Annotated in this window: 94 protein-coding genes, 2 tRNA genes, 1 pseudogene and 1 riboswitch (2 of these 98 running past the window's edge); of the genes and pseudogenes, 48 read left to right on the top strand and 49 right to left on the bottom strand. The window is 55.5% G+C overall.

Going from position 1 to position 115,343, the window contains the following annotated elements; all coding sequences use genetic code 11:
- The 9 genes from CCALI_RS08185 to CCALI_RS08145 all read right to left on the bottom strand — a co-directional run.
- Window positions 1–191, bottom strand: the start of a protein-coding gene (locus CCALI_RS08185; protein ID WP_016483011.1) for an aminoglycoside phosphotransferase family protein. It extends 922 nt beyond the left edge of the window; only the first 191 of its 1,113 coding nucleotides appear in the window; the start codon lies at window positions 189–191; its stop codon lies beyond the left edge, outside the window.
- Window positions 181–1,101: a sulfotransferase family protein gene (locus CCALI_RS08180; RefSeq protein WP_016483010.1), complete on the bottom strand. Its 921-nt coding sequence runs from the start codon at window positions 1,099–1,101 to the stop codon at window positions 181–183. The genes CCALI_RS08185 and CCALI_RS08180 overlap by 11 nt, the downstream gene beginning before the upstream one ends.
- A 36-nt stretch (window positions 1,102–1,137) precedes the next feature.
- Window positions 1,138–2,118, bottom strand: coding sequence for a GDP-mannose 4,6-dehydratase (locus CCALI_RS08175; protein WP_016483009.1), 981 nt, complete (start codon window positions 2,116–2,118; stop codon window positions 1,138–1,140).
- Complete coding sequence (rfbF, locus tag CCALI_RS08170; protein ID WP_016483008.1) at window positions 2,115–2,885, bottom strand: glucose-1-phosphate cytidylyltransferase; 771 nt, start codon at window positions 2,883–2,885, stop codon at window positions 2,115–2,117. The genes CCALI_RS08175 and rfbF overlap by 4 nt, the downstream gene beginning before the upstream one ends.
- 72 nt (window positions 2,886–2,957) lie before the next feature.
- Window positions 2,958–4,409 carry a Wzz/FepE/Etk N-terminal domain-containing protein gene (locus CCALI_RS08165; protein WP_016483007.1) on the bottom strand — a complete coding sequence of 484 codons (1,452 nt, stop codon included), beginning with the start codon at window positions 4,407–4,409 and terminating at the stop codon, window positions 2,958–2,960.
- A 175-nt stretch (window positions 4,410–4,584) separates the two neighbouring features.
- Window positions 4,585–5,319 (bottom strand): NAD-dependent epimerase/dehydratase family protein, encoded by a 735-nt coding sequence (locus CCALI_RS08160; protein ID WP_016483006.1) that lies wholly within the window; start codon window positions 5,317–5,319, stop codon window positions 4,585–4,587.
- Between the two features lie 10 nt (window positions 5,320–5,329).
- A complete protein-coding gene (locus CCALI_RS08155; protein WP_016483005.1) occupies window positions 5,330–6,613 on the bottom strand; it encodes an NRAMP family divalent metal transporter in 1,284 nt (427 codons plus the stop codon).
- Window positions 6,614–6,683: 70 nt separating this feature from the next.
- Window positions 6,684–7,982 carry a PD40 domain-containing protein gene (locus CCALI_RS08150; protein ID WP_044949024.1) on the bottom strand — a complete coding sequence of 433 codons (1,299 nt, stop codon included), beginning with the start codon at window positions 7,980–7,982 and terminating at the stop codon, window positions 6,684–6,686.
- Window positions 7,983–8,186: 204 nt separating this feature from the next.
- Window positions 8,187–8,262, bottom strand: a tRNA-Asp gene (locus tag CCALI_RS08145).
- Between the two features lie 216 nt (window positions 8,263–8,478).
- Between CCALI_RS08145 and CCALI_RS08140 the strand changes: the two genes are divergently transcribed.
- A complete protein-coding gene (locus CCALI_RS08140) occupies window positions 8,479–10,704 on the top strand; it encodes a bifunctional diguanylate cyclase/phosphodiesterase (protein ID WP_016483003.1) in 2,226 nt (741 codons plus the stop codon).
- A gap of 64 nt (window positions 10,705–10,768) precedes the next feature.
- On the opposite strand, the gene CCALI_RS08135 is transcribed toward CCALI_RS08140, so the two are convergent.
- The gene (locus CCALI_RS08135; protein ID WP_016483002.1) at window positions 10,769–12,574 is read right to left on the bottom strand and encodes a proline--tRNA ligase; all 1,806 of its coding nucleotides are present in this window, start codon (window positions 12,572–12,574) and stop codon (window positions 10,769–10,771) included.
- 212 nt (window positions 12,575–12,786) lie between these two features.
- On the opposite strand from CCALI_RS08135, the gene gltB reads away from it, so the two are divergent.
- From gltB to thiD, 8 genes and pseudogenes are all read left to right on the top strand, one after another.
- Window positions 12,787–17,346: a glutamate synthase large subunit gene (gltB, locus tag CCALI_RS08130; RefSeq protein ID WP_016483001.1), complete on the top strand. Its 4,560-nt coding sequence runs from the start codon at window positions 12,787–12,789 to the stop codon at window positions 17,344–17,346.
- 137 nt (window positions 17,347–17,483) lie between these two features.
- Entirely contained in the window at window positions 17,484–18,191 is a 708-nt protein-coding gene (locus CCALI_RS08125) for a lysophospholipid acyltransferase family protein (protein ID WP_016483000.1), read from the top strand.
- A gap of 229 nt (window positions 18,192–18,420) precedes the next feature.
- A riboswitch (TPP riboswitch) is annotated at window positions 18,421–18,529 on the top strand.
- A 61-nt stretch (window positions 18,530–18,590) separates the two neighbouring features.
- Window positions 18,591–19,218 (top strand): annotated as a pseudogene (thiE, locus tag CCALI_RS16865) (thiamine phosphate synthase).
- Window positions 19,206–19,538 carry a sulfur carrier protein ThiS gene (gene thiS, locus CCALI_RS15755; RefSeq protein WP_075060787.1) on the top strand — a complete coding sequence of 111 codons (333 nt, stop codon included), beginning with the start codon at window positions 19,206–19,208 and terminating at the stop codon, window positions 19,536–19,538. The pseudogene thiE and the gene thiS overlap by 13 nt, the downstream one beginning before the upstream one ends.
- Entirely contained in the window at window positions 19,439–20,236 is a 798-nt protein-coding gene (locus tag CCALI_RS08110; RefSeq protein ID WP_016482999.1) for a thiazole synthase, read from the top strand. Before thiS ends, CCALI_RS08110 begins: the two co-directional genes overlap by 100 nt.
- Entirely contained in the window at window positions 20,233–21,216 is a 984-nt protein-coding gene (locus tag CCALI_RS08105; RefSeq protein WP_016482998.1) for an FAD-dependent oxidoreductase, read from the top strand. The genes CCALI_RS08110 and CCALI_RS08105 overlap by 4 nt, the downstream gene beginning before the upstream one ends.
- Window positions 21,213–22,562: a phosphomethylpyrimidine synthase ThiC gene (gene thiC / locus CCALI_RS08100; RefSeq protein WP_016482997.1), complete on the top strand. Its 1,350-nt coding sequence runs from the start codon at window positions 21,213–21,215 to the stop codon at window positions 22,560–22,562. The genes CCALI_RS08105 and thiC overlap by 4 nt, the downstream gene beginning before the upstream one ends.
- A 3-nt stretch (window positions 22,563–22,565) precedes the next feature.
- Complete coding sequence (thiD, locus tag CCALI_RS08095) at window positions 22,566–23,345, top strand: bifunctional hydroxymethylpyrimidine kinase/phosphomethylpyrimidine kinase (RefSeq protein WP_016482996.1); 780 nt, start codon at window positions 22,566–22,568, stop codon at window positions 23,343–23,345.
- On the opposite strand, the gene CCALI_RS08090 is transcribed toward thiD, so the two are convergent.
- From CCALI_RS08090 to thrC, 4 genes are all read right to left on the bottom strand, one after another.
- The gene (locus CCALI_RS08090) at window positions 23,346–23,882 is read right to left on the bottom strand and encodes an NIL domain-containing protein (RefSeq protein WP_016482995.1); all 537 of its coding nucleotides are present in this window, start codon (window positions 23,880–23,882) and stop codon (window positions 23,346–23,348) included.
- A 47-nt stretch (window positions 23,883–23,929) separates the two neighbouring features.
- Window positions 23,930–24,565: a zinc ribbon domain-containing protein gene (locus CCALI_RS08085; RefSeq protein ID WP_016482994.1), complete on the bottom strand. Its 636-nt coding sequence runs from the start codon at window positions 24,563–24,565 to the stop codon at window positions 23,930–23,932.
- A gap of 66 nt (window positions 24,566–24,631) precedes the next feature.
- Window positions 24,632–24,907 (bottom strand): MoaD/ThiS family protein, encoded by a 276-nt coding sequence (locus CCALI_RS08080; protein ID WP_016482993.1) that lies wholly within the window; start codon window positions 24,905–24,907, stop codon window positions 24,632–24,634.
- Window positions 24,908–25,015: 108 nt separating this feature from the next.
- Window positions 25,016–26,272 (bottom strand): threonine synthase, encoded by a 1,257-nt coding sequence (gene thrC, locus CCALI_RS08075; protein ID WP_016482992.1) that lies wholly within the window; start codon window positions 26,270–26,272, stop codon window positions 25,016–25,018.
- Between the two features lie 532 nt (window positions 26,273–26,804).
- Between thrC and CCALI_RS08070 the strand changes: the two genes are divergently transcribed.
- Window positions 26,805–29,651, top strand: coding sequence for a 2-oxoglutarate dehydrogenase E1 component (locus CCALI_RS08070; protein WP_016482991.1), 2,847 nt, complete (start codon window positions 26,805–26,807; stop codon window positions 29,649–29,651).
- A 108-nt stretch (window positions 29,652–29,759) separates the two neighbouring features.
- Window positions 29,760–31,031, top strand: coding sequence for a 2-oxoglutarate dehydrogenase complex dihydrolipoyllysine-residue succinyltransferase (gene odhB, locus CCALI_RS08065; protein ID WP_016482990.1), 1,272 nt, complete (start codon window positions 29,760–29,762; stop codon window positions 31,029–31,031).
- Between the two features lie 181 nt (window positions 31,032–31,212).
- Here odhB and CCALI_RS08060 read toward each other — a convergent pair.
- From CCALI_RS08060 to glnA, 9 genes are all read right to left on the bottom strand, one after another.
- Window positions 31,213–31,284 (bottom strand) — tRNA-Gln (locus CCALI_RS08060).
- Window positions 31,285–31,373: 89 nt separating this feature from the next.
- Window positions 31,374–31,943: an SMC-Scp complex subunit ScpB gene (gene scpB / locus CCALI_RS08055; RefSeq protein WP_016482989.1), complete on the bottom strand. Its 570-nt coding sequence runs from the start codon at window positions 31,941–31,943 to the stop codon at window positions 31,374–31,376.
- Complete coding sequence (locus CCALI_RS08050; protein ID WP_052572362.1) at window positions 31,940–32,740, bottom strand: segregation and condensation protein A; 801 nt, start codon at window positions 32,738–32,740, stop codon at window positions 31,940–31,942. Before CCALI_RS08050 ends, scpB begins: the two co-directional genes overlap by 4 nt.
- A 194-nt stretch (window positions 32,741–32,934) precedes the next feature.
- Entirely contained in the window at window positions 32,935–33,078 is a 144-nt protein-coding gene (locus CCALI_RS16365; protein ID WP_156412963.1) for a hypothetical protein, read from the bottom strand.
- Between the two features lie 60 nt (window positions 33,079–33,138).
- On the bottom strand, window positions 33,139–33,480 hold the full coding sequence (locus CCALI_RS08045; protein ID WP_016482987.1) for a P-II family nitrogen regulator: 342 nt from the start codon (window positions 33,478–33,480) through the stop codon (window positions 33,139–33,141).
- Window positions 33,477–33,722: a hypothetical protein gene (locus CCALI_RS08040; RefSeq protein ID WP_016482986.1), complete on the bottom strand. Its 246-nt coding sequence runs from the start codon at window positions 33,720–33,722 to the stop codon at window positions 33,477–33,479. Before CCALI_RS08040 ends, CCALI_RS08045 begins: the two co-directional genes overlap by 4 nt.
- Before the next feature lie 77 nt (window positions 33,723–33,799).
- Window positions 33,800–35,548, bottom strand: a complete 1,749-nt coding sequence (locus CCALI_RS08035; RefSeq protein ID WP_016482985.1) for an ammonium transporter — start codon at window positions 35,546–35,548, stop codon at window positions 33,800–33,802.
- Between the two features lie 44 nt (window positions 35,549–35,592).
- The gene (locus tag CCALI_RS08030) at window positions 35,593–36,876 is read right to left on the bottom strand and encodes an outer membrane beta-barrel protein (protein WP_016482984.1); all 1,284 of its coding nucleotides are present in this window, start codon (window positions 36,874–36,876) and stop codon (window positions 35,593–35,595) included.
- Between the two features lie 558 nt (window positions 36,877–37,434).
- Complete coding sequence (gene glnA, locus CCALI_RS08025) at window positions 37,435–38,853, bottom strand: type I glutamate--ammonia ligase (RefSeq protein WP_016482982.1); 1,419 nt, start codon at window positions 38,851–38,853, stop codon at window positions 37,435–37,437.
- A gap of 542 nt (window positions 38,854–39,395) precedes the next feature.
- On the opposite strand from glnA, the gene CCALI_RS08020 reads away from it, so the two are divergent.
- The 5 genes from CCALI_RS08020 (at window position 39,396) to CCALI_RS16100 (ending at window position 43,740) form a co-directional block, all read left to right on the top strand.
- Window positions 39,396–40,790 carry a hypothetical protein gene (locus CCALI_RS08020; protein ID WP_016482980.1) on the top strand — a complete coding sequence of 465 codons (1,395 nt, stop codon included), beginning with the start codon at window positions 39,396–39,398 and terminating at the stop codon, window positions 40,788–40,790.
- A gap of 258 nt (window positions 40,791–41,048) precedes the next feature.
- Window positions 41,049–41,804 (top strand): bifunctional demethylmenaquinone methyltransferase/2-methoxy-6-polyprenyl-1,4-benzoquinol methylase UbiE, encoded by a 756-nt coding sequence (gene ubiE / locus CCALI_RS08015; RefSeq protein WP_016482979.1) that lies wholly within the window; start codon window positions 41,049–41,051, stop codon window positions 41,802–41,804.
- A complete protein-coding gene (locus tag CCALI_RS08010; protein ID WP_016482978.1) occupies window positions 41,801–42,823 on the top strand; it encodes a polyprenyl synthetase family protein in 1,023 nt (340 codons plus the stop codon). The genes ubiE and CCALI_RS08010 overlap by 4 nt, the downstream gene beginning before the upstream one ends.
- Before the next feature lie 12 nt (window positions 42,824–42,835).
- Window positions 42,836–43,582, top strand: a complete 747-nt coding sequence (locus tag CCALI_RS08005) for a prenyltransferase (RefSeq protein ID WP_016482977.1) — start codon at window positions 42,836–42,838, stop codon at window positions 43,580–43,582.
- Window positions 43,576–43,740: a hypothetical protein gene (locus CCALI_RS16100; protein WP_156415942.1), complete on the top strand. Its 165-nt coding sequence runs from the start codon at window positions 43,576–43,578 to the stop codon at window positions 43,738–43,740. The genes CCALI_RS08005 and CCALI_RS16100 overlap by 7 nt, the downstream gene beginning before the upstream one ends.
- Before the next feature lie 5 nt (window positions 43,741–43,745).
- Here the strand turns inward: CCALI_RS16100 and CCALI_RS08000 are convergent, their stop codons facing one another.
- From CCALI_RS08000 to CCALI_RS07990, 3 genes are read right to left on the bottom strand one after another with little or no spacing between them, the layout of a single operon-like run.
- Entirely contained in the window at window positions 43,746–45,035 is a 1,290-nt protein-coding gene (locus CCALI_RS08000) for an MFS transporter (RefSeq protein ID WP_016482976.1), read from the bottom strand.
- Entirely contained in the window at window positions 45,022–46,131 is a 1,110-nt protein-coding gene (locus CCALI_RS07995; RefSeq protein ID WP_016482975.1) for an MBL fold metallo-hydrolase, read from the bottom strand. The genes CCALI_RS08000 and CCALI_RS07995 overlap by 14 nt, the downstream gene beginning before the upstream one ends.
- On the bottom strand, window positions 46,128–46,811 hold the full coding sequence (locus CCALI_RS07990) for an ArsR/SmtB family transcription factor (protein WP_016482974.1): 684 nt from the start codon (window positions 46,809–46,811) through the stop codon (window positions 46,128–46,130). Before CCALI_RS07990 ends, CCALI_RS07995 begins: the two co-directional genes overlap by 4 nt.
- Window positions 46,812–46,956: 145 nt before the next feature.
- On the opposite strand from CCALI_RS07990, the gene hisF reads away from it, so the two are divergent.
- The 3 genes from hisF (at window position 46,957) to CCALI_RS07975 (ending at window position 50,533) form a co-directional block, all read left to right on the top strand.
- Window positions 46,957–47,727, top strand: coding sequence for an imidazole glycerol phosphate synthase subunit HisF (gene hisF, locus CCALI_RS07985; protein ID WP_044950105.1), 771 nt, complete (start codon window positions 46,957–46,959; stop codon window positions 47,725–47,727).
- Window positions 47,728–47,789: 62 nt separating this feature from the next.
- A complete protein-coding gene (hisI, locus tag CCALI_RS07980) occupies window positions 47,790–48,161 on the top strand; it encodes a phosphoribosyl-AMP cyclohydrolase (protein ID WP_016482972.1) in 372 nt (123 codons plus the stop codon).
- 176 nt (window positions 48,162–48,337) lie between these two features.
- On the top strand, window positions 48,338–50,533 hold the full coding sequence (locus tag CCALI_RS07975; RefSeq protein WP_016482971.1) for a glutaminase family protein: 2,196 nt from the start codon (window positions 48,338–48,340) through the stop codon (window positions 50,531–50,533).
- Window positions 50,534–50,674: 141 nt separating this feature from the next.
- On the opposite strand, the gene CCALI_RS07970 is transcribed toward CCALI_RS07975, so the two are convergent.
- The 3 genes from CCALI_RS07970 to CCALI_RS07965 all read right to left on the bottom strand — a co-directional run bounded on the left by CCALI_RS07970 (window position 50,675) and on the right by CCALI_RS07965 (window position 53,081).
- Complete coding sequence (locus CCALI_RS07970; RefSeq protein WP_016482970.1) at window positions 50,675–51,319, bottom strand: hypothetical protein; 645 nt, start codon at window positions 51,317–51,319, stop codon at window positions 50,675–50,677.
- A 63-nt stretch (window positions 51,320–51,382) separates the two neighbouring features.
- Entirely contained in the window at window positions 51,383–52,030 is a 648-nt protein-coding gene (locus tag CCALI_RS16360) for a hypothetical protein (protein WP_016482969.1), read from the bottom strand.
- Between the two features lie 82 nt (window positions 52,031–52,112).
- A complete protein-coding gene (locus tag CCALI_RS07965; protein ID WP_016482968.1) occupies window positions 52,113–53,081 on the bottom strand; it encodes an alpha/beta hydrolase in 969 nt (322 codons plus the stop codon).
- 152 nt (window positions 53,082–53,233) lie between these two features.
- On the opposite strand from CCALI_RS07965, the gene CCALI_RS07960 reads away from it, so the two are divergent.
- Window positions 53,234–54,022 carry an SDR family oxidoreductase gene (locus CCALI_RS07960; protein WP_016482967.1) on the top strand — a complete coding sequence of 263 codons (789 nt, stop codon included), beginning with the start codon at window positions 53,234–53,236 and terminating at the stop codon, window positions 54,020–54,022.
- Window positions 54,019–55,269: a cellulase family glycosylhydrolase gene (locus CCALI_RS07955; protein ID WP_016482966.1), complete on the top strand. Its 1,251-nt coding sequence runs from the start codon at window positions 54,019–54,021 to the stop codon at window positions 55,267–55,269. Before CCALI_RS07960 ends, CCALI_RS07955 begins: the two co-directional genes overlap by 4 nt.
- A 56-nt stretch (window positions 55,270–55,325) precedes the next feature.
- On the opposite strand, the gene CCALI_RS07950 is transcribed toward CCALI_RS07955, so the two are convergent.
- The 6 genes from CCALI_RS07950 to CCALI_RS07925 form a co-directional block, all read right to left on the bottom strand.
- A complete protein-coding gene (locus CCALI_RS07950) occupies window positions 55,326–56,282 on the bottom strand; it encodes an aldo/keto reductase family protein (RefSeq protein WP_016482965.1) in 957 nt (318 codons plus the stop codon).
- Between the two features lie 106 nt (window positions 56,283–56,388).
- Window positions 56,389–58,467, bottom strand: a complete 2,079-nt coding sequence (gene shc, locus CCALI_RS07945) for a squalene--hopene cyclase (protein WP_016482964.1) — start codon at window positions 58,465–58,467, stop codon at window positions 56,389–56,391.
- Between the two features lie 280 nt (window positions 58,468–58,747).
- Complete coding sequence (locus CCALI_RS15140) at window positions 58,748–60,424, bottom strand: serine/threonine protein kinase (RefSeq protein ID WP_016482963.1); 1,677 nt, start codon at window positions 60,422–60,424, stop codon at window positions 58,748–58,750.
- A gap of 76 nt (window positions 60,425–60,500) precedes the next feature.
- Window positions 60,501–63,014 carry a DUF5060 domain-containing protein gene (locus tag CCALI_RS07935; protein WP_016482962.1) on the bottom strand — a complete coding sequence of 838 codons (2,514 nt, stop codon included), beginning with the start codon at window positions 63,012–63,014 and terminating at the stop codon, window positions 60,501–60,503.
- 263 nt (window positions 63,015–63,277) lie between these two features.
- Window positions 63,278–63,808, bottom strand: a complete 531-nt coding sequence (locus CCALI_RS07930) for a carboxypeptidase-like regulatory domain-containing protein (protein ID WP_016482961.1) — start codon at window positions 63,806–63,808, stop codon at window positions 63,278–63,280.
- A gap of 203 nt (window positions 63,809–64,011) precedes the next feature.
- The gene (locus CCALI_RS07925) at window positions 64,012–66,228 is read right to left on the bottom strand and encodes a glycoside hydrolase family 95-like protein (RefSeq protein ID WP_016482960.1); all 2,217 of its coding nucleotides are present in this window, start codon (window positions 66,226–66,228) and stop codon (window positions 64,012–64,014) included.
- Between the two features lie 211 nt (window positions 66,229–66,439).
- Between CCALI_RS07925 and CCALI_RS16355 the strand changes: the two genes are divergently transcribed.
- The 4 genes from CCALI_RS16355 (at window position 66,440) to CCALI_RS07910 (ending at window position 69,557) form a co-directional block, all read left to right on the top strand.
- The gene (locus CCALI_RS16355) at window positions 66,440–66,637 is read left to right on the top strand and encodes a hypothetical protein (protein ID WP_016482959.1); all 198 of its coding nucleotides are present in this window, start codon (window positions 66,440–66,442) and stop codon (window positions 66,635–66,637) included.
- Window positions 66,606–67,019 (top strand): IS200/IS605 family transposase, encoded by a 414-nt coding sequence (gene tnpA, locus CCALI_RS07920; RefSeq protein WP_044950101.1) that lies wholly within the window; start codon window positions 66,606–66,608, stop codon window positions 67,017–67,019. Before CCALI_RS16355 ends, tnpA begins: the two co-directional genes overlap by 32 nt.
- Window positions 67,016–68,176, top strand: coding sequence for an RNA-guided endonuclease InsQ/TnpB family protein (locus tag CCALI_RS07915; RefSeq protein WP_016482958.1), 1,161 nt, complete (start codon window positions 67,016–67,018; stop codon window positions 68,174–68,176). Before tnpA ends, CCALI_RS07915 begins: the two co-directional genes overlap by 4 nt.
- Window positions 68,177–68,345: 169 nt before the next feature.
- Window positions 68,346–69,557, top strand: a complete 1,212-nt coding sequence (locus CCALI_RS07910; protein WP_016482957.1) for an SAM-dependent methyltransferase — start codon at window positions 68,346–68,348, stop codon at window positions 69,555–69,557.
- Between the two features lie 51 nt (window positions 69,558–69,608).
- On the opposite strand, the gene dgoD is transcribed toward CCALI_RS07910, so the two are convergent.
- Complete coding sequence (gene dgoD / locus CCALI_RS07905) at window positions 69,609–70,787, bottom strand: galactonate dehydratase (protein ID WP_016482956.1); 1,179 nt, start codon at window positions 70,785–70,787, stop codon at window positions 69,609–69,611.
- Window positions 70,788–71,089: 302 nt separating this feature from the next.
- On the opposite strand from dgoD, the gene CCALI_RS07900 reads away from it, so the two are divergent.
- From CCALI_RS07900 to CCALI_RS07875, 6 genes are all read left to right on the top strand, one after another.
- Window positions 71,090–74,131, top strand: a complete 3,042-nt coding sequence (locus CCALI_RS07900; RefSeq protein WP_016482955.1) for a choice-of-anchor tandem repeat GloVer-containing protein — start codon at window positions 71,090–71,092, stop codon at window positions 74,129–74,131.
- Between the two features lie 222 nt (window positions 74,132–74,353).
- Window positions 74,354–76,159 (top strand): ATP-binding protein, encoded by a 1,806-nt coding sequence (locus CCALI_RS15135; RefSeq protein WP_016482954.1) that lies wholly within the window; start codon window positions 74,354–74,356, stop codon window positions 76,157–76,159.
- 50 nt (window positions 76,160–76,209) lie between these two features.
- The gene (dut, locus tag CCALI_RS07890) at window positions 76,210–76,695 is read left to right on the top strand and encodes a dUTP diphosphatase (RefSeq protein WP_016482953.1); all 486 of its coding nucleotides are present in this window, start codon (window positions 76,210–76,212) and stop codon (window positions 76,693–76,695) included.
- A 35-nt stretch (window positions 76,696–76,730) separates the two neighbouring features.
- The gene (locus CCALI_RS07885; protein WP_016482952.1) at window positions 76,731–78,041 is read left to right on the top strand and encodes a tetratricopeptide repeat protein; all 1,311 of its coding nucleotides are present in this window, start codon (window positions 76,731–76,733) and stop codon (window positions 78,039–78,041) included.
- A gap of 15 nt (window positions 78,042–78,056) precedes the next feature.
- Window positions 78,057–78,743 (top strand): response regulator, encoded by a 687-nt coding sequence (locus tag CCALI_RS07880; RefSeq protein WP_016482951.1) that lies wholly within the window; start codon window positions 78,057–78,059, stop codon window positions 78,741–78,743.
- 13 nt (window positions 78,744–78,756) lie between these two features.
- Window positions 78,757–79,800 (top strand): sensor histidine kinase, encoded by a 1,044-nt coding sequence (locus CCALI_RS07875; RefSeq protein WP_172636643.1) that lies wholly within the window; start codon window positions 78,757–78,759, stop codon window positions 79,798–79,800.
- On the opposite strand, the gene CCALI_RS07870 is transcribed toward CCALI_RS07875, so the two are convergent.
- From CCALI_RS07870 to CCALI_RS07860, 3 genes are all read right to left on the bottom strand, one after another.
- Window positions 79,797–80,162 carry a hypothetical protein gene (locus tag CCALI_RS07870; protein ID WP_044949021.1) on the bottom strand — a complete coding sequence of 122 codons (366 nt, stop codon included), beginning with the start codon at window positions 80,160–80,162 and terminating at the stop codon, window positions 79,797–79,799. The genes CCALI_RS07875 and CCALI_RS07870 overlap by 4 nt on opposite strands.
- A gap of 2 nt (window positions 80,163–80,164) precedes the next feature.
- Window positions 80,165–80,392: a hypothetical protein gene (locus CCALI_RS07865; RefSeq protein WP_016482948.1), complete on the bottom strand. Its 228-nt coding sequence runs from the start codon at window positions 80,390–80,392 to the stop codon at window positions 80,165–80,167.
- 329 nt (window positions 80,393–80,721) lie between these two features.
- On the bottom strand, window positions 80,722–81,132 hold the full coding sequence (locus CCALI_RS07860) for a hypothetical protein (RefSeq protein ID WP_016482947.1): 411 nt from the start codon (window positions 81,130–81,132) through the stop codon (window positions 80,722–80,724).
- A 633-nt stretch (window positions 81,133–81,765) separates the two neighbouring features.
- Here CCALI_RS07860 and CCALI_RS07855 point away from each other — a divergent pair.
- The 3 genes from CCALI_RS07855 to CCALI_RS07845 all read left to right on the top strand — a co-directional run bounded on the left by CCALI_RS07855 (window position 81,766) and on the right by CCALI_RS07845 (window position 85,579).
- The gene (locus CCALI_RS07855; protein ID WP_016482946.1) at window positions 81,766–82,986 is read left to right on the top strand and encodes a hypothetical protein; all 1,221 of its coding nucleotides are present in this window, start codon (window positions 81,766–81,768) and stop codon (window positions 82,984–82,986) included.
- A gap of 19 nt (window positions 82,987–83,005) precedes the next feature.
- Entirely contained in the window at window positions 83,006–84,052 is a 1,047-nt protein-coding gene (locus CCALI_RS07850; protein WP_016482945.1) for a right-handed parallel beta-helix repeat-containing protein, read from the top strand.
- Between the two features lie 141 nt (window positions 84,053–84,193).
- Window positions 84,194–85,579 (top strand): replication-associated recombination protein A, encoded by a 1,386-nt coding sequence (locus CCALI_RS07845; RefSeq protein WP_016482944.1) that lies wholly within the window; start codon window positions 84,194–84,196, stop codon window positions 85,577–85,579.
- Window positions 85,580–86,172: 593 nt separating this feature from the next.
- Here CCALI_RS07845 and CCALI_RS07840 read toward each other — a convergent pair.
- Window positions 86,173–88,152, bottom strand: coding sequence for an alpha-ketoacid dehydrogenase subunit alpha/beta (locus CCALI_RS07840; RefSeq protein WP_016482943.1), 1,980 nt, complete (start codon window positions 88,150–88,152; stop codon window positions 86,173–86,175).
- Between the two features lie 538 nt (window positions 88,153–88,690).
- Between CCALI_RS07840 and CCALI_RS07835 the strand changes: the two genes are divergently transcribed.
- Window positions 88,691–89,569, top strand: a complete 879-nt coding sequence (locus tag CCALI_RS07835) for an NAD(P)-dependent oxidoreductase (RefSeq protein ID WP_016482942.1) — start codon at window positions 88,691–88,693, stop codon at window positions 89,567–89,569.
- On the opposite strand, the gene CCALI_RS07830 is transcribed toward CCALI_RS07835, so the two are convergent.
- Genes CCALI_RS07830 through CCALI_RS15130 form a run of 3 tightly spaced genes read right to left on the bottom strand, consistent with a single transcriptional unit; the run spans window position 89,490 to window position 91,171 of the window.
- Window positions 89,490–89,789, bottom strand: coding sequence for a hypothetical protein (locus CCALI_RS07830; RefSeq protein WP_016482941.1), 300 nt, complete (start codon window positions 89,787–89,789; stop codon window positions 89,490–89,492). The genes CCALI_RS07835 and CCALI_RS07830 overlap by 80 nt on opposite strands.
- A 25-nt stretch (window positions 89,790–89,814) precedes the next feature.
- Window positions 89,815–90,528 carry a Crp/Fnr family transcriptional regulator gene (locus tag CCALI_RS07825; protein WP_016482940.1) on the bottom strand — a complete coding sequence of 238 codons (714 nt, stop codon included), beginning with the start codon at window positions 90,526–90,528 and terminating at the stop codon, window positions 89,815–89,817.
- A 13-nt stretch (window positions 90,529–90,541) separates the two neighbouring features.
- Window positions 90,542–91,171 (bottom strand): methyltransferase family protein, encoded by a 630-nt coding sequence (locus tag CCALI_RS15130; protein ID WP_016482939.1) that lies wholly within the window; start codon window positions 91,169–91,171, stop codon window positions 90,542–90,544.
- Window positions 91,172–91,393: 222 nt separating this feature from the next.
- Between CCALI_RS15130 and CCALI_RS07815 the strand changes: the two genes are divergently transcribed.
- The 6 genes from CCALI_RS07815 to CCALI_RS07790 all read left to right on the top strand — a co-directional run bounded on the left by CCALI_RS07815 (window position 91,394) and on the right by CCALI_RS07790 (window position 99,235).
- A complete protein-coding gene (locus tag CCALI_RS07815; RefSeq protein WP_016482938.1) occupies window positions 91,394–91,906 on the top strand; it encodes a DinB family protein in 513 nt (170 codons plus the stop codon).
- 61 nt (window positions 91,907–91,967) lie between these two features.
- Window positions 91,968–92,714, top strand: coding sequence for an SDR family NAD(P)-dependent oxidoreductase (locus CCALI_RS07810; RefSeq protein WP_016482937.1), 747 nt, complete (start codon window positions 91,968–91,970; stop codon window positions 92,712–92,714).
- Between the two features lie 15 nt (window positions 92,715–92,729).
- Window positions 92,730–94,214, top strand: coding sequence for an FAD-binding oxidoreductase (locus CCALI_RS07805; RefSeq protein ID WP_016482936.1), 1,485 nt, complete (start codon window positions 92,730–92,732; stop codon window positions 94,212–94,214).
- A gap of 71 nt (window positions 94,215–94,285) precedes the next feature.
- Window positions 94,286–95,593, top strand: coding sequence for a PhoPQ-activated pathogenicity-related family protein (locus CCALI_RS07800; protein ID WP_016482935.1), 1,308 nt, complete (start codon window positions 94,286–94,288; stop codon window positions 95,591–95,593).
- Window positions 95,594–95,754: 161 nt separating this feature from the next.
- Window positions 95,755–98,448 (top strand): pyruvate, phosphate dikinase, encoded by a 2,694-nt coding sequence (gene ppdK / locus CCALI_RS07795; protein ID WP_016482934.1) that lies wholly within the window; start codon window positions 95,755–95,757, stop codon window positions 98,446–98,448.
- Window positions 98,449–98,830: 382 nt separating this feature from the next.
- Complete coding sequence (locus CCALI_RS07790; RefSeq protein WP_231730024.1) at window positions 98,831–99,235, top strand: O-antigen ligase family protein; 405 nt, start codon at window positions 98,831–98,833, stop codon at window positions 99,233–99,235.
- Between the two features lie 83 nt (window positions 99,236–99,318).
- Here the strand turns inward: CCALI_RS07790 and CCALI_RS07785 are convergent, their stop codons facing one another.
- Together CCALI_RS07785 and galA are read right to left on the bottom strand one after the other, a co-directional pair.
- The gene (locus CCALI_RS07785; protein WP_016482932.1) at window positions 99,319–101,691 is read right to left on the bottom strand and encodes a glycoside hydrolase family 95 protein; all 2,373 of its coding nucleotides are present in this window, start codon (window positions 101,689–101,691) and stop codon (window positions 99,319–99,321) included.
- 140 nt (window positions 101,692–101,831) lie between these two features.
- Window positions 101,832–104,636, bottom strand: a complete 2,805-nt coding sequence (galA, locus tag CCALI_RS07780; protein WP_016482931.1) for a beta-galactosidase GalA — start codon at window positions 104,634–104,636, stop codon at window positions 101,832–101,834.
- 121 nt (window positions 104,637–104,757) lie between these two features.
- Between galA and CCALI_RS07775 the strand changes: the two genes are divergently transcribed.
- The 4 genes from CCALI_RS07775 to nuoI all read left to right on the top strand — a co-directional run bounded on the left by CCALI_RS07775 (window position 104,758) and on the right by nuoI (window position 109,923).
- Window positions 104,758–106,641 (top strand): hypothetical protein, encoded by a 1,884-nt coding sequence (locus CCALI_RS07775; RefSeq protein WP_016482930.1) that lies wholly within the window; start codon window positions 104,758–104,760, stop codon window positions 106,639–106,641.
- A gap of 73 nt (window positions 106,642–106,714) precedes the next feature.
- On the top strand, window positions 106,715–108,652 hold the full coding sequence (locus CCALI_RS07770; RefSeq protein WP_016482929.1) for a phospholipase C: 1,938 nt from the start codon (window positions 106,715–106,717) through the stop codon (window positions 108,650–108,652).
- A 124-nt stretch (window positions 108,653–108,776) separates the two neighbouring features.
- Complete coding sequence (locus CCALI_RS07765) at window positions 108,777–109,355, top strand: NADH-quinone oxidoreductase subunit B (protein WP_016482928.1); 579 nt, start codon at window positions 108,777–108,779, stop codon at window positions 109,353–109,355.
- 4 nt (window positions 109,356–109,359) lie between these two features.
- Window positions 109,360–109,923: an NADH-quinone oxidoreductase subunit NuoI gene (nuoI, locus tag CCALI_RS07760; RefSeq protein ID WP_016482927.1), complete on the top strand. Its 564-nt coding sequence runs from the start codon at window positions 109,360–109,362 to the stop codon at window positions 109,921–109,923.
- 77 nt (window positions 109,924–110,000) lie between these two features.
- Here nuoI and CCALI_RS07755 read toward each other — a convergent pair whose 3' ends face one another.
- The 4 genes from CCALI_RS07755 to CCALI_RS07740 are packed head-to-tail and all read right to left on the bottom strand — an operon-like array spanning window position 110,001 to window position 112,588.
- Complete coding sequence (locus CCALI_RS07755) at window positions 110,001–110,297, bottom strand: hypothetical protein (RefSeq protein WP_016482926.1); 297 nt, start codon at window positions 110,295–110,297, stop codon at window positions 110,001–110,003.
- 19 nt (window positions 110,298–110,316) lie between these two features.
- The gene (locus tag CCALI_RS07750) at window positions 110,317–110,643 is read right to left on the bottom strand and encodes a hypothetical protein (RefSeq protein ID WP_016482925.1); all 327 of its coding nucleotides are present in this window, start codon (window positions 110,641–110,643) and stop codon (window positions 110,317–110,319) included.
- A gap of 31 nt (window positions 110,644–110,674) precedes the next feature.
- The gene (locus CCALI_RS07745; protein WP_016482924.1) at window positions 110,675–111,970 is read right to left on the bottom strand and encodes a choice-of-anchor tandem repeat GloVer-containing protein; all 1,296 of its coding nucleotides are present in this window, start codon (window positions 111,968–111,970) and stop codon (window positions 110,675–110,677) included.
- Between the two features lie 24 nt (window positions 111,971–111,994).
- Window positions 111,995–112,588: a hypothetical protein gene (locus CCALI_RS07740; protein WP_016482923.1), complete on the bottom strand. Its 594-nt coding sequence runs from the start codon at window positions 112,586–112,588 to the stop codon at window positions 111,995–111,997.
- Window positions 112,589–112,771: 183 nt separating this feature from the next.
- Here CCALI_RS07740 and CCALI_RS07735 point away from each other — a divergent pair, with 183 nt between their 5' ends.
- From CCALI_RS07735 to CCALI_RS07725, 3 genes are all read left to right on the top strand, one after another.
- Window positions 112,772–113,752, top strand: coding sequence for a cellulase M (endo glucanase) Aminopeptidase M42 (locus CCALI_RS07735; protein ID WP_016482922.1), 981 nt, complete (start codon window positions 112,772–112,774; stop codon window positions 113,750–113,752).
- Between the two features lie 82 nt (window positions 113,753–113,834).
- Window positions 113,835–115,091: a glycosyltransferase family 4 protein gene (locus CCALI_RS07730; RefSeq protein WP_016482921.1), complete on the top strand. Its 1,257-nt coding sequence runs from the start codon at window positions 113,835–113,837 to the stop codon at window positions 115,089–115,091.
- Between the two features lie 25 nt (window positions 115,092–115,116).
- Window positions 115,117–115,343 carry the beginning of an NPCBM/NEW2 domain-containing protein gene (locus CCALI_RS07725; protein WP_016482920.1) on the top strand. 1,783 nt of this gene lie beyond the right edge of the window, so only the first 227 of its 2,010 coding nucleotides appear in the window; it begins with the start codon at window positions 115,117–115,119; its stop codon lies beyond the right edge, outside the window.

The following is a 115,343-nucleotide window of genomic DNA, read 5'->3' as shown; positions in this document are numbered from 1 at the left end:
CTCCGACAGAGGTCTTTAACAGCCGGTAAGTTTTGAAGACACGCCGCGCGGCGACACTCGCGTAGAGTGGCAAGCTGTTGATCGGAAAGCTCAATATCGGCTTTCCGTAGAAAAAGGCGTGCCTGCTCCTCGCGAAATGCTAAACTTGACGGTAACTGTGCATAACTCTGGATTTGCGTACTAGAGATCATCGTAGCCTAGATGTTTTAACATCACAGAAGCAAGCGAGCGTATCTCGGTTCTTTCCTCATGGGAAAGCTCACGTAGGGTAGCTATGTTCGCTTCCGGAGTGGGGATGCGAACAGTTCCCCATGGGTAGACCTCTTGGAGACGCTGACCATTCCATGAGGGATAAAGTAGGGTATCAGACCACGCAATACCGAGGTGCGCACAGAGGTTACCAAGCGTCTTCTTTGGATCGGCGATAATGTCTTCGAAGCGAAGTAGGTGAAAGCGTTGTGGGTATCGTTCTGCGAACGTGAGGGCCATATGCTGGAGGATATTCCATGTCCACACGTAACGAGAGAGAGACAGAGGAAACGGGCGCTTCTTGGTATCGGCATAGCCCGAGTAGGGATTACGTACGATATGCACTAGATGTGCATCGGGTAGATCGGAGAGGATCTTCTCGGTATCAATAGCCTGTACGGGGTTATAGCCAACATAGTACTTTTCCTGGCCGGTGCGCTGCACATTACGCCAGGTATCAAAAGTCGCTTCAAAGAAGGCCATAACGAGATTTCCCCGTGTGCGAGGTTTCTGCTGGGCGATCTCTATGAAACGTTGCTTTCTCTCCTTTTCATCAAGTTGCAAGTCAGCATGGGCGAACTTGCTTCGGGAAGGAGTACGCAAGCGCACTTTCATCTCTTCGTCATAAAAGAGCTCATAGTCCTCCGCAGGATGCCCTTGCAGAGGAAACTCAGGCCAACGATAGCGGAAAGGCACAAAACTCGTGAAATAGTCGGCGACTAAGCTTGTGCCCACCTGTGATTCAAAAGGGTAGACAAATAGTTCTGGGTGTCCATCGAGCATACGATGGGTGGTATTCCCTCCATTTTCATACATAGCCGAAAGCATGATCAGGCGTGCTGGTTTCGACATCAGTTTGTTTGTAACTCCTTTAACAAAGAATAGTTTTCAGCTCTCTGAAGAGAAAAATCTGCGATACCACGCAATGGTGCGCTCAAGCCCCTCTTCGAGAGTGAACAGGGGGTGCCATCCGAGCACACGGCGTGCTTTGTCTGCGCTAAGGTACTGGTGTTTTATCTCATTGCGGGTTTCGTTCAGCACCACAGGCTCTAGGGAGGAGCCTATCTGCTGACAAATCTTGCGAACGAGCTGAAGTACGCTCACCTGAATCTCATTAGAAAAGTTAAAGGCTTCTCCTCGCAGCTCAGGGCGTTTGGCAAGCTGCTCGGCCAACAGCATGTAGGCCGCAGCGCCATCTTCAACGTAGAAATAGTCGCGAATGTAGCTGCCATCCGACCGAATCACAGGACGTTCTCCCCTTAGAAGCGAACGAATGGTGCCGGGCACTATGCGATTCCAATTGAGATCGCCACCGCCATAGAAATTACCACACCGCGTGATCGCCACCGGTAGTTCGTAGGTCTTGGCATAGGTATGGGAGATAAGATCGGCGCAAGATTTACTTACATCATAGGGATGCTGTCCTTGAAGCGGGGTCGTCTCATCATAAGGCAGCTTCTCCTGATCGCCGTAGGCTTTGTCAGAGGAGGCCACCACAATCTGTTTCACCGTAGGACTTCTGCGACAGGCCTCTAGAAGGCACCAGGTGCCTTGAATGTTGGTTTCGAATGTGGAGACAGGATTGCGATTCGCGATCCCGACAATCGTTTGGGCAGCGAGATGGATAACGGTATCTATCTCATATTCTCCTAGTATACGCTCTAGCAGTGCTTGGTCACGAATATCCCCACGCACAACACGTGCTCGCTCGATATCGCCGCTACGAACCAACTCGCATTGGGGCACCCAATCGCGCACTAAACAAACGACATCGGCCTGTGCGGCTAACAGTCGTTTAACCAGCCATCCGCCCACGAGACCCGTAGCTCCCGTAACCAACGTGGGGCGATCGATCCAGAAAGAGGTCATTTCCAAACCTTCCAAGGAGCGTTTGCCGATTGCCAGAGGCTTTCCAAAAGCCTTTTATCGCGTAGCGTGTCCATGCACTGCCAAAATCCGTCGTGTCGGTAGGCCGCGAGCTGCCCTTCCTTTGCTAACACCTCAAGCCCGTCTCGCTCTAAAATAGATTGGTCGTCTTTCAAATAGCGGAATATCTCTGGCTCCAGGACCATAAATCCCCCGTTGATCCAACCCTCTCCGACTTGGGGTTTCTCCACGAATTCAACGACTTGGTCATTCTCAATGACCAACTCACCAAAACGGGCGGGGGGACGCACCGCCGTGACGGTGGCGATCTTCCCTTGCTTCTTATGAAACTGCACCAAGGCGTGAATATCCACGTTGCTCACCCCGTCGCCGTAGGTAGCACAAAAGGTGGAATCTTTCAGCCAGGGCTCAAGCCGCTTTATACGTCCACCGGTCTGTGTTTGAAGGCCAGTATCAATAAGATGCACTTTCCAATCCTCACAATGAGGCTCATGAACTCTTACGCCGCCGGTGGAGATGTCAATGGTCATGCTGCCTTGGAGTGTGTAGTAGTCAAGGAAGTAGCGTTTGATCACCTCCCCTCGATAGCCAAGGGCGATGAAGAACTCTTTGTGACCGTAGTGGCTATAGATTTTCATGATGTGCCAGAGAATAGGATAGTTCCCCACCTCTACCATCGGTTTGGGACGAATCTCGGTCTCTTCAGCTAAGCGGGTCCCTAAACCGCCGGCCAAAATCGCAACCTTCATGACGATACCTCAATGATGTCATAAAGTTCAGACACACTAGTATACCTATCGGTCGAAAGATTCCGGAGATTGTTAACGTGATGGGATACGTTCCACCTCTACCGTTTTCTCAGGCTGCGGTAAGATCGGCGCTTCAGCAAGGGAGGGAGATGCCATGCGCTCGGCAACAGCGTGCAGATAGCCGCGTACGATGAAGTAACCTAAGGGAAGCAGAGCCAAGATAAAACTGAGCGCTCCAAAGGTAAGTAGACCCGGCGATCCCGCACGTGGAGGCAGGGCGGAATCCACCACGCTGATGCGACTTTTGCCTGAGACGGTAGAGAGCCTCAGCCGAACAGCCTCTTCCTCTGCTGTTTGTAAGGTTGCTAAGGCGAGTTTCTGATTCGCTTCCAGCAGAGCCAGCTGAGTAGAAAGCTCGCGACGTACGAACAGATGTTGAGCGGCCAGCTTGATCAGGCCGAGAATGCGATTCTCCTGGGCTTGCAGCGCCTTTAAACGCGCTTGGTTAGCAATATACTGCGTATCAAGCCGATAGAGATAACCTTTTTCTTGCTGTTGCAGCGCCTTTCTGGCTAGTTGCACCTGTGCTCTAGCCTGCACGACCTGCGGATTGGTGGGAGAAAGTTGTTGGGCATAAACCAACTGATTGTAGTTGTTCTCGGCTAGGGCCAGATTCATTCTAGCCGTTCGCAGAAGCGGGTCGTCCGCCGGCAACTCGGAGAGGTGGCTTAACTGTTTTAGGACACCGGCCCGAAGAAGGCTGTTCGTTTTTTCAAGAGCGCTGATCTCCGCCGCCGTCTTTCCATAGTCTGTATAGAGACTATCTAGGGCACCGCTCGTGCCGGCTGTATCTACGCTGGGCGATTCATCGGGGGTGAGCCCTTTTAAATGCTGCACAAACGTCATGAGGCGTTCAGACGCTCTGTGGTAAGCCGCTTGCGCGCGCTCTAACTCCCTTTGACCAGCCCGTAGCAACACCGAATCGCGGTCGTTATCGCTGGTGGCATAGTAGTGCTGTAAAGCAATGGCGTAGAGGTTCGCCGCTTTAGCGGCAAGTTCTTTTACTTGTGCACGGCGCTGCCCAGCCCCTAAAGCCCATCGTGCAGGGCCTGGCAAGCGCACCGAAACGTAAAGCAGCCCGTCGTTAGAGTTATCCACCGGTACCACGTGTCGCATTAACAGATCGTCGGCGTCGCGCTCCGTGCGAAGGTGGTAAAAGCTTTTGAGGTTGATCTGCTTTTCTACCTCCTCGGCCAAACGACGGCTTTTGAGTACCCCAATGTACTTCTCCTGATTCGTCTGTCCAAGAAGTGCACTCAAACCAGAGCTCCCACTGCCCGCGTTCGGAGCGTGTTGCACCGATAGCGACACGGTAGCCTCATAAGTTTGGGGGAACAGAAAAAGCATCAGCACTAAAAAGACAACAAAAAGCATTGGGCCTACTAGCATCCAAAGCCGCACATATCTGCGCACGACTGCGGTAAGCAGGTCGAAATAGAGGACAAGTTCGTCGTTCTGCGACATCCAAAGGCGCTCCGATAGGTTTAGAGAACTATTTTACCGCAACGGACGTATACCAAGCCGCTCTGTTCTTCCTAGAGTGGCGTGGGGCTCTCCTTCCCCACATGAGAGGTACCCAGCTCTTATTGGGTAAAAGGCCCTCGACTTTAGTCGTAGGACATCTAGCGATGGTTATAGCTTATGTAGGATCCTTCGGGTGAGGGCGCGCGAGCGGTTCCCAGCCCAAAAGCCGTCGCGCTTTGCGCATGTTCATAAAACGCTGCTCGTAGTCTCCTGAAATCATAAAGGCCTCGAATCCACCACCTCGATACTCTAAAGCGGCTTTCAGTGCGCGGGCTACGTCGCTAGCTGCCGTTGCAATGGTTGGTGTTCCTGGCTGGGTTTGCTCCTGCCAGGCTCGGTCGGCTATGGGGTGGCAGAGGCGCAGGGCGTTGATGGTCATTCCAAATCGGCGACAGGCGTTGCGACAAACCTCCTCTCCTAGCCATTTGGTAAAGCCATAGCAATGAAGCGCGTCTGGCGTAATGGCCTCATCTGGAAAGTAGCGTTTTGTGAGATCCCCATCATACACCGACATACTGCTAGTGTAAACGGCATGTTCTATTCCGACACGATGAGCCGCCTCGAGCGCGAGATAAAGCCCCTTTACGTTGACATCGAAAGCGGTTGTAAGGGCCTCCGGGCTGCTCCAATCTGCACTACCCATTGCCATATAGAGCAGAGCTTCTTGACCTTCGCAAGCGGCTGCTAAGGCGGCAAGATCGCAGACATCCCCTTGTATCAAGGGAAGATCCCTCAATTCACTCTGTTGCGGCACGTTGCGATCAAAAATAGTGAAACGAAAATCGTACTTTAGCAGCGGCAAGGTAAGCCCAGCAACATAGCCGGCTCCGCCGATAGCGAGTACCTGCATTGGCTCCCTCCTAGGAAGAGAAAAAGAGCTGCTGGATCGTAAGGACGACAGCAAGCACAATTAACACGATGGTGGTAATCCAAGCGATTATATTGTAAGTGAGGGAGTTTGTATACTCTCCCATAAGTCGGCGATTATTCACGAGTTTGAGTGTAAGGACGAGAATGATGGGCAACAGCACACCGCCGACAATGTTCGGCAGAATGATTAGGAAAGCTAGGTTAGCTCCCCCAAAGAGAACGGTGATCGCGGAAACCGCAATAAGAAGAGTGTACACCCAAACGAAAAGCGGTGCTTCGCGGGTGCGCTTTCCCATACTTGCTTCCCAGCCAAGCGATTCGGTGATCGCATAGGCCGTGGAGACCGGTACTGTGATGGCACCGAAGCACGAGGCGTTAAACAGCCCTAACGCAAAGAGGATAGCGGCGGCCGGTCCAGCAAGCGGCTGCAAGGCTCTGGCGACCTGGCCTGCATCGCTATAGTTTCCGGGGTTGGCCCCCGCATGATAAAGCGTTGCACCGCAGGCCACCATAATGAAGAAAGCGATGAAGTTCGTAAAAAAGGCACCGAATAGCACATCTATGCGGGTGATAGGGTAGTCCTCCACCCGAATAGCCTTGTCGCGCACGGTGGATTGAATGTAGAATTGACCCCAGGGAGTAATTGTGGTTCCGACCACGCTAATGACCTGGAAAACGTAGTCTTTGCTCCAGGGGATATGCCCAGGCCAGAAGAGGGCAGGCAGCACCTCACGCCAATGGGGGTGCGCCATGAATGCAGCCGGAATATAGGAGAGATAGATAAGAGAGGCGTAGAGCAGCACCCGTTCCACTCTGCGGTAGGAGCCGTTGACAACCAGCCACCAGACGCCAACGGCAATAAGAGGTACCACGATATAGCGAATTTTCTCCGAGGCAAAAAGCTCGAAAGCAGCCGTAATGCCAGCGAACTCGGACACAACAGTGGCATAGTTCGCAACCAGTAAAACGATCATGGCAAAGAGGGTCATCCGCACACCGAACTCTTCACGGATGAGGTCGGCAAGCCCTTTGCCAGTAACGGCACCCATGCGGGCGCCGATCTCCTGGCAGACCCCCAACGCGATCGTGGAGAGCAGTAAAACCCACAGCAGTTTATAGCCGAAAGCTATTCCTGCTTGGGAGTATCCAAAGATGCCGCTAGCATCGTTATCGGCGTTGGCTGCGATAATGCCGGGACCAACGATGCTGAGAGCAAAAAGAAGGCGCGTACGCAGAAGGCGGCGACGCGCCAGGCGGACATTTGGGTTAGGCATGAGCGTCGGGACCTCCTTAATGCGTGTTTTGTCGGCCCCGGCGTCAGGGCCACTATCTTAAAGCAGCAAACTATTTCGTAATAGGCGACCAGGCTGCTTGGGTGTTATCCCCAACACCTTTTGTCAGGTTAATGGGGTTGGTCATATCGGCGTTAACAACCCACAGGTCATGCTTGCCGTCGGCGTGCTGCACTTCGTAAAGCAATCGAGAGCCGTCGGGCGACCATTGTGGGTCAAGGGGTAACCCGTCAGGTGTGGCGGGGATGGTGGCGGGAGGCACTTTCACCCCTTCACGGATGGCAAGCACCTCGTCGGGCAGGCGGATCACGTAGATACCCAAGGGTGTCCAGCTATCGTCTCCTTTAAACATCCAGCCTTCAAAGGCAAGCAGCTTACCATCTGGAGACACGGTAAGATGGCGTGGCATAAGGGTATGCCCGAAGCAGATCATGAGGGGCTTGGGCGATGGTTTTCCGGGCTTGCTGAAGTCATAGAGATTGATTCCGCCCACGTAGATGCTTTTCTGAGTTCGCGGATCGCGAACGTACTGTTGGGCATAGGCCACAAGCAGCTGATGTGTGTGCGGTATCCAGGCGACGTTTACATAGCGACCAGGGTCGAGAACGTAGGCTGTTTTCGCGCCGTTTGGAAGCGCTCGTGCCATCTCGTCGGAACCGCCTAGCATGGGGATGTCTCCGTTCCCTTGCGCCGTAAGCGCTTGAACGCCGGCGATGATCGAGCCATCGGAAGAGAAGGCTTCCTGAATATAGGGGCCTTGAGGGTCAAGCGTCGGCGCTATCTCTCCATTTGTCGGTGAGTTGCTTGCAATAGGCGGCGGCAGAATCTGTTCCACGTCGTTGCCGTTAAGATATACGGTTTTGATCGCGCCTTCCGTAAGGAAGGCTACGTGCTTTCCATCGGGGCAGGCAAGCGGCTTATCTTTAGGAAAAGAGCCGTAGGTTATTTGAACGGGTGTTTGGCCGGCACCGAGGAGGTAGATCTGTGTGCAGGACACGTTCGATCTGTTGGAGACATAGAGAATATGTTTGCCATCGAGAGTCCAGGTCGGGTTGCTTTTTAGAGAGTGATCGGACGCGACCGTAAGCGGGCGCAGACCGGTGCCGTCGGCTCTTATGCCATAGAGGTCGGTATCTCCGTTGGGTTCTTGTCGAATAAAGGCGATATAGTTTGTTGTATCGAAGTCTACGCCATTAATAATGCCCGTTTTTCCTGAAGCGGCCACATAATAATAGAATCCAATAAGCACAAGGATGAGAGAAAGCAGCCCCAGCAACAGCTGCTGTCTACGTCGATTCTCTCGCTCCCACCAGTCTGGCACGGAGTTTTGTGATGGATTCGGGTTACTCATCTCTAAATTCGCCTTCACTTGCATCTGAGGGATCGGTCGCCGAATAAGGTTCCTCAGCAAGGGATACGCAGAGAACGCAAAGAACCGTTCCGTAAGGTTTTACCGAGCAAAGCACGGTGAGAGGGCGCTTGGAACCAGTTTCCAAAGCGCCCTCTCCTAAAAAACAAAACCTCAGTACCCCATGGGGAAAGGCGACGATTGAAACGGGGTTGACGGGATTTGAACCCGCGACCTCCTGCGTGACAGGCAGGCACTCTAGACCAGGCTGAGCTACAACCCCAACCGTTGATTTTACGACTTTCGAGCCTATAGTGTACCCGAACTCCATCGAGGGCGTCAAGAGGGACGCCCATACAGAAGAGATAACGATTCCGACAACCTGTATGCGGATGTGAAGCTCGCACCATCACTGTGGAATATATTTAGGTGGATTATATATCGTATTAGGTGCTCTCTACCGAAAATATAGAGTTAGCAAACAACGGATTCACTACTCATGGAAATCGAGGCCAACCCACTGGCGTTTGAAAACGCAGAGCCTTTTGCCCCGCCTATACCTGAAAGCGTTGCGGCGCCGCTCAAAATGGTGCTTGCCCAGCTGCAAGGCGGTTGCGCCGTGCTGCTTGTAAAAGCGGAGATGCCTCAAGCCTTCCAATGGCTTAATGTGGCACGTCTCGAAGCCCCGCTGCTGTTAGGGCCTTTGGAGTGCCTTCGCTTGGAGGCCTGGCCGATCTTAGAAAATACCTGGGCCGTGGCGCTGAAACTGCCACAGCCGCTTCAGGAGCCTTTGGTTCCCCTGCAGATTCAGCTAGCACGCCAGGCGTTACAGCAACGGCTCCAGGCAGAGTGGCAGCAGCACAGTTCCGAGGAGACACTGCCCTTCTCTATTCTGCCGATTACCTCGCTCCTTTTAGGCGACGAACAGCAGAACCACCTCGCCGAATTGAACACCCTACTTGAGGTTATGGTGCAGGGGCGACTCGGGGTTCATTTTCATCCTATTGTGAACCTACGTGAAGCGCGTGTGGCCGGCTACGAGGCTCTTATTCGTATGCCCGCTCAACCTGCGATCAAGCATACTGGGGAGCTGCTTCAAGCGGTGCAGCACGGCAGCCTCATCGCTTGGTTCGATATCGCTTGCCTCGAACGTTGTTTTCAAGAGGCGGGCAAGCAGGGGCTGCAACAGCTTCTGTTTGTTAATCTGGAGGCAGAGGGCATTATGAACCTGATGGCGCAAGATCGCCCTCTTCTTCAGCGTGTTTACGATAGCGGCTTAAGCCCGCGACAGATCGTTATCGAGATCACCGAGAGGCAGGCCGTACAGGACTTTCCTGGCCTTCTGCGAGAGATAAAACGTTTTCAGGAAGATGGCTTTCGAATCGCCATTGACGATGCAGGCTCCGGTTACAACAGCTTGGAGATTATCGCCGAGCTCCTGCCCGATTTCATCAAATTAGACCGTAGTCTCGTGCGTAGTCTCAATAGCCGTGGTGAGAGGCGGGCACTGGTTGCTGCCTTGGTGCGCTTTGCAGCCCAAATCGGCGCCAAAACCCTGGGTGAGGGCGTGGAAACTCCGTCGGAGCTAACCGTGTTGATAAATCTTGGTGTGCAGTACGCACAGGGGTACCTTTTTGGACGGCCTCAGGAGACCTTTCACGGAGTATCGCGGCCTATCCGTGAGCTTATTCTCACGCAAGTTCGGCGCCAAGAGCATCTGCAGACCGGCTGTTCGCTCCATGTGGGCGCTCTTAAACAATCTGGGCTTTCTATGATAGCCGGAACGCCCTTGTTGGAAGCCGCACGCCGCTTCGCTAAAAACGATGGACTTACCAGCATCGTCGTTATGCAAGGGGGTGAGGTTTGCGGAGTGCTTATGCGCCAAACCCTGGCGAGTCAGCTTGAAATGGCACGTCAGGCGCAAGCCGAATCGTTTTTAGCGAACGAGACGATAGAACGATGGATGGAGAGCAAATTTGTCGCGATCCCGGAACATCTTGCCCTCGATGAGGCCATCAGCCATCTTACCTATCGCAATGCGATTAGTTTAGAGACCGATATCGTCATCGTTAACGCGGCAGGCGCCTATCGAGGTGTCTTGCCGGTTCGCCTTCTGTTAGAGGCCGCTCTACAACAGCATGATAATCGAACTCATCATACCTGTGCTCTTACGGGCTTGCCCGACCGCCTTGTGCTGGAACAGGCGCTTCAAGAACGGCTTGATGCCAATATGTCGGCCGGCCTCGTTCGCGTGGACATTGCGGCCCTGCAAGCCTATAACCGCGACTACGGTGTTGCCTTCGGAGACGCCCTCATTGTTCAAGTGGCCGAGCGTCTTAGGCGAGCTTCTAGGGAGCACGGTGCCCCTACCGATCAGATATTCCACTTAGGGGGCGATAACTTCGTGTTGCTTACACAATCCGCTAAAGTTGCGGTACTTTGCTATGTATTAGCTAACGATGACGACACGGTGGAGGTAGACCCTCCCTCCGAGGCAGAACCGGCCTCTTGGTCGAAGTCGGAGAAGACAAGTAAAAAGCTCCATGTTGTAGGCCTCACCCTCCGCAGAAAAGCTGGGGCAAAACCGGCGCAAGACACGCCGCCCCCGTCTAATGCAAGGGCGGCACTACAGGCTTTGGAGAAACTTTTGCGGGAACTGCAGCGGCGCCCTGATATCTCCTGGGCCGTAGATAAGATCCCATCGCTCTTGCCGAAAAGCGCTTAAGAGACCTGCCTTCAGCCAATGTTCTCAGGTGTCGCCTAGGCCGACTTATTTGTAAAAGAGCGGATTACGGCTGTTCTTCTGTAGGCCACTTAGGCGCAGCGTCGGCGGTGTTTCTTAGAGCGGCCTGCATCGCATCTACCTGTTGACGTGCAAGGGTGGGGGCGTCCGCCAAAGGAACGATCTCTTTTACCGTGCCGTCTCGCCGGCGCAACTCCACACCCCCTTGCTGCAAAGAGCGCTCTGATATGACGATCTGCAGCGGCATTCCCCGAAGGTCGGCGTCGGCAAATTTCACGCCGGGCGAAACCTCCCGATCGTCGTAGAGGGTCTCCACCTCGGCTTGTTGCAGCGCTGCATAGAGCGATTCGGTTTTCGCGATATTCTCCGGCGTGCGACACAGACCGATGAGGTTGAGCGCGTAGGGAGCTACCGAGATCGGCCACATGAGTCCTTTTTCATCCCGATAGGCTTCGGCCACACAGGCGAGCAATCTTCCCACGCCGATACCGTAGGAGCCCATGACGATCGGTTTTTGGTTGCCGTCTTCATCCGTGTAGAAGGCTTGAAGCGCTATCGAGTAGCGGGTACCAAGTTGAAAAATGTTTCCCACTTCTACGCCTCTTTTCAGTGCGAGCGGTGCGCCACATCGGATGCATAAGGCTCCTTCACCGGCCTGAGCGATATTGGCCACAATATCGGGCTGAAAGTCGCGCCCGCAACACACATTGCGGAGGTGATACCCCTCTTCGTTCGCTCCGGCAACCAAGTTTGTCTCTTCGACGAGAAGATCGTCGGCTATCACCAGAGCCTTGCCAGGCGGAATGCCCACGGGCGATGCGTAGCCGGGAACCATGCCGGCCTCCAAAATCTCCTCTGGATGCGCAGGACGCAGGGCGATGGCATGCGTGCTGTTTTTGACAAGCGTCTGATTCGTCTCCATATCCCCGCGAACTAGCGCTACGACAAGCTTTTGCACAAAACCGCCTTCAGCGGATTCGCCTTCTGTGGGTGGAAAGGTGCCCATAAAGAAGACCGCTTTGGCCGTGCTGCTGGTGGGAATGCCGAGGTAGGCTGCCAGCGACTCAATCGTCGTTGTGCCCGGCGTTGCTACACGTTCCAGAGGGCGAGGCGGATCGGTGTTGGCACGGACTTTACGAAATGTCGCCACCTCTTGATTGGCCGCATAGCCACACTGCTCACAAACCACCAGAGTATCCTCCCCGATGTCGGTGAGGTACATGAACTCATGAGCAAGCTTTCCGCCCATCATGCCCACGTCGCTGCCAACAGCGAGTAAAGAAAGCCCTACTCGCGCCCCAATGCGAAAATAGGCGTTATAGTGAGCGATATACTGTTTTTGAAGTCCTGCCTCATCTTTATCGAGAGAGTAGGAGTCTTTCATGAGAAACTCGCGTACTCGGATGAGCCCACCGCGTGCGCGAGGTTCATCTCGAAACTTCGTCTGTATTTGGTAAACGAGCTGAGGAAGTTGGCGGTAAGAGCGAATCTCTGAGGCCGCCAGTTCCGCCACCACCTCCTCATGCGTCATGGCCAACAGCATCGGGTGTCCGCGTCGGTCACGAAAACGCACCATGGTCTCGTCTATGGTTTCCCAACGCCCGCTCCGTTGCCATAGCTCGGCGGGATGCACAACGGGCAGGTTCAGCTCTTGCCCACCAATAGCGTTCATCTCTTCCCGCAGTATCTGTTCAATTTTGCGAACAGCTCGCCAAGCGAGAGGGAGATAAGAGAAAATGCCGGTAGCAAGTTGCCGCACATAGCCGGCCTGTAAAAGAAGCTGATGTGAAGCGATGTCGGTTTCTGCTGGCGGATGGCGAAGGGTTTCTCCAAACAACTGTGAGACGCGCATAGTTTCTCCGTTCTCCAAGAATGCTAAGGAGAACATTGTAGACTACAGCGCACATGCACGTCAACACACTTGACTTTCTTGGCAAACTTGTGCTAACATTTTTTCCCTTTTCACATTGGAGTGAGTTTGGGGCGCGATGCGGCGCGTTGACCTCGCTTTTGCAGCAGCTTTTGTAAGCTGTGGTAGGAAGTGAACATACGGAGGCAGACCGAATGCAGAAGAGACTTGGTTCGTTCTCTCGTGCTGAGGGGCTCTATGACCCCGAATTTGAACATGACGCCTGTGGTGTTGGTTTCGTAGCGCATATCAAGGGGGAAAAATCGCACGCCATTATTGAAAAAGGCCTAGGCGTGCTCCAAAACCTTGTACATCGTGGGGCGTGTGGTTGTGACCCCGAAACTGGAGATGGTGCTGGCATCCTGATCCAGATCCCTCATGCCTTCTTTGCACGGGAGCTTGCCGCACAAGGAGTTGAGCTGCCACCCCCCGGCCACTATGGGGTTGGAATGATCTTTCTTCCTCCCGATATGGAAGAGCGCACACGCTATGAGCGGATCATCGATCGCGTGGCCCAAGAGGAGGGGCAGCCGGTTATTGCGTGGCGCGACGTGCCGGTGGATAACACGAAAATCGGCTCGCTGGCGCGCTCGTGCGAGCCGGTCATTCGCCAAGTTTTCCTTAAACGCAACCCACAGCTGCCCGACGAGGATGCGTTTGAGCGCAAGCTGTTCGTGATTCGACGGGTCGTCCAAAATGAGATCGCGCGGATGCGCCTGCCTCAAGAACACTTTTTCTACGTTTGCAGCCTCTCTTGTCGTACTGTGGTCTATAAGGGGCTTCTGCTGGCTCATCAGATCGCCGCTTTCTACCAAGACCTCAATGCGCCCGATATGGTTACCGCATTGGCTCTGGTGCATCAGCGATTCTCCACCAACACCTTCCCATCGTGGGATCTCGCTCACCCCTATCGCTATCTTGCTCATAATGGGGAGATCAACACCTTGCGCGGTAACCGCAACTGGATGCGCGCGCGTGAAGCCCGTCTCAGCTCCCCGCTTTTCGGCGAGGACATCAAAAAGATTGTGCCGCTGGTCAACCGTTCCGGCTCCGACTCGGCGACCCTTGACAACGCTCTTGAAGTGTTAACGCTGAGCGGTCGTAGCCTCCCTCACGCCATGATGATGCTCATCCCCGAGGCTTGGGATGGCAACGATCTGATGGATCCTGATAAAAAGGCCTTTTACGAATATCATGCCTGCCTGATGGAGCCATGGGATGGGCCGGCGGCCGTTGCTTTCACCGATGGGCGCGTGATCGGAGCCGTGCTCGATCGGAACGGTCTACGACCCGCCCGCTATCTTGTAACCGATGACGACCTCGTGGTGATGGCCTCCGAAACCGGCGTCATTGACATCGGCCCTGAGCACATTGTCGAAAAGGGACGCCTACAGCCCGGCAAAATGTTCTTGGTGGATCTGCAGCAAGGCCGCATTATCAGCGATGAGGAGTTGAAACACAGTATTGCGACAGCACACCCTTATCGGCAATGGCTGGAGCAGAACCGCATTACCCTTCAGCAGCTTCCCGATGTGGCGCCACCAAAGCCTTCTGACCATAAAACGATTCTCACGCGCCAAAACGTTTTTGGCTATACGTTGGAGGACTTAAAGTTTATCTTTCAGCCCATGGCCACCACCGGGGAGCAGCCGCTTGGCTCTATGGGCACTGATACCCCATTGGCGGTGCTTTCCAACCGACCGCAACTGCTTTACAACTACTTCAAACAGCTCTTTGCGCAGGTTACCAATCCGCCGATTGACCCCATTCGGGAAGACCTTGTCATGTCGCTTACCGACTACATTGGGCGAGAGGGTAACCTGTTCGACACCACGCCAGAACATGCCAAGATGCTTCGACTCGAATCGCCCATTCTCACGAACGTGGAGTTGGAGCGTCTCCGCCATGTGAATCATCCCGATTTCCGGGCCATCACCCTCTCGGCCGTTTTCTCTGTTAAAGAGGAGAACGGGTTAGAGAAGGCACTGGAGAGGCTTTGCGAGCAGGCTTCACGTGCTGTTGCCGACGGTGTAAGCTTCCTTATCCTCTCCGACAGGGAGGTAGATGCCGAGCATGCTCCGATTCCAGCACTACTGGCCACCTCCGGAGTACATCATCATCTTATTCGTGAAGGCACCCGCACCCAAGCGGGGTTGATCATCGAAACGGGCGAGGCGCGCGAGGTGATGCACTTTGCGCTGCTCATAGGCTACGGAGCCAGCGCCATCAACCCCTACCTCGCGTTCGAGACGCTGGAAGATATGTATCGGCGATCGATGTTGCCGCAGGATTTGCCGCTCGATAAAGCCATTAAAAACTACATCAAAGCGGTAAACAAAGGGTTGCTGAAAACGTTTGCCAAGATGGGCATCTCCACCCTGCAAAGCTATCGCGGCGCCCAAATCTTTGAGGCCATCGGTCTTGGGCAGGAGCTTGTGGATCGCTACTTCACGGGGACGCCCAGCCGCCTCGGTGGAATTGGGCTAAAGGAGATTCAGCGAGAGGCGCTTGCCCGGCATCACTATGCCTATCCGCCTCAAGAGATACCCGAAACCCTTGAGCTTGATCCGGGCGGGCAGTACCAATGGCGCCGCTACGGTGAATATCACCAGTATAATCCCGACACCATCGCGACCCTTCAGATCGCCGTTCGGCGCAATAGCTATAAGGACTTTAAAGAGTTCTCGCGTTTGGCCAACGATCAGAGCGTGAATCGGGCTACCTTGCGCGGCCTGTTCCGCTTCAAGCCCGGCAATCCTATTCCCATTGAAGAGGTTGAGCCGGCCAAAGAGATCGTGAAGCGCTTTGTAACCGGCGCCATGTCGCTAGGTTCTATTAGCCGTGAGGCGCACGAAACCCTCGCCATTGCCATGAATCGCATTGGCGGAAAGAGCAATACCGGAGAAGGCGGAGAGGACCCCGTGCGCTACATCCCTGATCCGAACGGCGATAGCCGCCGCAGCGCCATTAAGCAGGTCGCTTCCGCGCGTTTCGGTGTGACGACCGAGTATCTCGTCAACGCCGATGAACTGCAGATCAAGATGGCGCAAGGCGCTAAGCCCGGTGAAGGAGGGGAGCTGCCTGGGCACAAGGTGGATGAATATATTGCCCGTATTCGTCATACCACGCCCGGTGTTACACTAATTTCGCCGCCGCCCCATCACGACATCTACTCAATAGAAGACCTGGCTCAGCTCATTTTTGACCTAAAAAATGCCAATCCAAACGCGCGTATATCGGTAAAGCTGGTGGCCGAGGTTGGCGTGGGAACGGTAGCAGCCGGAGTTGCAAAGGCGCACGCCGACCACATCCTCATAAGTGGGCATGATGGAGGTACGGGCGCCTCGCCACTTTCCAGCATTAAACATGCTGGTATCCCTTGGGAGCTCGGTCTGGCCGAGACCCAACAGGTTCTGGTGAAGAACAATCTGCGTGGGCGCGTACGTCTACAAACCGATGGGCAGCTGAAAACGGGGCGCGATGTGGCCATTGCTGCCCTGCTTGGCGCCGAGGAGTTTGGCTTCGCTAGCGCGCCGCTTGTGGCCATGGGCTGCATTATGATGCGGGTCTGTCATCTCGGCACTTGCCCTGTAGGTATTGCCACACAAGACCCCGTGTTGCGCCAGCGATTTGCAGGCCAGCCCGAGCATGTCATAAACTTCTTCTTCTTTGTAGCCGAGGAGCTACGAGAGATCATGGCACAGCTGGGATTCCGCACCGTGGACGAGATGGTGGGCCGGACGGATATGCTCGATGTGCAGCCGGCTATAGATCACTGGAAGGCCTACAATCTCGACCTCACGCCGTTGCTGACAATGCCGGAGGTGGATAAAAACGTGCCGGTGCGCTGCGTGATGAAGCAGGATCACGGCTTGGAAAATGTGCTCGACCATAAACTCATCGCTTTGGCGCAGCCCGCTTTGGAGCGTCAGGAGTGTGTACGCGCTGAGTTGCCTATTCGAAATAGCAATCGAGCTACCGGTGCCATGCTTTCCGGCAAGATCGCTCTTAAATATGGGGCAAAAGGACTTCCGGACGACACCATCCATTTCAAATTCAACGGCTCCGCTGGACAGTCGTTTGGGGCCTTCCTCGTACCTGGAGTTACGTTCGAGCTGGAGGGGGATGCCAACGACTATCTCGGCAAAGGGCTATCGGGTGGCCGTATCATCGTCTACCCGCCCAAAGAGTCGCCCTTCGACCCAGCTGAAAACATTGTGGCCGGCAACACCATCCTTTATGGGGCCACGAGCGGAGAGGTGTATCTGCGTGGTGTCGTTGGGGAGCGGTTCTGCGTGCGCAACAGCGGCGCTGTCGCTGTGGTGGAGGGCACGGGCGACCACGGCTGTGAGTATATGACCGGTGGGGTTGTGGTCGTGCTAGGGCGCACTGGGCGCAACTTTGCTGCCGGTATGAGCGGAGGTGAAGCGTTTGTATGGGACCCCGACGGCACGTTCCACCTGCGTTGTAACCTTAATCACGGGCTTACGGAGCTGGAGCCTTTGCGTGAAGAACGCGATATCGCATTGGTTCGCGAGCTTGTTGAGAATCACTACCGTTATACGGGGAGTGATCGGGCCGCCGCTCTGCTTGAACGCTGGGAGGAGGCGCTTTCTCAGTTTGTGAAGGTTGTCTCTTTGGAATATCGGCGTGTGCTTCAACAGCGTGCCCTCAGTGCAACACAGACCGCCGAGGCTGCTGGCGTTAGCGCTTAGGAAAGAGTCCCGTTAGTCGTTCCTTTGGGCGCTCGGAGCCGTGCTCCGAGCGCTTTTTGTGAGTCTTCAAATAGTAATTGGGAGATGGCGTTGCTATAGGCTAAAATAACATCCAAATCCATTGCAAAAGGTAGGACATGCTTTATTGGATTATCTGGGCGATCGCCTGGCTGCTGTTGCGTTCCCTCTACGCTCTTTTCGGCGGGTTGAAAATAGAGGGCGCCGAAAACGTTCCTCGGAAAGGGGGCGTGCTCGTAGCCCCAAACCACATCAGCGATGCCGACGGCCCTACGATCTATCTTGCGTTGAAACGCCCTTGCTGGGGTATGGCCAAGTCCGAACTGTTCCAGACGCGTTTTCTTCGCTACATTCTTCGCCTATTTCATGCCTTTCCCGTTAAGCGCTACTCGGCCGATCTCGCGGCCTTACGGCAGGCGGAGGAGCTGTTGAAGCAGGGTGAGGCAGTTGTGATCTTTCCTGAGGGCAAGCTGAGCGAGGATGGGCAGCTTCAACCTTTTCTGCCAGGGGTGATCTTAGTGGCGGAAAGGGCGGGTGCTCCCATTTTACCGGTAGCTCTTATCGGTACAGACCAACTGCTGCCCTACGGAAAGCTGATTCCAAGGCCGACGCGCAGGCCCGTTGTGGTACGGTTCGGTAGGCCAATCCTGCTAGAGGAGCTACTAAGGGGGCTGAAAAAGCGAGAGCGTTTGGAGAAAGGCGCGGAGCGACTTCGCGCTATTGTGAAGGCGCTGCTTGAGAACCAGCCTTATCCTCCTTTCACCGAGGATACCCCTGAAAACAAAGCAGTAGGTGGGGAGACGCCGACCACGGAATCCCTCTCATAGAGTGTTGTTCTGCGCGCGGAGGTAGGGTCAAAGCTTCACTCTTCTCCTCGCGAGGGTTGTCGCCGTACGAGGCTCAAGTGGTTGTCACAAAAAAGTGGCCAAAAAAATTTTTTCCGATTAGGTGTGACTTTTTCGCCGCTGCCTGTGTTATAATAGATGTATGTGGTGAAGACACCGCTTTTCAGGCTCTCCCATATGAGCGGGGTCGAAACCAGGCATTTATAAATAAATAGAGGGCTAGGGGGTGCTCCAAAGAGGAGCTGAGAGCCGGGTGACCCCGGCAACCCTTGGAACCTGATCCGGTTAGTACCGGCGGAGGGAAGCCATGGTAAAAGCATCTCTTATCCGTTGTTTTCATGGCACCTCCCAGCTCGGTGAAACGATCTGGGAGGTGTTCGTATGTTAGGTCGTCTCTATTTGGTGATCACACCGCGCCCCGGTCAGGGCGAGTCGGAGATTTTAGCACGTGCCGAGGCCGCCCTCAACGGAGGTGTAGACACTCTTCAGTTGCGGGCTAAAGACTGGGACGCTCTGCCTATTCTCCATCTCGGTGAGAAGCTTCTCTCGCTATGTCGTCGTTATCGAATTCCCTTTGTGCTCAACGATCGCCCCGACCTCGCGGTGCTGCTTGGGGCCGGATGGCGTTCATGTAGGTCAAAGTGATCTGACGCCTCAACAGGCGCGTCGTTTCTTCCAAGGGATCGTTGGTCGTAGCACTCATGCTCCCGAACAGGCGCAAAGGGCTCTTGTGGAAGAGGCCGATTACCTCTCTATCGGGCCAGTGTGGGAGACCCCCACGAAGTTGGGACGCCCTGCAGCAGGGCTGGAGTATGTGCGCTGGGCCGCTCAAAACCTTTCCCAGCAAACCGTTTGGTATGCCATCGGGGGCATCCAGATAACAAACCTTCCCCAAGTGCTTGAAGCAGGCGCACGGCGGATTGTCGTGGTGCGAGCTATCTACGATGCAGACAGCCCGCAAAAAGCTGCGCGTGCTATGAAGGAGGAGCTTGAACGATGGTCTACGTAAACGGGGAACCGCGCCAGGCCGCTGGCAAAACGTTGGAAGAGCTGTTGAAAGAGCTTCAGCTAAATCCGCAACTGGTTGCCGTTTTGGTGAATGAGACCGTGTATCCTCGCGGCAAACTGCCTTTAGAACCTTTGAAAGAAGGCGATGTGGTGGAGATAGTGACGTTGATGCAAGGGGGTAGGGGCCTAGCGTTCGGGCCTCACCTGACAAGGAGGAGATCGTGTCCGACTCATTGGTTATCGCGAACCAAACATTTCGAAGCCGCCTTATCGTGGGCACAGGCAAATATCACGATCGGGGCGTTATGCGGGATGCCCTAGAGGCCTCCGGTGCCGAGATAGTGACCGTCTCGATTCGGCGGGTAGAGATCGGCGCGCCAGGGCATCAGGGGCTTCTAGAGGAGGTGATGGGTAAATATCATCTACTGCCTAATACGGCCGGGGCGAAAACGGCAGAGGAGGCGGTTCGTATTGCCCGTCTTGGTCGCGCCTTAACCGGCGAGAACTGGGTGAAGCTTGAGGTCATACCCGACCCGCTGTATCTGCTTCCCGATCCCATAGAAACCTATCACGCAGCCAAGATTCTGCTGCAGGAGGGGTTCATCGTGCTGCCCTACATCGGCCCCGATCCGGTTCTTGCAACAAAACTTGGGGCCATCGGATGTGCCACGGTCATGCCGTTGGCCGCCCCCATCGGATCGGGTTGGGGAGTGAAGACCCGAGCGCTGATCGAGGTGTTTCTGCGTCTGCGGGATCAGCTACCCCCTATCGTTATAGATGCTGGGTTGGGGCTTCCCTCGCACGCTGCGGAGGTGATGGAATTAGGAGCCGATGCCGTGTTGGTGAACACGGCCATTGCAGAAGCAAAAGACCCCGTGGCGATGGCAGCCGCCTTTCGTATGGCTGTGGAGGCAGGTCGGAAAGCCTATCTTGCCGGGCCTATGACCGCTCGGGAAACGGCCAGTCCAAGCAGTCCCGTGGTAGGGGTGCCGCTAGTGCAGCCGGAGGCCCCCGTATGACCCAAGCGGATGTCTTGCCATCTATCTCGTTAGAGGTGTTCTCTCACCACCATGAGGTGATCATCGTCGGGGGCGGCATTATCGGGAGCCTCATCGCCTATACTCTTCGTCGAGCTGGAGCCGAGGTGATAATGCTCGATGCCGGTTTTGAAGGCGAGGCGACCCGCGCCTCCGCGGGTATGTTGGCTCCCTATCCGGAAGGCCTCGCTGGCGAACTCCTTGAATGGGCGGAGGAGAGCATCGCGCTTTACCCTGCTCTAGTTGCAGAGCTCCAGGAACAGACCGGCATTGCTGTGCCCTTCTCGTTAGAAGGAACCGGCCTTGTTATGCCGGGGGGTGAGGATCACTTATCGGTATGGCCATCTCTGGCCTCTCTAAACCTGCGAGGCCGATCTTATCCGGGCGGTTATGTGCATCCGCTGCGTCTGAAAGAGGCGTTATGGCAGGCCTTTCAACGGATGGGCGGGCTGGTGCTTCGTGCCGAAGCCCTGTTGGTGACACCAGGGAGGGTGGAGACCGATAGAGGAGCTTTGCTCGGTTCTCACATCGTTTTGGCAACAGGCGCTTGGTCGGGGCGTTTCGGATTAGGGGTGCAGCCGGTGAAGGGGGAAGCAATGTGGCTCGAAACAGCACCTCCGACGATTCCTTTGTTCTTTGAAGAGGGCTATCTTCTCCCACGAGATGGAGGACTTTACGTGGGGGCTACCCAACGGGAAGGGTGGCGTCCCGGAGTAGACCTCATCGGGCTTCAATGGCTTATCTCCTTTGTGCACAACCATGTTCCACACCTCGAAACGGCCCCTATAGGGGCGCTTTTATGGGGCTATCGCCCCATGGGGACGCTACAGGTAGGCGAGATCGCCTCGGGCCTATATGCCGCCACGGGGCACGGACGTAATGGGGTTTTGTTAGCTCCAGCAACCGCACAACGTATCGCAAGATCCATTTTGGGGGTTTCCCCGAGGAGGAGTAGAGGATGACGCAGTTAGAGGCAGCAAGAAAAGGCCATATTACCGAACAGATGGCCTATGTGGCGGAGCGCGAAGGCGTTTCACCGGAGTTTGTTCGTGAGCAGGTTGCAGCCGGACGTGTGGTTATTCCGGCCAATCCAAACCATACAACTCTCAGCCACTTCACCGCTATTGGGGAAGGGATGCGCGTAAAAATTAACGCGAACCTGGGCACCTCCTACGACTATGTCCACCCGGACGAAGAGGTAGAAAAGGTAAAAGTGGCCATTCAGTACGGTGCTGACACGGTGATGGATCTCTCCACGGGCGGAGATATCGCCGCCATTCGGCAGAGAACTCTGGAAGCGAGCACCGTTCCCCTTGGCACCGTGCCTATCTATGAGGCCGAGTTTCGCGCGGCCAAACGCAAGAGCTTCTTCGATATGACTGCCGATGAACTGTTTGAGGTTATCGAGGAGCATGGGAAGTCTGGGGTGGACTACATCACCGTGCACTGCGGTGTGACCCGCGAGGCGTTAATGCGCTACCAAAACACGCACCGCACCACGGGCATTGTGTCGCGTGGTGGCGGACTTTTGGCCGCCTGGATGCTGAAGCGTGAGGAGGAAAACCCGCTTTGGGAGCGCTTTGATGATCTGCTGGACATCGCGCGAACCTACGACATGACCCTTTCTCTGGGAGATGGCCTTCGGCCGGGGTCGCTTGACGATGCCACCGATCGCCCGCAAATTCAAGAGCTCTTGCTGATTGGAGAGCTCGTGGAGCGCTCTCGACGAGCGGGTGTGCAGGCGATGGTCGAAGGGCCGGGGCATATTCCTCTCAACGAGATACAGACCAACGTGCAGATCCAGAAGAAGCTGACACGCCACGCCCCCTTCTACATTTTGGGAATGCTGCCCATAGATACCGGTGCGGCATTTGATCACATTGTGGGCGCTATCGGAGGGGCCGTGGCCGGTTGGCATGGCGCCGACATGCTTTGCTACCTCACTCCTGCCGAACATTTGGGGCTGCCGACGGTGGAGCATGTGAAAGAGGGGGTCATCGCCTTTAAGCTGGCTGCGCATATCGCCGATGTCGCGCGCGGCAATAAAGCCGACTGGGAGCGCAACCGCCAGATGAGCGAGGCGCGGTATCGGCTCGATTGGCAGAAACAGTTCGAGCTGGCCCTCTTCCCCGAGGAGGCGCGGGCGATGTACGAGGCGCGTGGCACAAAAACCAAAGCCTGCAGCATGTGTGGGCCCTTCTGCCCTATGAACCTAGTCGAGGTGGTCATGCGGGGACGGCGCGGCGCCGCTCATGGGACGACGCAGTTGCCTCTGGAAGAGGTCATCGGAGCGGAAGTCACCACGTAAACCATGCCCGTTCCCTCTGCGCTCACCATTGCTGGCTCTGACTCGGGGGGCGGAGCCGGCCTTCAGGCCGATCTGAAGACTTTTGAGCGCTACGGCGTTTATGGCATGAGCGCCGTAACGCTCATCACGGCTCAGAACCGCAGGCACATTAAGGAGGTTTTTTTGCTTCCGCCCGATCTTGTGACGGCGCAAATAGAGTGCGCTTGGGAGGAGGTGCCCCCTCGCGCGATAAAGATCGGCGCTTTGGGAAACAGGGCTATCGTTGAGGCGGTTGTGCGTGCATTGAGACGGCCCGATCTGCCTCCTCTCGTTGTAGACCCTGTCGTCGTAAGCAGCAGCGGCAAGAGGCTTTTGGAATCGGACGGACTCGAGGTGCTGATAACGCAGCTCTTTCCGATGGCAACCCTTATTACACCCAACCTTCTTGAGGCGGAGGTGCTGTTGAAGGGCGCCATCGCTGCAGATGACGAAAAGCAGATGCAGGAAGCGGTCTACGCTTTAAAACGCCTCGGTCCCCAAGCCGTGCTTTTGAAGGGAGGGCACGGGGTGGGACCAGAAGCCGTGGACTTTCTTTTCGATGGACAGACGTGCCATCGTCTCGCTCTACCTCGGCTTACCGGCACGACGCTACATGGGTCGGGCTGCCAACTCTCAGCGGCTATCGCTGCCCGGCTCGCCTTGGGTGATTCGCTGCGTGCGGCGGTGGAGGAGGCCAAGCGCTATGTGTTTTATCAGATGGAAAAGGCTCTATTTTCCACCGCATCAGCTTTAGACAGCGATTAACTATAGGTTGCTGTAGTCGGTTACCGAGCGTTGGTAAGGGTAGACTTGCACACCAGTCGTGTGTAGGTAAGCGATGGCGCGTTGCACCTCACTGAGCGGGCCGGAAAGATCCACTTCAAAATACCCTCCATCTTCCTCGTCGAAGGCGGCCCGCACGATGTTCACCACCACATCGAAGTCTTTCCCAACTCGATAGAGCAAGGGGGCACGATTCTGCTCTGCGGTTACCGTGGTAATGCGCACGCGAGTGGTTACGGATTGCGACACGGTGGTTTCCGGTGGTTGTGGCAGGGTGGAGGGAACCGGCAGATTCGTTTCACTGTCTCCAGGCAGAAGCCCCAGCGCATGGAGGTAGGCCGTAGCCTGGGTAATCTCATTTTGAGAGCCTTCTATATCTACCGTAAGGCAGGCAACCTCTTCACTTACCCGCGCTCGTCGGATATGGGTAACCACATGGAAGAGACGCCCAAGTCGCCACAGTAAGGGACGTTGGGCCATCTCTCCGGTGGCCGTGAGATTCACGGTAATAACAGGCATAGTGCGATCTGAGTACTCCTCAAATTCTAGCTTACCTCAAACAGGCCCTACGTTCCGATGCGCGTGCCGCACTGTGTGCAGAACTTCGCTCCTTCCGGAATTTGGGCATGGCACTGCGGGCAGGTTGTTTGTGTGCTTAATGGTTTGCCGCATTCCGGGCAGAACTTACCGCCCTGCACGGCGGAGCCGCAGTGGGGGCAGGTAACGGTGGCGTGGGCGGTGAGGTTGATCTCAGTGGTAAGGTCTTTCTCTTGAAGCTTGGAGTATATCTGCTCTTTTACCACCTGAGCCTGTGCGCTGGCTAGTTCCTCTTCCTCTACGGGGGCGCACTGCTTGCAAAGCCCACGAGCTTCATTCCAGCAGACCTCTTTGCAAACCCATCGGCCACAACGTCGGCACTGGTTAAAGAGCGGTTTGATCTCTTGAACAGCTGTTTGCAGCGCGGCATCGTGCGCCTTGCCGCCCACGGCGCGCTGGATATCGTAGGCTGATTCGCCGGCGCGGCTCAAGAACCCGCCCAAAAAGCCTCCTGCGGCCCGCAGCGCATCACCCATCAGGCCGAGCTTGTTGGGCTCGAACGTGGACATAAAGCCGTTGCGACAGTGGTCGCAGTAGAATCGGAACTGAAAACCTTGATCTGTAGACAGATCGTCATAGTTCTGTACGAACTCGATAACACCCATTGCATGTCCTCCTAGATATGTTTCTACATTTTTATATAGAACGAAACGATGCTGTTTGGAAAGGTGCTAGCCTCCGGCGATGGCCGGGACGATGGAGACGGAGTCGCCATCCTTTACGGGAGTATCTTTCCCTTTTAGGAAGCGAACATCCTCCTCGTTAACATAGATATTTACAAAGCGGCGAATCTCTCCGTTTTCATCTACGAGTCGCTCGGAGATGCCTGGAAACTGCCTTTCCAGGTCTTCGATAAGTGTCGCGATGGTTCCGGGGGCCGCTGTCACCGTATCCACATCGCCGGTATAGCGACGCAACGGTGTCGGTATTAGAACGGTTACAGGCATGGACAATCCACTCCTTATCCTAAATGTACGAAAAAGAGGCGCCGTAGGACGGCGCAACTTCGCTTGCAAAGTGTTACCCTATGTTGCTTCCAAAATTCAAATGCGGTGTCACGAAGAGGTCGCCAACAGCTTTTCCGTTTTCAGGGCGGCTTCGAGCGAGTTAAGGTTTGGCTCGATGGGGATGGTATGTCCTACCCGTCCCATCACGGCCTCCTGGGTTTTAAGGCCGTTGCCGGTGATGGCGATCACCACCACGTCGTCTTTGCCGAATCGGCCCTGTTCGGCCAGTTTTTTCGTCACGGAAACGGTAACGCCGCCGGCGGTTTCGGTGAAGATCCCTTCGGTTCGCGCTAGCAGGCGAATGCCCTCTACGACCTCCTCATCCGTAACGTCTTCGGCCCACCCGCCGGATTTTCGCACGGTTTCTATGGCCGTATAGCCATCTGCGGGGTTCCCAATGGCGATGGAGCGGGCGATAGTGTTGGGGCGTTGTGGGCGAAACACGGCCGCTTCGGTTTTTATGGCCGTGGTGATGGGGGAGCAGCCGGTGGCCTGAGCGGCGTACATACGGGTATTCACCGGCCCGTCGAGAAGTCCAAGGCGCTCCAACTCCTTCAGGCCCTTATAAATTTTGCTGATCAACGAGCCTCCGGCGCAGGGCACGATCACGTGGTCGGGCGCTCTCCAGCCCAACTGTTCGGCGATCTCATAGCCATAGGTTTTGGAGCCATCTCCGTAGAAAGGCCGAAGGTTAATGTTCACAAAGCCCCAGCCATAGCGGTCGCCCGCTTCGGCGCAGAGGCGATTCACCTCATCGTAGCAGCCAGATACCGCGAGCACATTAGTTCCATAGATGAGGGTACCGACCACTTTGCCCTGTTCCAGATCGGCTGGAATGAAGATATAAGAGCGAAAGCCTCCTTCGGCAGCGTGGGCAGCTACCGAGTTTGCAAGGTTTCCTGTGGAGGCACAGGCCACCGTGTCGTAGCCAAACTCGCGGGCTTTGGTGAGAGCCACGGCCACCACTCTATCTTTAAAAGAGAGCGTAGGATGGTTCACAGCATCGTTCTTCACATAGAGGTTATTGAGGCCGAGTTCGCGTCCGAGCCGTTCCGCCTTCACCAAGGGCGTCCAACCCACGTTTTTGCCGACGGTAGGCGGACCTTCTACCGGAAGGAGGTCCCAGTAGCGCCACATGGAGGGAGGGCCGGCGGCGATCGATTCGCGGGTCACCCTTTTTTCAATAAGCTCCCAGTTCAGTTTAACTTCGAGGGGTCCAAAACAGAGCTCACAAACATGCACAGGCGCAAGCGGATACTCTTTTCCACACTCGCGACACTGCATTCCCAACGTTTTGGCAGACATTCGTTATAAGCCTCCTCAATGAGCTAGACAGAGTGTATGAAGTCGGCGCAGAGACAATCAAAAAGCCTCTCGACCGGCGCGCCCGCATTGCAGGCACACAGGACGAGAGGCTCAAGCCTTCGTGGTCCCACCTGTTTTCGCCACAACCTCACGGTTGCGGCCTCGGCGGGTGCAACGACGCTCTTACGAACGCGTACACCCTGGCCCTGTAACGGGAGCCCCCCGGCCTTCCCTACTCAGCCAACGAAGTGCTTTTCGAAAAGGCGGCTCAAAGGCCATTTCAGCAGGTTCGCTTGTACCGGCTTCCACCAACCCGGCTCGCTGTTACCGCGCCGCCTGCTTACTCCACCTTCTCTTCGCCTTGCCACTTTCCAACTATGTCGGACGTAGATTATACACGGTGAACCTTTGAAATGTCAACCCTCTTTTTCTGCTTGACACCTTCCCGATAATGACGGTATGATAAATTTACCTTATATAAAAGCGTTGCGCTCGAAGACGAGCGCCCTACAACGCCACAAAAGAGCGCCCGATGCCTGAATTGAGTCTGTTTACCGGTGCGAACCTAGCTTATGTTCTCGACCTTTATGAGCGTTATCAACGCGATCCGGAGTCGGTCGATCCAGAAACACGTGCCTTCTTTGAGGCCTATCCTCTCTCCTCTTTGCTCGAACAGAGCGTTTCCACCGATCTCTCGAACAAGCTGCTTGATGCAGCTATTGCCACGGTGCGCTTGGCGCGTTATATTCGTCAGCGCGGCCATCTAGATGCCGATATTGACCCTCTGCATCTCAGCCCACGAAGCTCTACCGAGCTGGAGCTGAGCGCTCATAACCTCACGCCAGAGATATTAGAGCAGCTGCCATCAAGCCTGATCGGCGGCCCCATCGCCCAGGAGACCACCAACGCCCGCGATGCCATCGCTCGGCTACGGCAGGTCTATTCAGGAACGATTGGCTATGAGGACGAGCATATTCAAGAGGCCAAAGAGCGCTACTGGCTTCGGGACGTGGTGGAAAGTCGTCGCTTCTTTAAAGACATTGACGCTGGGCGCAAGCGTGACCTGCTCCATCGCCTTATTGAGGTAGATATCTTCGAGGATTTTCTGCAGCGAACTTTTCCTGGAGAGAAGCGTTTCTCCATTGAGGGCACCGATGCCCTCGTGCCTATGCTCGACGAGATCGTTCGTAGCGCTGCCATCGAGGGCATGCACGAGGTGGTAATGGGCATGGCCCACCGTGGGCGTCTTAACGTACTAGCGCACGTGCTCGGTAAGCCCTACGAGGTGATCCTCAAAGAGTTCAAAAATAACATCGGTGGCGAGGGTACCTCGGTCTCCGGCAGCAACTTTGAAGGGTGGTCTGGCGATGTGAAGTATCACTTGGGCTACAGCCGTGCCTTCCGCGAATCGGGGGTGGCCGAAATGCCCATTACGCTGGTGCCCAACCCAAGCCATCTCGAATATGTGAACCCTGTTGTGGAGGGGCATGTGCGCGCGGCACAGGAACGACGCGATGCCATGGGTCGTCCACAACAGAACGAGCGTGCCGCACTGCCGATTCTCATTCACGGCGACGCCGCCTTCTGCGGACAGGGCATCGTTGCCGAGACGCTGAATCTCTCGCGCCTGCCTGGGTATCGCACAGGGGGAACCATCCACATTATTTTGAATAACCAAATTGGCTTTACCACCCTTCCCTCTGAAGGTCGCTCCACTCTCTATGCCAGCGACCTCGCCAAGGGGTTTGAGATCCCCATCGTTCACGTGAACGCCGACGACCCCATCGCCTGCATCGCTGCCGCTCGCATGGCCTTTGCCTATCGAGAGGAGTTCGGTAAAGACTTTCTCATTGACCTGATCGGCTATCGGCGCTACGGCCACAACGAAACGGACGAGCCACGCACCACACAACCGCGCATATACGCGCTTATAGATGCCCATCCGCGTGTGCGCGAGATCTTTGCGCACGAGCTGGAGAAGGAGGGCATCGTATCACGAGACGAAGCAGCGGCTATGGTCAACGAGGTGCGCGAGCGCTTGCGCCAAGCCCTCGATGTGGCTTCACGCATGGAGAACGGTGAGGAGAATGGAAACGGGCACATGCCTCCGCCGGAAGAGGATGCCATTGCGACCGGCGTAAGTGCAGAAACCCTCCTCTCGCTCAACGAAGCGATGTTGGAGTGGCCTTCGGATTTTCACGTCAACCCACGAGCCGTCAAACAGTTCTACGAGCCGCGTCGGCAGGCCATTCATCAACCCCGCGGCATCTACTGGGCGCATGCGGAAGCGTTGGCCTTTGCCTCTATTCTTGCCGACGGCATACCGATTCGCCTCACGGGCCAAGACACGGAGCGCGGCACCTTCGACCAGCGTCGCCTCGCCCTTTACGATGTTGAGACGGGCGAGCGCTATGCGCCGCTGGAGCATCTCCCGCAGGCGCGCGCCTCTTTTGCGGTGTACAACAGCCCTCTTTCCGAGAGCGCCGTGCTCGGCTTTGAATACGGCTATAGCGTTCATGCGCCCGACACTCTCACCCTCTGGGAGGCCCAGTTCGGCGATTTCGCCAATGGAGCCCAGGTGATTATAGACCAGTTCATTGCGGCCGGCTATGCGAAGTGGGGACAAAGCCCCTCCCTTGTGCTGCTCTTGCCGCATGGCTATGAGGGGCAAGGGCCGGAGCATTCCAGTGCTCGTGTGGAGCGCTATCTGCAGCTCTGCGCCGAAAACAATATGCGCGTGGTAAACTGCACCACTGCGGCCCAATACTTTCACGTTCTCAGGCGTCAGGCCGCCCTCATGCGTCACAGCCCGAAACCGCTGGTGATCTTCACCCCGAAAAGTCTCTTGCGCGACAAAAACGCGGCTGCCTCCTTACAAGAGTTGGTGGAAGGGCGTTTTCAACCGGTGATAGATGATGAGGAGGCACGGAAGCGCGCCAACCGTGTTACACGGCTGATTCTGTGTAGCGGTAAGGTCTACATGAACCTCCTCTACCAGCCCAGCGGTGAGCCTCGTGAGGAGGTTTTCAAGGAGGAGCGTCTGGCCGTTGTGCGCGTGGAGCAGCTCTATCCCTTCCCTGTAGAGGCTCTTGCAAAGGTTATCGGGGGCTATCCCAACCTACGCGAGCTGGTGTGGCTGCAAGAGGAGCCCCAAAATATGGGCGCCTGGAGCTTTATGGAACCCCGTTTGCGCGCTCTCCTCCACAAGCTAGAGGTGGACTGTCCTATTCGCTATATCGGTAGAGAGGAGTCGGCAAGTACAGCCGAGGGTTCACGCCCGCGCCACCTTGTTGTTCAAGAGCGCATCCTTCGGGCAGCCCTCTCCGATATCCCCGCGCTCTCCCTCTCACGTCGAGAGGCCGCACGGATAGCCAAATAGCGGCTTTGGAGAAGGGGAATGCGTCGGCCATGAAGAAAAAATCATGAAAAGCTTGGCCTTAGGCTAGAGACCATACAAAACCGAATTCGGAAAGAGGATCGCAATTCTATGGGCGTCGAGATACAAGTGCCGCAACTAGCCGAGTCCGTTGTAGAAGCGACGGTCGGCACCTGGTATAAAAAGGAGGGAGACCGCGTAGAGCGCGACGAGGAGGTGGTGGAGCTTGCCACCGATAAGGTGAGCCTACCGGTCTATGCACCTGCCGCCGGCATACTGCAAAAGATCGTTCATCCTGAGGGCGACACGGTAAAACCAGGGGATGTGCTTGCCATTTTGGTGGAGGCGGAGGCAGCTGCGGTGTCGTCGGCGCCGCAGGCGGCCAAACCGGCTGCGGAAAACGCGCCCGTTAAAACGGCCGTAGCGGAAAAGACGGAAGTGCATCCTCCCATTGCTACGCCATTGGCTGAGAAGGTTGCTGAGGAGCAGGGAATTGACCTGAGCTCTCTTCGCGGCAAAGGCAGTGGTCCGAACGGTAAGATCACCATTGAGGACGTACGCCAGTTCGCCCATACATCCTCATCCGCCCCATCCTCTACTGAGAAAGAGGTGCAGAAACCCGCGGCCTCCACGGCTTCCGGCACGCTGCCGCCGGTGCTATCTTCGCTCACCGCCTCTTTTGGGCGGCGGGAGGAGCGGGAGCCCCTCTCGCGTTTACGTCTCACGCTTATCCGCAACCTTCAAGAGTCGGAGCGCAACGCGGTTCGGCTCACCACCTTTAACGAGGCCGACATGAGCGCGGTAATAGAGATTCGCAAGCGCCGCCGCGACGCCTTCAAGGAGCGTTATGGGGTTAATCTCGGCTTCATGTCGTTCTTTACCAAGGCGGTTGTTGGGGCGTTAAAGGCGTTTCCGTACCTCAACGCCGAGATACAAGGCAACGAAGTTGTAAAGAAGTACTACTACGATATCGGGATTGCGGTGGGCAGTGAGCGCGGGTTAACTGTTCCGGTGATTCGCGATGCGGATAGGAAGTCCTTCGCCGAGATCGAAGCCGAGATCGCCGATCTTGCCGCTCGGGCTCGAGAGGGTAGGCTAAAGCTTGAGGAGCTCATGGGGGGCACTTTCACCATCACCAACGGTGGTGTTTACGGTTCGTTGCTTTCCACGCCCATTCTCAACGGCAATCAGGTAGGGATCCTTGGCATGCACAAAATTCAGGAGCGCCCGGTGGTGGTCAATGGCGAGATCGTAATACGGCCGATGATGTACCTGGCGCTCTCCTACGATCATCGCCTGATAGACGGTAGCGATGCCGTGCGGTTCCTTGTGCGCGTCAAGGAGCTTATCGAAGACCCCGAAACACTTCTTCTGGAAGGTTAGGTCGGTTTCTCTACGCAATCACGGCAATAACCACCGACCACTCGCCCACCGTGAGCATCTATACGTTTGAGCGAATTGATCGTGGCGAAGTCCAGCGTTTAAATCTGCCTGTGGGGCTGTAGAATTTGGTGGGTTTTTAAAAACAACAAGCGGATGCCTTTTGTGAGGGCATCCGCATTTACTGCCGGGGAAGGATTCGAACCTCCGACCAACTGATCCAGAGTCAGCTGTGCTACCACTGCACCACCCGGCAATCTCTCTTGTGTCTGCATTTTTATGATACAACGCTGCCTTCGCTCTTGTCAAGAGCTATCCCCAGTATCCGTTCGCCTTTTAAGCGGCCTATTCGCCGCGTGGGTAGACCCCAACGACCGCCGACTCGGCCGGCACTTCGAGCGACGAAGCGGGTTCTACCTCAAGAGGGGGGAGCTCTTCGAGGCTAGCAATGCCGAAGTAGTGCAAAAACTCGGGGGTCGTCACATAAAGCGTGGGACGGCCTGGACTGGCTTTCTTGCCCGCTTCGGCAATGAGACGCCGCTCCAAAAGCGTTTTGAGAACGCCGTCCGATGAAACCCCGCGAATGGCCTCTATCTCCGGCCCCGTAATGGGCTGACGATAGGCGATAATGGCAAGAGTTTCTAAGGCGGCTCGAGAGAGCTTGTTGGCGCGCGGCGTTAGCAGACGCCCCACAAACTCCGCATACTCCGGACGGGTGGCCAACTGCCATCCGCCTGCGATGCGTAGCAGCTGAAGACCGCTGTGGCGCTCCACAAGCGCTGCTTGCAAAGAACGGAGCGCCTCCTCTACCCGCAACGGCTCCTCGCCGGTGGCACGGGCTAGCTCCTGAACCGTGAGGGGTTCGCCGGAGACAAAGAGAAGGCACTCTAACGCGGCTTCTAAGGTGGTGCTCATGTGGCAGATGCCCCTCCCGAAGCGTAGAGATAGATCGGTGCGAAAGGTTCGGCCTGCTCCACACGCACACGCCCTAGCCGCAAAAGCTCCAATATGGCCAGAAACGTCAGCACAATATCATAAACCGGCCCGGGCAGCACGAACAAACTCTCGAAAGGCACCGTCTCTGGGGCGATAGCCTCTAGCTTGCGCATAATCTCCACCATCTTGAGGCGCAGACTAAGACGACGTCGTGGTACCACGGTGGTGAGTGGCTTCTCCTCAAGGCCTGCACGTGCTAACATCTGGTGGAGAGCGTGGTGCAACTGCGCCGGCGTCACCTCCCCTTGGGGAACCGGCAGCAGATAGTCCTCCACATTTTGCACCGCATCGCGAAAATAGATGCGTCGCCGCTCCTCCTCCCACCGTTGCAGAGTGGCTATGGTTTCGCGAAACTGTTGGTAGTCCAGTAGCCGCTGCACCAGCTCTGCCCTGGGGTCTTCCTCCATCTCAGGCGCGTCTTCCTGGATTGGAGCTTGAGGGAGCAGCATACGCGACTTGATCTCGATGAGAGTGGCCGCCATAACAAGATACTCCCCAGCTATCGTCAAATCCAACGCCTCCATGGCCGCTATAACCTGTAGATACTGCTGGGTGATCTCCGCGATAGGGATGTCGTAGATGTCTATCTCGTTGATGCGAATAAGGTGCAAGAGCAGATCGAGCGGCCCTTCAAAGGCTTCTAAATGAACGGGGGGCATGGCCGCTGGAGTTAGCGGCGAGCGTTTGGACGGCAGGACCGAAGAGGAATCTCTCATAACAGCTAGAAAAGGAGACGGTCGCCTGCAGGCGACATGGGGGATTACCTGGTCACATCCAAGGCGACCAGATGGCCTCTTACCCTTCCCCTCCTTCCTCCTTTCTGTGCAAGATGGTTGACAACAAGCGCGTCGTTCAATAGGGATTGCCCTAGGATGGACTCCGCCGTTACAGACGAACCCTAACAGAGGGACTATCCCCTCAGGCGTTCTACACCAGCGATCGCCTTTAAGCGAGCAGTAGTCGTAGAATGCCATTCTACCGGTAGGGATGGGGCGATGTCAATAAGTCGCACACGGGTTTCAACAAAGAAATGGAGCGTGGAGGAATCGCTCAAAAAGAAGCCCCTTCCTCGATGACATCGCAGAAAGGGGCTAAACACGAGGTGCTGTAAAGCCTACTCCAGCGCCGTCTCGCCGGTTTCACCGGTTCGGATGCGGATGACGTCGGAAATAGGCGAAAGGAAGATTTTGCCATCTCCGATCTCACCGGTACGGGCGGCCTTGGCGATGGTTTCTGCCACGAGTTGAGCCTCCGAGTCCTTTACCACGATCTCGATCTTTACCTTCTGTAACAGGTTTACCGTGTACTCTACCCCTCGGTAAAGGTGCGTAAGCCCCTTTTGCTTCCCCGAACCGCGCACCTCGGTGATGGTCATACCCCGCACGCCTATTTCGGAGAGCGCCGCGGTAACGTCGTCAAGCTTTTGGGGACGAATCATCGCTTCTACTTTGATCATTGTGTTGCCTCCTCTGTCTGTCGCTTCAGCTCGTATCTCAGAGCGAAGAGCCGAAACAGCAAGAGAATGACCAAACCAACCGTAACTGCTGGGCTTAAACGATGTTGTAAGTTAAGCACGATCGCCCAACAGAGGGTGGCTCCGAGAACGGTGTAACCGAGCACCGTTTGGAGGCGCCGCATCTTCTGTGCACGGATGGCCTGCTCTTGCTTTCTCTGTGTTTTGTTCTTTTTCGTCTTCATAGAGGTTTTTTCCTTTTATCGGATAGGCGGGGGCCCATTCTATCGGTCCCCCGCCTATTCTCATCGCTGGTCGTTCGCTATTTCGCTCCGGCCGGCGCTCCACCACCAAGATTGGGAGCGGAGGTGATGGTCATGGAGGCGCTCGGTGTGGAAGGAGTGGCAAGCACGTCGTCGGGATAGGCGACAATGCCGAACTCCGGCTCGTCGAGGCCCATCGTTTCGACCTCCGGCGAAACCCGCATGCTCTTTATGGCATTAACGATCTTGAAGACGATGAAGGTGAGCCCGAATGACCAGGCTACACAGACCGTAGAGCCGACAAGCTGGGCGAGGAACTGGCTGGTGTCGCCCTGGAATAGGCCCACAACGCCTAAACCAGCCTTCCCAAGGTAGCTCGACGCGCCCACTCCATTCCAACCGGCTCCATAGGTGCCGTCGGCAAAAAGCCCCAGGCAGATGCCGCCTAGCCAGCCGCAGTAGCCATGTACCGAGATAGCTCCACAAGGATCGTCTATCTTGAGGACGTTGTCGTTGAAGAGAACGCCCCAGCAGACCGTGATGCCAGCGAGAATTCCGATGACCATCGCAGAGGTAGGAGAAACAAAGGCACAGGGCGCTGTAATGGCCACCAACCCTGCCAACATGCCGTTACATGCCATGGAGATGTCGGGTTTGCCGAACTTAAGGTACCAGAACACCATGGCTGCCGCTGCGCCAAAGATCGCTGCTAGGTTGGTGTTGACAGCGATCACCGAGATACGAAGGTCGGTATCGCCGAGGGTCGAGCCGGGATTGAAGCCCATCCACCCAAACAGCAGAATGAATGTGCCAGTTACCACAAAGGCAATATTGTGGGCGGGGAAGGCACGTGGTTTTCCATCGGGCCCGTATTTTCCTAGACGTGGCCCTAAAATAATGGCCAACGCCATGGCGGCAAACCCTCCTACGGCATGCACGACGGTCGAACCGGCGAAATCCACATAGCCGTGCCCTAGGTGCATGGTGTTGCCAAGATTAGCCAGCCAACCTCCACCCCAGCACCAGCAGCCGAAGATAGGGTAGAGAATAGCCCCTATGAAAAGCTCGCACAGCACGAAAGCACCGAAGGTAATACGCTCGCAGATAGCGCCCACAATAATGTAGCCCGCCGTCTCCATAAAGACCACTTCGAAGAGACAGAGCGCATTGGCTCCTACATCGTAGGCGCCTCCTTTTAAGAAGAAGCCCGTTCCCCCAAGCACGTGAGGGATAAGCCATCTATTCAGCGATGGGGTGCCGCCGAGGTTCGACGGAACCTGGATGCCGTTTGTGATGCCGGCTGCTCCAAATTGGAAGGCGAAACCGCAGATGTAGTACCCTATAAAGGCCACTACATAGGCTGCAAAGTTCAACATCATGAGATGGGCGGCGTTCTTCTTGCGCACCAGGCCGCAGGTGAGCAGGGCAAAGCCGGCTTGCATAAAGAGAACAAGGTAGCCGGTGTTGAGCGTCCACCCGAAGTTCGTTGCCACCTTTAAACGTCCAACGGCATCGGCAAGATGGGCTGCAAATGGCTCGGTGGTCTTGGCCTGTGCCATCATCTGGGTTATCTTGTTGGTGTCGGTGGACGTAAAGTCGTAGGGATCGGTTTTTCCAAAAGATCCTTGGTTTGTAGCCATGCCGAAGACGTCGGCATAAGTGCCCGTATTCGTGCCGCCGGGGTCGGGTTTTACCGTCTGTGCCCATGCGGCTGTATGGGCACAAAGTGCGAAGATCACCCCGAAAAGCCCTAGCAAAAGCGCGGTTCGCGTCCAACAGACCCTAAAGCGTGATAGATACGTTGTCATTCTTTTGCGTCTCCTCCATAGCGTCGAAGCTTTTTAGATTCAATTTAGAACTTCACCACAGCGGCCAAGGTAAAAGTATCCTGGTCGGTTGTGGTGGTACCATGCCCTCCGAGGAAGAAGGGTTTGTTCGCATGGTCATGCCGATACTCCAGGCGAGTGAGAACCTGGTTTTTAAACAGTGAGTACTCTAATGTGAGTGTGGCCTCCCGAAGGACGGTGTAGCCAGGAAGACCAAGCCGAAGGCCAGCCCCGCCCACCCCAGCGATGTCCTCGAACTGATCGTAGCGGGCCGCCACGGCCAGCTTTGGGGTGAGCTGATAGCGGGCGTAGCCGGCGATGTCCGTCCAATAGCCGGAGTAGTGCGTCGCACCCACATTGCCAGCGCCCTGACCGTAGTCCACCTCCGCGGCCAGTTTTAGGTCTTTCGTAACCTGATAGGTTGGCTGGATCTCGAAGAGGTTGGTGTCTATGCCCCCTTTGTGAATGGGCGCTAAAGCCGGCCCGTAAGCGCCGGTTCCCTCCAGTCCGCCCATATAGGTGAGGTTGGTCGTGAGGCTAGCGTTGGGCGCCCAAGAGAGCTGCACGAAGCCGCTTTTGGCGTCGTTGTCGTCGGCAATGTCGTTCCAACCGTTAACCAGTCCTCCCTGAATTGTGAGCGTTTTTGAGAGGGGGGTAGTTGCCCGTAGGCCGGCGTGATAAAACGGTATCGCGTACTGGAAGCCGAAACTGCGGGAGTACTCGTCGTTTTTGGCGCTTTCGATCACCTCATAGCCAAAACTCGTCACGAAGATGCCGGCGTCGAAGGTTACCGGATGCTTCATGATATTGAGCGTTTTCGTAAGGTAGAGCTGCTGGATCGTCTGCCATGCAGCGGTGCCTCCCGGCTCGGTGGCATGAACAAGACGGGCGGTATCGCCGGTAGTAAGCGTGGCCGTGATGCTGAACGGTATGCCCTTTCCCTCGTTGCGGACGATGTTCAGCTCTAAGAGGCTCAGGCTCAGTTCTCGGTCGTTGATGTCGAACGAGCGCCCGACGTTGTCAATGCCGATCTTCTCTCCGTCCGTGGTGGTGAGCACAGCGGCAGGATAGGGGCTGCGCGCGTTGATCAGGTAGTAGAGGTCGAGGTAGCCGGAGATATCCACCTCACCGGGTTTTGGGCCGGAGCTGCCGTCGGCACGTGCCGCTTTCGGCGCTGTGGTTAGCACCGCAAGCCAGAGAAGCCCGCAAACTCCAAGCCGATAGGTCAGCGCTTTAGCATGGGCTAAGCGTTGAGACACAGAAGCCTGTGTGATTGTTGGGGAGGATGGCCTCCCTAATCGAATCTTCAATGCGTCCTCCTTTAGGTAAGGATAGAGTGGTGGTGCTATGGCGAAGCACTTGTTCGCCAAGAGAAAGGACAGGCTAGCTCCAAGAAACGGAACAGAGCCTGAAGCGACACGCCTGTTCCTTGCCAAAGCGATCGCTTACCTGCGCTGGTGAAAAAGCGATTGCGAGAGGGCATAGGGAAAAGGCGCTTCCAACATGGCGACATTGACCAGTTGAGGAAGACAAACGGGGACTTAAAGTCGCCGGCGTAAGGCGATTAGCGACAACGCTATGGAGAACAACACTGTAGGGGATTTCGCGACAGAGCCGTTTACGGCATCGCTGCCGCAAGAGAGGTAAACGAACCGGCTTTATCCCAACGCTGGGACCGATTTACACTTGCAGTCACAAGCATACTCTGCAAGCTAGAGATATACTACCAAACAATGTACGTGCTTGTCAATAGCTTGGATAATTTTTTAATTTTCTTACTAAGCGTTTTTTTTGACCGATCTTTGTCGGCATCGCCACGAGAGAGGTGTGCAGGAAAGAGAGGCTCTTTCCTGCACAGAGAAGCTTTTCTAGATATCGTAGTACAAGGCGAACTCATAGGGATGAGGACGCAGGGCGATCTGTTCGATCTCCTGCTTACGCTTGTACTCGATATAGGTTTCAATGAGGTCTTGATCGAAGACCCCGCCCTTTAGCAGATACTCATGATCCTCCTCCAAGGCCTGCAGGCTTTCGGCGAGGCTGCCTGGAGTTTGGGCGATGCCGTGGCGCTCCTCCGGCTCCAGCTCGTAGAGGTCTTTATCAATGGGGGCTGGAGGCTGGATTTTGTTTTCGATGCCATCGAGACCGGCCATCATCATGGCGGCGAAGGCCAGATAGGGATTGGCGCTGGGGTCGGGAGCGCGGAACTCGATGCGCTTAGCCTTGGGCGATTTGCTGATCATGGGAATGCGCACGCAGGCCGAGCGGTTACGGGCGGAGTAGATCAGGTTGATGGGCGCCTCGTACCCAGGCACAAGCCGCCGATAGGAGTTGGTGGTGGGGGCGCAGAAGGCCAGTAGAGAGGCCGCGTGCTTGAGGATGCCACCGATATAGTAAACGGCAAGCTCGGAGAGCTGTCCGTAGCCCTTCTCATCGAAGAAGAGGGGTTTACCATCTTTCCATAGCGACTGGTGAGTGTGCATGCCGGAGCCGTTATCTTGGAAGAGCGGTTTGGGCATAAAGGTAACGGTGTAACCGTTTTGAATGGCGGTGTTTTTGATGATGTATTTGTAAGTCTGAAGCTTATCGGCCATGCGAACAAGGGTATCGAAGCGCATGTCAATCTCGGCTTGGCCGGCAGTCCCTACCTCATGATGCTGCATCTCGACCTCAATGCCCGCCTCAATGAGATTGAGCATCATTTCGGTACGCAGCTCCTGCAGCGAATCGAGAGGCGGTACCGGGAAGTAACCGCGTTTATAGGGGATCTTATAGCCGAGATTGGGCTTCTCATCGCGCCCAGAATTCCAAATGCCCTCATCGCTATCAATGAAGTAGTAGCCGGAGTGGGTGGTCTGGTCGTAACGCACGTCGTTGAAGATGTAGAACTCGGCCTCCGGCCCGAAGTAGGCGGTATCGGCGATACCGGTGCTCTTGAGATAGGCTTCGGCTTTATGAGCCACCTGTCGTGGGTCACGGTTGTAGCGCTCGCGGGTAATGGGGTCCACGATGTCGCAAACGATATTGAGGGTCACGACATCGAAGAAGGGGTCTATAAAAGCCGTATTGGGGTCGGGCAGAAGCAGCATGTCCGACTCGTCAATGGTTTTAAAGCCCCGAATGGAGGAGCCATCAAACGCGAGGCCCTCCGAAAACACCTCTTCTGTGAAGGCGGTAGCGGGGATGGAGAAGTGCTGTTGCTGTCCGAACAGATCGGTGAATCGGACATCTACAACGCGCACTTCGCGCTCCCGAGCGAACTCAATTACCTCTTTTGGTGTGGTCATTTAGCGTTCTCCTTAAGGGTGGTAGATGGTTTTTATAGAACACAGAGCGATGCAGCAGGGATGGTTTATGAATAGCTTACGTAGAGATCGGGAAAGACCGCACGCGATGGTCGCAAACTCTTTTAAAAGCGATCTCCTGCAAAAGGCACAGAAAAGCCATTTGCAGTGACATCGCAAAAGGAGGAGTGCCGTATGAGGGAAAACAGCATCAACGGCCCGACCACGTCAAAGGGGTCTTTCCAATTCCAAAAACAGTCGCACCGTTGCGCCTGCTCACGCCGAGGTAAAAACCACAAGCTACGCTGCTGTTCGCTTTACATTGGAGAGTATAGCATCTTTTTGAAAAAGTTGTCAACCATGCACGTTATTGTGCATTTATCTCCTAGCGATGGTGCGGTATAATGAAAAAACGGCAGACCTTCGGGCACGCAAACGGCACTCTCACCTCGTTGTTCGTTGCAAAAAATCGGTTTCAAATAAAACGAAGGGCCGATGATATGCCATAAGTCCGTAAGACAAACACCGATACAAGGAGAGAGGGAATGGCCTTTCATCGCATTTATCGGACCCTAATCGCTTTTTTGCTTTGCTCTTCGATCGCCTTCGCGCAAGCACCTAACTCTCCGCAGATTCCTCCCCCGCCACCCATGTTCACACCGCAGGAGTGCGCCCAGATCGTCGCCTATTGGCAGGCGCCTGGGCGCTTAAGCACAGGTTTACCACCCGATTCACTTAAGCACGGCCCATGGCAGGTGCGCCTCACGCCCGATGGGTCGAAGTGGCTTTTGAACTACCAAATCGTTATCGGCGCGGCGACAGCCCCGCCAACCCAACAGCCCACGCAGGCGCAATCGCCCTATGCGAGCTGGAAAGCTTGGGTGCAGGCCAAGATCGCCTGGGATCGTTACCAGGCTCAAAAAGTGGCCGACGCAGCCAACGCTGCCCTCGGCTATTCCGTTCCGAAACGTGCCGCTCCACCCCCTTTCCCTGGCCCTATTCCTCCTGATCTGCTCGCTGCCTGCGGCGATCCACCGCCCTTTGCCAACGCGGTAACGCCGCTTCAGACCACCGTTACCTTCGATGATGGCGTCTCTTTTACCTATCAAGACAACATAGATATGCCTCCGGCCTATGCCTACTATCGCTTCCCACAAGGCACCGATACGGCAGGTATCTCACTGAAGGCTATGCCCCAGCAGGAGCTGCAGGCGCTCTTCGATGCCGCCCACCTTACCCCCGAACAGGCTCATGTATTGGCCGCCGTTTCCCCATTAGAAGGGGGATTCGATGCCATTAATACCTATGACACCGGCTATGTGTCCGTCGGCTTTCTTCAGTTCATTACCGCCGCCAACGGAAAGGGCGATCTCATACCGGTGCTTCAGAGAGAAAAGAGCGAAAACCCTAGCGCGTTTCAGAACGATTTTCATCGCTTTGGAATAGACGTGACTCCAGATGGCACGCTCGATGTGGTAGATCCGGATACAGGGGCGGAGCTGGTCGGCGCCCAAGCCGTAATGAAGGTGATCGCCGATCGGCGCCTCACCGCTGTGTTCCAGCGAGCCGGACGTCTCAGCACCCCGTTTCGCATCGCCCAGATCGAGACCGCTATTGCCAACTATTGGCCCGCCGATTTCCCTGTGACCGTACAGGTTAACGGCCAGACTCTCACCGGCAAAGTCTCCGATGTTATCCATTCTGAGGCCGGCCTTGCCACCCTTTTCGATCGGCAGGTGAATCGCGGAAGCATTAATCCCTTTCCAGCTGTGCTAGCCCAGGTGATGCAGGAGCACAACCTAACCAACATCGGCGATGCGGCCCCGTACGAACAAGAGATCGTGGCAAAATGCCGTTATCGAGCCGATTTTCTCAAAAACCCGCACCTCTCGCAACCACCTCCTTTGCCAAGTACTGAGAACGACCCAACGGGAAAATAGGGCCGAATCTCCTCTATGGGTGCAGGCAGGGAGCCTTCCTTATTTACTCTTGGCACGGTTTATGGGTGTACCGTAAAGGAACTAATGGGGTAGAAGGAACGTTCTCTAGAATAGAAATATCATTGATGAACAATATATTGCGATGCGTTGACTCCTTCTCTCAAGAGAAGGTATACTCCGCCGAAGGTTTGTGAAAAAGCACACAAACTTAGGGGCATAAAATGCCTTTCGGAAGAAGGGACGTCTGTTAAAATAGCCATGTCGAGCGTTGCCCGCAAAAAGCCGCTGGTTATCGGCGAAAAATCCCGCTATGTGCGGGCCATGTTCGCCACTATCGCCCCACGCTACGACCAGCTTAACTCCCTTCTCAGCTTCCACCGACACCACGCTTGGCGGCAGCAGGCGGTACGTTTGGCGAAAGTGGGGCCTGGGGAGCGTTGCCTCGATGTATGCACGGGCACGGGAGATTTCGCACTTGCTTTAGCGCGCGCCGTGGGCGAACAGGGAACGGTTGTGGGAGCCGATTTCTGTGTTCCGATGCTACAGATCGGCCTTCAGAAGATACGTAACAGAGGCTATCGGCAGATCAAGATGGCTGTGGCCGATGCGCAGGCCCTGCCCTATCCCAACGCCTCCTTCGACGTGGTAACGGTGGGCTTTGGGGTGCGGAACGTGGCCAGTTTGGAGAAAGCCCTTGCGGAGATGGTACGTGTCACACGACCTGGAGGGAGGGTGGTCATTTTGGAGTTCACACGGCCGCGGCCTTCTCCCCTTCGCCCTCTGCTCGACCTTTACCTCTTCAAAATTCTGCCCAATATCGGTGGATGGCTGAGCCGAAAAGAGGCCTACACCTATCTGCCCGAATCGATCGCCCAGTTCGTTTCTCGCGAGGAGCTTGCAGCGGCCATGCAGCGGGCAGGGCTAACCCAAATTACCATCTACGATCTGAATTTTGGCACGGTTTGCATCCATATTGGGGTTCGGCCGGCCTATACCGGGGAGGTTTTACAATGAACGTTGTCCCCATTTCAACAACAAAATCGAGTGGCGTTGTTGCCACAGCAGCCTTCCTTCAGCCTGTAAAGGCCGACCTCCAAGCGGTGGAGGCACGGATGCAGGCAGAACTCGGCTCCGACGTGCGCACCATCTCCTCGCTGTCGCGCCACCTGCTAGAAGCGGGAGGCAAGCGGTTGCGACCCGCCATGGTTGCCCTGGCAGCGCGAGCCGTGAACCCCGACGCCGACCCCACCCGTGTGGCCACCGTTGGTGCGGCAATGGAGTTTGTGCACATGGCCACTTTGGTGCACGATGATGTGGTGGATAATACTGCTATACGTCGGGGGCGTCCCACCGCGAACGCCGTCTATGGAAACGGGGTTGCCGTGCTAAGTGGGGACTACATTCTTGCTCGTTCGATGCGCCTTTTGGCGCTCGATGGAGACCTGCGCATCATTCGCACTGTTTCCGAAGTCACCATAGACATGAGCGAGGGCGAGGTGATGGAGATCGTGGCCACGGGACGTATGGACCTCCCAATACCGGAATATTTCGAAATTTTGCGTAAAAAGACCGCTGTCTTCGTGGAGGGATGCTGCCGTTGCGGAGCCATTTTGGGTGGGGCCAATGAAGCGCAGGAGGAGGCTCTTGCCGAATATGGCTTCCGCATAGGAATGGCCTTTCAGATTGTAGACGATCTGTTGGACTATATCGGAGATCCCGCCATCACCGGCAAACCGCGCGGAAGCGATCTGCGCGACGGTCGGGCCACCCTGCCCCTCCTGCTTGCGCTGGAGGAGATGCCTGCTGAAAGAAAAACCGTGCTGTTAGACGCTTTTGGCAATCCGAACCTCGATGAGGGGGCTGTAGATGCCGTCTGCAACGTGATTGAGAGCACGGGTGCTTTCGAGAAAACCCAAACGCTGGCACAGGGCCATGTGGAGTGCGCAAAACAGTCGTTGACCCTGCTTCCCGAAACCCCATCGCGTACCTGCCTAGAGATGCTGGCTGCCTATATTGTCGAACGAAACTATTGAGGGAGCACTGCGATGACAACACAGATAGTGCCGCAAAAACCCACCTCTTTTAGGATCTACTGGCAGGCGTTACGAGTCTATTCCTTTCCTGCCAGCATCGTGCCTATTCTCCTAGGCACCGTGTTAGCTGTGCAACAGAGCCATCGCTTTTATCTGCTCTCTTTCCTCCTCACCTTGTTGGGGGGCGTGCTCGCCCATGCTGCTGCCAATGTCTATAACGACTACTACGACTATAAAAACCATGTGGATGTACGCCCCGAGCATGGCAGTGGTGTGCTGACGCAACGTTTGCTAAGCGCCAAACAGATGTTTGAGTTTGGCACCTTGCTGTCGGCGGCATCGCTGGCCTGCGGCTTTCTGCTTCTTCTCATGCTCGGCTCTTCCTCCTCGACGGGGGGTATCGTGGGGCTTGTGGTCGTCGGTGCTCTGGCAGCGCTGCTCTACTCAATGGTGTTAAAACGCTATGCCCTCGGCGATCTGCTCATTGTGCTTACCTTCGGTTTCGGCTTCTCTCTGGGCGCCTATCTCACCCAGATGGCCCCACTGAAGCTCGCTTCGGTTGAGCGCGTCCTGTTGCTGAGCCTGCCTGTCGCCTCCCTTGTGGACGCCATTCTCCATGCCAACAATCTGCGAGATCGTTTGGATGATCGGCAGGCCGGTGTGTACACCTTAGCGAATCTGCTGCCTTTGGCGTGGGGAAAGGCGCTGCTGATGGGCCTTCTCTTCTTCCCGCTCTTTTTGTGGTGGTTGGCGTGCTAGGGCATCTGCTGCCTCCCATCGCCTTACTAACGCTGTTGGCACTGCCGACCATTGTGAAAGCCTATCGCACCGTCAATGTCGTGGGAACCGCTCAAGCCCATCTGCTGTTTGGGCTGCTCTACACCTTATCCCTTGGGCTCTCGCTGCTAGCGAGATAGCAAGGTCATAACGCGTTCGTTGAGGGGCGTTTTCCAACAACAGACCTTTTTTCTTGCATGCCCCCCCAAACAACCAGCCCTGAGAAAAAAGTGAGGGCTGCTACGGTGCCGATCGCCCAAGAGTAGCCCATGGCATCGGCCAATATTCCCGCCAATAGGGCGCCGATGGCGTAGCCCATATCACGCCAAAAGCGATAGACGCTCAGAGCACGCGCCCTCCATTGAGGGGCTGCATTATCGCTGACAGCGGCAATGAGCGTTGGGTAGACCATGGCCGTTCCCAAACCAAGGAGCGCGCTGCCAAACAACCAACCGGTGAAGCGGTGGGCAAGTAGTATGAGAGCTATGGCGAGCGCTTGGAGAATGAGGCCTGAAACGATGAGCCCCTTGCGGCCGATTCGATCGGAGAGCGGGCCGGTTCCTATCTGCGCGATCCCCCAGATGGCGGGATAGACGAACTTCAAGATACCTATCCGCTCTACCGATAGCCCGTAGGCGCTAAAGAAAAGAGGGAAGATGCCCCAAGACATTCCATCGTTGAGGTTATTGACAAGGCCAGCTTGGCAGATGGCGAACAACGATCGATTCTTCCAGCTCGTTAGCGAAAACACATCCCGAAACCGTGTTTCGCTCGTTTGAGGGAGCGAATACTGGGCGGCCTCGACAGCGACATGCTGTTGGGTTTCTCGCACAAAAAACCAGGAGAGAAGCAGACCGCACAGTACGTAACCGATGCCTAAGTAGAACGGTTTAGGGCGAAGGCCGTAGAGGCTCGCCAGATAGCCGGTTGCAAATGCGGTGAGGCCAACCATGAAATAGCCTGCAAACTCGTTGAGCCCTATCGCCAAGCCGCGTCGGCGTGGGCCTACGAGGTCTATCTTCATGTTGACGGTCATAGACCAGGCAAGCCCCTGATTCACCCCCAGCAGCATATTGGCAACGTTGACCCCGTACCAGCTTTTAGACCACATAAGGAGGAAGGGAACGGGAAGCCCAAAGAGCCAGCCCAATATCAGAATGCGCTTGCGTCCAAACCTATCTGCGAGGGTACCAGCGAAAAGGTTCACAAAGGCCTTAACGATGCCAAAACTCACGATAAAACTTACCGTGATGGTGTCGGAGGGGAGACGAAATAGGGTGGTGCCTATAAGGGGCAAAACGGTTCGCTCAAGCCCTACCATGCCTCCAACGAAGGCGTTAATAACAATCAGTAAAACAAACTGGGCCAAATTGGCGCGAATGCCGAGCTGGGGTTGGGCATGGTGGCGTTCACGAAAAACGTTAATGAACGGCACAACGATTCGCTCCTGCCTCTAATTCGGTGACGGGCTTTTCCAATGTCTCTAAGCTGCCGCTTTCGTTAATGCGAATGATTTCGAGGTAGTTCGGTGGTGTGGGTGGAATACGCGCAAGGATGGTATCCACAAACGTCTGCTTATCTCTCTCTTTTAGCAGCGGGGTCGTCTGATATATCTCCCCCAAGGTTCTCACAAGGGGATGGCCGTCAAATGGGATCGGCCTATCGGTATGTCCTGGAAGAATGAGGGTAGAGGGTGGGAGCGACTGCAGTCGCAAAAGACTATCGTAGAGCAGTTCTGCGCGTCTTCGTGCCTCTTCGACGTCGGTATGAAGATCGGGCCTACCCACCGCGTCCAGAAAGAGCGTATCGCCGGTGAACAGGGCTTTGTGGTTGAGGAGGTAGCAGGTGCTCTCCTCGGTATGCCCCGGCGTACGACATGCGATGAGATGGGCACGGCCGAAGTCTAGACTATCTCCCTCGTGAAGAGGCGTGAAGGCATAGTGAACGCGGTTCTGTTCCGGTAGGTAGAGGGTTGCCCCCGTTTGACGTGCCAAGGTCAAAGCGCGTGAGATATGGTCGGCATGGACATGGGTATCTATCACCGCTCTGATCGTCCAGCCACGTTGCTGTGCGAGGGCTTGATAGACTTGAGCCTCCACAGAGGGATCTATCACCGCGGCTTCCTTTTCCGACCCGATCATATAAGAGAGGCAGCCCTTTCCGGTGCGGCGCACCTGCAGTATCTCCACGCCCTCTTCAAAAGGAACTTCTGCGGTGTTATAGGCTAAACTCCACGCCTGCATGCCTCCTTCGAGCACGTAGGCTTTGACGCCGCGCTGGTTTAAAAGCTCCGCGGCTATCGCAGCGGTCACCCCCATGTTACAGACTAGAACGATGGCCTCATCGAGTGGGAAGTTAAGGCCGGCCAAAACGGAGGGATCGCGGGCAGCTACCGCATCATAGATGTCTAGGTGTAGACTGCCTGGGATATACCACTCTTCTCTGTCTTTGGTGTGGCGAATATCTATGACAGTGATGGGTCGTCCCTCTTCTAACCATCTTTGCAGTGTCTCTACTGAAATGGTGTTCATCGGCTTTCTCCTCCCACTTCTATGGGTAGGCCCTCGTCCTGCCAATCCGGCAATCCCTCCGACAGCCTTAAAGCTTTAAAACCGTGCTGTTTAAGAAGGGCGACCGCCTCATCGGCAAACACACAGTAAGGCCCTCGGCAGTAGGCAACGATCTCCTGATCGCGTGGCAGCTCCTGCAAACGCTTTTCCAGTTCCTCCAAAGGCATGGCTTTCGCCGCGGGGATGTGCCCTTGAAGATACTCCTCGTAGGGGCGTACATCTATGACGATGACGTTGCCCTCGGCGAGGCGCTCCTTTAGCTCCTGCAGGGTTATCGCCTGCAGACTGTCCCTGTTGTTGAAATAGCTCGCGACCACCTGTTGTATCTCGGCGAGGCGGGTTTCACCGAAAGTCCGCAGGGAACGCCATACAGAGAACACATGAGGATCGGCAAGACGGTAGTAGGCGTAGAGGCCCGAACGGCGTACATCTACAAGACGTGCTCCGCGTAGGATTTGCAGATGTTGCGACACATTAGCAACCGATAGCCCCGTCTCGCGCGCCAAGTCCTCCACCGTTCGCTCGCCTTGGGCGAGGAGATCAAGCAGCTCAAGGCGATGTGGGTTGGCCAAGGCACGGCCAATGCGAGCAAACTGCTCGTAAAGGGCCTCTTTAAAACAACGTTTTTCGCTTGTTGGCATGGATGTTGGCGCTCTTCTGAGAGACTCCATATTCAAGTATTTTCTATAATACTTGAATATGGACAGGGGTGTCAAGGAGGCATGCGGTGAGGAGGCGGCTTTTGGGAGCAAAAGTGCTATAATCTGAAGGCGGAAAGGTCGAATGATGTTGGCGAAGCGCATTATTCCCTGTTTGGACGTTAAGGCAGGTCGGGTTGTCAAGGGGGTGAACTTTCTCAACCTGCGCGATGCGGGCGACCCGGTGGAGTTGGCGGCAAAATACGACGCCGAAGGTGCTGATGAACTCGTGTTTCTCGACATCACCGCCAGCTACGAGCAGCGCGACCTTATTGTGGAGGTGGCCGAGCGTGTGGCCGAACAGGTTTTTATTCCGTTCACGGTGGGGGGTGGCATTCGTAGCGTGGAGGATTTCCGACGCATTCTCTGTGCTGGAGCCGATAAGGTGGCCGTAAATACGGCTGCCGTGAAGCGCCCAGAGATCCTCACCGAGGCAGCCGAGCGTTTTGGGAGGCAGTGTGTGGTCATCGCGATAGACCCACGTCGGGTGGGCACCTATCCAGACGGCCGGCCGCATTGGGAGGTCTACGTGAACGGAGGGCGCACGCCCACGGGGCTAGACGCCATCGAATGGGCGCAACAGGCAGAGGCGCTGGGCGCTGGTGAGATACTGCTTACCAGTATGGATCGCGATGGCACACAGCTTGGCTATGACCTTGAGCTAACGCGAGCGGTGGCTGAAAAGGTAGGAATACCGGTGATCGCATCGGGCGGAGCTGGCACGCCCCATCACTGCTTAGAAGCGCTCACGCAAGGCAAAGCCGATGCCGCCCTCATCGCCTCCATGGTACACGATGGGCACTACACGATCGCTCAAATCAAGGCCTATCTCGCGGAGCACGGAGTTTGTGTGCGTTAGTCGCCGTATAGAGATGATTTCCGAAAGAATAACCAAACGTTTGAACGCAGGAGTTTTTCACGATGCAGGTGCCTCGAGATCTCAAATTCGACTCAAATGGCCTCATTCCGGTGGTGGTACAAGATGCCGAAAACGGAGAGGTGCTGATGGTTGCCTATATGAACGAGGAGGCGGTGGAACGCACCATCCAAACCGGACGTGCTACCTACTGGAGTCGTTCCCGACAGCAGTTCTGGGTAAAAGGAGAGACCTCTGGAAACGTGCAGCGGGTGCGGGAGATCCGTGTGGACTGCGATAAAGATTGCCTACTGCTCAAGGTCGAGCAGGTGGGAGCTGCCTGCCATGAGGGCTATCGCTCCTGCTTTTTCCGTAAGGTGAGCCAGGATGGCGATCAGCTTGAAGTCGTCGAGGAACGACTTACCAATCCCTACTAGATCTATCAGGGGTTTTTCACAACAACATGCGCTGCGTCCCCTCTCCCTTTGGGAGAGGGAAGGGTGAGAGCCGTTAGATCTATCAGGGGTTTTTCACAACAACAGGAGATACGTTCCCTCTCCATCTGAAAGAGGGTGAGGGCTACTAAATCTGTCGGAGGTTTTAACAACAAGAGATGACTTTTTTCACCCATTTCGCGCATTCGCTGCTGCCGCTGCTTTTTCTGCTTCCAAGCGCCGCGGTCGCCGCACAGGTCGTAGAGACGGCGCACTATCGCCCGCCGGCTGTGCCGTTGGTGGTTCATGACCCCTATTTCAGCGTCTGGAGCATGAGCGACCATTTAACGGACGACTGGACGCGCCACTGGACGGGCGCTGTGAACGCGATGTGTGGGCTTATTCGCATTGATGGCAAAGTCTATCGGTGGGCTGGCCCGCAGCCGAACCTGCCTCAAACGCCGCAAGAGGTCGGGTTGGTGCTGCCCAGCGGTGCGCATCTTCCCACCGAAATCCCCCCAATGGAGCAGAAGGGCCTTACCATTACGCCCACCCACACAACCTATCGGTTCCTCGCAAACGGTGTGGAGTTAGAAGTGGAGTTTTTCAACCCCCTGTTGCCAAATGAACCCGACGTGCTCGCGCGTCCTCTTACCTATCTCACCCTCCGTGTGCGCTCCACCGATCACAGGCAACATGAGGTCAGCCTCTACTATGACTGCTCGGCGGAATGGGCTGTCAACACGCCCGATCAGCTTGTGGTGGGGCAGGTAGAGAGCCTCAAAGGCCTCTCCGTAGGACGTTTTGGCACGGAGGCCCAGCCCATTCTTGGCGCCGCCGGCGATAACCGACGCATTGACTGGGGTTATTTTTATCTGGCGGCCGCATCAAAGGGGCAGGTACACTTGCTGAGCGATCAGGTGGCGCGAGGCGCTTTTGCGGCCGGCGGCCTGCTTTCCGAGCAGCCTCCTATCACCCAATGGCCACGGGCTGCCAATGACCATTGGCCGGTGCTGGCTGTTACGTTCCCCACCTTTCCTGTTGCCGATTCGCCTGTCACGCACCAGCTTCTTCTGGCCTACGATGAGCGCTACAGCATCGAATTGATGGGGCAGCGTTTACGCCCCTATTGGCGTCGTAACGGGGCGACGATATCTCAGCTGCTGCCTACAGCGCTAGCCGACTACGCCGCGCTCGAAAAACGCTGTCGTCTTTTTGACCAGCAGTTTATGGAAGATATGCGCCATGTTGGAGGGCAGCCATATGAGCGCCTTATGACGTTGGCCTATCCGCAGTGTTTGGCGGCACACGGCTATGCTGCCGGCCCAGAGGGTCAACTCCTTCTCTTTCCGAAAGAGAACTTCAGCAACGGCTGCATTAGCACGGTGGATGTTATCTATCCATCTGCACCTCTGTTCCTCCTCCTCAACACCAACCTGCTCAAGGCTTTGTTGACGCCGGTAATGGACTATGCGGCCTCTCCGCGCTGGAAGTTTCCTTTCGCTCCTCATGACCTCGGCACCTATCCGCTCGCCAATGGCCAGGTGTATGGTGGAGGGGAGAAGAGCGAGGTGGATCAGATGCCGGTGGAGGAGAGTGGCAATCTGCTTATCCTCATGGCGGCCGAGGCCAGCATTGATGGGAACGCCCATTTTGCCGAACGCTACTGGCCGGAGCTGGAGAAGTGGGCCAACTATCTAAGGCAGAACGGGCTTGACCCAGCCAACCAGCTCTGCACCGACGACTTCGCCGGTCATCTTGCTCATAACTGCAACCTTTCGATTAAGGCCATTGTAGCCTTGGGTTGCTTCGCAAAGCTTTGTCAGATGACAGGGCGTACAGAGCAAGCGCAAGAGTACGCGCAGTTAGCGCATTCGATGGCGCAGCAGTGGATGAAGATGGCCGACGACGGGGACCATTATCGCCTTGCTTTTGACAAGCCGGGCACCTGGAGCCAAAAGTATAACTTGGTTTGGGATAAAATTCTTCATCTCAACCTTTTCCCTGAAAGCGTCGCACGCAAGGAGGTGGCCTTCTATCTCACCAAGATGAACCCCTACGGTCTACCACTGGACAATCGGGCTACCTACACCAAACTCGATTGGGAGGTGTGGACGGCGACCCTTGCGGAAAGCCGCGCCGACTTCGATGTGTTTATGCGCCACATCGAGGCGTTTATGAACAACACCCCGAATCGCGTTCCGCTTACCGACTGGTACGACACGATCACGGCAAAGCAGATGGGTTTTCAAGCGCGCTCTGTGGTTGGTGGCATCGCCATCAAGCTATTGGCCGATCCCACCCTATGGCATAAATGGGCGCAGCGCGCTCAGGAGGCTGAGGCACAAACCTCGCCATCTGTCGGGGAGCGCTAGAAAACGAAAACCGGTCGCTATCGCTGACAGAGAGTAGGGGCGCCCGGCTATGCGCCCCTACAGACATCACCCTACCCTTTTGCGTCAAACCTAAATGCAGGTATTTCGGCTAGGCTTAAGGCAATACCCTTTGAGCCTCTCTCAGTGCACAGGGCCGGAATAGCCGCCTTGAGCGGTGCTGTTAAGCAGTAGCGTTACAAATGTTTCATGGCAGTAGGGTTCCAGATCTACTGTATGTAACTGTAGGGATCGCAGAGCGCCATTAGGCCATCTATTTTCCTGTAGGTAGAGTACCGGTCGCTTATCTTTGCTTTGAGGAAGTGCATGGACATCCACACCGGTATTTGCGACCAATTCGAAAAGCGTTCGCTGTTCTTGTGTAAGCCCATTGATGGAAAGGCCGGCAGGCGACTTCGCTTGCTGGCGTTGTTGGGGAGTGAGGGAAGCGAGCAGGCGCAACGCCCATCGATTCCATACGGGATGTAGAGAGGGTTCACGCCCTTTTTGTAAGTCTGGGATGTCTGCATGCAGGTTTTCATTAACCCGCTGATACCACAGTAAATCCACCTGGGCATCGGTTAGTTTTCCAAAGGCTTGCAGATCGTTCCAATCAATACAGCGCTGTTTGCTGAGCCATGAACTCATTTTTTCGACGAGATCGGGGGGCGGTTCATCTTCGTGGTTTGGTATTTGGGCTGCAACGGCCTTTTGGAGAACAAGGGAGCCTTGCAGAAGCAGAGCTAGCAGGGCGGTGCCCTGGTGAACCCACAGAGTTCTTAGTTGCATTTTGGTCTCCATGCGAGCCCTTAATGGGCAGCAGCTTAAAACAATCGTTTCCTTCAGTTATCGTTAGGGCACATTGCCACAGCTCGGATCATAGGTTATATAGGGACCATAACCCGAACCATAAGGTTGTAAAGGAGGTACCCAGGCAGTAACTGTTCCATTCGACCACTGTGCCTCTCCAGACCAGTAAACTTCAACGCACGAATAATTGGCTACTGAAAAGGTATGGATGATAGTCGGCCCTAACCCACTCCCATTGAAGGTGTAGGCGCCACCTAGATGCCAGTTACCTGTGGATTCATCTTGTTGAACAGATTTTATCGTCACGCTCATGACAGTAAGTCCAGTGGGTGCTGTGGCTCGAACGGTGATGGAGTATGTTTGTCCAAGTCCCACGCCCGTAGGCGGAATAGGTAATCCGCTGGTCTTGACCGTTTGTGCAAAAGCATGTGAACCTAAGATCACAAGCTCGCAAAGACAGAGCAGAATGGGATCAACGACCCACGATAAGCCCGTTGCATATAGATATCTCCTTTTTCTTTTTTGTTGTAGGCGAGTTCCATGCGAATAGCCTACAAATATTATGACATGGTTTGCTTCCAATGTCAATAAAGATTTTATCAAGCTATTTTTAATTGTCTGACTGCTGCCGATGAGCAAGCGGCGAGATAGCAAAAGGCACATCTTGTTTTGCGAAGGCGAAAATGCCAAAACAAAAGCCTTTTGCCTCTCATGTCAAACCTAAATTCAGATTTGAGCGACAAAGGTATTAAGGAAGGTTGAGGCTTGTGGTTTAACGAAGAAGATGTTTTTGAAACCAGTCGCGGATAGTAAAAATGATCTCCGGATTAAGGATATGGCCGGAGTTTACCTCGATGACGCGTAGGTTTTTATCGTTGCGCGCAGCGGTGACGAGCGCTTTTGAGGCGGCCGGCGGAATGATCTCGTCGTACTTGGCGGTGAAGATGAGCATGGGCCGTGGGGCAATGCGCCCAATATAGTAGATGGGATCGGTGATCTGGGACACGCTTTGAATGACCTTCATCACCTGTGGGTTGATGGTGATCGGCCAGTGAGCTCGCAGCAGGGGGTAGGAGGCGATATGTTCGGCGATCTGCACGAACCCTCCGCCCGGAACGGCCAAACAGAGGGCTGCTACTCGACTGTCCACGCCCCCTAACACGCTGCCAAGCATGGCGCCCATGGAGAAGCCAAGATAGCCGATGCGGTTTTTGGCGATGTCGGGGCGGCTCTGCAGGTAATCTATGGCCCGTCGCAGGTCTACCACGGTCTGTACCCAGGCATCGCGGGCTGTGTAGGAGTTTGGCAGGAAGATATCGCCGCTGCGTTCGGGGCGCTTTCGATCGCCGCAATACTGTGCATCTATAGAAAGAGCGGCACAGCCGATACCGTTGAGCATTTCGGCACTGGCCTTTACATAGGAGCTATCTTTATTCCCTCCCGAACCGTGCATCACGATGACGGCCGGGTAGGGAGCTTTACCCTGTTTGGGGAGCGCTAAAATGGCGGTAACGCGCTGATCGTGAATGCTATCGTAGGTCAGCAGGTAGCGAATACCGGTCGAAGTGGTGTCGAGGGGTTTTAGGGTGGGGTGGAGCGGTAGATCGCTATCGTATTGGTACCAGGCCAGGCGACATGCCTCGGAGAAGGTAGGAACCGATGGGGAGATGGCGTAGGCATAGGTGGTAGTGGTGATTGCTAGCAACAGAAGCGCTCCCTGCAGAGCACGTAACATCCTCATGATCGCTCCATTTTTTAGAATCGTGTAGAGAGAGTCTACACTTTTCCCTTACCTTCCGTCTATAGGCGAGGGGCTCGAAAGATAGAGGTCGGCAGGAAGAGAGAAGTGGAGGGACGAAATAAGTTTTCAGAACAGAGGATGGAGTGAAGAGAGTGGAGTTAGGACTTAAAGATCGCGTGGCCCTAGTGGCTGCCGCCAGTAAGGGGCTAGGATTTGCTTGTGCGCTGGAGTTAGCGCGGGAAGGCGCCAAAGTGGCTCTCTTCGCGCGAACCGAGGAGGCTATTCAAGCTGCTGCCCGTCGCATTCGGGAGGAGACCGGCGCCGAAGCGTTGCCGCTCGTGGCCGACGTAACAAAGGAGAAGGATATCGCTAACGCGGTGTCGAAGACCGTGGAACATTTTAAAGCCCTTCATATTCTAGTGCCCAACAGCGGTGGGCCACCGCCGGGAACGTTCGCCTCTTTGGGCGAGGCCGAGTGGCACACCGCCATTGAAAGCACGCTGCTGTCTACGGTACGCCTCATTCGAGAGGCCCTGCCGCATCTACAACAGGCAGGTTGGGGCCGCATTGTGGTGATTACGTCCACCTCGGTACGTCAGCCCATACCTGGGCTTTTGCTCTCGAACACCTTGCGCACCGGCGTGGTAGGACTATGTAAAACGCTGGCGCAAGAGCTAGCCCCCTATGGCATCACCGTGAACAACGTGGGGCCGGGCAGTTTCGACACCGATCGTATCAAACTTCTGTTGGAACGACGCGCTCGCGAGCGCGGCATCTCGGTGGAGGAGGCGCGTCGGCAGATGGAGGCCGCCATACCCCTAGGAAGACTTGGGCGGCCTGAGGAGCTAGCCCATATGGTGGCCTTCCTCGCGTCCGATGCGGCCGCGTATGTTACGGGGCAGACCATTTTGGTAGATGGGGGGCAGACGGTGGCCTTATGAGCCGGGATGGGCTGAATCGCCGCGGGTTTCTGGAGATCGTTGCCGGAGGAGCGCTAACCGGTCTGTTGGCGCCTCCCTCTCAAACCGCCAAGGCAAGGCCGAAGGGACTCTACGTTGAGCGCGGAACGCTGATGCGAGCTGGACGTCCCTATCGGGGCATTGGCGCCAACTATTTCGACCTGTTCTATCGGCTGTTGAGGAACCCCAGCGATAGCTCTTCGCTCGCGAATCTGCGCCGTTTAGCGCAGCACGGCATTCCTTTTGTACGCTTTATGTGTGGAGGGTTTTGGCCGTCCGAGCAGAGCCTCTACCTTAAAAAACCGGCCGAGTTCTTCGCCCGACTCGATTGGGTGGTAGATGCGGCGGAGCGGTGCGGCGTAGGGCTTATTCCCTCTCTGTTTTGGAACTACTCCACCGTGCCCGACCTTATGGGCGAACCGATGCAGGCCTATGGCGATCCAAAAAGTCGAACGAACGCCTACATACACCAGTTCACCAAGCAGGTTGTCACCCGATACCGGGGTTCGGAGGCCATTTGGGGCTGGGAGTTCGGCAACGAATACAATCTGACGGCCGACCTTCCAAACGCCTCGGAACACCGGCCGCCCGTTGTACCCACCTTGGGCACGCCCACCAGCCGCTCTGCGCGAGATGAACTGCACTGGAGCGACATTCAGGTAGCATTGGAGACCTTTGCTCATACCGTTCGCTTATACGACCCGCAGCGTATTCTACTGACCGGCAACGCTATTCCGCGCCCGTCCGCCTATCATAATCTGCACGACCATACTTGGCAACTCGATACAGCAGCGCAGTTCGAGACCATCCTCCGGCGCGATAACCCCAACCCCTTTAATACCATCTGCATTCATCTCTATCGTGACTCAAAAAACATCTATCCGGGTGGCGCCAAGAACCTCGGTGAAGTCGTTGCGTTGGCAAATCAGGTCGCTCAAAAAACCCGAAAACCTCTTGTTATCGAGGAGTTTGGCGTAAGTCGCCAGGAGGGAACGCCCGCCCAACAGCGCGTGCTATTTCAGGAGTTTCTCGATGTCTTTTCGCGGTATGGCGTTCCCCTGGCGGCGTTTTGGGTTTTTGATTTTGCGGCGCAAGATGCGGATTGGAATGTGACCTTCGACAACGACCGCGCTTTTATGATCGAAATGGCGGCAGCGTGCTCTCAAGCAGAGGCGCAAGCCAAAGCCAGCGTACAAGAAGGGCCGTTCAACGGAAGAGTTGGTCGTTGATCGCACTATTGCTAGGCTAAAAGTTTGGCTTAGCCCACAGAGGGTTTCTCTATAGGCTAAGCCAAAGCCTCGTCAATGGCCTTGAGAATGTCAGGGCTGAGCTTTACCCCTGCGGCTCCAGCGTTCTCTTCTATCTGTTCGGGGCGTGAGGCGCCGATGATCACGCTGGCGACATTCGAAAGGCGCAGACACCAGGCCAAAGCCAACTGCGCCATGGTAAGCCCCGCCTGCCTTGCGATAGGTTCTAGTCGCTGTACCTTCTCTAACACGCTGTCATCGAGCCGTCCCTGGTTCATGAACATGTTCTGCTTTGGGTCGGCTGCACGGCTGCCTTCAGGCGGCGGCTGTCCCGGCTTGTATTTCCCTGTTAGCACGCCCTGTGCAAGAGGAGAAAAGACGATTTGACCAATGCCCTCCCGCTCGCACACCGGAATAACATCTTTTTCGATTCCTCGTCCCAAGAGGTTGTAGTAGGGTTGACTGGAGATGAAGCGATCCATGTTGTGGGCCTCCTGAAACTTCACGGCGTCCGCTATCTGGTAGGCGTTCCACTGGCTAAAGCCGATGTAGAGCACTTTCCCTTGGGTAATGAGGTCATCAAGGGCGCGTAAAGTCTCCTCAAGAGGCGTATTGGGGTCGTAGCGGTGGCACTGGTAGAGGTCAATATAGTCCACGCCGAGGCGTTTAAGGCTCGCATGGCACTGCTCCATAATGTGCTTGCGAGAGAGGCCTTGGTTATTGGGCATGGGGCCATCGCTCATAGGGAAGAACACTTTGGTGGCGATCACATAGGTATCTCGCGGATATTTGCGCAGGGCGCGCCCAACCACCTCTTCGCTGCGACCGCGCGCATACACGTTGGCGGTATCAAAAAAGTTGATACCAAGCTCGTAGGCTTTATCAATGCAGCGTTCCGCACGTTCGTCTTCCACAGCATTGCCATAGGTGAGCCAGCTACCTAAACAGATTTCGGAGACCATGAGCCCGCTGTGGCCAAGTCGGCGATAGTGCATTGTCACAACCTGCTCCTTTCTAAAAAGAGATAAGCACAGCGCAAATGCGCTCTATTCGTGGAGCACGAAGAGGGTGCTTCACGATGTTTCAAAGTTTCCTGCGGCCTCAAACCTCCAAGTTAGCAAAGCGATCGGTGGAGGGTTGAGCAAGTTCGGGAGTATAGGCCGGCTCCCCCGTTACAAACCGATGATACTGAGCCAACGCCCAGAGGGGGAAGTAGTGCCGATAGAAGTGGTAGCGCAGATAGAAGACGCGCGGGAAACCAGTGCCGGTAAACCACTCTTCCAACCAGGTGCCGTCGTCGGTTTGGTTTTTCAAAAGGTACTCGATACCGCGTTGGACGGCACAACTTGAGAGGTCGCCGGCGTTAAAAAGCCCCATGAGAGCCCAAGCGGTTTGGGAGGGCGTGGAGGGGCCGGTGGCTTTGGGGTGACCGGGTTCGTAGCTTTGGCAGCTTTCCCCCCAACCGCCGTCTTCGTTCTGCACGGAGTGCAGCCAGCGAACGGCGCGCTGGATGCGTTCCGAGCGCATATCCTCTCCAATACGCGACAAACCACGCAACACCTGCCACGTGCCATAAAGGTAGTTCACGCCCCAGCGACCAAACCAGGAGCCATCCTCCTCCTGTTCTTTATAGAGATAGGCGATGGCGCGTTTTACCCTTGGGTCGGTTTTACCGATGCCGTAGTAGGAGCACATCTCCAGAACGCGCGCGGTGATGTCGGCCGAGGAGGGGTCTAGCATCGCGTTATGATCGGCGTAGGGCACATATTGGAAAAGAATACGATTGTTGTCTTTGTCGAAGCTAGCCCATCCGCCATCCCGATTCTGCATAGCAAACACCCAATTGAGGCCTTTACGCATCGCCTCCCGCACCTCGGGAGGCGCCTCTGTCCAGGGGCGTCCATCATGGCAGTAGGTTTTATAGAGAGCCATCAACACCATGATGGTATCGTCCACATCGGGGTAGAACTCGTTCTCGTTTTCAAAATACCATCCACCTGGCTCTACATTTCGCACTTTTACAGCCCAGTCGCCCTTTTTGCGAGTCTGCTTACTGAGCAGCCATTCGGCGGCTTTGCGAATCTCCTCGCTTTCTGGCGGATATCCGCTATCCAGCAGGGCGTTCAGCGAAATGGCCGTATCCCAAACGGGTGAAACGCAAGGCTGCAGGCGGATGGTATCGCCCTCTTCAATTTCAAAAGCGGCAAGCTCCTTTAGCTCTTTTTGGATAGCGGGGTGGTCATCGGGTAGACCCATACACTTGTAGGCCATGATCGCGTGGGTCATCGCGGGGAAAATGGCACCCAGTCCACCACTGTTTTCCTCGCGCTCCAAAAGCCACTGCAAGCAGCGTTGAAGCGCAAGCTTACGGAACGGCTTAATGGGGCTGGCATGGTAGAGTTTCAGAATCTTATCTACGATCAAAAAGACGTTACGCCAGGTGAGGGGGCGACTATCCCAGGGCAACCGCATCCGTTTGCGGCTTTTCCCGCCTACAAAAAGCTCATCAATGGTTGCGTGAGCCGGTATGGGGCGGTAGGGACGCAGCGCATTGATAACGGATAGCGGTACAAGAATGGCTCGTGACCACGAAGACATCTCATAGATATTAAAGTAAAACCATTTCGGCATAAGAATGAGTTCGGGAGGGATAACGGGAACGCCGTACCAGTCGTACTGCCCAAAAATGGAGAGATAGAGCTTGGTGAAGGTGTTGCAGTGTGTTACGCCGCCCAGCGACAAGATGGCGCGGCGGGCGCGGATCATGAACGGTTCACTTTCACTGAAACCAGCCAGTTTGCAGGCGAAATAGGCCTTCACCGATGCGCTGACTTCGGGAGGCCCTCCGGGATAGATGGCCCAATAGCCCTCCGGATGCTGCTTGCTGCGGATATAGTTGGCGAGTTTACGGAACTTCTCAGGGTCGTTCTTACCTAGAAACTGCAACAGGAGAATATACTCGCTTTCCAAAATCGTATCGCCTTCCAGTTCCGCCACCCAGTGGCCGTCGGGCTGTTGGCGATCACGCAGGTAGTGAATGGCGCCGCGAAGGGCTTGGCGGATCGCTTCTAGAGAGATGGTGGAGGTAAGATGGCCGTTAAGAACGGAGTGTGTGCGTGCAGCTGAAGGAACGATCGCTTGTACAGACTCGGTTTCCGCGTGATCCAGTCGTGTTTTCAAAGAGTCACCACCCCTAATGTATAGTGTTAATAGACTAACTGTCCTTATTCTGCCCCGTCGCCATCTCTGTGAAAGAGGCCCTTCTTACTTTTCCTCGTAGACGGGGAGGGACTGCGAAAGTGACATTCGGTCGTTCGGAATACCTTCGCGAGTAAAACCAACCAATGGCAGCACATAGGCTACGCTGCAAAACTATTGTATGCTTCAGTCGGTTCCTTTGTCAAGTTTTTCGACCGATTTTGTGAGAATTCCTACTTGATGACGCTGTAGGGCTTGCAGATTAGGGCTGGCCTGTAGTGCCGTAAAGAGGATTGGCGGTAGACATGCCTCCCGAAATCGAGTTAGATGGATTGCTGCCGTTGGCCGGAGTAGGCGGGGGCAGGTAGAGCATAAGGTTGACTATAGGCGAGATGCAGATGCGTTGTCCTCCGATGAGCACTTCAGCACGTGCATAGACCTGTCCTGCAGAGACTGCATCTATTGGGATCTCTTTGAGGGGAACGGCGGTGTTCCAGGTAAAGGGCTGGGGATCGGAGGTTACTGTTAGCTGAGCCGCGATGCCGAGCTGCCCGTTAGTGGTGGCGTAAGAGTTGTTGGTAGGGTCTGCGGCGAGAAGAGGCACGAGCGCTTTATCGTCACGATAGAAATAGACGACTATCATAGCGTTTGTCCCAGCATGTCCCACAATGCTCCCACTAACGGTGATCGGCAAAACGGGGTTGTTCGGTTTTTGAAGAGCCGGTTGGGGCGCAAGGGTTACCGTAGAGGTATCTATGAGCGGTTGTGGTGGTGGGGCTGTTGGCTCAACAGGCACGGTTGTTAAGGGGGTCGTGGTGGAGTTGCTAGGAGGAGACGTGTCTGGTGTCGGCAAGGTGGGAGACGAGGGCACTTGGGTGGTGACAACAACGGAGGGTTTCGCCTCTTTATGGAGCTGGCGCGTTACGGCGATGACCACGCCGACGAGCCCGATGACGATGATAGCACCAACGACGATGCCGAGCTGCGCCCATTTCTTGGTGGTGGACTCCAGATGGCTTGAGGTAAGAGCGGCAGAAGCGGAAGGAATTGCCACACTGCCGCTAGGTGAATAGGAGCCCGATAGAGAGCCAGAGAGCACTATCTCCTTTTGAATGTTTTCAAGAGCCTCTTTTACTTCACGGGCGGTTTGCGGGCGCGCTTCTGGTTCTAGGGCAAGGCAGGCAGCAACGAGCCTCTCGAGGCTTTCCGGCACCTTTGGATTGAGGCTGCGCATGGGGGGAAATTTGAAGGGTTGTGAAGCCGGGTCGTGGCCTGTCAGAAGGTGATGGAGAGTGGCTCCGAGCGCATAGATATCGGAGCGCATATCGGTTTGACGCTTACCGAACTGTTCGGGTGGCGAGTAACCCACGCTCCCTAGCAGGGCGGTGTCGCGGCTAGCGCCCGGCTGAAAACGGCGAGCGATGCCGAAGTCAATGAGGCAGATGCTGCCGTCGGCTCGCAGCATGACGTTGGAGGGTTTGAGGTCACGAAAGATAATGGGAGGGTCTTGACGATGTAGGTAATCAAGCACATCCGCTATCTGAATTCCCCAGGCCACTACTTTGGACACATCGAGGTGGGTACGTTCTTGGTTTCGTAGAAACGTCTCCAAAGTAACGCCCTCGATGTACTCCATAACAAGGTAGAACTTATCGTTTTCGATGAAGGCGTCGGTTACTTTGGGCAGGTTAGGGTGATGAAGCTGCACGAGAACTTGCGCTTCATGCAGAACGGCCTCTTGCTCCTTAGGCTCTTGCTCTGAGTCGCTAGCCTTGGGCAGGCGTACTTCTTTAATGGCCACAAGCGTGTTGAGGTGTAGGTGCTCCGCCATATAGACGGTGCCCATACCCCCTTTGCCCAATATGCGTAAGATGCGGTAACGCTCGTTAAGAATATCACCGGTCTTCAACCGCTCCCAAGCGACCTGTTCACCCGACATGCGTGGTATAACTCCGAAAAACCATTACGATCTCATTTCACCGTTTAAGGTGCGACTTCCTGCTAAAATACGGAATTTAGTTGGGGTAGCGTATCAGCAACACCCAGTCCTGTGAATCGGGGGTGCGGAAAACGCGTTTTTGTCCTCCGCTGAAGCGGAACGTGTTGGCGATGGAATCGGTTCTTGGGTTAAACCAAGCCGCTTCGAGCTGGCCGGTCGCTTCAAGAAGGTCGAGCTGCACGGAACCTCCGGTCGGGAAGTAGACCACATAAAACCAGCCCGGATTGGCCAACGCGTGGATATCGGGGAGAAGCTGGCCGCCGTCTGGTGCGGAGAGCAGGTCATCGTGGGGGCGTAGCAGCCAGTAGGAGATCATGTTGAAAAGATGAGCGCTAGCAAGGCTCTGAGCGATAATGGGCGATATCTGAGTGCCCTCAAAAATAGGTGCGCCCTCGGCCACCCAATAGCCTCCAGAAAGGCGTGTTTCCCATAGCCGCCTGCGCGCCTCATCAGTGGAAGAGACGGGATCGCAAATGACGATGGGCTTTCGGTACGTCTGATCGGCGGCTACCGATAGCAGGTTGCCGCCTTTGATAGTGATGATATCGAGGTCGTGTACCTGTGCGCTGGGAGTTTGCGCCGCCACGAGCCGTTCCATCGCAAGCTCTTGCTCGTCCGCGTTGGTGTTGGTTGGCCAAAGGGGCATCCCCGCCGGCGAGCTGATAAAGATGGCGCCTTCGGATGTGCTCTCATCTGAGGGCATGCCCAGAAATTGAGGGGCAGAGGGCAAAGAGGTAATGCCGGGCAGGATGGCCGTGATCGGGTGCTGTTCGATGTCCACCTTGTGGGTGAGCTCAATGAGGTTTTGGAGGAGAGCTTGCACGTCGCTGGAAAAGCCAGACGAGGCGTCGAGCAGATTCCAGCAGACGTTATAGGCGGAGTACCGCGCCACCACATAGCTCCAGAAGCGCTGCAGCTGTTCAGCGCTCATGGTTTTAAGCAGAGGCGAATCGGCTCGGCTCAACCCAATATCCGGCACGATCCCAAGCAGATTGCAGGCGCGCACCTTTGCATCGAGCATCTGAAAGAAGGTTGGATTGATGGAATCTGGGTTATCGTTAACCAGTGCCTGCGAACCTGCGTCCAGTATCCAAGTGCCCATAAGGCGATTCACACCAAGGTCATGCAGCTTTTGTAGGGTTGTAAGCACATCCGCATTCGTCTGCGGCGGATCGTCGAAAGAGGACGCCGGCTTAGGAGACAGCGAGGCCGTTGTCGCTGCTTTCGGCGCGGCGTTAGGTGCCGGCGCTGTGGGGGCGCCGGATGTCAGTGAAAGCCAAACGGGCACAGGCAGAAAATGGCTGCCGCCGGCGTAGCGGAACTCGCGCGGGTTTTCCGGATCTACAATGAGAAAACCGTCAATCTCTCTGGCCTCCGTAATGCAAGTAAAGCGGCCTACTTGGCCGTTAAGGCCAGGGTCGTTCGAGAGCGTTTTCCACTGCCAATCGCCTATCAGCGTTGGGGCAATGCGCACGCGCCAGGTCTGTCCGCCGTCCCAAAATCCAGGAACGGTAACAACCTGTCCATCTGGGCGGCTAAACTCCACCTCAAACCGCACCTGCGTATAGGGGTTTGTATAGTGCCCGGAAGCATACAGAGTGATCTCCTGTAGGCTATAGGCAGGAACGCGCGGGGACGGCGGGGGCGAGAAGTCGTTTTGTGCAACGCCGAAGAGGGTGGTTCCTGGTGCAAAGACCACCGGGGTACCAAAATCGGCCACATAGATGCGTCCTTCTTTAAGGTCAATCACGTAGCCGTGTGCGGTGTTGGAATAGAGGATCAGATAGTAGGGATTCTTGGCCGAATCGTAGGCAAGCGCGTGCAGTTCGCTCCATCCGTCTGACCGCCAGCCGTTATTCGGGGTCACATTTACCTGATGGAGCGGGGTTACTTGCAGATCGGTGAGGACGCGTTCCGGTTTTTGATCGGTTTGAGCGACGGGTTGTGCAAAGCTGGAGTGGTCGGCGGTCCAAAGAGGCAGCCGTGGGATGGTTCCTCCTTGAGTGGTCCAGTTGCGGTAAGTGAAGCTAGGGCCGGTATAGATGGGTGGAGCAGGAAGCTGCAGAGTGGGCATGGATAGAGGGGTTGGTATAGGAACTTGCGGAGGGATCGAATAGTCCCCTCGAAAATGAACGCCATTGAGTTGGGTGCCAGGATAGCGATAGAGCCAGCAGTAGAAGTCGTTTCCCGTATCGTTAAGATAGCACCAAAGAATGGCAAAACTCTGGGGACTACGCGCCAGAAACCAAACCAGATAGTGTGCATAGCCTACAGGGCCGCTATCTATGCGCAAGAGGGTCAGTAGATACACAGTGCGCTGTCCACTGGAGGGCTCTATCTGGGTAAGTGTGCCGCTTGTGCCGTTCCAAGCAAGTTGGTAGAAGTCGCTTTGTGCTTGGATATGAAACGCCTGCTGATCGGGAGAGGAAACGGTACTCTGCACTGCGATGGCAGCACGGCCTCCGCCAAAAGCGAAAAGACCAAGGGCAAACAGCGCAACAAGCCATCGGTTAACCGTCTGAAAAACCATTCTGCAGTCCTTTCTCCAAAATCTCGTAGGATATGTCGTACAGCCTCTATATATAGAATACAAGAGTAGGGGGTAATGTTTCGCCTATTTTTACGGAGAGCTTAGAGCTACCTCTCATGCGCTTTCCTCAGCGGCAAAAAACACACCTCCCGTTGAAGTAGGTCCGATAGGAGTTTCGCCTGCACTGAAGTTGAAAGGAGGGCTCTGAACAAAAAAACACGGTGCGGCTAATGCGCACCGTGTGAGAATAAGTCAGCAGTAGCTTACGGACAGCCATAGGTGGGCGCTGGTGGCGGCCCACTCGTTGGATAGAGCTGAACAGGGCCGGGCAACGGATCGGCACCCTTCTGTAGCGGATTTGGCAGGGGGAGGGGGCACGGTTTTTGGAGGTTATAGTCGTTTCCCAGATAGCGCACGTCGAAGCTATAGTAGCCGCTAGGCGGGGTTACCGTGAACTGTGTGGCCGTGAGCGGAACGTTGTAGATGGTGAAGGAGCCATCGGAAGCACTGCTGCCGGTGAGGTTGGTTCCAACAATGCTGATGGCGGCTCCGGCAACCGGATTACCGGCGATATCGGTGACCTGACCGGTGATGGTGGCGAGGTTAGGGTTTCCTACAGGCGGTGGGCCGCCAGAAGAGCCCGATGAGGAGCCACCGCCACTGCCGTTGCCTGCGGGTACACCACCACCTCCACCGCCGCCACAACCGCTAATAAGCGCCCCTACAAGCACGAGCAGCGCGAGCACCGAGGTAAGCATAACCCATCGTAAGTAGTTTGCAACGCTTCTGAACATACGAAGTCCTGCCTTTTGGTATGTTGTTTGTTTTTTTGCCGGCCGGAAAAGCTGGCGAAACAAAACCTACACTCGTAGAAGGGGGGAACGAGCGCAGACTCATCGAGAGAGGGATTTCCTACAAATTGTATTATACACGCTTTCAAAGCTTTTGGCAAGCGTTTTTGTGCGATTCTACAATTCCAGCCAACATTCTGGTCTCTTTACGAGGTTGGCAGTGCTGGCAGTCCGAGCAAAAGACGCCCCACGGTCTTACAAGCTTCGTTTCGTCTTCCATGAAAACGAATGCGCACCGCGCGAGAAAGAGGAAAGTCGCTGCGCTCTATGAGGTAGGTGCCTCCGGCCACGGTTTCAAACGCAAGTATGGGTCCGGAGACCTCGGCCAGCGTTTGCCGGCCGTCCAGAATGCGAACGGTAGCGCCCGCTCCCCAAGGGTTCACCAATCGGCATAGACCACCAACAAGGCTGCGAACGGCGATATACCGTACTTTGCCTTCTAAAACCTCGGCACTTACGCGAAAACCACCCGGTGCCGCTAGGGTAAAGGCCGCACTCCAGTGAGAGGGCAGCGACGGAAACAGGTGGATGGCGGTGGGAACTTCTCCGCCAAAACCCTCTTCCCAGGCGATAGGGTTAATGTCGGAGCGCGTGAGAGCTAGGCTAGGCAGCGATTCCTCCCGCAGGAGTAACGATTGAATGATCAGAAGCAGCTGAGCGCTGTAGTCCAATTGCGGCACATGCATCTCCGGAGCAAGCCAACCCTGTGGTGTCTGATGCCTCTCTTGAAGCCACTGACGTAGCTGCAGCGAGAGCTGCTCGGCGTTTTGGCACGAGAAGGGTAAGAGGTCTTGAAGGGGGTCGAAAGGCATATCCCCACCCAATTCCTGCAACGCCCGGCGCCACTGGGCACGTGTTTCCTCTTCTCCGATGTCGAGCGTCGTGCTCATCCACAACAGGGCGCGTAGGGCTCGTGAGAGCGCCGCGCGCTCTCGGAAGTCCTCCTGGGCGTCGCTGAGAGGGTTGTTGCTTCTCATCGCTTCACGCTGCTCCAGGGTGAACTGCGTACAGGCACGCAACAGAGGGTAGACCCGCTCCTTCAGCAAAAACGGATCGGGCGCGTGGCGCCATAGTTGCCATAACAGCAGGGCTGTGTAGAGGCCGTTGTTATGGGTAGTGCAAGAGGCATCGAAACTTTGCCCCAAGCGATTGAAACGTTCCGGAAAATAGGCGCCGCCTAGCCCCATGTCGCGGCTCGTTTTGGCCGCCATGGTCGGCAAGAGGCGGTGGTAGGTCTCCACAATGGGCACGCCGATTTCGGGATGATTGGCCACAGGCAGTGGCGCCAACAGAGTGCGCAGGGCTGTGCCGCTGTAGAGAGCGGGGTGTGGGCGCTTATCCTGTTGGCTAAGCCAAAGCGCGCCGTTGGGCAGCGGCGCATCGGCGCTGCGCGCACAGGCGGCCAGATAGTAGAGGTTCAAATACCATAAGTTCTCCAGATAGGCGGCGAAGGGGTCGTATTCGCCTCCATCTAGGCGGAGAAAAGACTTTTGCCAGAAGGCGGCCCAGTGTTGGCGATGCTCTCGCAGCAGTGTGTCGTAGCCTTTGGCCATGGCCGACTGCAGCTGGGCGCGCGCTGCGCTCACAGGGTCGCCGTTGCGCGGAACGGTTGCCACCGCCACGTAGAGAGTGAAATCGCACGAGCGGCTTGGAGCGATTTCAAGATAGACGTGATGCGAGTCGCGCATCCCCGCTTTCACCTCGCGCCCTTGTACGCGTGCCATAAGGGCATAGCGCCTATCTGCCAGTGCTTGAAGAATGCCTATCGTCTCTCCTAGTGCGAACAGATGGGCCTGACGCCACAAGGAGACCTCTATGCGCCGTTGCACGTTACGTAGGCTCTGATCCTGGTACCGCAGTACGAGCACTCCGGTGTTTGCGGCCACGAATGCGGTGACCTGGCAGGAGCCGGCCGGCGAGTCGGACGTGATATGGAGCGTCGCCGAGTAGGGAGAGAGGCGCTGTTCATAGCGAACCGGCTCGGCGAAAAGCGAAGGGGTGCAATCTATGGCTAGTTGGCCTGCAGAGAGCATTCTCCACGATTCTGCATTAGTTGCGATAGGCTCGCCTGGTTCAAGGGGAGTGGAAGGCTCTAAAAAGGGCAACGGATCGTCCCATAGATCGGCTTTTTGGAGTTGAACGGTGAGCTTTTCCGGGCACCACACCATGGCGCCGAGATCGCCGTCACCAAGAGGCATGGCCAAAGCGCTTAACGTTGGCATCATGTGATACACGAGGTCGTGCTGCGCCATATAGGAGCTGTGGTCTACACTGATGGTCGAGCCGTTGAAGGCCACGGCACCCTCCGATAAGAGGGGATAGGTGACGGGACGTGTGGCTGTGACGAACCGGTTTGACGACATGATAGATGGCCTCTCTGTTGGGAATAAGCCCTGTTAATGCTATCGGAATTTCGGGGCAGTTTTTCTAGAGTAGAGGCTTTTAGCGGGAGGATGAGAGCCGTGTTCCCCTTCCAGTGTAAAAAACTTCCGCAAAAACGCACAAAGTCGGCAGGTATTTTCCGCTTCCATGCAGTAGAATGTAGTAACAAACTACCCAACGAAGAAGCGTACCATGCCTACCGACACTCAACCTGTCAGCATCCGACTGGACAAACAGGTGATTGAGAACCTAAAACGGGTTGCCCGTTACGAGTCTTTCAAGCGTGACCAGGATGTGACGTATGCCGACCTCATCCGTGAGACTATCGTCCACACCTATCCCATGCCGAAGGACGAGGATACAGACACCGACCAAGACCACAGCGCATAGCGTCTATACTCTCAACTATCACATCGTCTTCGTCACTAAGTATCGCAACAAAGTCCTGACGGGGGCTATAGAAGACCACATCAAAGAGCAGATGCCGATTTTGTGTGAACGCTATGGGTGGGAGCAGTTGGCTCTGGAGGTGATGCCCGATCACGTTCACCTGTTTGTATCGGCTCCGCCAACAACGGCTCCCGTCACCATCGCCAAAACACTGAAAAGCATCCTGGCTGTCTCACTCTTCAAGACCTTTCCCACCTTGAAGCAGAAACGTTTTTGGGGAAGCGGTCTGTGGTCGGATGGCTGTTACTATGGTTCCGCTGGAACTGTGTCTGCCAAGACCATCGCCATGTCTATCGAGGATCAGAGGTCCAAACCTGCATGATTACCACCAAGACCTACAAGTTCCGACTCGACCCGACCCGCGAACAGGAGCAAGAGTTCCTGCGCTTTGCAGGTTGCCGTCGCTTTGTTTGGAATTGGGCCTTGGCACGAAAGCAAGCGGTCTACAAAGAGACGGGGAAGACCCTCGGCTACAACGCCCTGGCGTCCGAACTGGTGGCTCTCAAGAAACAGCCTGAAACCGCGTTCCTCAAAGAGTGCCACTCCCAGGCGTTGCAGCAGACTTTGATGGATTTGGACAAAGCGTTCGTCTCCTTCTTCGCGAAGCGGACAAAGTTTCCCCGGTTCAAGAGCAGGAAGCGGACTCCGAACGCTTTCCGTATTCCGCAGAACGTGACCATCGTGGACGGAAGGGTATCCATCCCCAAAGTGGGACTGGTGAAAGCCCGTCTGCACCGCGAGATGCAAGGAACTATTAAATCCGCGACCATCAAGCAGGAGCCGAACGGACACTGGTATGTCTGCTTCATCAGCCACATCGAACTGCCTGATGTGGAACCCGTGTGGGATGCTCCTGTCGGGATAGATGTCGGTCTGGAGTCTTTCTTCACCCTGGACAACGGGGAGAAGGTTAAGCCTCCGAAGTTCTACCGCAAGGCAGAGCGCAAACTCAAACGCCTGCAACGTGCTGTTTCCAGAAGCCAGAAGACCAGCCGCAGACGTTGCAAGCGCAAGAAGGTTCTGGCTGTATACCATGCCAGAGTGAGAAACCAGCGTAACGACTGGCTTCACAAGATTTCGTCAAAACTCATCAGCCGCTACGACACCCTCTGCATCGAAGATTGGAACCTCAAAGGCTTAGTGAAAACCAAACTGGCAAAGAGTTTCACCGATGCGTCCCTGGGGGCGTTTGTTCGGATGCTGGTCTATAAAGCCGAATGGAATCGCTGTCGTATCGTCAAGGTGGATAGGTTCTTCCCATCCTCCCAAACGTGCCACCCGTGTAACCATCGTCAGCATCTCGAACTCTCGGACAGGCAATGGACGTGTGGGGGCTGTGGCGTGATCCACGACCGTGACCCCAACGCCGCCATCAATCTGCTCCTTGAGGGCATGAGAATACTCGCCGTGGGAAGCCCGGAGAGTCAAAACGACAAGGGAGGGAACGTCAGACTGGCGAAAGTCAGCAGTTCCCGCTGAACTTGGAACCCCCACCCCTTGTGGGTTGGGAGCTTCACAATGAAAGTAGATAGCGCTCTTGCTGGCGCTATCTTAACGAGGTTCGAGGTTGTGGAAGCCGCTAGCACACGATGGAAGAGATAAAACGTCTCGTGCGCTGAGGGCTTTTGTGCTTTTAAGGAGAAAGCCAATGAATGCAAAACATCTTTTGCATGACCTCTTCTCTCGTGCTAAGGGCGAGCCCTTTCGTGTCGTCTATTGGGACGGTTCATCGGGCTGCTATGGAGATGAGGGGGAGCCGGTTTTTACTGTGAAGTTGTTGAAGCCGGTAGATATCGGAGCCTTTATCGAGAACATTGCCCTTGCTTTCGGAGAGGCCTACATGAACGGTGATATCGAGGTAGAGGGCGATCTCGCCGACCTAGTGGCGCTGGCGCTGCGCAATATCGCGCTAGAGTCCTCGTGGCGTTCGATGGGAATGTTCCGCTTTGTTAGGCGTGTAACAGGTGGAAAAAGGCGCTCTCTCAAACAGCAGCAAAAGGATGTGGCCGCACACTACGACCTAGGAAACGCCTTTTTCCGTTTGTGGCTCGATGAGACTATGACCTACTCTTGTGCCTTTTTCCGCACACCCGACGACACCATTGAGGAAGCACAGCGCAACAAGCTGGACTACTCGCTGAAGAAGCTGCGGCTCCGACCTGGCGAAAGGCTGCTCGACATCGGTTCGGGCTGGGGCGCTTTAATCCTGCGCGCCGCGGAACAGTATGGGGTCTACGCCATGGGCATCACTCTGAGCCAAGAGCAGTACAACGCTTCGCTAGATGCGATTAAGGCACGGGGGTTGGAGGATCGCGTGCAGGTGCGATTACAACATTACCAACAGCTTGCCGATGAGGGGGTCATCTTCGATAAGATCATCAGCATAGGGATGATCGAGCACGTGGGGAAGCCTCATCTCAAAGAGTTTGTCCGTTGTGTACGCAAGTTGCTTGCGCCGCAGGGTGTGGCGCTGCTGCACCACATCACGTTGCGCACCCCAACACCCGAATATGCGCAGCACACGGTCTCTTGGGAGCAGAAATATATCTTCCCAGGTGGTTACATCCCTACACTGCCCGAAATGTTGGGCCACCTATCCGAACAAGGGTTTATCATATTGGATGTGGAGAACCTTCGACCTCACTACCGGCTTACTCTGGATAGGTGGTCTGAGCGTTTCGAGCAGAATGTAGCGAAGGTGCGTGAGATGTACGGAGAGCGCTTTGTTCGAATGTGGCGGCTCTATTTGCGTGGGGCCTCGGCCGCCTTTCGAGTGGGGACGCATGGTGTGCATCAAACTCTGGTTAGCAAGGAGGTCGTTGATTCACTGCCGCTTACCCGCGCCGATATCTGCCCTTAAGGAGAAAGATCGTGTCCTTCTAAACGGCACAGGGGAGCCGAAACGGCTTACTTACCAGTCGCCTACACTGCCGTCAGGGTAAAAGGTGCGCTGTAACACCTCCGGTTGGAAGGGATGTTTTTTTACCTCTTTTTCGTTGATCTCAATGCCCAGTCCAGGGCGATTGGAGGGACGGACGATCTGCCCTTTTGGTTCCACCGTAAAGCCTTCGCTGACCACATCTTGGCGCCAGGGCACATCTTTGTGCACCGACTCGCAGAGGATGTAGGAAGGGGTTGCGAAGCCGAACTCTATCGAGGCCGCGGTGCTCACCGGCCCTTGAGGGTTATGGGGAGCAAGCGCTACCCGATAGGCCTCCGCCATGCCGGCAATACGCCGCATCTCTGTAAAGCCTCCGCAGTGAGTGATGTCGCATTGAAGCACACTACAGGCGCGTTTTTCCAGGTATTCTCGCACGGCATGTTGAGAGGTTAGGCGTTCTCCGGTAGCGATGGGGGTTTTTACGGCGCGTTGAATGAGGGCGATATCGTCCACCACCTCGGGCCAGCACGGCTCTTCGAGCCAGTAAAGCCCATAAGGTTCGAGGGCTTTGGCGAACAGCAACCCCATACGTGGGGAGGGGCGGGCATGGCAATCCACCATGATGTCAATGTCCGGCCCTACGGCCTCACGCATGGCGCGAACGCAGGCTTCCGCGTAATGAAGGGGACGCAGCCCCTCTAACGGCATGGTTTCGGGCACGGCCATCGCTTTGAAAGCAGTGAACCCCTCCTGCACCGCCTGCTGCGCCAACTCGGCGAAGCGTTTGGCATCGGCGGGGTGGGTCTCGTAGAAGTCCTCCATTTTGCCGCCGCCGAGGTGGCAGTAGAGGCGGATATAATCGCGTACAGGGCCGCCCCATAGTTTGTGGCAGGGGATACCCAGCGATTTTCCGAGGATGTCCCATAAGGCAATATCTATGCCGGCGATGGCAGTGGCGCGCACGATGCCGTTGCCGTGCCAGAAATGCTGACGATACATCATTTGCCAAAGATACTCGATGCGTGTGGGGTCTTCACCTATCAGCAGGGAGGCTAGGTCTTCGATGGCACCCACCACGGAGCGCGTATGCCACTCCAAAGTCGCTTCGCCCCAACCCCAAAGGCCGGGTTCATCGGTCAGCACTTTCACAAAAATCCAGTTGCGCATGCGCGCGTTGCAGACATGGGTTTCAATGGCCGTGATCTTCATCGATGGCGTCGGTTCCTCCTTGTGAGGGCACTGCTTTTTGAAAAGCGTTCAAAAGGATTGAGGACACACTTCCGTTCTTCACCGAACCGTTGATTTCCTGCCTAGCGTTCCATGAAAGAGAGGAGCCGCCTTGTAGCGGGCGTAGGAGGGGTTGTTGGACAAAAATTTCACGATAATTTCACGCTAGGTTTGTAGAATGGAGCTGTTAGTCGTTGTGGGATGGGGATAGGAAGAAGGTCTGCCCCGTGGACAAAGGCTAACAAAGGCTAACAAGCACTATCTTACACAAAGGAGAAGCAACGATGAGACTTCGGGAATGGATAAGGCGGTTTCCCAGCAGAGGGATATCGCTGGTAGGGGTCTATGGCCTTTTGGTGGTATTGGGTCTGTTGGGTTCGCGTGCAGCACAAGGCACCCCAGATGAACCGCCGGTGCTGCTACACAACTTTTCGTTTGCACAGGGTTTGCAACCGTATAACGGAAGCCCTATTCTTGGCAAAGATGGGATGCTCTATGGGGTCACTACACTCGGGGGCTATGGGAAGGGCGTCATCTACCGGATGAACCCCGATGGCTCGAACTTCCAGGTACTCCATGTGTTTGAGCCTACCTTTTTGAATTTGGATGGACTCGAGAGTTTTAACTACGATGGAGCTTATCCTCAGGCCGCCTTGATGCAAGGCCCCGATGGCACGTTGTACGGTACCGCGATTGGTATAGGGGTATTTAATGCAGGGTCTATTTTCAAGCTCAACCCTGACGGGAGCGGATATCAGATCCTCCATACCTTTGTCTACTCTGATGGAGCAGGTCCGTGGGCAGCGCTCATCTTAGGCAGCGACGGATACCTCTACGGGACTACTGAGTTTGGAGGGGCGAATAATGATGGCGTGGTCTTTCAACTCTCCACCGATGGCTCGGTCTATAACGACATTCACGATTTTGGGGGGTCGGACGGTAACGGGCCGCGAGCCGCCCTGGTTCAAGATGGCAACGGCAATCTGTGGGGAACCACGGTAGCGGGAGGTGCGAATAACGCTGGAGTTATCTTCGAACTCACTCCCGACTCCAACGCCTCAACCGGCTTCGACTTCACCAAAGTTCACGATTTCAACTATCCTGCGGATGGGGCTCAACCTACCGCACCGATGGTGATAGATGCCAACGGGGTGCTGTATGGCACTACCGTTATAGGAGGCATGGCAAATGGCTCTCCTTCTAACAATGGGGTCGTGTTCTCGTATGATCCTAGTACAGCGAGCTTTTCTGTGCTGTACAGTTTTGGCAGTGTGGCAAACGATGGACAGTATCTCTACACCGCTTTAGTGCTCCAGAATGGAACTCTCTATGGAGTGACCTGGCAAGGAGGAGCCTCCAATGACGGCATCGTGTTTAGCCTAGCCACCGATGGCAGCAACTACCAGATCCTCCACACCTTCAGCGGGACGGATGGCGCTCATCCGGAATGTGTGCTTGCCCTTGGCAGCAACAACCTCCTCTATGGAACGACCACGCAGGGTGGGAGTGAAAATCAGGGCGAGGTCTTTCAGATGGACACCTCAGGGAACAACTTCTCGGTGCTACACAACTTCACCATTCCCTCAGATGGCACTCAGCCCTATACAGGGGTTACCGAGGGCACGGATGGCTTCCTCTATGGCACCACGGCAGCCGGTGCCGATACTTCGGCAGGTTCTTCCTTCCGTGGCGACTATTTCTCCGGTGTGCTCTACCGAGTCAAACCTGACGGCTCGCAGTTTCAGGTGTTGCATCGGTTTGACAGTACTAACGGCGATGATGGATATGAACCTTTCGCCCCACCCATCCAAGGCAAAGATGGAGCCTTCTATGGAGTTACTTATAACGGAGGGCTTTGGGGCGGAGGAACGGTCTACCGTTGGAGCCCCACCACTGGCTTCTCGCTGATCCACAGTTTTGGCGGGTTTGGGAACGATGGGCGTAATCCTGAGTATGTTAAGCTCGTTCAAGATGCCAACGGCGTGCTCTATGGAACTTGTTCTGATGGGGGGGAATGGGGTTATGGCATTGTGTTTTCCGTGAACCCCGATGGCTCCAACTACCAAGTGCTGCACGCTTTTGGCGGCAGTGCGGGTTTTGGCGGCATTCCGAATGGGGATGGGGCGCGTCCCTTATCCGGCGTTCTATTGGGCAAAGATGGCATGCTCTACGGCACCACCCTCTACGGAGGCACCAACGACACCGGTACCGTCTATCGCCTCGACCCCAAAAACCCAAACAACTACCAGATCCTCCACGCGTTTGGGGCACTAATGGTCCTCTATAACCAGGACACCGATGGCGCCCTGCCCTATGGAGGGCTGGTGCAGGATGCCAAGGGGAACCTCTACGGGTTCACTCGCGATGGCGGCATGGGCACGAATGCATCCGGCGTGCTCTACAAAATTGACCCCTCCGGCACCTTCAGCGTGCTCTACAACTTCGATACCCCAGCGGGCGTGTTGTACCAGGATTCCACCCCGCTCCTGGCCAAAAACGGCATGCTTTACGGCATCAGCATCCTGCCAGATACCAATCTGTGGCAACCAACGGCGCAAATGAAGGCCTATCTCTTCCAAATAGACACCTCGGGCAACAACTATCAGATTCTTCACACCTTCTCCACCCCAAACCCCGATGGCACCAACGTGGATGGACTGCCGTTTGCAGCCACCCAGCTCATCCAACTGTCGGACGGTGACCTTTATGGGGTGACCCAAGCAGGAGGATTGCTAGGAGGCGGAGCTGTCATCCGCATAGGCCCAGCAGTGAGCTCCCTCTCTCCCAACCACAGCGCTGCCGGGGTCAGCTCAGACCTGAGCCTCACGGTGGTCGGCTCCGGTTTTGGCACGAACGACCAGGTGTTGTGGAACGGACAGGCCCTGCCCACGACGCAGATTGACAGCAATCACTTGCAGGTTACCGTGCCAAAGAGCTCCCTGTCCACTTCGGGCAGTGCTCTGGTGCAGGTCTACGACCCGATTTTGCAGGTAACGACCCAGTCTTTGGTCTTCCTGATAGGCCAAGCTGCTCTGCAAATGAAGGTGGTGTCGGTGACGCGGGATAGCGGAGGCGTTCATGTGACGCTGACGGTAGCGAACACGGGAGGGGCGGATGCAAAGAACGTGACGATAAGCTCTGCGGGCCTGAATGCCCTAAGTTCCACCAACGTGCCATTGAGTGTGGGGACGGTGGGTGTAGGGAGTTCGAGCACGGTCACGTTGTCGTTTCCGAACTCTGTGTCATCTGGAGTCGCGTTGTTATCGGTGAAAGGTACTTACACGGGAGGGAGTTTTGGTGGAAGCTTCCGGGTGAAAGTGCCATAGTCTGCTTTGTTTTGCCCAGAGCGGCTGTCATGCATGCCTTCCGGAGTGCCAACTTCGGAAGGCATATTTTTGGTAGGAGCGTTCGGTCAGCATGCTTTTGAAGGGTATACTCTATCTGTCGCTTTAACTACTTTCGCGCTATGGCGTTGAGGGCTTGTGCTGCCGTAGCGAAATCGAGAGAGACTCAAACAAAGACAGCGTAGGACGATGAGCAACCATCCCATGTGCAATGAAAACGAGAAGATTGTGGGCCTCCGCGCAGAGGTTGAGAGGCTCCGCAAAGAGCTTGCTGAGGTACGGGAGCAGCTTGCCGCAGAGCGTCAGCGCAGAACAGAGCTAGAGCAAGCCAAAGGTAGTGCCCCCGCCCCCACTGAGATCGCCGAAACCCCCGTGGTGATCACCGAATATGAGGCCACCCTGCGTCGGGTGGTACAGCGCACGGCCATGATCGTGCAGGCCGAAAAGTGCGTGATCATGGTACGAGATGAAGAGACAGGCGATCTGGTTGCCTGTAAGCCCGCCTGGGGCATGACCGATGAGGAGGTAAGGCGGTTTCGAGTGCCGCCCGACGTGGGCTATTCTGGTGAAATCTATAAGACAGGGAAGCCGGCCTTCTTGGAGGATGCATCGGCATCTCCGAGAGCGCGTCTCGAACAGCTTCATACCTATGGTGTTCGCAACGCCCTCTCGGTTCCTCTCATCCTTGAAAAACGCGATGAGAACAATCAGATTGTCGATCGGGTGACGGTTGGCGTCTTGCACTGCTTCAACAAGCGATTCGAAGACCGCTTTAACGAGGAGGATCTACGCCTCCTCGAACGCTTAGCCCGCAACACGGCGGCGGTTATCGCCAACATCCAGATCTATATGCAGGTGGTGGAAGAGAAGCAGAAGCTTGCTCATACCATTGAGAGCCTCTCCGCCGGTATCTTGCTGATCAGTCCTGACGGTCGCATTGCCCAGATGAATGCGCAGGCGCGCGCTATTTTCCAGATCCCCTCCCATCTCGACCCTATCGGTAAGCCTTATCAAGAGGTCATTCGAAACGAGCAGGCCATCGCCATTCTACAGCGCAAGATGCTGGAGTTGATGAATCCGTCGCTTCCCGAATCCGATTCAACCTCTATAGAGGAGCGCGCCCAGCAGAACGAGATCACCATTACCGATGAAGATGAGGATCAGTATATCTATCAGGTGCATGCCGCTTTGGTACGCGAGAGCGCCGATAAGCTGATCGGAACCGTCTTTATCTTTAACGACATCACGGATATCCGAAACATCGAGCGCATGAAAACCGAGTTTGTCTCCATTGTGTCGCATGAGCTGCGTACGCCTCTAACGCCTATGAAAGGCTTCATTCAGATGTTGATTGATGGCCTTGAGGAGGGATGGCTCACCAAAGAGGAGCAAAGGGAGTACTACCAGATCATTCAGGAGAACGTGGATAGGCTCAGCCGTATGATCAACGACCTGCTGAATGTGTCTCGCATCGAACGGATGGGCGCGGCCGGCATTGAGATGAACTGGGAGATCACCGACCTTCGGAAGGCTGCCGAGGTCGTCGTCAACACGCAAAAAGGCCGTACAGATAAACATACGTTGGTAATTGACTTTGAGCCAGAGCACATTGAGGTTGAAACCGACCCGGACAAGATTCAGAACATACTTCAAAACTTCGTCTCTAACGCCATCAAATATTCGGAGGGGGGTGAAGTGCGCATCATCGCGCGGCAAGAGCCGCCCTCTGAGGAGTTTCCTCAAGGCTCCGTGCGGATCGGCGTGAAAGACCAGGGCATTGGGCTTTCAGAGAAAGAGATCAAGCGAATCGGTGAGAAGTTCTTCCGCTCCGACAACAAAAAGGTGCGGGCGGTGGGGGGCACCGGTATCGGGCTGTTTTTGGTGAAGCATCTCATCGCCCGCCATGGTGGCTATATGTGGGTTGAGAGCGAGCTTGGCAAAGGGAGCACATTCTGGTTCCGCATTCCGCTGCGACAGCCGAAACAGGATGAAGTGGCCAAGGCGAGCTAGCGGCGATGACGTTATGTCCGAATCTGCGTAGAGAATAAAAGGAGACAACGGTGCAGCCTGTGATCGTACGTATCCAACGCGAGCCCGAGGCCGAAGGGCTGCCCTTGCCGGAATACGCTACGCCGGGAGCGGTGGGGCTGGATCTCTATGCGGCTCTACCGGAAAATGAGGAGGTTATCATCCGACCTGGTGAAAGAAGACTGATCTCCACAGGACTGCGAATAGCCATTCCCTCAGGGTTCGAGGGGCAGGTGCGAGCGCGGAGCGGTTTGGCACTCAACTATGGCATCGGGTTGGTGAACGCACCGGGAACGATAGATGCGGACTTTCGTGGCGTCTTGAAAGTGTTGCTGATCAACTGGGGAGAAATGCCCTTCACGGTGCGGCGCGGCGAGCGTATTGCACAACTGGTGATCTCTCCTGTAACGAAGGCTGTTTTGGAAGAGACGCCGACACTAGACGCCACGCAACGTGGCGATGGAGGGTTTGGCAGCACGGGAATTTGTTGTCGCCCGGGCACAGTAAATACCACGTAGTGGGGAGTTTGCAAGGTGCACGAAGGAGCGAACGGATGGATACACCAGAGGAAAGAAAGACCGAGACCCCATCAGAGCCCGACTCAAGTATTCCGACCCAACAAGAGCCGACGGATACCGCTAAGGGAGGGGTTTTAGCGAACATCGGAGAGGATCCCTCCATTCCTCCGGGCGAAGCAGGGATACGCCACCTTTTAGTAAGAGCGAACCTCCATCGTTTGCGCAAGCAGTACGCTGAGGCCGTGGAGTGCTGCATTGCGGCCATTCGTCGCCGTCCCGACTGTCAGGCCGCTCACTCCATGCTTGGAGATATCTATCGTGATCAGGAAAATTGGGCTGAGGCCGTGCGCTGGTACCGTATGGCCGTGGAGATTCGCCCAAGCGCCGTAGATGAGGCGCGTCTCCAACGCGCTGAGCAGGAGTTACTTCGTCGCCAACAGGCTCTCCCATACGCCATCCCCTCCGATCCAGAGCTGCGAGCCGGCACCATGCCCCTCATGGGGTTGCCACCACAGCGTTGGCTTCTGGGACTTTGGTTGGTATCGTTAGGGTTTCTCGCCGGTGTGCTCCTCATGCTCATCGCGATGCGAACGCACTCTTCTCCTCCTATATCACCCTCCTATTACGCGGCGCCGAAAACCAGCGGTGGGTTCGGCAACGGGGTTGCCTCTCTGCCGCCCACTTACACCACAAGCCCCTATATTCCCATTTCCGCCCCATCCTCTCTGCAGAGCCCCGCGGCTTCTCAGGCGCCTCCGACAAGTAGCAGCGCGGTGTCGGCCGCCAAGAACGATCGAACATCCGCAGCCTCCTCCTCGCCTTTGCCGCCCAGTCTGCCTTCGGCACCGGTAAAGGGCACCGCTCCGTTGTCGGTGCAGCCTACCCAGCTAGCGCATGTGCCCGATGAACCTCAAACCACCCTGCCACAAACGTCCGCGCCCTCTCCAGACCCATCCGGTCTGACCAATGGCTTTCAGCTTACTGGCGAAAACAACCTGGGGAGGGGGGAGGTCGCCGTTTTTCTGTTAGCACCGGCAAGCTATGCAACCGATACAAGCTCTACCGCCCAGGCCACCATCATTCGCAATATCTATCGTGCAGCGCGCTTTGTGTTTGCAAACTCTTACTATGCTTCTGCCACTGTGTTTGTACAGGTTCCATCGCCGCAAGCAGGCGCCCCTTTAGCGATAGCGCAAGCCAACCTGCTTCGCACCGATGCGATGAGCATGAACCCAGACAACGCTTCCTTGCAAGACCTCACGGCGCATCTACAGAACTTTCAATATTTTGGCAACGGTTCTCCCCCACCGAATGCCTCCTCAAGCACCAGCTCTGGGGGAACCTAATCGAGAGGAGAAAAGATGTCTGAAGCCGCTCGCATTCTTGTGGTGGACGATGAGCAGCCAATCGCGGAGGCAATAGCCTACAACCTAAAAAAAGAGGGGTTCTCTGTGCAGACGGCAGCCGATGCCGAGACCTGTCTTGAACTTGTGCGCACGACACCGCCCTCTCTGGTCATTCTCGACATTATGCTGCCCTCCATTAGTGGCTTCGACGTGTGTCGCCTGTTGCGTCGCCAGGGAGACATCCCCATTATTATGCTAACGGCTCGCACGGGGGAACACGACCGCGTGAAAGGGCTTGAACTCGGTGCCGACGATTATGTTACCAAGCCGTTCAACATGCGTGAGCTTATTGCGCGCGTGCGAAGCGTGCTGCGGCGTACCGCGCCCTCGCACGACAAAGATGAGACCATTAAGATAGGGAACCTCTTTATAGATGTTGGTCGGCATGAAGCTCGATTGGGTGAGAGGCCCTTAAACCTCGCTCCAAAAGAGTTCGACCTCCTGCGTTTTCTTGCTACCCATCCCGGCCGTGTATTTACACGCCAAATGCTTCTCGATCGCGTCTGGGGCACGGAGGCTTTTGTGGATGAACGCACGGTGGATGTGCATATCCGCTGGCTACGGGAGAAGATAGAAGAAGACCCCTCCAATCCGCGCCGACTTATTACGGTGAGGGGTGTGGGCTACAAGTTCGCCGAATAGCATGGATGCCTTTTTGCTGGAGCCGCTTCTCCAAGAGCTAGAAATAGGGGTGCTTCTGGTAGACGAGAAGCGCCGAATTCGACGGGACAATGCTGCGGCGAGAAAGATGTTAGGCGCGCCCGATGCAGGTTTGGTCGGACGCACGTTGTTGGAAGCCACCCTTTCCTACGACATGCTTGAACTGCTGCAACTCGCCCGAAACCGCTTGGAACCTCAAGAGGGGGAGATACGTTACCGAGAGGCCACCGGCCGTATTCTCAAAGTCCGCGTGATCCCTCTCTACCACTCTCCCACACCGAATGATGAGACGAAAACCCTGTTCTTTCTGATACTTCTGGAAGATGTCACCACCCTGCGTCATCTGGAAACCGTACGGCGCGACTTTGTGGCCAACGTTTCACACGAACTGCATACTCCCCTTACCTCTATTCGCGCCATTGCCGAAACGCTACGGGATGGGGCGCTGCAAGACCCCGACGTCGCCGACCGGTTTATTGGGATCATTCTCGGCGAGGTGGAGCGGCTTACACGCATTCTTTCCGACCTGCTAGTGCTCTCGCGTGCCGAATCGCAGCCGGTGCAGCGCGTCTCCTTCGATCTGGCGGAGATGATTCGAGACGTTGTAGAGCGCTTTCAAAAACAGGCCGAGCGACACGGGGTCAGCTTACAATGCCTTCTGGAGACGTCTTTACCGATTTCCGCCGATCGCGACCAGATGGAGCAGGTGCTTGTGAACCTGATTGACAACGCCATTAAGTACAACCGGGAAGGAGGCCAGGTGGAGGTGTGCGCCAGAAAGACGGAGATGGAGATCGCGGTGGAGGTTCGCGACACCGGAATCGGCATTTTAAGCCAAGACCTACCGCGCATTTGGGAACGTTTTTATCGGGCCGATAAGGCGCGCTCAAGGCGCACCGGAGGAACTGGGTTAGGGCTTTCCATTGTGAAGCACATCATCGAGGCGCACGGCGGCCAAGTGGGAGTTCAAAGCGAATATGGAAGGGGCAGCACCTTTTCGTTTCGGCTGCCCCTGCTGACGACAGCGGAGAAGAGCTAGGCGGAATCCTCCTCGAGCTCACCTTCTACCTCTATCTCCTCTTCAACATCAAGCTCCTCCGGGGCGATGTCCTCTATCTCTTCGTCCTCAACGAGAGTAGCGGCGGCGCTAAGGTCGGCGTCGTCATCGTCATGTACCAAAGGTAAACGAGCGAGCAGAGGAGCTGGGCTATCCAATATGCTGGGTGCAGGCGGCTCTTTTTGGCGAGCTTCGTCGCTGACGAACTTTACCTTAACGGTGGCCAACCATTGGGGAACTTTAGGTAAAGGTTTTCCTGTCTTGTAGCAACGCACCTCTTGTACAGGTTCATCGGGCTTAGGCATCTCTACCTGTCCTCCTGAAACAGTAGCCTCAGTTGTCATTTTCACCTCTTCTTTGTGCTTTCTAAGGAAGGATCGGCTGGGTGCATTTTCACAGAGACGAAACCGTTAATCAGCATGAGCACCCCGGTGCCGAGATAGACCAAAGACGAAATCGCCTCGGTTTTCGACCCCGGCTCCGTGAGAGCACGGCCGCCGGTTGCAAAACCAAAAAGGCTCAGTATGACCAGTAGGACCCCAACCACATTGAAGGTGTTTAGGTAACGACGCATTCATCTCTCCAAAACAGGGCTTTGGCGCAGAATAATATACCACGAAAACCCTACGGCGTTGTCTTCTGCCCGTCAAGCTCTCCTCGGGGCAACTCTTTTTGGGCTGCTTCAGAGAGCATGTTTAGCCCTGGTTTGTCCTCCAGCAGCGCAATGGGCCTGCACCACACGATGCTCCAAACGTAGCAGATCCAGCCGCCGGCAAGTCGCATCCGAATGCGCGGCATGAGAGAGCGATGGAGATAGCCGTCAAAGGCTTTGATGGCCGAATGATAGTCAAGATAGGTGATCGATATCTTTACTTGACTCTCTTCCGAGAGATTCCATTGAGGCTATTGGATCTGTTGGTACAGCTGCTGACGACGTTGTTCTAGCTGCTGGATCTGATTCTGGTAGCGTTGTACGGAGCTACCTAAAATCTCTTTGATGGACTGGTGCTGTTCTTCAAGGGTGGCACACTCTAGAATGGCCGCTGCATATTCGCCAAGCTTCTCACGAGAGGGCCCGGCTTGCGACGCTTCCGCCTTGCGGCTCTCGGAAACGTTGTTGGGAATCGCGGTGTTCGCAGTTGTGCTTTCTGTATAGGCCTTTGAAGCGTTAAAGCTGGGCTGGACGGGTAGTAACTCGTTCGCGACTTTCTGATGGACGACGGCCAAGGCCACTTGCTTGTTGTCTTCTTGCGGCGTTGTGAGCTCTGCGGGAGCCTGGAGCCCGCTCGCGGTGCCATGCGTCGGTTGTGCCATGTTTTGCTGCGGGCTGTTATCGGGGGTGAAAAGGATGCCGGCGTAGGAGCGTGCTCCTCCATAGGAACCTTCTGGGCACGGTCGGGATGGGCCTGCTTGTGGTAGATCGCGTCGGCGATATCGTAGACCAGGCTTTCGCGTCTATTGGCAAAGGCTAGCGTGAGAGTTTTAACACGCCCATAAATCTCGTTCCAGCTCTCATGCCGAGACAGGCAAGCTCAAAACAGATAACATCGCATCCAAAAGCATCTTGTTCATGTATTCACAGCCCGCACCTTTTCAAGGACCTACACTGCTTGTCTCCGCCTCTTTTTGTCAGGATCTGACCAATTGTCCATGAACTGCCCATTGCCGTATCCATGTGCCAGCCTCAGAAGGGTTGTTTCGACGAGCGGCGTTCAGCAGAGCTTTACCTCGGGGCCTCCGCATTCTTCGCGAAGCTATCGGCTTGCTAGATAGAAATGCGCATGAGGGACAAAAAGCGGAAAGCACCCTATTGGAGAGCCTAGCAGCGCTGCAGAAATTCAGAGATGGAACACGAGGCTCTATTTCTCCATTATCGTTGGGGGTGCACAACAACGATTTTGATGGCAAACGGTGGTAATATCACTAGAGAAAGGCTTATTGAAGGCTATGATAAAGACGCCCTTGCAACCGCCTCCTCTAAGTAACGAAGAGATACGTCATGCCTTCTCGTTACTCGACCAGGTTTCGCAACGAAGCCGCATTCGTGCGATAGCCGAGCAGCTCGTCACGAACGCGACGCCGTCGGCGACGGCTTTTACAGAGCTCCAGCAGGCCCTTGTGTCTCCTCATCAATACCATTGGCGCGAATCGCGCTTAGCGGCTTGGTGTCTACCGAATCTCTCTCAGTCGCCTCATCAGCGCTCCATCGCGATACAAACGCTCGCCGATGTTGTCAACAAGCGATATAACCCATCGCTCTGGAGCATTGTGAAACGCTCGGCTCTTATCAGCTTCTTTATCGGGCTGATAGCAGTTCATCCGCTTGGTCTCATCGCGTTGGCCATTACGGTCTATCCCATCGTACATCTGTTTGTAAGGGATGCCGCACGATCGCATGCCGCCCAGATCAGAGGAGAAGCCGTACGCGCTCTGCAGACCCTTCAGGCCGTGGAGACGCTCGACCTGCTCACGGTTGCGGCGGTGCACGACATGCGGTTCGTACGTTTACAGGCGCGTACCGCTCTCTGCCATCTGCTTCCCCTCCTAACCCCAGCACACTACGGCATGCTCAGACCATCTACATTGCAGCTGCTCTCTTACCTTTTGAATGCCCCCAACGAGCTGCTTGTGCAACGTATCCTAGAGGCTTTTGCAAAAGTAGGCAACCGAAGCGTGCTCTCTTATGTAAAGGTCATTGCGCGTGGGAAGGGGAAGTACGGTCATCTGCCTCACGTTCGTCAGGCGGCGGTTAAGGCGCAGCTCTGCATCGAGGAGCGTCTGCGGCGTGAGCAAGAGACAAGGGTTCTGCTACGCGCCTCGCAGGCCGAGCCGGCTAGGCCGGAACAGCTTCTGCGGCCGGCCATGACCGCGTGTCAGGGGATGCCCGAAGAGCTGCTCCGCGCTGGTCAATCTGGCGCGCAATGCGAAGCCGATATTGCTTTGGCGATCATTGAGGACATAAAACGGCGCGGCGATCCGCGTGCCATCCCCTTTTTAAAAGAGCTGGTTCAATTGCCTTCACTACCGCAAGCGGTGGCTACATCGGCTCAAGAGTGTCTGACATATCTGCAGGCACGTGTGGAGTTAGATCGTGCGGCGCCTCCCGCTTTGTCGCCAGAGACCGAGGCCAAACTGTTCCAAGCGGATGGGCCACCGCAAGCTTTTTAGCCTATCTTGGAGACATTAGATGTTCGGAACAACCTTTTGGCGTTTTATAGGAATTGCGCTCCTCGTAACCGGTTGGATAGGTGGCCGCAACAAGGAAACGCTTTTTTTGCCAATGCCATCCCTATCGAACCGTCGGGTGCTTACCGTGGGGCCAGGGCAGGAGTTTGCAACGCTGGCGGCGGCGCTTGCGGCCGCACACGATGGAGATACGCTTCATGTAGTGGCAGGCACCTACATCAACGATTTCGCCAGCATAGATGCCAAGGTTCGGATTGTGGGCGTTGGCGGGAAGGCGCACTTTATTTGCACGAAGCCTATTCCAAACGACAAGGGGATTTTCATCGTTAACACCGACTGCACCCTCGAAAACCTAGAGTTTTCTGGAGCGAAAGGCCCCAGCGGTAACGATGCCGGCATTCGTTGGCAGGGTGGCAATTTAACTCTCGAACACTGCTATTTTCATGATAATCAGGACGGCCTTCTGGGCCAGGGAGGCACGCTGACCATTCGGAACTGTGAGTTCGCACATAACGGTGCCGGCGACGGTTTTACACACAATCTCTACGTTGGCAATGCCGACAGTTTGGTGGTACAGCACAGCTATTTCTATGCGGCCGTTGTAGGGCACAACATCAAAAGCCGTGCCCAGCGCACCGTCATCACCGACTCCGTCATCGCCGATGGCCCTGATGGCACAGCCAGTTTCAGCGTTGACCTGCCCAACGGCGGCATCGCACGCCTTCAGAACAATCTGATCGAGAAAGGGCCGAAAGCGGAGACCGGCATCATCGTCGCTTTTGGCGAGGAAGGCCATCTCAAAAATCCATCCTCTCTTATAGTGCAGGACAACACTATTCTTAACGATCAAACGGCACATCCTCCGATAGCCATACGCAATGCTTCAGCCGATCCGGTACAGATTCTTGAAAACCAGTTTTATGGGCTGACCGCAAACGAGATAGCGTCCGGCCCCCATGTCTTAAAAAGAAACGCTTTGCTTGCTACAAGTCCCTATCCCGCCACCTATTGGACGCTATCTCTACCTTCCCCTTGGCCGGTAAAATAGGGCTTGGAATTTTGTTTCGGCCATCTCCTCAACCACCCGAGCCTTTGCTAAGCAACTCCTCTGCCACCATGAAGCGCTTTTGGGCTCTGTTGCTGAAAGCGATGAAGGAGGTAGAATAGGCTATGAGGGGAGGGAAGAGAGATGGGGTTTTCGACAGGCGGATCGCAGGGGCCTCACCTTTTTCAAGAGGAGGAGCTGGAATCGCATCCCAGCATGGGGGCGCAGGAGATAGAGGGCCACATGCCGCTTGCAGCTCGCATGCGCCCGCGCTCTCTAGAAGAGTTTTTAGGCCAACATAAGATCGTGGGAGCGCAGGGGCCGCTGCGCCGAGCCATTTTGGCGGATCACATCCCTTCAGCGCTGTTTTGGGGGCCGCCCGGCTGCGGAAAATCCACATTGGCGCAGATCGTTGCACGAACAACGAAGTCTCATTTTGAGAGCTATAGCGCCCTGACATTGGGGGTGGCTGAGGCGCGCAAGATCGTTGAGACGGCGCGTCGTTTGAAGCAAAGCGGTAGGCGGACGATTCTATTCCTCGATGAGATCCATCGCTGGAATCGAGCGCAGCAGGACGCGCTTTTAGAGCCTGTAGAAAACGGCACTTTGGTGCTGATCGGCGCTACGACCGAAAACCCCTACTTCACGATTGCAGGCCCCTTGCTTTCCCGAATGCAGCTCTTTCATTTTGAGCCTTTAGAGCCTCAAACGCTCTACAAACTTCTCGAACGCGCCCTGCAGGATGAAGAAAGAGGTCTCGGTTCTCTGGCTATTGTGGCGGAACCTGAGGCTTTAGAGCTGTTGGCCATCAATGCCCATGGGGATGCGCGCCGTGCGCTGAACGCTTTAGAGGCCGTTGCCAGTCTGCTCTCGCCCGATGGAGAGGGACGACGCCATCTTACGATGCAGCTAGTGCAGCAGCATTTGGAGGTTTTCGGCTACGATCGGAGGGGTGATGAACACTACAACACGATCTCGGCGTTCATCAAGTCGGTACGTGGGTCCGACCCGAATGCTGCCCTCTACTGGCTTGCCAAGATGCTCGAAGGTGGCGAGGACATCGGTTTTATCGCGAGGCGCCTGCTTATTCTGGCTGCGGAGGATGTCGGCAACGCCGACCCGATGGGGTTGGTGGTTGCATCGGCCATGGCGGAGGCGGTAGAGCGGGTAGGGTTGCCGGAAGCGCGCATTTTATTGGCTCAGGCGACCGCCTATTTAGCGGCGGCGCCCAAGAGCAACGCGGCCTATTTGGGCATAGAGCGTGCCCTTGCCGAAATACGTGCCCACGGTGCGAAACCGGTTCCAGCGCACCTGCTGGATGCCCATTCGGTGGAGGGGCATCTAACCGAACAACCCTATCTCTATCCGCACAACTACCCAGGCCATTACGTTGCCCAGAGCTATCTACCGGAGGGTGTAGAGGGCCTACCTTTTTACGAACCGACGGACCAAGGCTATGAGGCGGAAATAAAAAGGGGGATGCAGCGTAGGCTTCTTGCAGATAACATAACCAAAAAAGGTACATCCTAATGTCGTTTTAATGAAACGTAATCAGATATTCTTGATCAGGTGTGATTTCAAACTGTACCTCTCTATGGTTATTGCTCTGTATTTTGATTTGATGCCATGGGCGCTGGGACGTTCTTGGTCGAGTAAAAATTTGAGCTTTGGTGCCAGCGCGGTCAATATAGTCTAAAAGCTTTAATTGCACCCGACCGTTATCGCCAAGGGAGGATAGGAGAAATTCTCTGTCTTAAATACATTTTATTTCCTCTTTTATATCGTTCTTGATACGTTGATACTGATATATAATATCTGGTTGAGCATTTTCCGTGGTCATGTTTTGTTACTTCCGCCTTTGGAAAGTACTAATTAGGCATCACATATCTGCAGGAAGGTGGATATTCAAATGATACTCCAGAATAATTGCTCACTCATGCTCAGTATGAATAGTCATATAAGATATTTCAGATTTAAATAACTAGTCAAATCTCCTTGTCAATTGCTAAGCTTCGGGGCTGAATGAAGAGAGCAGACGAGCGGAGCGTAACATAAGAGCAACACTATCTGTTTCGCTGAAAATTTTACGAGGGCAGCCTTCGGACTGCCCTCGTGCTACGCAATCACTCCAAAGTAAGCCGTATCGCTTCTAGAATACGTTCGACATCAGGGAGCACCGCATATTCTAGCTGAGGGTTGAAGGGAACGGGAACATCCTCACGAGCTACGAGTTGCGGTGGTGAGAGCAGCAGATTGAACCGTTCGGGGCGCGACACCATCTCCGTGATAATACACTGTCCAAAGCCTGTGGTGCGCGAGTCCTCATGCACGACCACGAGACGACCGGTTTTGCGGAGGGAGGTTTCGATGGTGGCGTAGTCACACGGCACAATGGTCCGTAAGTCAATGATCTCAACCGATCTGTTTTCTGCCTGAAGATGTTCGGCCGCTTGCTCGGCAAGCTCAAGGCAGTTGCCCCAGGTCACTAACGTAACGTCCTCTCCAGGGCGACGAATAGCGGCGCGGCCAAAGGGCAGCGGCTCATGGGACGGAGTGAACGGCACACGTTTTCGAAAAATGTGCTTCGGAAGCAGAAAGAGCGTGGGGTCGTTGCCGTGGATGGCCGTCCATAGAAGCGCCGCGGCATCTTCGGGGGTGCTTGGAATGGCGATTTGGATGCCGTGAATATGCGCCCACATGCCCTCGTTGCTCTCGCTATGCCATAGCCCTCCGCCGGGAAGATAGGCGCCGTAAGGAGCGATGAGGATGAGAGGGCACGCCCAGTCGCCACAGGTGCGCCAACGTAAGGAGGAGACTTGTGTCATTAGCTGGTTGAGGGCGGGGCAGATGAAGTCTATGAACTGCAGCTCGAAGACCGGACGCCAGCCAGCTGCGGCCAGCCCAACCGCGGCTCCTACAATGGTGGCTTCTGCCAGGGGCGAGTTGAAGACGCGATCTGGAAAACGCTGCGAGAGGCCCTTTGTCAATCCAAAGACACCACCTTTGGGATCCTCGATATCCTCCCCAAAGAGGAGGACTTTTGGATTCTCCTCGAGAGCTTTCAGAAGCGTTTGATTGACGGCGCTCACCATGGTTGTCGTGCCGCTGATCGGTAAAGGAGGTAGGACTGAAGTGGGCGGCGGGCCGAATATATGGTGAGTGACCTCTGAAGGGGAGGGATCGGCCGCCAATTCGGCCACGCGGTAGTCTTCATCCACCTGATTAGCAATGGCTTCGCGTTCCGTTTGCCACTCCTCTAAGGTTAGTTGCCCCTCTTGAATAAGTCGTTGAGCCAACAACTCGATGGGGTCGCGTTGAGCCTCCTCTTCCAGCTCCTTTGCGGGGCGATAGATCCGCTGGTCATCGCTGCTAGTATGAGAGCAGAGACGGTCGAGCTCGCACCAGAGCACAGCGGGGCCCTCGCCCCGTCGGAGCCGTTCAAAAACCTGTTTCCCTGTAGTAAACAGTTGATAGGGATCGCGGGCGTTGAGCTTTACCAGGTGTTTGTCGCCAAGCACACCAAGCCGATAGGGAAAGAACTTTTCGGTTGGGGTGCTGATGCCATAGCGGTTATCTTCAATGACAAAGGCAATGGGCAGATGCTCTTGGATGGCGAACGCGAGCGCCTCGTAGAACTCTCCCTGTCGGGTGGCTGCATCCCCAAGGCTTACTAGAACGATGCGATCGCTTTTTTCAAGGCGCAGCGCCCACGCCATGCCGCAGGCGGGCAGACACTGCGAGGCAGTGGGGGTGGCAACGGAAAAAATGTGACGTTTGCGATCGCTGTAGTGGCTGGGCATCTGTCGGCCGCCGCTGCTGCTATCTCGTTTCGCAAAGTAGCCTAAGGCCAACTCGTAGTTGGTAACCCCCCGTGCCAACGCCATAGCGCGGTCACGGTAGTAGGGAAAGAGATAGTCGTCGGGTCGCAGAGCGAGGACGAGAGCGGCTAACGCCTCATGGCCGGAGCCCGAAACCTGAAACCATCCTTTTCCTTGACGAAGTAGAATGCCCTCGCGACGATCTCCTTCGCGCGCAAGAGCCATAAGGTGTAGGAGAGCGCGGGCGGGTAGCACCGTCTCCTGTGGAGTAAGGGTTAGCTCCATAGCTTGCTCCCAGTGTGTGGCCAGTATGTAAATTCTACCGGGTCTCGGTTTTCTTCCAGATCCAGATACGCCTTTTGGGCGATTCGCCTACTTAGTTTCGTTTTCTCAATAGAGATTCCTGCTTTTTCCTTTGGTTTTTCCATAAAGCAGGACTTTTCTACTACCCTATACGTCCTCTGCAGAGGCATCGTTAGAGGTATGTTGTAGAGACAAGGCGAAACACGCCCCACTTAAGCGTATCCGTAATGGGAAAGAGAGACCGATGAAGATGTTCGTATGAATCGTGTTTTGCCGAAGGCCTACTTGCGATTCAGGCCGCTGTAGACGCGAGACCAAACAACGGATGAGATAGCTCTCCCATAGCGGCCTCTGGCACGTTTCTCGATGCTAGTAGGTCTCACCGGATCACTGAACTCTATCTTACCCTCTCTCGCCTTGCTTTGCCAAGAACCCAATGGCAAGCGAGGGCTGTCGGCGGTTGGTGCCGCCGCTTCTAGACTATTTGGGATGCTTTTAAATTCTTTAAAATGGAGGTTCTATGGAAACGATAGGGTTTATCGGTTTAGGGCGCATGGGCGCCGCCATGGCAACAAACCTGTTGAAGGCCGGTTACCGCCTGCGAGTTTACAACCGGACGCCTCAAAAAGTGGAGCCACTTGTAGCCCAGGGTGCGATCGCTGCCGCGCATCCGTTCGAGGTGGCGGAGCCTGGGGGCATCGTTATCACGATGCTGACAAACGATGCCGCTCTCGATGAGATCGTTTTCGGTGCAGAGGGACTGCAGGATAGGTTAGGGGAGAATGGAGTTCATCTCTCAATGAGCACCATCTCTCCGCAGACTTCGCGTCGTTTGGCAGAACATCATCGGCAACATGGCGGCCACTACGTGGCGGCACCGGTGTTTGGGCGCCCGGATGCGGCTGCTGCAGCGAAGCTCTGGATCGTGTTGTCGGGACCGGCAGAGGCAAAGATGCGGGTTCAGCCTGTGCTGCGGGCTATGGGGCAGGGCCTCTTCGACTTTGGTGAAGACCCCGGTGCAGCCAACATCGTGAAACTTGCCGGCAATATGCTCATTGGTGCGGCCATTGAGGCGATGGCCGAAGCCTATACGTTGGCCGAGAAGAATGGGATCTCGCGTGAGGCCCTTCATGAGATGATCTCCACAACCCTTTTCGCCTGCCCAGTCTATCAGAACTATGGACGCATGATCGCCCACCAGACCTACGAGCCGGTAGGGGCTACCGCAACCCTTATTCGCAAAGATATGGAGCTTGTGTTGCAGACCGCATGGACAAGCCTCGTCCCGATGCCACTCGCCGATCTCGTACACAATCGGCTCACAGCACGGATAGCTCGTGGACGGGGTGATGCCGATTGGGCGGAGCTGGCTCTTGAGGTAGTCGAGGGGCGGAGCTAGGGCCTAGCCAGATATAACAGGCAATACGGCCGTCGAGGCTGGCTGGCAAGCGATCTTCGTGCTCGAGAACAACCTCGCGGCCGGTTTCGAGTTGGCGGTAACGGCCAGGCATTACCCGTTGGCCGGCAAGGTAGATAGGGCGCCCGGTAAGGGCGTCCACTTCAATACCGACGGTGCTTCGCACGGCACCTTCTCGCTCAACAAACTCTTGTTGTAGCATGCTTCCATACCTCCTCTATCAACAGCTAGGTGGTAGTGGTCGCATGTTCCTCCTGTTCATCTGCAGTTTGCGCGATCTCTATCAACGCTTCTTTATCGAGAATGGTGATCCATTTATAAGGCCGTTGAACGATACCCTGTTCGCGCCAACGCGAAAGCACCTCATAGGCTAGCTCATGGTTGCAGCCGGCCAGGTCAGATATCACTAAAAGAGACGGTGGAGGAGGTGGGATGACAAGAAAACGTCCCTGCCCCTCTTCCGAACCGCTTTGCGCGATAAGCAGTAACGCGGAGGCTATGCGAGCCTCTAAAGGTCTAAAAAGCAGATGAAGCGGATGAGTCTGTAAGGTCGCCAAAGATAATCCGATGAAGCAACGGACGGTGATGGGAGGAAGCTCCCAGGTAGCCGCCCTGCGCAACAAGGTGCTTCTGTCGAGAAGCACCCCTTTGCAGCCATCGGCCATCGCGATGGCCTGTTCCGTTCCGTCGGAACCATCTTTTTTTACGGAAAACGTGCCCACAATTTCACCCGGATTGAGCACCTCTACGGTAAGGGCGGTATGGTTGGGCATCTGGCGTACAATGCGCATGTGGCCTGAGGTCACAATAAACGCCTTGGCGCTGTCGTCAGGTATTTCCCATGGCGTATGAGGGGGTAGCCAAAGCGCTTGGTTCTCCTCTTCCTCGGGGGTGAGCAGCCGTTGATAGGGGTAGAATTTAAGGTACCAGATAGGGTTCATCGTATGACAGCTCCTAAAGGAGGATCGTCCAGTAGAGCAGGCAGACGAGAACAGCCAACATCAACATTCCCAGCGTGCCGCGTTCGCTGCGCAGAGCTACTGCCAGATAGAATCGGTGAATGCAGGGTGGAGTAAGGTTTCCAAACCGGGGCCACCATCGTCCAACCTGGCGGGCGTAGGCCTCGTACTCCTCACCGAAGATACGTTTCAGATGCTGCTCCTCCCACAGCACGACAAGGTGATAGTAGCCTAGCGCCAAGGGCAAGAGGAGCGGCAACCAGAGCCAACGCCCAAGAAGTCCAAGAAGGCCTGCAAAGATAAGCAGATTGCCGATATAGAGGGGGTTACGGACGATACGGTAGGGCCCGGCGGTAATGAGAGGAGCGAGACGTCCATGGCGGGTTCGAGTGATGGTTCCGGCATAGCCAACGGCAAGAATGCGGATGGTTTCGCCCAAGGCGACTAGGAGGATGCCGGCGAGAATATCGAAGCGCAGATTGGTCTCTATGCCAAAAGGTATCGCCAAGATAGGAAGAAGCAAAAGGGGAAGCCACGTTCTCCGTTGAAATATCCAGGCGCCCCATTCACGGGGGGGACGATGAAGCATCCGCGCCGTGGTGGCGCGTAATGAGAAGTTTGACATACGAAAGCACTCTCTCCTTACAAAAATTCCGTGCAGTTGGCGCCGAAAACGATTCTGAGAGGGGGGAATTCACCTCGGCGCAATGCGTCTCTAAAAAGTAACTACGCCCAAAGGAGGGGAACAACTCCTTTTCTAGGTAATATTTTACCGGTAAAAGATTTTGCCCTGCCAACCTCTCTTGGTGAAGCGAGGAGTACGGTTCAAAAAATGAGGGATATGGCTATGCTACCCCCTTTTGTGCGCGCCAACTTGGTGAGTGCGTTGCAGAACACACCAACGGTGTTAGAGGCCTTAACGGCCTCTGTGCCGCTTGGGTCGCCTATCTGGGACATACGCCCAGACCCAAAGCGGTTCACTTTGCGCGAAGTTTTAGCACATCTCGCCGATTGGGAAGAGGTCTTTCAAAATCGTATCATCCGCATTCGTGACGAATATCTTCCAAAACTTCCCGACCTCGATCCCGACGAGTTTGCACAGCAACATCACTATGCGGCAAGCGACCCGCATCGGCAGCGCGATCTCTTTGCAGAGCGTCGGCAGGCTACTGTGGAGATCGTTAAGGGGTTGCCGAACAGGGCATGGGAGCGAAAGGGGCGCTACATGGAAGAGAGCCCACGCGTTAAGGGGCCTATGACCATCGAGAGCTGGATCGCTCAGATGGTAGCGCACGATGTCTATCATATTCGGCAGATTGTGGATTGGCTCGCTTATACGCAACAGGGCCGCAAAGAGTAGAGGGCTTGTTAGCACTCCTAAGGTATGCTATTGAGGATAGATGGCATGGTTGGAGCAAAGAATGCAGAAGAGCTGGCAACATGCATTGATTATCGGAGCCTCCTCTGGAATTGGGGAGGCGCTGGCGCGGAGGTTAGCATCCCAGGGCTGTTTGGTTGCGATGGTGGCACGGCGCTTGGAGCAGTTGGAGCGGATCGCCGAAGAGATCGCGGCATCTGGTGCTCCCAAACCGCTTCTCTATCGCCATGATGTGTGCGAGGTGGAGTGCGTGCCGGCGCTTTTTCAGAAGATCACCCACGATTTGGGTGGGCTTGATCTTATCATCTATTCTGCCGGAATCATGCCCATTCTTGCAGAGCATGAGTACAGTTTGGAAAAAGACCTTGCGACCATAGATGTGAACGTGCGCGGCGCGGTCGCTTGGTTGGACATGGCGGCGGAGCGCTTTGAACGGGCTGGGTCGGGAACCTTAGTAGGTATCTCATCGGTAGCAGGAGATCGGGGGCGTCGCCATTTTCCGGTCTACAGCGCTTCCAAGGCCTTTTTAGATACCTACTTAGAGGGGCTGCGTAATCGCACAGGGCGCTATGGGGTGCGCGTTGTGACGGTGAAGCCGGGGCCGGTGGACACACCTTTGGTAAAGGGATTGAAGAACTTGCCATTTCTCATCTCAGCAGACAGGGCGGCAGAGTTGATTCTAAAGGGAGCACATCGAGATGGCGTGGTCTATGTACCGCGCATTTGGCGACCGATTATGGCGATTGTGCGCCTCATTCCCTCCTTCATCTTCAAACGCCTTAACGTATAGGGCAGAAGAGGAACTATGAGTCTTTCAGAAACCACTCCTGCACCGCAAACCTCCTGCTTGGCGGATAGGCCCATCAAGCCTTTGCCCTCCGATCGCTTGGAGCGAATCGAGGCTTGGGGTATGAACACCGCTGCTCTAGCCTATGTCTTTCGCCCTTCCACATTAGAGGGGGTTCAGGAGGTGTTTGCTCTGGCGCGAAGCCATGGGCGTAAAGTCTGCCTACGCGGCATGGGACGCAGCTACGGCGATGCGGCGCTTTTGGCCGAGAACATCTGCCTAGACCTCACCCGCATGAATCGCATTTTAGATTGGAACCCCCACACCGGCCGCATTACCGTGGAACCTGGGGCGACGATTGGCGACATTTGGCGTTACGCCATTGGAGACGGTTGGTGGCCGCCTGTGGTCTCCGGCACAATGTACGTTTCGCTGGGCGGCGGGGCGGCAATGAACATCCATGGCAAAAACAACTGGAAGGTAGGGCCCATCGGGGAGCATATTCTAGAGTTCGATCTTCTGTTGCCGACAGGCGAGATCGTGACCTGTAGCTCGGAGAGGCATTCCGATCTTTTTTATGCGGCCATCGGAGGGTTTGGAATGTTAGGTTGCTTTACCCGCCTAACATTACAGCTCAAGCGCGTCTACAGTGGCCTTTTGGAGGTGGATGCTTTCTCTACTCAAAACTTTGAGGATATCGTGGAGCAGTTTGAACGTCGCATGGATTCGTACGACTACCTTGTTGGCTGGATTGACTGCTTCGCAACAGGGCGACATCTAGGCCGGGGACTGGTACATGCTGCACGGTACCTTGCTCCTGGGGAAGACCCCATTCCTGCGCAAACGCTGCGGGTAGAGAATCAGGAGCTGCCCGATACGTTGATGGGCATCATTCCAAAGTCTGTCATGTGGCGATGCATGAAGCCTTTCGCGAACAACCTGGGCATGCGGCTTGTGAACTGGGCTAGATTCACGGCGGGCAACACCATCGGCAACCACAAGCGGGTGCGGCAATCGCATGCGGCGTTTGCCTTTTTGTTAGATTATGTGCCCAATTGGAAGTGGGCCTACAAACCGGGCTGCCTTATTCAGTATCAAAGCTTCATCCCTGCCGAGCAAGCCGCGCGTTGTTTTGCTGACCAGCTTACTCTTTGCCAACAGATGGGCATCGTACCGTGGTTGGGGGTGTTTAAACGGCATCGGCGCGATCGGTTTCTCATGACCCACAGTGTAGATGGCTATTCGTTGGCGCTGGACATTCCGATGTACCCGCACACGCGAGCGCGGGTATGGGCGTTGGCCAAGCAACTGAATCAGCTTGTGCTGGAGGCGGGTGGGCGCTTTTATTTTGCCAAGGACAGCACCCTCGACCCTGATACCGCGCGCGCCTACCTCGGTGAAGAGACCATCGCCCGTTTTGTGAAGCTAAAAAGGGAGTGCGACCCGGAGGGTTTGCTGCAGAGTGCGCTCTCTCGGCGCCTTTTCCCTACGCTCTACGAGTAGTTTAAGGGGGCAAAAAACCCTAGTGAGGCAGGCATCGGCGATGGAGGATTCTTAGAAAGGACTGAGAAACTATGATAAAACAACTAGGCAAAGTACTGCTCTTCGCTTTCATGACGAGCCTATCTCTGGCCGCAAAGGGGGATGCCTTGCAAGACTATATCAAAAAACCGGAACCTGCTTACCACTGGAGCCTAACACAGACCTCTCATGCAGGCGGAGTTACCCTCTACGATCTGCAGATGACCTCTCTAACATGGCACGATATCACTTGGCATCACCATCTGCAAGTTTTTGTGCCGGATAACGCCACCTATCCGCACTTCTGCACGTTGCTGAACACGGGGGGTGATGGCTCGCCGGAGGAGACACAGTTAGGCATTATGGCCGCTAAGATGTCGGGCTGTCCCTTTGCCATTTTGTTCGACATTCCCAACCAGCCGCTTTTTGATGGGCGCACGGAGGACGCTCTGGTCGTCTACACGTGGCTCCAGTTTTTAGATACGGGAGATACGACTTGGCCCCTGCATTTTCCCATGGCGAAGGCTGTTATTAAGGCGATGGATACTATCCAGGCGCTGATGAAAGAGGAAAAAAAGCCGGAGATCACCGGGTTCTTGGTAACCGGTGCCTCCAAAAGAGGTTGGACGGCTTGGTTGGTGGGTGCAAGCGGCGATCCACGGGTGAAAGCGATTGCCCCCATGGTCATTGATATGCTGAACTTGCCGGCTCAAATTCCCCATCAACTGGCCGCGTACGGCGCTTTGAGCGAGCAGGTGGATGACTACACAAAGGCAGACATTCCTCAAAAGCTGCAGACCCCTCGTGGTCATGAGTTGATTCAGCTGGAAGATCCCTACAGCTATCGTGATCGGCTGACGCTGCCCAAGCTCATTATCCTCGGTACGAACGACCGGTATTGGTCGCAGGATTCGCTCAATCTTTATTGGGACGGCCTCAAAGGGCCTAAGTGGATTCTTTATGATCCCAACAGTGGGCACGGGTTAGAAGATCGGTCGCGGGTATATGCCACCTTAATAGCGTTTATACGGGCCATTGCCGGGGGCAAAAGATGGCCTCAGATGCATTGGAAATACACCGTGAACGCGCAAGGGGCGACATTGGAGGTGCAAAGCGAGCCAGCGCCGGTGGAGGCACGGTTATGGAGGACGTACGCACCGACTCTGGATTTCCGCGATTCGCATTGGACGTTCGAGCCAATGGAGATTAAAAACAACGTGTGTATCGGCCATTTGCCAACGCCATCTCAAGGCTGTGCCGCGCTGTTTGGGGAGCTTGTGTTTGAGCAGGATGGGCAGCGCTTTACCCTGTCAACGCAGATACAGATTTTGGGCACGCCAGAGCAACAGCCCAAGAAGTAGATTGAGAGGGAATATCGCTTGCCTCAGAAGCGAAACTCTGCGAGACAGCGGATGAGGTAAAATCTCTTAGAAAAAAGATGAAGTTATCCGTGCGATCATAAGCTGCAAAGGCCTTGCAGCCGAGAGTTTCGACACGACGAGGAGAAGGAGATTTAAAATCTATGACCGCAGTTGCTACGAAGCGCGTCTATCTGTTCCATGAAGGTAATGCGAAGATGCGCGATCTTCTGGGCGGTAAAGGCGCGAACTTGGCCGAAATGACCAACATCGGCCTTCCGGTTCCCCCTGGTTTTACCATTACCACTGAGGTCTGCAACGAATACTATGCCAACGGCCAAAAGCTTCCTGCCGGCCTTATGGACGACGTGCGCGCCGCAATGAAGTTTGTGGAAGAGAAGATGGGGCGCACGTTTGGGGGAAGCTATCGGCCCCTGTTGGTCTCCGTGCGATCTGGGGCTAAGTTCTCTATGCCCGGCATGATGGATACCATTCTTAATCTAGGCTTGAACGAGACCACCGCAAAGGCTCTTATAGAAGAGACCAACAACCCTCGGTTTGTCTACGATGCCTATCGGCGATTTATCATGATGTTTTCCGACGTGGTGTTGGGGTTAAGCAAGCACGACTTCGACAACAAAATTTTGCAGGCCTACAAGGAGCAAAAGGGTTACAAAAGCGATTTGGAGATGAGCGCAGAGGATTGGAAGCTCATCTCCGAAAAGTTTTTGGAGTATGTTCGTGAGAAAACCGGTCGTGATTTCCCCACCGACCCTTATGAGCAGCTCGAGCTAGCCATCGAGGCTGTGTTTAAGAGTTGGAACAACGAGCGCGCCATCGTCTATCGGCGTACGGAAAAGATCCCCGACAATCTCGGCACCGCGGTGAACGTACAGGCTATGGTGTTTGGGAACGCCGGCGACGATTCGGGCACAGGTGTCGCCTTTACACGCGATCCTTCCACTGGTGAAAAGGTGATGTTCGGTGAGTATCTCATGAACGCCCAGGGCGAAGATGTGGTCGCTGGCGTGCGCACTCCTGTGCCCATCTCGGAACTGCAGTCGCAAAACCCGGAGCTGTATCGGCAGTTCGTCGAGATATGCAATATCTTGGAGCGACACTATCGAGACATGCAAGACCTGGAGTTCACCATTGAGCATGGGCGCCTCTTCATGCTGCAGTGTCGTTCCGGGAAGCGCACCGGCCCAGCGGCGGTGAAGATCGCCGTGGATATGGTGCATGAGGGACTTATTACGAAAGAGGAAGCCGTAACCCGTGTTACCGGATCGCACCTCGATCAGCTGCTGCATCCGCGCATAGACCCCAAAGCTCTTGAGGGGAAGAAGCCTCTGATCACCGGCATTCCCGCCTCTCCAGGTGCGGCAGTGGGGAAGGTGGTGTTCGATGCCGATACCGCAGCCAAACTCGGTGTGCATGGAGGAGCGGGGGAAAAAGTTATTTTGGTGCGCGATGAAACGAACCCGGATGACGTGCACGGTATGTTGGCGTCGCAGGGGGTATTGACGGCGCGAGGCGGCAAAACCTCCCATGCGGCGGTCGTCGCTCGCGGTTTTGGCATCCCCTGTGTGGTGGGCGCTGAGGGGTTGAAGATTGACGAGGAGGCCAAAACCTTTACCGTCAACGGAACCACCGTACACGAGGGAGATGTGATCACCCTAGATGGCTCAACGGGGGCGGTCTATCTTGGCGCTTTGCCGCTGATCGCGCCGGAGGTGAGCGGGGCCTTCGCCGAGCTTATGAGTTGGGCCGATAGCATTCGCAAGCTGCGGGTGCGGACCAATGCCGACAATCCGCGCGATGCACGGCAAGCCGTGGAGTTGGGCGCGGAAGGCATCGGTCTCTGCCGTACCGAACATATGTTCTTCGAGCAAGATCGCCTGCCTATCGTTCAGGAGATGATTCTCGCGCAAGATGAGGCGGTGCGTCAAAACGCACTCGATCGCCTGCTGCCCATCCAACAGAAGGATTTCGAGGAGATTTTTGAGGTGATGGCCGGCAAACCGGTTACCATTCGCCTCATTGACCCGCCGTTACACGAGTTCCTGCCCTCGCATGACGAGCTTTTAGCGCAGGTAGTCGAGCTGCGCGTGCGCGGCGATAACCCGCAGGAGCTTGCCGAGAAGGAGAAACTGCTGCGAGCCGTGGAAGGCATGCGCGAGGCCAACCCAATGATGGGCTTGCGCGGTTGTCGACTCTCCATCGTCTTCCCTGGGATCGTCGAGATGCAGACGCGGGCGATTTTGCAAGCGGCTGTGGCCGTGAAAAAACGCGGCATAGACGTGTATCCCGAGATCATGATCCCGCTCGTCGGCCATGTCAACGAGCTGAAAACGGTTCGCGCCAACTTGGAACGTGTGGCGAAAAAGGTGATCGAGGAGACAGGAGTAGCCATAGACTATAAGTTCGGCACCATGATTGAGATACCACGTGCCGCGCTTGTAGCCGATCAACTGGCTGACCCGCAAAACGGCAACGCCGAGTTCTTCAGCTTTGGTACCAACGACCTTACCCAGATGACGTTCGGCTTTAGCCGTGACGATGCGGGCAAGTTCCTCGTGCCCTACTTGGAGCAGAAGATACTGCCCACCGATCCTTTCGAGACGATCGATCAGGAGGGCGTTGGCAAACTGATGCGCATGGCCACCGAATCGGCCAAGAGGGTTCGGCCGGATATTAAGTTGGGTATCTGCGGAGAGCATGGCGGTGACCCCGATAGCGTGAAGTTCTGTCATCGCATTGGGCTAGACTACGTCTCCTGCTCCCCGTTTCGGGTGCCCATAGCGCGTTTGGCCGCTGCACAGGCCGCCATCGAGAACGCCGCGGAGGGCGATAAGTAACCTAAGATCGTTCGCGTATTCGACCCCCTCTCTGCCGAGGCAGAGAGGGGGTTTTTCATAAGAGGTAAGGCTATGCCTTTAGCGCCTATTGCCATGCGCAGCAGACGATCGTTTCGGGAACCATGAGGCGCACTGACGGCACATTCTACGAGCCAAATATGCTGGGTCTGCTGGCTGCTGCGGCGTTGCCAATAACCTACCTCTTTTTTTGTTAGAGCGGCGGCCTTTTTGGCAGCGAGGGCTGAGCGGGCTGTATGGCGTTGGGCTGATGGGGATGATCGTGCTCTCTGGCAACTGGGCAGCGACACTGGGGGCCTTGGTGGCAGCGCTTTGGATGCTGTAGCAGGTTGCGCAACAACGCAAGCAAAACCCATTGAGATCGGTGGGGTTTTGGGGTGGGCTTGCAATTCCTTTGGGCGTTGCCCGCTTCGTCAACGGAGTACGGATGTGGGAGCGCGTCGATCAAACCTCTACCGACCGCTCCTCTTTAGGCCATCTACGCCTATGGTATAACGGATTAGAGGGTTTTACCCATCACTGGTTGTTTGGAGCCGGCCTGGGTTACATCTCGTTGGCCACGGAAGATAATGTGACGGACTATGGGGTGTACGACCCCGAGAATCTCGTTTTGCAGTGGTTAGCGCAGTTTGGCATCATAGGAGGCATTCTGCTTTTGCTCTCCGCTTATTTTGTTGTAAAGGCTGTTAGGGGTTGCTCGCTTTCACCATCACGCTACAAGCGATGTGGGCGGCGACGGCTATTGTGGGCTGCTTCAACCCGGTTTTAGGGCCTGCAAGCATGGCTGGAGGGGCGCTGTTAGGAGTACTTCTGGGGTAGCACGCTGTTGTTACCGACCGATTCGGGTGGGGGCTAGGAGGCCGCAGAAATAGTGTACTCCTCCCCAGCATGCGCCTCGAAGCGCAGCTCCTTATCGCCTTGTGTTATCTGTTTGCCCGCATGAAAGACGGTCATTCTGGCTGCAGCGCGTATATAACACGGAGCCGAGCGCAACGCACGCACCTTCGCCCCCGTCAAGGCGCCCTTATCCCATTCTATATCTACCTCGAAACCGCCGCGAGCGCGAAGCCCGCGAACCGAACCTTTTGGCCAAGCGGTAGGTAGAGCTGGCAACAGCGCAATATAGCCTTCATGGCTTTGCAGGAGCATCTCGGCCACGCCGGAGGTAAACCCAAAGTTGCCGTCTATTTGGAAAGGAGGATGGGCATCGAATAGGTTTAAATAGACTCCGCCGCCATGCACCTGTATGCCGGTTACATCCACAGGGGTAAGCAGGTCGTTTACCAGTTTATGCGCGTGGTTGCCATCCCGCAGGCGAGCCCAGAGATTGATTTTCCATGCCAGCGACCAGCCGGTGCCGGCGTCGCCACGTATCTCCATAAAACGTCGGGCCGCCTGAGCCAGCTCCGGTGTTTGGTCAGGCGTTATCTCGTTGCCTGGAAATAGCCCGTAGAGAGGCGACATATGGCGATGATGAGGGTCGGTCGGTGGAAAATCTTTGTACCACTCCTGAATCTGCCCTTGAGAGCCGATCTGATAGGGAAAAAGTCGTTCCTGCGCTCTACGCAGCTGCTCGACGAACTCACGGTCGGTTTTTAGCGTTTCGGCCGCCTCGATGCAGTGTCCAAACAGTTCGCGAATGATGGCCATATCCATGGTGGTGGCCACACTAGAGGCAGCCGACCGTCCGTCGGGCGCAATAAAGCGCAGCTCCGGTGAGACGGATGGAGCCGTCACCAGATGTCCTTTTCCGTCTTCGATAAGCCAGTCAAGGCAGAACTCTGCCGCGCCCTTTATCAAAGGATAGGCGAACTCGCGTAAGAAATGGAGGTCACCGGTATAGAGATAGTGCTCCCACAAATGTCGGCAGAGCCAGGCACCTCCCATAGGCCAGTTCGCCCATACGGGATCGCCGTGCCCCTCTCCAACCGGAGCGGTTTGTCGCCAGAGATCTGCGTTGTGGTGGGCAGTCCATCCGCGTGCCCCGTAGTTGATCCGGGCCGTCTTCTGACCGTTTTCGGAAAGCTCACGAATAAACGTGAAGAGCGGTTCAGCGCATTCCGAGAGGTTGCAGCTTTCGGCAGGCCAGTAGTTCATTTCTGCATTGATGTTGAGCGTGTAGTTTGAACTCCAGGGTGGGCGCAACTCATGGTTCCAAATGCCTTGTAGGTTCGCCGGTTGCGTTCCAGGGCGTGAGCAAGCAATGAGCAGATAGCGGCCATATTGAAAAAGCAACGCTGCCAAGCCTGGGTCGGGGCGGTGTTTGCTCTGCACAAGTCGCTCGTCGGTGGGCAGTGTCTCCCCTTCTGAAGAGCCTAGATCGAGACTTACCCGGTGAAATAGGTTTTGGTGATCGCGCACATGTTCTGCTTTGAGCGCCTCGTAGGTGCGTCCTTGGGCTTTGACGAGGGGGGCATGAGCGCGGGCGATGGCGGTTTTTACGTCGGTGCTGGGTGGGTGGCGGAAACCGTTAAAGCTTGAGCCGGCCGATAAGGTCAGAACAACCTCATCCGCCCCTTCCACATGGAGACCGTTGGCGGAGGTTTGCAGATGACCACCCTTTGCGTTGACATGCACATAGAGGGCGAACCGCATGCCCGGCCCGTCAGGAGTATCGGAGTAGATGACCGGGTTCGGAGCGTTGAGGTAGTTTGGGGCGATATGGGCAGGGCAGCGCCCTTGTAACAGCAATGTGTCGGCGGAGACGGCTTCGAGTGTGGAGGGGTGCGGACTGGTGGGACGTGCCGTAAATGTGAGGCCCCCTGGTGTATCGCAAGTTAGGCGCATCACGATGACATTGGCAGGATAGGAGGCGAAGACTTCGCGTGTAAAACGGGTGGTACCGAGCCGATAGTCAACGGTGGCGATCGCCGTGTCTAAGTGGAGGGCGCGTACATAGTCTTCGGGCGACGCCGGCCCCGCATCGAAGTCTAGGTAGAGATCGCCGAGGGGTTGGTAAGACTCGTTATAGGGGCCTTGCATTTTCTGGCAAAGTGCATCGCCTTCGTGATAGTCTTCGGCTAGCAGGGCGCGGCGCGCTTCCGGAAGCACCTCCCGCGCTTGTGGGTTGTTCCAATCACGTGGGGCGCCAGACCAAAGGGTGTCCTCATTCAACTGCAGGCGCTCGGTCGGCCAACCGCCAAACACCATTGCGCCCAAGCGCCCGTTTCCCAGCGGCAGCGCCTCTTCCCAAGCGCGTGCAGGTTGCTTATACCACAATCGCATGTTCTGTTCGCTCCTTTCTTGGTTGCCTTTGCCTTCTGCGAGGCCCATTTTTCTCGTTAGCCACAACGATGCGAGAGCCTGAAACAGGGCCCTTCGGCTGATAGCCGAAGGTTTGTGACGTCGCTTCATCATCTATGAACCTATTTCAGAGAAGAGGGCGTGGTTGTTAGGGTAACTTCAGCCGGTGCAAGCCCATCGGCTGAGGCCCGCACGTGGATGAGGCCGGCATGTTCACCAGCTCTTACCACCAGCATACATTTTCCGTTGAAAGCGCTGCGGTAGTCGGCGATGTTTGGCTGATGGCAGCTCGGATCGCCGTTCCCAACACCGGCAATGGTGCCTGCACCGCTCACTTGGAAATGCACCAAATTATCGGCGGTTGGAACCGTGCGACCTTGTGCGTCCACCACATCCACTTCAATAAGCGCTACCTCCTCTCCATCGGCGGGAAGTGTGGTTGTGCTTGGTCGAAGTCGCAAAGCCGCTGCAGGGCCGGTTGTTTCAACCACATCGGTAGCTACTGTTTGGCCCGCGGCGTTGTAGGCTTTGGCCTCTAACGTGCCGGGCTGGTAAGGAACGCTCCATTCCACATGGCCCCATTTCGGCATGGGCTTCTTGCCTAGACTTTGGCCGTTGAGGAAAAGCTCGACTTCATCGGCATTGCTGTAGCACCACACCGAGATAGGTTTTCCCTCCTGTCCCTGCCAGTTCCAGTGGGGGAGGATATGAACGATGGGTTTATCTCCCCACCACGCTTTGTAGTAATAGTAGTTATCTTTTGGAAAGCCGCACATATCCATAAGGCCGAAGTGCGAGTTTACACAGGGCCACCAATAGGGGGTCGGTTCGCCACGGTAGTCGAAGCCCGTCCATACGAAGCATCCGGCGACGAAAGGTCTTTCGGCCACTGGGCGCCAGGTATCTTCGGCGGTCTGTGCCCATGGAGGCGCATTGAGGTCGTACGCGCTGACGTATCCTTTTTGGGGGTCGTTTTCATAGATGCCGCGGTCGGATACGGTGCTGCCGGCTTCACTTGCAAAGAAGGGCTTATTGGGAAAATGCTCATGAAACCAGTCATAGCCTCCGGGATTATAGTTTCCGCCTTGAAGGTCTTCCACATTCGAAATCCCTTTTCCCCAGTCGCCATTCATCGCACAGGTCACGGGGCGTGTTGGATCGAGCGAAAGCACCACCCGCTTCATGGCGGCAAAGATACGCGCTCCCTCCTCCGTGCCTTGTAGCGGCTCTTCGTTACACATAGACCACATGATGATAGAGGGGTGATTTCGGTCGCGTTGAATCATGGCTTTTAAGTCGGAAAGGTCCGAGTAGGGGGCGCCGTGGGGCGTTTTGGGTGAATAGACATCTCCCAGATGACGGTTCTCATCCATCACAAGCATTCCAAGATGGTCGCAGGCGGTAAGCAGCTCTTCGGAGGGTGGGTTATGGGAGCAACGATAGGCGTTCGACCCCATCTCCTTCAGTTTGGCGATGTGCCACCACAAGAGGTTATCGGGCATGGCGATGCCGACGCCGGCAAAATCTTGATGGTTGCAGGTTCCTAGGAGCTTAACGGGCTTGCCGTTGAGGTAGAAGCCGGTGTCGGCGCGAAACTCGATGGTGCGAACGCCAAACTCGGTTTTCACCTCATCGAGCACGTCATTGCCCTGCTCGATGCGACTAATGGCTGTGTAGAGATAGGGCGATTCGAGCGACCAGAGATGTGGGTTAGATAAAGAGATATTTTGAACGAGCTGGCGCGTCTGCCCTGGAGGAACGAAAAGGGTTGAGGATGAACGCGCTACCGTCTGTCCAGTGGCGTCGAGGATGAGGGAGAGAAGGCGCACTGGGCCGCGGCTCTGATGCGATGCATTGGTGACCGTCGTTTGTATCGTAAGCAGGGCTTGACGAGAGGAGGGAAGTTGGGAGGTGACGAAGACACCCCAAGGAGTGATATGGATTGGGTCGGCGATGGTAAGCCAAACATGGCGATAGATACCCCCTCCTTCATACCACCACCCTTCGGCGCGGCGCGCATCCACGCGCACGGCGAGCACGTTCCATGCTCCATAGTGTAGGAAGGGAGAGATATCATAGCGCACCCCGATATAGCCGCTCTGATGTCGTCCCAGGAAGTGCCCGTTGAGCCAGAAGCGGCTATCCCTGTAGATGCCCTCAAAGTAGAGCCAAATGCTCTTGCCTTTTGCGGAGGCAGGTATATAGAAATGTTTGCGGTACCACGCCACGTTGGTTGGCAAGAATCCATGGGATCCATCGGCCTTTTCATCGTAGTTTCCTTCAACCACGAAATCGTGAGGGAGGTGAACGACCCGCCACAGACTATCGTTGTAGGAGGGTAGGGCAGGGCCTCTGGCGGCATCTAGATTCACATAAGGCATGAGGAGCGTGTTGCCGATGCCGCCTGCGCCCGCAGTGTTTTGCACGAGCACAAGCAGGACGTTTGGGCCATTTGGACGCCATGCGCTCTGTAGAGGAACATTGAAAGGATCGTCCCAGCCTTCATGATGAAGCAGGAACTTCCCATTAAGATAGACCGTTGCGTTGTCGTCTACGCTGTCAAAATGGAGCATGGGCTGAGGATAGGTGACGGAAGGAAGGAGGGTGCGATACCAGCTGTAGCCCACTCTGCCGTGAAACGTATCTTGGCCTGGTGTGGCCGTATTCCATTGAGAGGTGTCGAATTGTGGGTTGGAGTAGGTTATCACATCCTTTGGGTCGTTTTCGCCTTGCTGCCAATACCACTGGGTAATGGGTACTCCCTGCAGGCTGGAGGGTATATCGCCCAAATGGAAGCGCCAGTTGTCGTCTAGGCGCGTACGCACGCGGGCGTTCCCTTTTTGGCTCGGTAGTGTGGTGAAAAGAAAGCTGAGCAGAAGAGGGGCAAACACCCAGAAGACCTTTTCCCATCGTCTGGGATGAGTCATGCCTATTCCTCCTAGAGGTTTTGAAAGGGTTCAATGTTAAAATAAAATTCATCATAGAACCGATGAGTTCCTGCCGATGAAGCGATCGGTGCTCGATCTTCAGGCGGATGAGGACGGATAGTTGCATCTAACAAGACCCTTACAGGCGCGCCGTGAAAAGATTCTTGCGGGGTTGCTCTTCGCCTCGTTACTGGTGGCCCTCGTCAATACCCTAGCCGCCTGGCGACGTACCGCTATTCTCGAAGCAGCATGGAAAAGGAATCCGGACGAGTTGAGCGCGCAGTGGGCGGCGCGCCAAATAGAAGCTTTCGGGGCGCGGCCGGCGGCCATCGCACTGTTGCTCTCGCATCGCAACCCAAACGCCATCTGGTTCGACTATCGCCTGCACTACCTGATTTTGCCGCGGAACTTCGATCTGTTTTGGGATGTCCTGCCACAAAATGCAAACAGACGGTTCGCTTTTCTCATTACCTATGGGGCGGCGCAAGCCCAGCCTCTTCCACCTGGTTGGAGACTCGTTGGGCGAGCGCAACGCGCCTCACTCTCCGTTTCTTCGAGCTATGGCAATCTTCGCCGCCATGAGCAGAGGCCTCCTGGGTTTTTCTCTGCTTCTCTCGCCGCATGCTTAGGGCTTGTGAGCCTGATGGTTTTGGTGATAGGGGGCTGGTGTGCCCTTCGAGCGGTCTCCCCTGCGCGGATAATGGCTACTTGGTGGGGCGAGCTTGCCGTAGCGCACCTGGTGGGGGCGGCGATGTTGACCTGTGGTTGCTCGCCGATCGCGTTCATCGCACAGCATTTCGCGCTCTGGGAGGGCTATGTGGGATTGGTGTCTGGTGTGCTGCTCTCGTGGGCTGGATCCCATATCTTTTTAAGGGGCCGGCAAGAGGCCACCGTATTGCAGAGAGAGACCGCCTTTCCTCACTTCCCACAGGAGCGTGTGCTTTCCGTTATCGCATGGGGCGTGCTGGGAATAGCGTTTTGCGTGACGGTTTGGCAGGGGTTAGCGCTAGGCATTGACTGGGACGGTTATTCTATTTGGCAGCTCAAGGCAAAAGCTTTTGTAACACAGGGCGGCTCATTGAGCGTTTTGCACGATAGCTATCACTTCTTTTATGCTCATCTCGACTATCCGCTGTTGGTGCCCATACAGACCTGGTGGACATGCGCGCATGCGGGCAGCTATTCAGAGCTGTGGGTGCAGGGCATAGGGCTGCTCTTCACTATGGACATTCTCGCCTTGTTTGCCGATTTCTGCTTGCGCGTTGTAGGGCGCACTCCCGCTGTGGTTGGTTGCGCGCTTCTGCTGGCTATGCCCGTTTTCAGTCATATGGCGCTTTCCGGCTTTGCCGATATTCCTCTCGCAGCCTATCTCATTGCGGTAGGAGTAGGGGGTACACTAACGCTTTGGGGAGAGCGAGGCGCGCTTTGGGTTACCGGATGGTTACTGGCAGGGCTTGTCTTAACGAAAAACGAGGGTTTGGCCGCGGTTCTTGCCATGCTCCTCGCCTTTCTCTACAGCACACGAGGTCGGCTGCGTTTAAAGCGTCAAGGGCTCGCGCTATGGCTCAGTTTTCTGCTGTTAGCTTACCTGCCTTGGGCACTGATGAAACATAGGTGGCAGCTTACCAGCGATCTTTTTGTGCCCGGCGTGCTGCAGCGTGCCACGAGCCAGACGCTGCCCCATCTGCTCTACATCCTTTCCGAGTGGATCTTCCACCTATTGCGTTTCGGCCCTTGGTATCCGGCTTGGGGACTGTTGGGGGTGTGGATAGGCTTGGGTCTGTTTTGTTGTGGAGGACATGTACGAGAAACGGCTCGGCTCTTCGGGCTGATGGGGTTGTTGTTACTGACCTTCGACTCGGGTGTCTATCTGATCACACCGCACGATCTCCATTGGCATATCGCCACCAGCATGGACCGGCTGCTTTTGCAGGTAGTGCCTTTGCTTCTACTAGCTGCATTTGCAGCTTGTTTTGGAAATTGGCGCCACGACCCGCTCTCTTAATCTGCTCTTAAACTCAAATGGAGTAGACTAATGCCATCGTTTTTATAACACCCAGTAAGAGGAGTTCATCGAGATGTTACGAAGGACATTGGGGTCTGTCCTGGCGGGGGTAAGTATGATGGCGCTGGGGCTCGCTTTTTGCCTTCCACAGCAAAACCCTCTAGCGGATGTGAAACCCGACCCTGCGATCGCTCGTTATACGGTGCCGGAGAATAAGGAGCCGGTTCTTTCGCGAGAAGAGTTGCTGCAGCTTGTCCGCAAGAAGATCCGCTATGTCTTTATTCTCTATCAGGAGAACCGCTCTTTCGATCACTATTTCGGGACATTTCCGGGGGCCGAGGGGTTATTCTCTCATCCGGCGGCGGAGACGCCCGGGTTTTACCAGCCCCTGATCGGCGTAGATGGGCTAACGCGCACCATTCATCCGTTTCGTATTGGACCGGCCGAGTTTGCCGCCGATACGGACGATGTGGATCATTCGCACGATGGCATCGTCACCAAGATGCACATTGTGGATGGAAAGCCGCAGATGGATCGCTTCGCGCTTACGGAAGAGAGACGCATTTCGCGAGAGGGCAATCCATCGCTGAAAGCGGTACAGTTCGGCGAGCTTACCATGGCCTACGTGGATGGAGACACGGTTCCTTTCTACTGGCGTTATGCCAATCGCTTTGTGCTGTTCGATCACATTTTTCAGCAGATGACCGGCCCTTCCACTCCAGGTAATCTTTCCATTATCGCTGCACAAAGTGGGATGACTCAATGGATGCTGCACCCTGAGCTAGCCTTTAAAGGGGGTTATAGCCCCGGCGTGCCGGTGCTGAACGATGCCAACCCCTTCTGGGGATCGAGTGAAGATAAGACTACGGAGGGGCGCATGCCCTACAATCCGGAGGATCTGCGTTATCCTCCACAACTAAATCTCACCTTTGCCACCTTGCCACTGTCGCTAACGGGGAAGCAGGCCAAAGAGGTGACTCAGCACGACCGTGACCCTGATAAGGACCTTGCCGACGTGCTAGACGATGTGAGTTTTCTTTCCAACTCGGGAGGGGATCGTATTCCATGGGGTTGGTTTGAGGAGGGTTTTGACAAGGAGCCAACCGACGACAACGATGCCGATCCCACGGACGCTGCAGGCCTCCACGCGTCCTATATCACCCATCATAACGGTCCGCAGTATTTCGGTTATATCGCCAATAATCCGGAGATGTCGAAATCGCTGCGCGGACTTAAGGACTTCTTTGAAGCCATTGACCATCGAAAGCTGCCGGATCGCGGTGTGTTTTATGTAAAAGGTGGCTACCGCAATATCTTTGGTATGAAGCCGGGCGACCCTGACCCCAAGGTTCAAAAGAGTTTTCTCGGCGATGATGACCACCCAGGCTACTCTGACGCGCAGATCAGCGAAGCGATGGTGGCGGAGGCGATCAACCATATTGCGCATAGTCCTTATTGGAAACAGTGTGCGATCATCATCACCTGGGACGATTCGGAGGGCGATTACGACCATGTGCCGCCTCCTCTGCGGGCTGTTGGGCCAGACGGCAAGTGGCTTTCGGATGGGCCACGCGTGCCGCTTATCTTCATCTCTCCCTTCGCCCGCACGCACGCTATTATCCACGAGGTAGGTGACACCGCCTCCGTGGTGAAGTTTGTAGATGCCGTGTTCGGCCTTACCCCTTTGGCCGATCTGCCGGATGAGAAGAAGGGGCGTGCCATAGGGGAGCAGAAGGGACTTCAGAACATGGGGCCCTTTGACGACATAACGCCCGATATCACCGACCTCCTTTCGGCGTTTGACCCAGCCCGTTTGGCCGGGAAGGCCGCTGCGCTTCCACCGAGCTACGTCGAGATACCTGAAAACGTCGTGCGCATCTTACCACAGCTGAGTGGCTACGGTCTGCGCCAGATAGGAATCGTTCCGACCGACTATCGGCTAGGGATCAAAAACGAGATCCCGCCCGACTTCAATCCGCGTCCAGGCACCAATCCTACCGTACCAAAATAGCCGCGTACCACCGTACAAACTGTACAAGAGGTATAATGAGCAGAACCCAGGGCAGCGCTAAAACGTATCGGAAAGAGGGTAGCGCAAACAGATGTTGCAGCGACTTGGTTTACGGGAGTGAGTTATGGCTTATAAGACGGTTGAGCTTGCACTGCACGATTCGGCCACGCCGGTTCCGAGCTTTGGGCCCGGGGGCACGCCCTATGTGCTTGCCAAGCTCGATGAGCTGGTGAATTGGGCGCGACGCAACAGTTTATGGCCATTAACATTCGGTTTAGCTTGTTGCGCCATTGAGATGATGGCCTCTGCCGCCACCCGATTCGACATCAGTCGTTTCGGATCGGAGGTGTTTCGCGCCTCGCCACGTCAGGCCGATGTGATGATCGTGGCCGGAAGGGTTTCCACAAAGATGGGGCCTGTGCTGCGCTCAATCTACGAACAGATGCCCAACCCCAAATGGGTCATCAGCATGGGGGCTTGTGCCAGCACGGGCGGTATGTACAATAACTACGCGATCATTCAGGGCGTGGATCAGATCATTCCGGTGGATGTATACGTTCCCGGCTGCCCACCAACTCCAGATGCCCTTATCTACGCTGTGATGAAGCTGCAAGAGAAGATCAAGGCGCAAGGGGCGGGCAAGCTGATCGAGTTGACCCCTTTGCAAAAAGAGACTTCGGGAACAGCTAGGGAGGGAAAGTAAGGTCATGGGATTCCTAACGCGCCTTAATGCCCTTAAGAACCAGGCGGGGGCCACCGTGGGAGGTGCTAAAGCCATCGCCATCGGCATGGGCATTACGCTGCGTCACTATGTGGAGCAGCAGCTCAAGCTGAAACCGAGTGGAACGGTGCAGTATCCTGAAGAGCGGCGCGAACAGTACCCACGCACGCGCTGGCGTCACTACCTCACTCGCTACGATGATGGACTGGAGAAGTGTATCGGGTGCAGCCTTTGTGCGGGCGCTTGTCCAGCTCGCTGCATCTATGTTGAGGCGGCCGATAACACCGATGAGGCACGCTACTCTCCGGGAGAGCGCTACGCGGCGCGCTACGAGATCAACATGCTGCGCTGTGTTTTCTGCGGCTACTGCCAGGACGCGTGTCCCACAGGGGCTATTGTCTTGCGCAAAGATTTCGAATTGGCCGATTACGATCGCCTAGATTTCCTGTACACCAAAGAGATGCTTTTGGAGCCGGCTCCTCTTGCACCCACCGTTCCCGCTTCCTCTATTCGACCAGTGGAGCGCGAGTTAGAGGCCGCCAAGGGGTAGAGCTCTTTTGAGGATCGCGTCCAATCTACCTACGGCCTGCTCTAAAAAAGATAGAGCCTAAAGCCACGTTGTAATGATTAGCGCCCTGAGCGGCCGGGGCCTGGGCTTGAGACCACGCCGGCATTGCCGCTACTAAGCCGTTGAGTGGTCGTGCCGGTCTGCTCAACGGTACCACCCTGCTGACTAATGCGCCCTACACCGGTGCCGCCGGCGCCGAGTTGACGACCGGTGCCGTTATCTCCCTCCACAAAGTCGCTTTCGTAGCCCGGTGACGTGTAGTGAATAGGAAAAGCATCGCAACCGGCGAGCGCTGCCAAACCTAAGAGCGCCAAAAACCCGAAAAAGATGCGTTTACGGCCGCTAAAAAGCTTCACTAGAACGCTCCTTCATCTTTTATAGTTCTCCCTTTGTAGATGTGGGGCGCTCGATGGCAAGGCGCTGTGCTTCCGACGGAGTCAATAAGAGGCAACCCGTTAAATGCAGTAGCTCTTGTGGTGAGAACGGCGCTAAAAGCTGCCACAGGGCTCCTTCGCGCTCCGGCCCCATCTGCCCCTCAAAGAGAGACGAAATAACCGTGACATCTATGTACTTATCGGTATGAAGGCGGTAGAACACCTGCGTGTTGAATGCAGCCCATTCGCTTTGGATGTGCCCGCAGATCCGCTTCGCGAGGTCTTCTAGCTGCGCTTGCTGGTATCCATGTCCCGCCTCAGTAGTCATATTCTATTTTAGCCGTTTTTAGGCCTAAAGTTCAAGAGGGAGGCACCTGTAGACGAAAGATGGCTCCGTTGGGATGGGCACGATCGATTAGGATGCCGTAGAGGGTGTTATTGCCACCCCAAAGGAGACGCTTAACGATGGGGGATTCTACATATTGGTGGGTTGAGCCCGAGAGGTGGAGAAACGGAAACAGCTTCTGCAACGGCTTGGGCATGGAAGAGGAGGATGATTTGAAAAGGTGCAGAATCTGGAAGTGCGTTCCGTCGGTGTTGATACGGAAGATGGCTTCGTAAAAGCGAGTTGGAGGTTCATAATGAGCCAGATCGAGGTTTCCGTAGATGGCCCCGTCCGAACCCAAGACAAGACTGCTGTCTGAGCTTGATTTGGGAGGGCTGAAACGGTTCGCGTAGTTTAGAAGCAGTTTAATTGAATAGCGACTTTGAAGGGCGCAGCCTGCCGGTTGGAAGCGGCATAGTGCAGCGTACTTTGAGCTGTCAGTAGCCCAGCAGAAGAAGCTTCCGTCGGGCAAAGCTAAGGCTGAAGGGTGTGGTTGGCTATCCTGAACGTCCTGAGTAAAAGGACAGGTGAATTGTCGGAAGTGTTTCCCGTCGAAACTTAACACAAAGAGCGAATAGCTATTCAAAAATAGGCCAGGTGATAAATGATAAAATCCGTAGAGATTGTTACGATCCGTAAATAGTGAGGCTTGATAAAGCTGACTATCTTTTCTAAAGCGATGTAAAACCTGATAGCCGCTGCCATTAAGGGCGATCTTGTAGACGATAGGAAGTGCTGGCGGCCGTGTGGGGGTCTGTTGAGTGGCTCCGTATAAAAATCTGTCTGGACCTTCGAACAAGGTGTAGGGGCTTCCATCGGTTTTATTGAACCGGTGGAGTATTCTAAAGTCGCTGCCGTCGGGGCGCATGGCAAATAAAATGCCCGTTTGGCTTTTGATATCGTAGCGATCTCCGTAGAGCAGTCCATTGCTTGCCTGCATCAGATCGTCCTGAACGAACACATTTTCCACTGTATCAAAGTTGTGTAGGACACAGAAAGAACCAGAGCGTGGGTCTAACCGAAAGACCACGCCGCAACCAGAGGGGCCACCGTCATAGGTCGTGCCGTAGAGGGCGCCATCTTGCCCTAGAATGAGCGTTTCTGGGTGGGCGCCGTCTGCATTAATGATGCTAGAGTCAGAGGACGAAAACACGTGCAGAAAGGTAAGCGACTGGGGCTCTCGGTGAAGCAGATACCAAGCCACCGCACTCCAGAGAACAAAAACATCTCCCACTAAAAGGGCAGTTCCCTTTTTGGGACGACCGTCCATTTCGCGAGCTATTCCACTCGATGGCTATCTTTTGGTGCCGGTAAACACGGGCGGTTCAAAAGACCTAAGCGTGCAGGGCATCTTGTTGAAAGTGATGAACTGCTGCAGGGTCGGTGGTTGTGGTGTGCTATCCAACACGGTAACGGTGAAACCTGAAGTCGGATCGAGCCTTTCGAGCACGGCCACCCATGCACTAAACGCCACGAACGGAATATGGTAGGATGTCAAATGGATGCCCGCCCCCGTTATCTGGAAACCTGTGTAGACGATATCCCAGAGCACACGGCTTTTGGTTTGTCGCTGAAGAGCGGCCTGTATGGCGCTTAGCTCGCCATTTAAGTGGGTGAACAGGTAATCGGAGTCCTGGTCAACTTCAAAGCGCAGAAACGCACGGCTGGGGTCGGGAAAGCTCACATACCCCCGCACAGGGACACGGATGGGTTCATCCAGGCAGTCCACATCGAAATAGTCGTCTGGCAGTTGGTTTAGCGCCGCCGGAATCCAGACTTTATCCAGCGACACCATGCCCCATACAACGTTGCCGTAGACTTTTCCATAATCACGTGGCACGCCCACAAACTCCAAAGAGCCGGGCAGTTCAAAGGATTTGGGCAGCATTTTTTGATCTCCTTGCCGTGTAGAGAGACATAACGGAAAGCCCTATCCATCTTTCCGTCACACCCTATTATAACTACTTTTTGCACCAAAAGCAACAAAAAATTTTTCAACTTAGCGCCCTCTGCTAAGCGTTCAAGGAAAGGATGGTACATAATGTTGGCAGCAACGAACAGGAGAGAAAAGATGGCTTTGGACAAAGAGTTTTTGGGGAGGTTGATGGAAGCTCCAGCCGTTGGCACCGCTTGCGGGCCGGTGCTGAGTTTGCTTTCCGAGCGTTTTGGAGCAAGCTACGTTCAGACCCTAGTTCCGGATGGATTTTGTCTATTCCAGAAGCAAGAAGGCACTCCTGAGGAGCTAGAGGTGGTTTTTATCGCGCATATGGATGAGATCGGAGGATGTGTTTACGGGCCGGCGGAAGGCGGTGGGTTTATCACGAGGGTTTGGGGCAACGCCCCGAGGCTTTTCGCTGAAAATACCCTTCAGGCCATAGATTGGTTAGCATCACGGGCAGATGAAGCCCATCCGATCCAGGGAAGGATTGAGAAGTATGGAGATGAGGAGAGCTTATTGGTAGAGGGCGATGGCATAAGGCCGTATCGCACGGTCTTCACTTTTCAGCAGCCTACGCTCTTTGAGCAAGAGTGGGTTTATGGGAAGGCAATAGACCCTCGGGCGACGCTCTATGCGGTTGTGGAGGCGGTGAGACGTTTGGACAGCGCTCGTGTTGGGGCGATGTTGGTGATGGCTGAAGAGTGTGCGATGGAGGTGGCTCGTAAGGGAGCGGTCTTTTTACAACGTCATGCTCCCCATCTGCAGCTCATTGTGAACGCCGATGTGCCCGATATTCGCAATTTGGCCGATGGAGCTCTTGATGTGCCGTCCCTGCGCTATTTTGAGGGGCGCAACTTTATTGACCCCTCGTTTGGCATTCGTGTGGCCGAGCAGTTAGAGCGCGAGGGGACTGCTTTTCGTGTCTCTGGTGCGCGCTCCGGCAGCCAGACCGTTTTATTTACGCCTTTGGCGCGTACCCTTTCTATTGCGCTTCCGATGGAGGGGGTGCACACCCCGCGGGGCCGGGCGCATCTAAAAGGAATCGAACGTTGTGAGGATCTGCTTTGTGCTGTTGGTGAAATAGCCCTTGCCAAACGTTTGCCTGAAGGGTAGGAAAAGCAACGGCTCACGTCGAAATAGTAGGCGCTTCGCTGTGTAAGCTGCAGGGACTTTTTACCATTTTTGGGAGGCATCGGTGCGTATTATCATGCTGACCTGGGAATATCCTCCACGCATCGTTGGGGGCATTGCCCGCCATGTGGAGGAGCTTTCTTGGGAGTTGGCACGGTTGCCAGATGTAGAGGTGCATGTAGTGACCTGTGATTTTCCTGGGGCGCCTGCCGAAGAGGTTTGCCAAAAGGTGCATGTTCATCGGGTGGCAGCGTATGATGCTCCGGGAGGGCACAAAGATTTTATTCACTGGGTTCATCAGTTGAATGCGGCGATGCGCGATAGGGCCTACGCCCTCTGTCGAGAGTGGCTTGCGCCAATGGCGCCGTCAGAGGCTCCAAAAGACCCCAAAAAGCTGCCCATAAAGCAGGGAATAGTGCTTCATCCGCACGATTGGTTGGCCTATTTTTCCGCTGTGGAGCTAAAACATGCTTTTAAAATCCCCATGGTAGCCACGGTTCATGCCACGGAGTTTGGTCGCAATAACGGCATCCACAACGATATGTCGCGCTATATTGACCATATTGAGCGCCAACTTATTACCGAGGCATGGAGGGTGATCGTCTGTTCTGGCTTTATGAAAGGGGAGGTGGAGTACGCACTTCAATGCCCCTCCGATAAGATTGATATCATCTATAACGGAATCCGCTGGGAGAAGTTCGATTTCGATTTTCCTCCGGAGGAGGCGGCGGCCTTTCGGGCGCAGTACGCGGCACCGGATGAGAAGATCATTCTGTTTGTGGGGCGTGGCGTGCGAGAGAAGGGATGCCAGGTGCTTATTGATGCCCTGCCAAGAGTTCGCGCAAGCTATCCGAAGGTTAAGCTTGTTGTGGCCGGTGGTGGCTATCGGCAGCATCTTGTGGAGCAGGCCGAAGCGCTGGGAGTGGCACCCTACGTTTACTTCACCGGTTTTGTGCCTGACGACACGTTACTACGACTCTATAAGGTGGCCGACGTGGCCTGTTTCCCAAGCCTTTACGAGCCATTCGGCATTGTTGCACTTGAAGCGATGGCTGCCAAAGTGCCCGTAGTGGTTTCGGATGCTGGTGGGTTAAAGGAGATTGTGGAGCATGATGTTACCGGCACGGTAACGTGGCTTAACAACCCCGACAGCCTAGCGTGGGGACTTCTGCGCGTACTGAACGACCAGGAACATGCGCGCCAAATGGCGGAGCGAGCTTATGAACGCGTGAAAACCTTTTTCAATTGGCACCGCATTGCCAAACAGACCTACGATGTTTATTCTCGCGTGTGGAAAGAGTACAAAAAAAGCAACTGGTAGATGCGTACTTCAGGAGGAGATGTAGATGTCGCTTAGACGAACGATAGGATGGTTTTGTGGCATGGGGCTGGTGCTGCTGAGCCTCTCTTTCGTCCCGCGTGGGCAGAACGAGGCGGCCGAGTTACAAGCTGACATCGCACCGCCGAACGGGTTTTGGCTCGAGCAGGTAAATCTCCGTAATATGACACAAGGGTGGGGAGAGCCGCATGCAGGGCGCAGTGTAGACAATCACCCCATTACTCTCGGTGGGGT

The organism is Chthonomonas calidirosea T49, assembly GCF_000427095.1.
GTDB lineage: Bacteria > Armatimonadota > Chthonomonadetes > Chthonomonadales > Chthonomonadaceae > Chthonomonas > Chthonomonas calidirosea.
Note: the sequence above shows the minus strand (reverse complement) of the source record. Positions and strands in the feature narration are given on the sequence as shown.

What these genes read in the sequence shown, in the direction of transcription:
- CCALI_RS08180 (WP_016483010.1), bottom strand. Translation starts at nt 1,101, where the DNA reads ATGTCGAAACCAGCACGCCTGATCATGCTTTCGGCTATGTATGAAAAT.
- CCALI_RS08175 (WP_016483009.1), bottom strand. Translation starts at nt 2,118, where the DNA reads ATGACCTCTTTCTGGATCGATCGCCCCACGTTGGTTACGGGAGCTACG.
- rfbF (WP_016483008.1), bottom strand. Translation starts at nt 2,885, where the DNA reads ATGAAGGTTGCGATTTTGGCCGGCGGTTTAGGGACCCGCTTAGCTGAA.
- CCALI_RS08165 (WP_016483007.1), bottom strand. Translation starts at nt 4,409, where the DNA reads ATGTCGCAGAACGACGAACTTGTCCTCTATTTCGACCTGCTTACCGCA.
- CCALI_RS08160 (WP_016483006.1), bottom strand. Translation starts at nt 5,319, where the DNA reads ATGCAGGTACTCGCTATCGGCGGAGCCGGCTATGTTGCTGGGCTTACC.
- CCALI_RS08155 (WP_016483005.1), bottom strand. Translation starts at nt 6,613, where the DNA reads ATGCCTAACCCAAATGTCCGCCTGGCGCGTCGCCGCCTTCTGCGTACG.
- CCALI_RS08150 (WP_044949024.1), bottom strand. Translation starts at nt 7,982, where the DNA reads ATGAGTAACCCGAATCCATCACAAAACTCCGTGCCAGACTGGTGGGAG.
- CCALI_RS08140 (WP_016483003.1), top strand. Translation starts at nt 8,479, where the DNA reads ATGGAAATCGAGGCCAACCCACTGGCGTTTGAAAACGCAGAGCCTTTT.
- CCALI_RS08135 (WP_016483002.1), bottom strand. Translation starts at nt 12,574, where the DNA reads ATGCGCGTCTCACAGTTGTTTGGAGAAACCCTTCGCCATCCGCCAGCA.
- gltB (WP_016483001.1), top strand. Translation starts at nt 12,787, where the DNA reads ATGCAGAAGAGACTTGGTTCGTTCTCTCGTGCTGAGGGGCTCTATGAC.
- CCALI_RS08125 (WP_016483000.1), top strand. Translation starts at nt 17,484, where the DNA reads ATGCTTTATTGGATTATCTGGGCGATCGCCTGGCTGCTGTTGCGTTCC.
- thiS (WP_075060787.1), top strand. Translation starts at nt 19,206, where the DNA reads ATGGTCTACGTAAACGGGGAACCGCGCCAGGCCGCTGGCAAAACGTTG.
- CCALI_RS08105 (WP_016482998.1), top strand. Translation starts at nt 20,233, where the DNA reads ATGACCCAAGCGGATGTCTTGCCATCTATCTCGTTAGAGGTGTTCTCT.
- thiC (WP_016482997.1), top strand. Translation starts at nt 21,213, where the DNA reads ATGACGCAGTTAGAGGCAGCAAGAAAAGGCCATATTACCGAACAGATG.
- thiD (WP_016482996.1), top strand. Translation starts at nt 22,566, where the DNA reads ATGCCCGTTCCCTCTGCGCTCACCATTGCTGGCTCTGACTCGGGGGGC.
- CCALI_RS08090 (WP_016482995.1), bottom strand. Translation starts at nt 23,882, where the DNA reads ATGCCTGTTATTACCGTGAATCTCACGGCCACCGGAGAGATGGCCCAA.
- CCALI_RS08085 (WP_016482994.1), bottom strand. Translation starts at nt 24,565, where the DNA reads ATGGGTGTTATCGAGTTCGTACAGAACTATGACGATCTGTCTACAGAT.
- CCALI_RS08080 (WP_016482993.1), bottom strand. Translation starts at nt 24,907, where the DNA reads ATGCCTGTAACCGTTCTAATACCGACACCGTTGCGTCGCTATACCGGC.
- thrC (WP_016482992.1), bottom strand. Translation starts at nt 26,272, where the DNA reads ATGTCTGCCAAAACGTTGGGAATGCAGTGTCGCGAGTGTGGAAAAGAG.
- CCALI_RS08070 (WP_016482991.1), top strand. Translation starts at nt 26,805, where the DNA reads ATGCCTGAATTGAGTCTGTTTACCGGTGCGAACCTAGCTTATGTTCTC.
- odhB (WP_016482990.1), top strand. Translation starts at nt 29,760, where the DNA reads ATGGGCGTCGAGATACAAGTGCCGCAACTAGCCGAGTCCGTTGTAGAA.
- scpB (WP_016482989.1), bottom strand. Translation starts at nt 31,943, where the DNA reads ATGAGCACCACCTTAGAAGCCGCGTTAGAGTGCCTTCTCTTTGTCTCC.
- CCALI_RS08050 (WP_052572362.1), bottom strand. Translation starts at nt 32,740, where the DNA reads ATGAGAGATTCCTCTTCGGTCCTGCCGTCCAAACGCTCGCCGCTAACT.
- CCALI_RS08045 (WP_016482987.1), bottom strand. Translation starts at nt 33,480, where the DNA reads ATGATCAAAGTAGAAGCGATGATTCGTCCCCAAAAGCTTGACGACGTT.
- CCALI_RS08040 (WP_016482986.1), bottom strand. Translation starts at nt 33,722, where the DNA reads ATGAAGACGAAAAAGAACAAAACACAGAGAAAGCAAGAGCAGGCCATC.
- CCALI_RS08035 (WP_016482985.1), bottom strand. Translation starts at nt 35,548, where the DNA reads ATGACAACGTATCTATCACGCTTTAGGGTCTGTTGGACGCGAACCGCG.
- glnA (WP_016482982.1), bottom strand. Translation starts at nt 38,853, where the DNA reads ATGACCACACCAAAAGAGGTAATTGAGTTCGCTCGGGAGCGCGAAGTG.
- CCALI_RS08020 (WP_016482980.1), top strand. Translation starts at nt 39,396, where the DNA reads ATGGCCTTTCATCGCATTTATCGGACCCTAATCGCTTTTTTGCTTTGC.
- ubiE (WP_016482979.1), top strand. Translation starts at nt 41,049, where the DNA reads ATGTCGAGCGTTGCCCGCAAAAAGCCGCTGGTTATCGGCGAAAAATCC.
- CCALI_RS08010 (WP_016482978.1), top strand. Translation starts at nt 41,801, where the DNA reads ATGAACGTTGTCCCCATTTCAACAACAAAATCGAGTGGCGTTGTTGCC.
- CCALI_RS08005 (WP_016482977.1), top strand. Translation starts at nt 42,836, where the DNA reads ATGACAACACAGATAGTGCCGCAAAAACCCACCTCTTTTAGGATCTAC.
- CCALI_RS07995 (WP_016482975.1), bottom strand. Translation starts at nt 46,131, where the DNA reads ATGAACACCATTTCAGTAGAGACACTGCAAAGATGGTTAGAAGAGGGA.
- CCALI_RS07990 (WP_016482974.1), bottom strand. Translation starts at nt 46,811, where the DNA reads ATGCCAACAAGCGAAAAACGTTGTTTTAAAGAGGCCCTTTACGAGCAG.
- hisF (WP_044950105.1), top strand. Translation starts at nt 46,957, where the DNA reads ATGTTGGCGAAGCGCATTATTCCCTGTTTGGACGTTAAGGCAGGTCGG.
- hisI (WP_016482972.1), top strand. Translation starts at nt 47,790, where the DNA reads ATGCAGGTGCCTCGAGATCTCAAATTCGACTCAAATGGCCTCATTCCG.
- CCALI_RS07975 (WP_016482971.1), top strand. Translation starts at nt 48,338, where the DNA reads ATGACTTTTTTCACCCATTTCGCGCATTCGCTGCTGCCGCTGCTTTTT.
- CCALI_RS07970 (WP_016482970.1), bottom strand. Translation starts at nt 51,319, where the DNA reads ATGCAACTAAGAACTCTGTGGGTTCACCAGGGCACCGCCCTGCTAGCT.
- CCALI_RS07965 (WP_016482968.1), bottom strand. Translation starts at nt 53,081, where the DNA reads ATGAGGATGTTACGTGCTCTGCAGGGAGCGCTTCTGTTGCTAGCAATC.
- CCALI_RS07955 (WP_016482966.1), top strand. Translation starts at nt 54,019, where the DNA reads ATGAGCCGGGATGGGCTGAATCGCCGCGGGTTTCTGGAGATCGTTGCC.
- CCALI_RS07950 (WP_016482965.1), bottom strand. Translation starts at nt 56,282, where the DNA reads ATGCACTATCGCCGACTTGGCCACAGCGGGCTCATGGTCTCCGAAATC.
- CCALI_RS15140 (WP_016482963.1), bottom strand. Translation starts at nt 60,424, where the DNA reads ATGTCGGGTGAACAGGTCGCTTGGGAGCGGTTGAAGACCGGTGATATT.
- CCALI_RS07935 (WP_016482962.1), bottom strand. Translation starts at nt 63,014, where the DNA reads ATGGTTTTTCAGACGGTTAACCGATGGCTTGTTGCGCTGTTTGCCCTT.
- CCALI_RS07930 (WP_016482961.1), bottom strand. Translation starts at nt 63,808, where the DNA reads ATGTTCAGAAGCGTTGCAAACTACTTACGATGGGTTATGCTTACCTCG.
- CCALI_RS07925 (WP_016482960.1), bottom strand. Translation starts at nt 66,228, where the DNA reads ATGTCGTCAAACCGGTTCGTCACAGCCACACGTCCCGTCACCTATCCC.
- CCALI_RS16355 (WP_016482959.1), top strand. Translation starts at nt 66,440, where the DNA reads ATGCCTACCGACACTCAACCTGTCAGCATCCGACTGGACAAACAGGTG.
- CCALI_RS07915 (WP_016482958.1), top strand. Translation starts at nt 67,016, where the DNA reads ATGATTACCACCAAGACCTACAAGTTCCGACTCGACCCGACCCGCGAA.
- CCALI_RS07910 (WP_016482957.1), top strand. Translation starts at nt 68,346, where the DNA reads ATGAATGCAAAACATCTTTTGCATGACCTCTTCTCTCGTGCTAAGGGC.
- dgoD (WP_016482956.1), bottom strand. Translation starts at nt 70,787, where the DNA reads ATGAAGATCACGGCCATTGAAACCCATGTCTGCAACGCGCGCATGCGC.
- CCALI_RS07900 (WP_016482955.1), top strand. Translation starts at nt 71,090, where the DNA reads ATGAGACTTCGGGAATGGATAAGGCGGTTTCCCAGCAGAGGGATATCG.
- CCALI_RS15135 (WP_016482954.1), top strand. Translation starts at nt 74,354, where the DNA reads ATGTGCAATGAAAACGAGAAGATTGTGGGCCTCCGCGCAGAGGTTGAG.
- CCALI_RS07885 (WP_016482952.1), top strand. Translation starts at nt 76,731, where the DNA reads ATGGATACACCAGAGGAAAGAAAGACCGAGACCCCATCAGAGCCCGAC.
- CCALI_RS07880 (WP_016482951.1), top strand. Translation starts at nt 78,057, where the DNA reads ATGTCTGAAGCCGCTCGCATTCTTGTGGTGGACGATGAGCAGCCAATC.
- CCALI_RS07870 (WP_044949021.1), bottom strand. Translation starts at nt 80,162, where the DNA reads ATGACAACTGAGGCTACTGTTTCAGGAGGACAGGTAGAGATGCCTAAG.
- CCALI_RS07865 (WP_016482948.1), bottom strand. Translation starts at nt 80,392, where the DNA reads ATGCGTCGTTACCTAAACACCTTCAATGTGGTTGGGGTCCTACTGGTC.
- CCALI_RS07860 (WP_016482947.1), bottom strand. Translation starts at nt 81,132, where the DNA reads ATGGCACAACCGACGCATGGCACCGCGAGCGGGCTCCAGGCTCCCGCA.
- CCALI_RS07855 (WP_016482946.1), top strand. Translation starts at nt 81,766, where the DNA reads ATGATAAAGACGCCCTTGCAACCGCCTCCTCTAAGTAACGAAGAGATA.
- CCALI_RS07850 (WP_016482945.1), top strand. Translation starts at nt 83,006, where the DNA reads ATGTTCGGAACAACCTTTTGGCGTTTTATAGGAATTGCGCTCCTCGTA.
- CCALI_RS07845 (WP_016482944.1), top strand. Translation starts at nt 84,194, where the DNA reads ATGGGGTTTTCGACAGGCGGATCGCAGGGGCCTCACCTTTTTCAAGAG.
- CCALI_RS07840 (WP_016482943.1), bottom strand. Translation starts at nt 88,152, where the DNA reads ATGGAGCTAACCCTTACTCCACAGGAGACGGTGCTACCCGCCCGCGCT.
- CCALI_RS07835 (WP_016482942.1), top strand. Translation starts at nt 88,691, where the DNA reads ATGGAAACGATAGGGTTTATCGGTTTAGGGCGCATGGGCGCCGCCATG.
- CCALI_RS07830 (WP_016482941.1), bottom strand. Translation starts at nt 89,789, where the DNA reads ATGCTACAACAAGAGTTTGTTGAGCGAGAAGGTGCCGTGCGAAGCACC.
- CCALI_RS07825 (WP_016482940.1), bottom strand. Translation starts at nt 90,528, where the DNA reads ATGAACCCTATCTGGTACCTTAAATTCTACCCCTATCAACGGCTGCTC.
- CCALI_RS15130 (WP_016482939.1), bottom strand. Translation starts at nt 91,171, where the DNA reads ATGTCAAACTTCTCATTACGCGCCACCACGGCGCGGATGCTTCATCGT.
- CCALI_RS07815 (WP_016482938.1), top strand. Translation starts at nt 91,394, where the DNA reads ATGCTACCCCCTTTTGTGCGCGCCAACTTGGTGAGTGCGTTGCAGAAC.
- CCALI_RS07810 (WP_016482937.1), top strand. Translation starts at nt 91,968, where the DNA reads ATGCAGAAGAGCTGGCAACATGCATTGATTATCGGAGCCTCCTCTGGA.
- CCALI_RS07805 (WP_016482936.1), top strand. Translation starts at nt 92,730, where the DNA reads ATGAGTCTTTCAGAAACCACTCCTGCACCGCAAACCTCCTGCTTGGCG.
- CCALI_RS07800 (WP_016482935.1), top strand. Translation starts at nt 94,286, where the DNA reads ATGATAAAACAACTAGGCAAAGTACTGCTCTTCGCTTTCATGACGAGC.
- ppdK (WP_016482934.1), top strand. Translation starts at nt 95,755, where the DNA reads ATGACCGCAGTTGCTACGAAGCGCGTCTATCTGTTCCATGAAGGTAAT.
- CCALI_RS07785 (WP_016482932.1), bottom strand. Translation starts at nt 101,691, where the DNA reads ATGCGATTGTGGTATAAGCAACCTGCACGCGCTTGGGAAGAGGCGCTG.
- galA (WP_016482931.1), bottom strand. Translation starts at nt 104,636, where the DNA reads ATGACTCATCCCAGACGATGGGAAAAGGTCTTCTGGGTGTTTGCCCCT.
- CCALI_RS07770 (WP_016482929.1), top strand. Translation starts at nt 106,715, where the DNA reads ATGTTACGAAGGACATTGGGGTCTGTCCTGGCGGGGGTAAGTATGATG.
- CCALI_RS07765 (WP_016482928.1), top strand. Translation starts at nt 108,777, where the DNA reads ATGGCTTATAAGACGGTTGAGCTTGCACTGCACGATTCGGCCACGCCG.
- nuoI (WP_016482927.1), top strand. Translation starts at nt 109,360, where the DNA reads ATGGGATTCCTAACGCGCCTTAATGCCCTTAAGAACCAGGCGGGGGCC.
- CCALI_RS07750 (WP_016482925.1), bottom strand. Translation starts at nt 110,643, where the DNA reads ATGACTACTGAGGCGGGACATGGATACCAGCAAGCGCAGCTAGAAGAC.
- CCALI_RS07745 (WP_016482924.1), bottom strand. Translation starts at nt 111,970, where the DNA reads ATGGACGGTCGTCCCAAAAAGGGAACTGCCCTTTTAGTGGGAGATGTT.
- CCALI_RS07740 (WP_016482923.1), bottom strand. Translation starts at nt 112,588, where the DNA reads ATGCTGCCCAAATCCTTTGAACTGCCCGGCTCTTTGGAGTTTGTGGGC.
- CCALI_RS07735 (WP_016482922.1), top strand. Translation starts at nt 112,772, where the DNA reads ATGGCTTTGGACAAAGAGTTTTTGGGGAGGTTGATGGAAGCTCCAGCC.